The organism is Deltaproteobacteria bacterium, assembly GCA_020845895.1.
Classification (GTDB): Bacteria; Lernaellota; Lernaellaia; order JACKCT01; family JACKCT01; genus JADLEX01.
On record JADLEX010000053.1, the window covers coordinates 57,672 to 150,049 of the forward strand.

The window sequence follows — 92,378 nt, forward strand, 5'->3', positions numbered from 1 at the left end:
ACGAACTGGATCGCCGCGTTGACCTTGGGGCCAATGGACCCGGGCGGGAAGTGACCTTCGGCGAGGTAGTCGGTGATCTCGGAGAGAGTCACGCGATCGAGCGCCCGCTCCTTCGGCGAACCGAAGTGAACGCACACCTTGGGCTCCGGCATGAGGATGATGAGCGTGTCGGCGCGGATTTCCGATGCGAGCATCGCGCTCGTCAGGTCCTTGTCGATCACCGCCTCAACGCCTTCGTACCTCCCGTTCGGGCCGACCTTGATCGGAATGCCGCCGCCTCCGCCGGCGATCACGATGTTTCCCTCCATGGCGCTGTGACGCACCATGTGGCGCTGCACGATCTTGAGCGGTCGGGGACTGGGCACGACGCGCCGCCAACCGTGTTCGCCGTCTTCGATCATCTGCCAACCGAATTCGCCGTGGAGATGATCGGCTTCGTCCTTCGAATAGTACATGCCGATCGGCTTCGACGGCCTCGCGAACGCCGGATCGTTGGGATCCACAATCACCTGCGTGATCATGGTGACGACGTACCGCTGCGCCTCCTCCTCGCGAAGCCGGTTCAGAAACGCCTGCTGAAGAATGTATCCGATCGACCCGCCGGTCTCGGCCACCAACACGTCGAGCGGCGTACGCGGCAGCAGGTCTTTGGACGCCTCGTTCCGCAACAGCAGATTGCCGACCTGCGGGCCGTTGCCGTGCGTGATGACGATGTTGTCGTCGCGACGCACCAGCTCCATCAACTGATCGACGGTCTTTTCCGCGTTGGCTTCCTGCGTCTCGATGGTCGGGACATCGCCGTGACGAATCAGGGCGTTTCCGCCCAACGCCACCAAGGTCATTCGCCGATCGCTACGATAGATATCCATTTCAACTCCGCGGCCGCGTGGGCGGCGGCGTCATCATACGAAAAGCCCGTGCCTCGCGCACCACTTGCCACACGTGGCGAATGCCGGCGAGTTTCGACGTGCCGGCGGGACGTGCCCGGTGCGTCACGTCGATTTGCGTGAAAGTGCATCCCGCGCGTCGCAGGCCGACGAGCATCTCCGCGTCGATGAAAACGCCGTCGGAACGCAGATCGAGCGTACGTACCGCGTCTCCCGGGAAGATCTTGAAAGAACAGTTGATGTCGTCCACGGGCAAATCGAACGCGAGACGCATGAGCGCGTTGAATATGCGTGATTGAAACCGGCGTCCCGAGTGATCGCGTCGGATCGCGCGGCGTCCCACCACGACCCGGTCTTCGTTCGCGATCGCGTGAGCTCGAGGCAGGTCGGCCCAGTCGAACTGTCCGTCGCCATCTGTGTAAAAGACGAGTCGACCGATCGATGCGGCGATTCCCGAACGCAGGGCCATGCCGTAGCCTCGGTTCGACGCATGTCGAACGACGCGCAACCGGGAGGCTTCGGTCGCCAGTCGTTCGAGAATCCCGCGCGTGCCGTCGGTGCTTCCGTCGTCCACGACGATGAGTTCCGATGAGACCGCGAGCGAGTCGAGGGCGGCGAGCGCTTCGCGAACGGTGAATTCGATCGTCGGCGCTTCGTTGAACACGGGCATGAAGGCCGACAGTTCGGTCATCGCGTCAGTTTCCCGCTGAACCCAACGGGCCCGCCGCCGCCAGCATGCGATTCACGAGCACCTCGAAAAGTCCGCATCCCGACGCGGCGAAAACACGGCCGGAGCCCGTCTCGAAATGGATCGATCGCGCGAGCCGGCCGAGTTTCACGCTCGCACGCGTCTCGTGATCGTCGAGCCCGATCAGGTCGAGGCGACCGTCGGTGTAGCCCGCCGTGATGATGAGGCGGCGATTCAGATCCAGGTAAAGTTCCCGCACGGTCGTGCCCGTCGGGATGGTCTTTTCGAGTTCCAGCGTCTCTCCATTGAGCACGGCGATCTCGCGCGTCAGCGTTCCCGCCGCGTAAACGCGGTCCGTCACCGGGTCGTAATCGAGCCCGATCGTCGGAATCTTGATATTGCGTTCTATGAGCGGAGCGAGAAACTCCTCGGAGAGCATCAGAAATTCGCCGGAGATGGACGACGCATAGTAGACTTTCCTTTCTGGTTGGTGAACGAAAGTGTCGATCAGGCTCATGAAGAGGGCGCGGGAGACCTTGCGGTAGAGCGTCTGTTTGAAGGTGTCGCGATCGTAGACGCCCACCGCGCCCTCGTAGTTCAGGATCAGCAGGCGATTTCGCGCCTCATCGAGATAGACGCGAATCGGCTCATATCCTGGGCGGATCTCGGCGAGTTGCGTGAACCCGTTGCGGTATTCGATCACGCGCACCGTATGGTCACCGTCTACGTCGAGAACGACGACGTAGATGCGCCCGCGCCCGGGATCGACCGTAATTCGCTGCGGATAGGTTCCGGTACTTTCCGAGGAGATGGGAATCAGAGCCGCCGACGAGAAATCGGGGGACGAGAACGACGTGGCTCCGATGGCGTCGTTCGGCACCGCAGGTTTCCATGGCATCTTCAGAAAGCCGGATCGCCGCTGCTTGAGCGTGAAGAACAGTCGATCCGCCGCGGGGTCGGATTTCACGTCGTAGGGAAAAGCGTCTTCGACCTCGGAGCGGTCGACGATCTGCGCTCTCGTGATGATAGGTCGCAGAAATGGACTCGCCTCGACCTGCTCGCAGGTCGTGTCGGTGGACCCGTAGGCGTTGACGCCCATGGCTCCGATGCCCGCGAGCGCCGGGATAAGTATGAGAAGCGGAAGATCGGGTTTGATTTCGGCGGGCATTCGTTTTCTCAAGACCAGCGACGCGAGAACCCAAACGCCGAGAACCATCGCGAGCCACTGCGAAAATTCGGGGTACAGGCCGTAGCCCACGGGCGCGTAGCCCAAGCCGGGAAGCGCAAGGATGGTGATCGTGCCCAGAACGCAACGACGATGCAGACGCGCGATCGTGGCTTCCCGCGCCACACGCCAGGTGCGGTACTTTTTGACCCGTTGGGTGGCGATGCGATCGCCGACCCCGATTCCGGCGAATCCCAGCGCCAAGGAAGACAGCACGGAATAAAACGCCAACCGGCGTTCAAGAAATGTCAGATTGAGATAAAATGCGATGGGAATCAGCAATACGCAGTAAAACAGGGTCCGCCGGAGCGTGAGCATGGGCGAGAATCTACGCGAATGGCTCCCCACGATCAACGGCGGTTCCGACCGGGAGCCTCGCGACGCCCGGCAGCCTCACAGGAACAAAACTATTTGTTGACACCCGACGCGGCGTTCGGGTACTGTTTTCGATGTCACCAAGGGTCCTGACCTTGAACGAGAAGGAGGCTCCAATGAACTGGCGTCCATCTCCGAAGCCCAAGCCGAAGCCGCCGACGCCCTGAAGCGACGACGTTTTCTTCCTTGGTCCGAGGGTGAACAGAGGCGGCGATGAGCCGTCTCTGTTGGTTTTTCAGCCCGAATTTCGTCCTCGTCTCATGCCGATGGTGACCCGCTCGCCCGTCAGCACCGCCATTCGCCTCCTGTATGGCGGAGCACCCGACCGACAAAGAGCGCTCACCGGCGATCCTTTTCTCGACAACGTTTGGGCATTCGAGCAGGCCGCCGCCAACCCGGTCGCGGCGGATTTTCTCGACGAAGCTTCGCCGTACTTCCCGATCAAGCGCCTGTCCACTTCGATCTATCGCGGACAACTTGAGAAAGCGGTCGTCCACGCGCCATTGCGCACACGCGCCCTCGACGCCGGATGCGGGATCGGCCGCTCGACGCTGCTGCTGTCCGAGGTCTTTCCGCGCGTTGTCGCGTTCGACCCCTGCCGGGCAAATATCGATTTTTGCGAGGCCCGACTCGCGAAAATCGGACACGAGGGCAAGGAACTTCACTGGGATGGGGTCGAGTTTCTTGATACCATCCAAAGCCAAGAGTTCGATTTTGTTCTGGCGCTGGAGTTCGTCTGCTACACGGGCGATCCGGCGCGTACCGTTGCCGAGTTGGCGCGAGTTCTGAAAGATGGCGGAGTGATGATGCTGTCCGTGGAAGCCACACCGGGCGCCCTGATCGCCGGAGACACCGATCCCGGATCGTTCGATTTCGTTCGAATGTCCCGAGACGACGACTCCGTCGATCTTCGGCAAGCCGGGCGATACGTTCGGCTGTTCCATCGGGAATCGCTCGCCTCCCTGTGCCGAAACGCCGGACTCGATCCCGTCCGCATCATCGCCTCGCACTTCTTCGGCGAGGGTCCGTTCTGGCAGACCGTGGACGACGATCGGCTTCGCGATGACGAATATCTTCGCACCGTGACGAAAGCGGACTGTGAGTTTCGCCTTAGCCCCGGTGCATCCCGGTTCGCACGAGTTCTCACGGCGGTCGCGATCAAGCCGCGGAAAGCTTAGGAACATGGCGCGCGTTCTGCTCATGAATCCCGGTTACGACGTCGACAGCGGATTCGGCGATTACAAGGCCCTCGCCGAGGCCATGCCCGTCATCGGGCTCGCTTACATCGCCGCGACCTGCCGCGAAGCGGGGCACGAAGTCCGCTGCCTCGACAATTTCGTCGACGGCCTGAATGAGACGCAGATCGTTGATCTCGTGAGCGAATGGCGCGCGGACGCGGTCGGCATCGGCGTCCTGACGCCATCGGTGCACACGGTCGAATCGCTCGGCCGAAGACTGCGGAAGGAACGTCCGCAAACGAAGGTCGTGCTCGGCAATCTGCACGCATCGCTGTTCGCCGAGGACCTCGTACGCGACGGCTACGCGGATTTCGTACTGCACAGCGAGGCCGAAACGACGATGCCGAAGCTGTGCGACGTGCTCGACCGGGGCGGCTCGTTCGACGATGTTCCCGGCCTGACGTACATGAACGGCGGCATCCACACGACACCGATCGCGCCGCTCCTGCAGGGTTCGGAACTCGACGAGTTGCCGCTTCCGGCCTGGGACCTCTTTCCCGAGCACGTTTACGGATTTCTCGCCTTCGTCAATGTCGCGAAGCCGGGACTGTCGATCATCGGTTCGCGCGGATGCCCGTTTCACTGCACGTACTGCGCGCTCGGATATCAGGGTCACAAGGTCCGAAGGCGCAGCCCCGAAAACATCGCGGCCGAGATCGAGTGGCTCGTCAAAGAAAACGGCATCCGTCACGTTGGTTTTGTCGATCCGATTTTTCCTGTTCACAAGCAGCACGGCATCGACACGTGCCGCGCGATCCGCGAGCGCAACATTCCCGGGGAGTGGTGGTGGACGACCGAAACGCGGGTCGACGTCATCGACGAGGAGATGTGCCGCGAAATGGTCGCGGCGAGATGCAAGCGCATTCTGTTCGGCATCGAGTCGGGCGTCGATACGCTACTCAAAAACGTCAACAAGAAATGCACGGCACAGGACATCCGCGACGGCGTGCGCGTGGCGCGCTCGGCGGGACTCGAAATCTCTGCGTTTTTCATGCTCGGTTTGCCGGGGGAAACGGCGGAGCAGACCGTCGAGAACATCGAGTTCGCCCGTTCGCTCGACATCGACTTCGCGAAGTTCGGGATCACCATCCCTTACCCCGGCACCAAGATCTGGGATGATCTGGTCGCCGAAGGGAAGATGAAGCCCGGCGACTGGGACAAATTCTCGACGTTCAATCACGACCCCAACACGCTGCCGTTCATCCCACGGGGACTGACCGGCGACAAGCTCGTCCGCCTGCATCGCCGCGCGACGTTCCGCTTCTACGTGCGGCCCCGCATGATCTGGCGGCACCTGTTCGTAATCCGCTCCATCGGATTGCGGCAGATGTGGAACGGCGCGAAAATCATGATCAAACACCTGCTGGGGCGAAAGCTCTGATGCGCGTCCTCTACGTCCGCCCGCCCAAGTACCTGTGGCCCTACATGAACGAGATGGACAACTTTCTGTTGTCCCAGGCCATGGTCTATCTGGGCGCCGAACTGCGTCGCCGCGGTCACGAGGTCACGCTGCTCGACTGCGGCCCGGCGAAGGTCGGCTGGAAGAGCCTCGCCGAGATCATTCGAAAAACGAAACCCCAGGTCGTGCTCGCGGGAGACAGTGAAACGCTCTACGAACATGAGTGCGGACGCGTGTTCCGGCTCGCGAAGGAAATCGATCCCTCCATCGCCACGATCGCCGGCGGCGTCCACTTCGCGCAAAATTCCGCGGACTGCCTGGCGCGCTACCCTATCGACGCCATCGTGCGCGGCGAGGGCGAGATCACGCTCGGCGAAACGGTCGATGCGATCGAGCACGGTCGGGATTTGAAAAACATCCCTGGACTCGCGATCCCGGGTGAGCACGGAGAGTGCGTTTACACGGGGCATCGAGATCTGATCGCCGATCTCGATACACTGCCGTTTCCGGCGTACGACCTCCTGCCGATGCACCTGTTCGGGGCGTCGAAGTACCTGTTCAGCCCGGGCGGCGTGACGATCCACCACAGCCGGGGCTGCACCGACTCGTGCAATTACTGCGCATGCTGGCTCCAGATGTCGAAGCGCAAGGGCGATCCGGCCGACGAAAAGCTCATCCCTCGGTGGCGGACGCGCGGCGTGGACCACGTGATCGCCGAAATGGAAGTGCTCTATTACAAGTACCAGAAGAACTGCTTCGTCTTCGTGGACGACACGTGGAACGTAAAGCCGCAGTGGAGCGACGAGTTCGCCACGCGCCTCATCGCCTCGAAGATGAAAACCTACTGGTTCGGCTTCATGCGCTCCGACTATCTCGTGCGCGACGACGAGAGCGGGCTGTTCGAAAAGCTGATCGCGTCGGGGCTCTCGCACATCTGTATCGGGGTCGAACGCGCCGAGGACGACGACTTCGTGCGCCTGTCGAAACACAACCAGGACGTGCGGCGCACGGCGCATCTCGTGCCGTATCTGCGGCGCAAGTATCCCAAGCTGTTCCTGCAAACCACGTTCATCGTTGGAATTCGCGAGGACACGACGGAATCGATGGACAAGCTCGTTCGCTACGTGCGCAAACTCGCGCCCGATTACCCGGCGTTCCATCCGATGACGCCGGTGCCGGGTACGGAGCAGTTCAAGCGCGCGAAAGAGAACGGATGGCTCGATGTGACCGATTTCTCCCGCTACGACTGGATGACTCCGGTCATGGGCACGGAAACGATGACCCGGGAAGAAGTGGACTACAAGCTCTGGGAGATGAACCGCAGGGTGCTCAGCCTGCCGCGCATTTTTTTGGGGCTGATGTCGATCCACAAATACCGGCGGCGCATGTACATGTGGTGGCTGCTCGTCAGCGTACGCATCGGATGGGACGCGGTGGTTGGCTTCCTAAACCCGAAAGCCTCGGTGCGCGAGCGCCTCGCCATTTCGGAGTACGTCGGCATGCTGCGCCCGGATTGGTACGAGGCGTGACCCACGATTCGGGCGTTTCTACGATTCGGCTCGTGACGCACCGCACCGAAATCCCGCCCGCAAGCCGCTAGATTGAGTCCAACGATGGAATTGAACCGAGCGAGACGGCCATGACGATCTGGACGTCGCCCATTCCCGCCCCGGGCGGATCGCGCATCGACGCGACACGCGACGACGACGCCGTGGCTCGCGAACGCGAACACTACGACGAGCACAAACGATACATCCTGCACTTTCTGGAACGCGACCGGGCGCCTTTCGAACGCTTCATTCTTCGTCGCACCCTGCGAACGTGGGACCGACACGTCGCGTTTCTCGATCGCTCCTGGTTCGCCGGACGGCGTGTCGTCGAGGTCGGCTGCGGAAATCCACGTCACCTGTCGATGTTTCTCGCCTGGGGCGCGTCGAGCGTCGTGGGCGTCGACCTGTCGGAGGCATTCGTGCGCCGCGGCCTCGCCCATCCCACGGCTTACGTGTACGATCAGTCAATGCCGACGCGCGGCGAAGACATGGAGCTGCGCTTCGGCGATTTCTGCGGCGAGGCCGGCAAGGGACTCGCGGCCGACACCATCTGCTGCTTCCAGTCGCTACATCACATCGACCTGCCGCGATTCGCCGCGACGTGCGGACGCGTCGTCGGGCCGGGTGGCGTCGTCGCCATCTCCGATCCGGTGGGCGACCACCCGCTGCGCCGCCTCGGCAACGCGGTCGGCCGCTGGTCCGGGCTTCTGAGCGACGACGAGCGGGCGCTCCCCGCCGCCCGTGTCGCCGAGGAATTCGGACGGCACGGATTCGAGCGAATTCTGTTTCGCTCCCTCAATCCGACCACCGAGATCTATTTTCATCTGACGGAACTCGTCACACCGCTCTCGCCGACGCTCGCGATCGCGCTCAAGACGCCGCTTGCGCCTTGGCGCATCGTCGAGGACTGGATCGAAACCCGCATTCTCCCGCGCCATCCCCGGTGGGGCTGGCGTTACCTGTCCGTCTTTCGAAAGGGAGGCACGCCATGAGTCTCGCCGGCGCGCGCGTCGCGATCATCCAGGACAATGCCATCAACGAATCGATGGGCATCTGCGATCTCGCCGGGTATCTGGGCAGCAAGGGCGTCGATACGCGCCTGTTCCTGCGTCGCGAGGAGCCGGAACTCGGAAGTGAACTACGACGATTCGGTCCGGATATGGTGGTCGTGCCGTGCGACCTGATGGGGCACAACTCGGCTTTGCAGTCGGCCCGCGAGGCCAAGCAGGCCGTGGATGCGCCGGTCGTGCTCGGCGGCACGCACCCGACGTTTTTCCACAACATCGTCCTGCAACCCAATGTCGATTACGCCTTCGCGGGCGAGTCAGAGGGCGTGATCTCGGACCTGCTCGAACGACGCCGCGACGGCGCAGACGCCACCGATGTTCAGAACCTGATCTGGAACGACGGCGGCACGCCGCGCCTCAATCCCATTCGTCCGTTCACGCTCGACCTGAATGCCATGCCCATGCCAGACCGGGAGGTCTACTTTCGCTACGACTTCATGGCGTCGTTTCCCGCGAAGAAATTCTCGACGGGACGCGGATGCCAGTATTCATGCGGCTACTGTTTCAATCAGGCGTACAAGTCGATGCTGGAGTCGAAAAAGACCTTCTTTCGCCGAAAGAGCGGCGACCGCATCGCCGAGGAGATCAACGCCGTTCGCGCGAAGCACCCCCTCAAGATCGTACATTTTTCGGACGACCTCTTCGCGAGCGGCGAAGGCTGGCTGCACGAGTTCATCGAAACCTACAAACGGCGCGTCGGCCTGCCGTTTTCGTGCAATGTCTTCGCCACGTCGATCACGGACGAAACGATTCGTTTTCTCAAGGACGGCGGTTGCGTGAGCGTGGCGATGGGCCTCGAACTCGCGGACGACACCCTGCGTCGCGACATCATGAACAAGCCCGTCACGACCGACGAAATCCGCCACGCGGCGGCTCTGGTGAAAAAGCTCGGCATTCGGCTCGTCACGTTCAACATCCTCGGCGTGCCGTGGTCCTCCGTGGACGGAGACCTCGACACCCTCGAACTCAATCAGCAGCTCGGCACCGATCACACCCGCGTGACGGTGCTCGTGCCCTACCCCGTCAGCGCCGTTTCGCGAAAACTCATGCAGGACGGTTACCTCGTTGAGGACTATGAGGACCGCATCTACGAAATTCCCGACATCCCCACGTGGCCGGCGATGTCGGTCTTCAAGCGGACCGATCCGGATCGCACGCTGCGCCTTTACTGGCTCTGGCCGCTGATGCTCAAGCTGAAGTTTTCGCGCAAGTGGATGAAACGCCTTGTGAACAGCAATCTGTCGTGGGCGCTCGCGCCGTTCAGTTTCGTGATCTCGCTCGTGAACGAGAAGAAGATCTTCGGTTTCACCTGGCTCGACGGCATCCGCTATTTCCTGCACGTCAAGAACCCGGCTTTCAAGACGGCGAACTACGTCACATTCATCTGAATCCGGCGACCTTTTTCTGATTCTGGACACGCGTCGGGGCGCGCCGCTAAGATGCGCCCCGATGTCGCCCGATCCGGTCGCCGCAGTTCCCACCGACAACGTCTTCGACGACGTCCTGTTCATCGTTCCCGCGTTCAACGAAGCCGCGAACATCGCGTCGGTCATCGAGGATCTCATGACCATCGCGCCGCCGGGGAACATCGTGGTGGTGAACGACGGATCGAAAGACAACACAGCCGAGATCGCGGGCCGTTATCCCATCCGCGTCGTCGACATGCCCTTCAACATGGGTGTTTCAATGGCGCTGCGCACGGGATTCCAGAACGCCATGGTGCGCGGCGCGAAAATGGCCGTGCAATTCGACGGCGACGGACAGCACGTCGCACGAGAGATCGAACGAATCGTCTCCCCCGTCGCGCGAGGCGAATGCGATGTGGCGGTGGGGGTGCGTCTCGCGGATCAAAAATCGACGTCGACGTTGCCGCGCATGATCGGCTCGGCGGCCCTGCGCATCCTGCTCCGGATACTCACTGGGTCGTCCTACGCCGACCCGACTTCGGGATTTCGCGCCTACTCCGAGGACGCCATCGTCCGGTTCGTCCACCACTTCCCCGACGACTACCCCGAGGTCGAGGGGCTCGTGCTGGCGCACAAGCTGCACCTGCGCGTGCGTGAGTATCCCGTGCAAATGCGCCGCCGGCTCGGCGGGCGCTCGTCGATCACCTTCCTGTCTTCCATCTACTACATGGTCAAGGTCGCGTTGGCGTCGATCGTCATCGTCCTGCGGCGTTACTGACGATCGCGGAATACGGCCAGCGCGAATCGAAGCGAGGCGCTTCCCTTTCGACGCGCGCGACGCACGCATTTGCGGCCGGGCGTGATGTGGCCGTAGTCGAAGCTCAACCACGCCTCCTCGATCGCCCACTCGTCGAATCCGTCCGGGTCGGTGAACACGTAAACGGTATACCCGTCCGCGCTCCAGCGAAAACGCGCGACGAGATCCGCCCGCGAGGGCGCGAGCGGTTCCCAGGCGAACTCCGGGGCGATCTCCACGTCCTCGATGCGCACGCCGTGCCCGACCATCAGGTTTTGGCCGAACGTGTGTTCGCCCGCCGCCTCGAACGAGTCGGTCACGACGACCGCGCCGCTCGATCGGTCGAACTCGATTGTTCTTCGCACTCCGACGGGGTCGGTGAACCGTCGATAGCCGTGGTGTTCGCCTTCAAAACTGACCCAGGTCCCGTCACCCGTCTTGAGCCTTCCCGTCGCGCGCGCAACGTCGCGCAGCGTGAAGAGCAGATGCGAATCGAAAGGGTTGGGCTCTTCGTCATCCACGAAAGGCGTGTTGTGCTGGCGCACCGATCGAAAGACGTTTCGCCACTTCGGATCGAGGGTGTAGCAATAGGTGCCCGGATCCACGCACCACTCACGCGTCCCCGCCCACCAGGTGAACGCGAGGGCGTCGTTGTGGTCGTGACCGCCGTTTCCGTTCTGGCCGAGCGGCCCCGCCGAAATGGCGATCGTCGCGTTCGCTCCGTGGATGAACCATCGGCCGCGCCGCTCGTATTCGCCGTCGTCACGACGCGCCGGCGCGGGCTCGCGTGAAGTTGCCGCGGCTCCCCAGAGGATCCGAGTCTCCACTTCCGGCGACCCGTCCGCGGACGCGCCGCCGAACAGTCTTTCGTCGAGATGCGCAAGGTATCTCCAGTCGTTGCCGGACCGCGAAACGAGCCGCCATACGCGCCCGCTGTCGTTGTCGCCGATCACCGGCGCGCGGCCGTCGGGATACATCGCGGACCGCGCAAACTCGATGGCCTTTCGCAGCCGCGCCTCGAATCCCGCGCCGAACGGCCGACCGGCAAGCGCGGCGGTGCGATACGCGGCGACGAGGATTTCGAGCGAAAAGCGATGATACGGCAGGCTCCCCTCGAAATTCGGGCCTTCGCGATCGAACTGCTTGAGAATCTCCTTTTCAAACTCCCCGTGCGCAAAGGCGAACCACTTGTCGGCGTCGCGCAGATGCGGCCACGCCGCGCCGATCGCGAGCAGACCGAGCAGGTCGGACAGGTAATGATTGCTGGTCAGATTCGGGTCGTATTCGAGAAAATCGTTGATGTAGCGACCGGAGGCGATTGCGAGACGATCGATGACGCGCCATCGCTCGCAGGGCCACTCGGGCTTGCCATCCAAAACCGAGAGGGCGAGGCCGATGGAGAAGATCCGCAGACCCACCTCCATCGCGCAGGTCCACTGCACGCCGTAGCGCGGGGGATTTTTCGCGCAAAATTCGTCGATCAGCTCGAAGACCTTTTCCGCGAATGCGTTGTCGGTCGTCAGACGGTAAGCGATGGCGAGAACCGGCAGCTCCTGCATGCGCCCGAACTCCCACGGCACCTTCACGTCGCTGTCGTCGCCGCGCACATACCGCAATCGCCGGTGGTGTTGGCGGCCGAAGGAGATTCCGGAACGCACGTCGCGATCCCAGGGGATCGGATGGCCGAGGTCGAATCGGCCGAATCCCAGAATCGTGAATCGATGGTGTAGGACGTGCTCGGCCTCGGCGAGAAACGCTTCATGGCCGGCGGGGGCATCCGAGGAGAGATTCGTCAGGCGCGCCTCGATCTCGTCGGGATCCACGAGCACGCGCATTCGGGAGCGTCGCTCCGGAGCGACGGACGGGACGTCCCGGTCGAGCGGCCATGTGCCGAGCACGCGGTCGCGCACCACCTCGATCGGTCCCGCGAAGCGGTCCAGGCCCCAGGCGGCGGCTTTGGTCGCGAAGGCGACCGGGCCATCGCGACGCAGCACCAACAGCGCCTGGGACACGAGGCTCATGGCGACGCGGCCTCCGGGGTCGGATGGTCGAGTTCATTCAGGTCGACGGGGATCGCCCGACCTTGCATCAGACTCTCGATCGCCGCAAGGGCAATCCACGTCCCCACCATCGAATCGCGCGTGGAAATCGGCGTTGCGGGCCGTCCGCACAGGTGCGCGATCCAGTCGTCCACCTGCGTCTTTTGTCCCTTGTCGATGACGGCGGTTTTCGACTTCGCGGGCTTCGCGCCGAAGACCTGCGCCGACTGGTAATCGTCGAGCACGCCGACCGATCCCCCGGCGTAGAGTTCCACGCGCTCCTTGGCGTACGAGCCATGGCCGAGCGCCGTGTAGGTCAAGTTGCCGACCGAGCCGTCCGCGAAACGCACGACGACGCTGACGTTCTGCCACAGCTTCGGCTCGGTACTTTCCGGCACGCCCATCGCCGCCACGCGTACCGGCGCGGCGCCGGCCAGGAAGTACATGAGGTCGAAGAAGTGGCATCCCTCGCCGACGATGCGTCCTCCGCCCTTGACCGGATCGTTTGCCCAGTGATTCGCCGGCAACGCCCCGGCGTTGACCGTGTAGACCATTTGCACCGGCCCGGGCACTCCAGCGCGAAGTTCGGCGAGCAGCTTTGCGTGCTGGCTGAAACGTCGATTGTGCCCGACGGTGATCGCCGCGCCGCCCGTGGTCGCCGCCCGATAAACCGCACTCACGTCTTCGCGCGTCAGCGCGACGGGTTTCTCCACGAACACGTGCTTGCCCGCCGACAGCGCCGCGATCGCGATTTCGGCGTGCGTGTCGTGACGCGTGGAGATCACGAATCCGTCGACCCCCGCATCCGCCGCTGCCTCGCGATAGTCCGTCGCGGCGAGGGCCGCGCCGAGTTTTTGCGCCACTTGCTGCGCCACAACACCCTTGTTCGATACCACCGCTCCGATGCGCACGTCGGGATGGCCGCCGAAATTCGGAACGTGGAACGCGCTCGCGTATCCGCCGACGCCGATCATCGCCACGGAAATCTTCGCCGACTTCGCCTTGGCCGTCAGGCGCACCGCGCCCGAGGGCCGACCCGGTGCCTCGGCGCTCGCCGCCGCCGGATAGCGAAAAACCGCCGCCATCTCGTTCTGCCCACCGGAGGACAGTCGCCGATAGACCTCGACCGCCTGCGCGACCGGCTCCTCGATGGTGATGAGGTCGTCCACCTTCACGCGACCGTCGGCCACGAGATCGAGAAACGCTCCGATATTGCGGTTCTCCGTCCAGCGCACGTATGGCAGTGGATAATCGATGCCGTCGAACTCGTATTTGGGATCGTAACGGCCGGGGCCGTAGGACGTGGAGATGAGGATGTCGATCTCTTTCGCGTAGATCGACTCGCGCGCGATGTCGAGACCGACGTCACCCACGATCACGACGCGGCCCTTGCGACGACACGCGTTCGCGGCCTGGTTGATGATTTCGCTCGATTTCGTCGCGGCGGTCAGCACCGCGGCGTCCGCGCCGGCTCCGCCGGTCAGTTCCATGACACGCGCCACGAATCCCGCATCTCCCGGCGAAAACGCTTCCCGCGCGCCGTGGTCCAGAGCCCGCTGAACGCGATCCGGACGCAGATCGACACCGATCACGCGCGCACCATTGGCAACCAGCAGACGCACCGCGAGTTGCCCCAGCAGCCCGAGCCCAACCACAAGCACCGTTTCGCCGAGCGTCGGAGCGCAGCGACGCACGCCCTGCAACGCGATGGCCCCGAGGGTGCCGAAGCACGCCTCGCGCGACGACAACGCCGGCGGTGCCTTGACGACGAGGTTGACCGGTACGCTGACGAATTCGGCATGGCATGCGAGACCCGCGCCCGCCGCCGCGACCCGGTCGCCGACCTGAAGCCCGCTCACCTCGCGGCCGACTTCGACCACGCGCCCGGCCACCGAATAGCCCAGCGGAAAATATGACGACTCGCCCTGCCCGGTCGCGAGTTGATACGTCGTTTTGATGCCGTGTTTGCGGGCGTAATCGAGCGCACGCACGACGATCATCGGATCGGAGAGGACCTTCTGAACAATCCCGCCACCGCCGCCCGAACTGGCCAGCTCCGTTCCCGTGCTCACGAGGGAGTGTTCGACCGCGATGAAGACCTGCTTGGGGCCGACCACCGGCGGTGGAACATCGAGAACCGCCACCTCACCGCCCGATGTGAAAAACACCTGTTTCATGAGATCCCCGATCCTGAGTCTGACGTCGCACCGCCGCGCGCGGCGAGCGCGTTCAAAATCTTCTGGACGTGCGCGTCCCACGTGTGTTCGCGAAGCGCCGTGTCGCGCGCGCTCTTTCCGAGACGCTCCCGCAGATCACGGTCGTCCGCCAAGCGCAGGACCGCGTCCACGAGCGCGTCAACATCGCCAGGTCTAACCAGCAACGCCGTTTCATCCGGCGCCAGAATCTCGCCGATCTGCTCCAGATCGCTCGCCACGATCGCGCGACCCATCGCCATGTACTCGAAGAGCTTTGTCGGCGAACCGAAGAAACGGCTTCCATCCGGGTTCGGCACGTGCGGCGACAGATAGGCGTCGCATGCCGCGAGGTGGCGAACGGCCTCCATCTGCGGCACGAGCCCCGTCAGCACGCATCGGTCGCCGACGCCCGCGGCCTTGATCTTTTCGCGGACGGGATAGTGCAGCGGACCGTCGCCAATCAGAAGGAAACGCAGGTCGTCGCGCCGCGCGACGAGTCGAGGGATGGCCTCGGCGAGCACCTCGACGCCGTGCCACATCGAAAACGTCCCGACGAATCCGAACACGAGATGGTCGGCCGTGAAGCCGAAACTTCCGCGTAGCTCCGCGATCTCCCGGCCATCGAAGCGGGCCGGGTCGTAGATTTCGGGATCGACCGCGTTGGGGTTCACGAGGATTTTATCGGCCGGGACACCGCGCGCGACGAGTTCGTCGCGCAGCACGGCCGACACCACGACGATGAGATCTGCGTGGCGAAAACACACGTCCTCGGCCTGGAGCGACCACTTGGCGAGGCGCAGCTCCGTCTGCCCCCAGTGCTTCGAGACCCAAACCTCCGAGCCGTTGTATTCGAGCACGAAGGGCACATTCCACGCGCGGGCGCACGCCGCCCCGGCGAAGTTGTTGAGCGACAGGCGCTGATAGACGAGCGCCGGGCGCGAACGCCGGGCGCGGTCGCGCATCGCGCCTTCGAACGTCGCTTCATACGCGACGGTCCGCAGCTCCGGAAAGTTGCGAAACGCCTTGCGCATCGGCACGACCTCGACAGGGATTCCGTGCGGACGCAGGAATTCGAGGGCGTCCGCCGCGAACGCCGTCACCTCGAACCCGAGTCGCGTGAAACCCTTGCAGACGCCGGTGATGTGCCCGACGCTGCCCCCGGCCTTGACGCCGAAAAACAGATCCGTGCGGTAGAACCACACGGTCCGGTCCGCCGTCGGCGCGATGGCGCGAACGGCGGGCGTGTCGGCGAGCAGTTCCGAAAGCCCTCGCTTAAAGCCCTGCATGGCGAACGGCGCGCGCGCCAGATCGACGACCATCTCGGGCAGATCGCTCGTGAGGAACTCGCCCCAACGCACCGGCATCGTCCGCCCGTCGAGATCGACGATCTCGCGCGGCGATCCCCGCGTGAGAAGACATAGCAGCTTGATGAAAAAGAATCGCTGGTGCGTGCGAAGGTCACTGACGACTGCCGCACAGCGTTCGCTACGCGGGGCGAAGAGAATGCGTCGGAGCAGCGCGAACGGGCTTTTACGAAGACGCATGAGGTCTTCGAGCGTGAGCGCGGTTTCGCCCGGCCGCGCCGTGCCCTGCGTGTTTGTGGGAGTGAGAATGTAAATCACGCCCCGCCCCAATCCATCCACAAATTCGCGCGCGCCTTATTTGATCAGCGACCGGGTTTCAAGGCCGCAAAAGTCCGGCGCGTTTCATCCCACAAAAAAGCGAAACTTGACCAACGCGGCACCAGCATATCGGAGAGGCTCACCTGGGGCCACCGGTGCCGGTGCCAGCCGATCATGAGCACGAAGATGAGCGTGTACGCGATGGTCGAAGCCCACGCCGCCCCGGCGATCCCCCACTTCGGAACGAGCAGAAGCGTCAGGCCGAGGTTGACGACCGTCGTCACAGCCCAAAGCCAGGGCAGCGCGCGAACGTCGCCCCGCGCGGCGAGGCTGTTCACGACCAGAATCTGGATCGACAGAAAGAACGTACCCGGCAGCAGGATGTAGAACGCGCCGATCGCCGGGACGAAGGGCTCGCCGTACAGCAGGCGCACGAACGGCGCAAAGACGACGCCGCAAACGATCGCCACGGCAAGGAGCAGCGGCCAGAAGGTCTGCACAACGCGCACGAACGCCACGTTGCGGGCCTCGGGATCGAGGGCGGAGAGCCGCGGGAAGAGCACGGTCCCCACTGCCGCGGGGATGAGTTGCAGCACGTCGATGGCCAGCACCGACACCGAATAGATGCCGGTCTCCTCCGCGCCGCACACCGAGTTGACAACAAGCGTGTCTATCCGCAGGACGAGGAAGCTCATGAGCATCGTGAGCCACAGGTGGAAGCCGTAAGTCAACGAAGACCTGAGCAACCCGAAGTCCGGGTAAATGGAAAGGCCGTGACGTTTTCCGAGATAGTAGACGAGAACCGCGAGCGTCACCCAAGCGCCGATCGTCGCGAGCCAGACGAGTTCGTACGCGCCCGCCGAGGCCAGCACGAGAAGCCCGACGTTGAGAAAAACCCCGACGACCGCGACGGCCACGTCGAGGATGTTGTAGAAAAAAAACAGTTCCAGGCCGATCGCCGTATTGGAGAGCAGCAGCGCGGCCAGCGACGCGGGCACGGCGAGCAGCGCGACGGCGAGGATCGGCCCGTTGACGCCGTCGAGCAGATCGGGCGCGGCGAGCCACGCGGCGAACACGCCGAGCGCGATGAGGCCGCCGACCGAAAGCCCCCACCACAGCGAGTTGGCCAGCAGCGCCGGCGCGTCGGCGCGGTTTTTCGCCGCCATGTGCACGTTGGCCGACGGCAGCCCGAGATGGCTGAGTTGGATCGCCGTGCCCGTCAGCACGCCCAGCGTGGCGAGAATGCCCTTGCCCTCGGGATGCAGATAACGCGCGACGAAGATTCCCGAGATGAGGCCGACGCCCATCGTCGTGACGCGGCAGATCAGCGTGACGGCGGAGTTGGCGAGGAACATCGGCCCGTGAATTCTCCCGACTCCGCGAAGGCGCGTGCGTCAGCGGGTGCGCGTCACCCAGTGGTCGTACCAGAGCGAAAAGTTGACGAGCGTCCAGATGTAGATGGCGCTGACGTGCGCCTGGGAGCGCGAATGGCGGAAGAGCGCGTCGACGAAATCGTAGTCGAAGAGTTTTCGCTCGCGCAGCGACGAATTGAAGATCGCGTCGCGCGAGAACTCGTCCATGTAGCCTTCCATCCACTTCTGGCCGGGAACGCCGAAACCCTGCTTCTTGCGGTCGATGATCTCGTCGGGAATCAGTCCGCGAACCGCCTTTTTCAGCACCGACTTGAGCACGCCGTCACGCAGCTTCATGGCCTGGGGAATGCGGAACGCGTACTCCACGAGCAGGTGGTCGAGAAACGGCACGCGCGCCTCGACCGACACGCCCATGGTCATCTTGTCCACGCGCATCAGCAGCAGTTCCGGCAAGCGCAGCTTGAACTCCTGATACGCCATGCGGTTCAAGGGATCACCCGTCGGGCACATCGCGTCGAAGCGGTCATAATAGGACTTGATCGCGTCGAAGCTGTCGAGCCGCGACATCGACCACGGCGCGGTGAGACGACGCTTGGTCTGCCCGCGAAAGAGTGCCGCACCGCTCCAGAACAGCTCGTGCGAGCGGCCCGCCTCACCCAGCACATTCAGCGGAAAAGGCGGAAACTCCCACGCCGACCCCAACGCCTCGGCGCTCGCGCCGACGCCCCGGCGCATCCAGCGCGGCAACTTGAGGTACTTGCGGTAGAAATCGGCTTTGTTGCTCAGATACGGCAGGTAGCCCGGGTAGCCGCAGAACAGTTCGTCGGCCCCCTCGCCCACCTGCACCACGATCGTCCCGCTATCGCGCAGCAGCTTCGACACGTAGTAGAGCGGCACGCAGACCCAGTCGGCGATCGGCTCGTCCTGATGGAAGATCAGTTGCGGAACGAAGTCGCGAAAATCCTTCTCGTCGATCAGGATTTCGTGGTGCTCGGTCGAAAAGTCCTGCGCGACGCGACGCGCGTACTGGAGTTCGTTGAACTCGCCGTCGTCCTTGTAGCCCACCGTGAAGGTGCGCACCGGCAATGACGACGCCTGGCTCATGAGCGCGACATTGGTGCTCGAATCGATGCCGCCCGACAAAAACACGCCGAACGGCACGTCGGACATCATGCGCTTCTCGACCGCCGAACGCAGGAGGGACTGGACGGTTTCGACCGCCTCGTGCTCATCGGTCACGGGTGTCCAGGTCGCGGGGTCCGGGATGACATCCCAATACTGGACGACCTTCGTGTTCCCCGCGCCGTCGATCTCCATGTAATGGCCGGCCGGGAGCTTGCGAATGCCCGCGAACATGGTCATCGGCGCGGGCGTGACCATGAACGAGAGGTAGTGGTAGGCGGCTTCCTCGTCCAGGTCGGGCGTGACGGCCGGATGCGCGAGGATCGCCTTGATCTCGGAGCCGAAGAGCAGCCGCCCGCCGTCCTGCCGGAAATACAGCGGCTTGATGCCGATGCGGTCTCGCACAAGCAGCATCTTGCCTCGCCGCTCATCCCACACCGCGAATGCGAACATCCCGTGCAATCGATGAATCGCCTCGACGCCCCACTCCTCGTAAGCGTGGACGATCGTCTCGGTATCGGTGCGACTGTGATAGACATGGCCGCGCGCGACAAGCTCGCGACGCACCTCGTCGTGGTTGTAGATCTCGCCGTTGAAGGTGATCCAGACCGTCCGGTCCTCATTGCACATCGGCTGGCGACCGGCCTCGGACAGGTCGATGATCGACAGCCGACGATGCCCGAACCCGACCCGGCGATCGGGGGACAGGTACGTCCCATCGGCGTCCGGCCCGCGATGCGCCATGGTCGACGTCATGCGAAGCACGATGTCCGGGTTCACGTCCCCGGCGGCGTAAGAAAATTCGCCACAAATGCCGCACATTTCGGCCTCCGTCGCGGCGACACTCTAATCAGAAGCCGGCCATGACGCAAACGCGCCCGGGCCGGCATCCATGCCGGTTTTTTCGTCAGAAGATGAACCAGAACGGATCGATGACGTTCATGAGGAAGGGGCTGAATTCGCGGTCGATCGCCTGCTTTTCGGCCCGACGATACCAGTACGCCGTCGATGCCTGCCACAGGTAGCGGAAGTCATACGAGGTCAGGCTGCGTTCCCAGGAACTCGAAAGCGAGATTGGGTAACGATAGTGCGCTTCGCGCCGCCGCATCAGATCGAGAAACTCGTCCGTCGTGGCAAGGGCGGTGTCGAAGTGCCGCAGCGCCACCGTCTCGCCGCCCGAATCGAGTCCGATCTCCGCCCTCCGCCGCGCGATTGCCCCGGCGTACAGCGCATACGAATGCCCCGCGCGAAGCGCGTTGACGCGGAATGCGTCGCGCATCTCGTCGAACCATGCGCGTGAATCGTCCGGCACACCCGTGCCGAGGGACTCCACGTCATCCGCGACCGCGTCGAAACGCACCGCCATCGCTCCGAGGTCGGCCAGGGTTTCGGTTTCGAATTCCGCGAGCGCGCCCGCGTCCATCGCGTCGATCTCCGAAAACATTACCGGTTGGGGCTGCGTGGCGGATCCCAGCAGGTAACCGATTTCGTCAAAGGTGTCCTGCCCGGTCAGGTAGGACACCATCTCCTGATTGATGAGCGCATGTTCTTCGAGGGAGATGAGATCGAGCAGGGCGGTCGTCATCGCCCCGGCGTCGTTTCCGAAGATCCCCGTGAACTCGCTCAGCACGTCGGACAGATCCGCACTCGCGTCAAACGTCATCCGCGCGACGGCCCAGTCGCTCAGCCAGTAGCCCCACTCATGCCCCGACGTGAACGTCACGTGTCCGTCGATGTTTTCGTCCGCGAGCAGCCGGATGTCGCGCCAGCGGTTGAGGATGTACACGGGCAGGAAGAGCGGTACGTCGATGTCGAACGACACCCAGTAGGCCGTCTCGGGGTAGTAGTAGACCTTGCGCTCGCCCACACGGTCCAGCATCCATTCGTACATGAAGCGAAAGCTGTCGTTCTCGTAGGTCGGCGCGGGACCGAGCAGGTCGTAGAACTGCACCGTGTGCGGATACACGCCCATGCGCGGGTCGGCGAACTGCGGCAGGAAATTAAAGTTCACCCCGTACGTGTCCGAGTGCTGCCCCGACGAGACGTGCACTTTCACCGAGGCATCCGTGCCGGGGTAGCGCTCCGCGAGGTACGCGACGGTGTTGTCCATCCACGCGACCTGCAACTCGTCGTTCGTCGGTGTGAACTCCGAGGTGCCCATCTCCAGGTTGATGTGGTCCCACGGTACGCGCATGAGGCGGTCGATATTCGCCTCCATCTCCTCGCGGCATTCGCAACCGAACCACGGCACGATCTTCCAGGCCTTCTGCTGCTGAAACACCCACGTCACGACGATACCGATCTTCATGCCGCGCGCATGCGCGTAATCGACGATCGCGCGGAAGTGATCCTCGGTCGCTTCGAAATCGACCGTGCGCAGCAGCTCCCACTGCATGTAGTTCTGGCGATTGCGCACGTGCCAGTCGATCAGACGCTTCGCGTATTCGAGATAGTCCGGCCGGTCGCGCTGCAGGAACTCCGTTGCCTCGATGGGGTGCATCGTGTGGATGTGAAAACCCCGTCGTGCATACGAGGGCGATTCGACGAGGTCGAGCGCCTCCGGGATCTTCCCCTCGAATTCGGGCACGTGGTCCTGTTCCGGGTGAAAGAATCGCATCCCGAGAATCTCGAGCAGCCGATACAGACCAAACTGGACGCCGCCCGCATCGCCGCCCGCAATGACCACGGTCGGCCCAAGCTCGGTGTCCGACCGACGAATTCGGTAGGCTTCCGAGCCCAGTTCGCGGAGTTCGACGCTCGTGAAGGCGGAGTCGGGCGCGTTCGGGTCTTCCAGAATGACGATGAGCGACGCCGCCGTCGCCGGAAGTTCGTTCGCGATGACAACGGCCTCATCGCCCAAGCGCCAGGCCGAGCGGGCTAGCAGCGCCCGGGCGTCGCGCGCCGCCATGTCGATGACCGATCCCGCATTTTCCGGCACGACCAGCACGATCGCCCCGGCCGTGTCGCCGAAATCGTCGTCCGAGGACTCTCCGGAATCGTCGTCATCACCGGCATCGCAAGCCCACGCACCAAATACGACGGCGACGAACAAAGCGAAAAGGAGCGACAGGCATCGACGGGAGCGCACGATCGGCCATCCGGAAGGGTTCGAGGTTGCGAATCGACACGAAGAACGCGTTGCGTTTTTATTGTGCGTCCCGGCGACGGCTTGTCAACGCGGATTTGTGACGACGCGACGGGCGGGACAGCGAACGGGGAGCCGGCTCAGACTGTGGGAATCGCCAAGTCCGGAACTTCGGGGACTTCACCCGTCGGCGGTAGCGGTTCCTCGCCGAGCAGTTTCGACACGAGGATCGTCGCTCCGGCGACCGAGGCCGGCATCATGATGAAATTGAAAACCGGGATCAGCATGTAGACGAAGCAGACCGCGCCGAAACCGAGCGCGGTCGCCTTGTAGCGGAGGATCAGATCCTTCTTTCGGGCGAAGTCCATCCGGCGCACGTCCATGGGGAAGTCCCAGAACTCCCACGCGAGAAAAAAGAACGCGACCACGGTCTGCATCACGGTGGCGAAAATGTTGCCGATGACCGGGAGGAAGTGGAACAGCAGGCAGCCGCCCTGAATGAGCAGGAAGAGAACGATCTTCTTCACCTGTGTCCCGAGCGAACGCACCACATCCGCGACGAGTGACGTGCCCTGAGGCGCGGTTTTTCGACCGAGTCGGATCTCGTCGACCTTCTCGGAGACGACTTCCATGAAGGGACCCGCGAGGATCATCCCCACTGCGGTGAACGTGAAGATGAGAACGAGCGAGAAGACCGCCGCGATGACGAAACCGAGCGCGTAGAACGCGAGCTTCATGTACCAGGTTTCGGGATCCTGGAAGATCCAGTGCAGAAGCGCCGAGAGGTTCGAATAGAAGAACCATGCGCCGAGGCTGTACACGAGCGTGTTGATCGCGACGGGAACCGCGAAGTACTTCATGAGCTTCGGATTGGCACGCATGAAGCGGACACCGTCGAGCGGCGCGGCGAGTCCCATGCGAAACGGCGTCAGCGCCTCCACCTCACGCCTCCAGGCCGAACAATCCGGACAGATCGTTCCACAGCGCGATGAGGTCTTCGAGCACCTGACGGATTCCCTGCGGATCGGGGTCGGCGAAGAAGGAACCGATGTCGATCGCCAGAAAGTCCGGAATCTCCTCGATGGCGAGCGTGAAGGGCTCGTCGATCAGCACGATCGGCAGCACGCCGAGGTACTGGAGCAAGTCGTTCGCCGACGAAAGATGAAACGGATTGGGCTCGAAGTGATCGACGTCGGCCGCGGAACCGTCCTTGAACGCGGCGCCGAGATCGCGCGCGAGGACGCGGATCGCCCACACGAGTTCGGGATCGAGCGTGATCGCGTCGCCGATCATCACGGGATCGATGCCGTCGTTGTAGACGCCGTCGAAGTCGGTGTCGAAATAACGGAGCTGGTCGTCGATCTGCTGGTCGCGCTCGTACGCGAGCTGCACAAACGCCCGGTCGATCCGCTCGAATGCGTTGCCGAAGTCGATGCCGACCTGCTGCATGAATGCCGCGCCGTCGGGGCCTTCGAGCGTCAGCAGATCCGGCGTCTCGGGATTCGCGAGCAGGTCCTCGAGAAAGGCGAGATACATGTCGATGGTCGTGATCGTGTCCGCGCCGTCGGGGACCGTCGGCAGCGCGAGCGACGCGATGTCGATGTCGATGTTGTGCGCCAGCAGGAAATTCAGCAGGCCGTTCATGATCGCGCTGACCGCGCCGATCATGTGCAGGTCGGCCTTGTCGAACTCGCCGCCGAGATTCACCAGCTCGATCTCCATGACCGAGATGCGATATCGCTCGAGATCGAATCGAAAATCGGGTTCCTCGGCGAGCTCGGCGTACAGTCTCTCGGACTGGCTGATCTTGCCGACCAGCACGTCGTCGAGAAATTCGTGGAGCAGATCGCTGAATCCGGGTTTGGTTTCGGCGGCGGCCTTGGCATAGGTCTGCGCGGACGTCGAGCCGAACCCGAACGAGGAGAGCGTGGTGACGAGCTCGTCGATCAGGTTGGTGAACGACATGACGTCGGCGAGAATCGCGCCGAATCGCGCGTCGGTGCTCGTCTCGTCGATTTTCAGGGCCGCATTGAACGCGTCCGACGCGGCGGCACCGTTGCCCTCGACGAGATAACCTTTGCCGATCGAGACGATCTCCTCGAGGCTCGGGTCTTCCTCGGTGTCGAATTTGTATCCGCAGGCCGACAGGCAGACCAGCAACGCGGCCAGTCCGGCGATCATCCACGCACGACGCACGGGCGACCTCTTTTCATGGAAGGAGCGATGCGCCCGACCGGCGCGGCTCATGACGCGAAATGTTTTCCCGTTTTTGCGTCAGTGCGTCAAGCACGCCAGCGTGTCGAAGATCGTGCCCGGGTAATCGAGGCAGACGACGATATCGGTCAGGGCGTCCTTGAAGGCGTTTGCGTCGGGATTCCGGAAAAACGCCCCCAGGTCGATGCTCGTCGTGGGCAGGATCGGAGGCAGGACAAAATCGTCCGGCCATACGTCGTTGAGTGCGGACAGGTCGAAGGCGTTGGACGCCTCCGGATCGATATCGAGTTCCGTTTCGTCCCAAAAACTCGCGCCGGCCAGATTCAGCATCTCGACGACGAGCGGCATCCACATCATCAGACCGTCGGACATCGGGTCCAGATTCCCAAGGATGTATGCTTCGCCCGTGTCTCGCGCGCCGTTGCCGTTGGCGTCGTCGTAACCGAGCGGCCCGTCCGGATCGGAGACCGTCGCCAGCGCCTCGGCCAAATGGAGCGCACCCTGCCCGAATGCGAGCCCGGCACGGGGCATCCGCCACTCGGCCTGCGGATTGGCGAGCAGGAAGTTCGGGAACTCGGGATCGGTCAGGAATCCCTCGATCATGTGCAGCAGGCGTTCGTTGTATTCGTCGGCGTCCATCGAGTCCGCGTCCAGGTTCATGAAGTCCATGAGCGCCGCGAAGTCGAAGTTCAGGTCCACCGCGAGGGCCATGTCGATTCCGCCGCGCAGGAACCGCGTGACGGCATCGATGAACAGAATGTCCGCCCGATCCCACGTCCCCGAAAAGACCAGAAACTCCTCTCCCTGAAGTCGAAGCGGAATCGACCCGACTTCAAAGGTCAAGGAATCGTCGGCAATCGCCGTATCGATGTGCCCGATCATGAGATCGAGGTGGTCGTCGAAGATCTGGTCGATGAACATCTGAATCACGCGACCGGGACCCGGCGCCACTTCGTCGGCGACGCTTCCGTGATCCCCGGAATCCGACCCCGATTTGACGGCGGACTTGGCCGCCGCGCCCGACTCATCCGGCGACAGTGCACCGGCGAAGTTCACACCCTGGTCCGCGAAATTCACGATCTGCAGGACATCGGCAAGCACGAGCCCGAAGTTCGCCTGCGCGTCGCCGGGGCGAACGCGGTCCGCTTCTTCGAAATAGACGTACGCGTCGTCGCCCTGCCCGTCTTCCAGCGCCTGCTTGCCGGCCGACATGAGCACATCGTAATCGGGGTCCGGAGGCGTGCCCTCGATGGACTCCCCGCATCCCGCGGCCAGCAGCAGAATCAGGCAGAATCCGTGAATCCACGCACGCGCCATGCGAAGAACCCCCCACACCGATCCGAATGAATTGATGGGTTATTTCACATTGCCGCAAGTCGTGTCAAACAGGCGCGCGTCGCGCTATTTCGTTTGAATCCACGCTTGATAGGCCGAACGCCACGACTGGTAATCCGCGAGCGCCTGCCCGCCGCCGTGGTGCCGGTTCAGGTGCGTTTCCCAACTCTTCCCGTGAAACACCACGTTGTCCATCAGCGTCGGCAACGCGGTCGACGTCGCCTTGTTCACGACAAACAGAATTTCTCCGAGATCGCCGCCGGGGTGGCTGTCCACGTAGTAGACCACGTCCGTACGCATCCGGTCCGCCTCGGTCTTGCGAAACTCGGGCGGCAGCGGCGCGATGCGCCACGCGCCCTGGTTTTTCTTCAGCTCGACGGCCTTGTGCTTGTATTCGATCATGTTCACGTTCTGGCCGGTCTTGCAGCACTCGCCCATGCCGGCGAGCTTCCACGCCGCCTCCCACGGAAACGCCGATTGGTCCTCGTCATGGCGAACGCACATGCGACGCGGCGCGACGAACGGCATCACCAGAAGCTGGTACATGATCGGTTCGCCGTTTTCGACGCACGTCGCCGCGTCGAAGACATACGGCAACAACGTCTTGCGCTTGTCGGCGAGACTCCCCGACGCCGGATACGCGTCGTCCACGAGGTCGAGGTGCTCCATGTCGGTGATGACCATCCAGGTCGTGACGGGATCGAAGGGCGCGAAAAAGCGCATCCACCCGGCTTTCAGTCCGCCGTCGGAGTCCAGCAGTTTCGCCACCGGCTTGCCGGCGTAAAGCTTCGTCGTTTCCTCGACGGAAAGCCCCACATCCGGAATTTCGACGCGAAACCCGGCGTTGCGTTCCGCGAATGTCGGCACCGTCCACACCGTCGACTTCGCCGCGAATGCGAGCCCCGCCACGAGAGCGACGAGACCGACCGCGAAAACAAACCGTTTCGACATGGCTAACTCCAAAGCCGCGCGGGCGCGGCGGGATCGAGAAAGCGAAGAGCGTTCTCGCGGTAGATGAGCGGCAGATGCTCCCCGGCGAAGGGGTAGCGCCCGACACTGTCGATGGCTTCCTGATAAGCATACGGCACGTTCGGCCAGTCCGATCCGAAGCACACGCGATCCGCGTTGCGGGCCAGGCGCTCCTCGTCGCCGCGCCAGGTGTTTTCGAACAGCGTCGTGCGCGTGTTCACCATGGTCGTGTCGAGAAACATGTTCGGGCAGTCGTCCAGCATTGCGAGAAAGTCGCCGAACTCCGGTGCGCCCATGTGCGGAACGCAGATCCGCAGGTCGGGAAATCGGCGCATCAGCTTCGCGAAATGCGGCACGCCGACAAATTCGTTCGCGACCGGCCCCGAGCCGATGTGCATGGTGATCGGGATTCGGCCCTCGCGGCAGGGCTCATAGAGTGCGTCGAGACGTGGATCGTTGACATCGAAGCGCTGCACGAGCGGCTGGAACTTGAAGCCGTGGATGTGCGGCGACGCGAGCGCTTCTTCGATCGTTTCGCGCAGGTCTTCGTCGTCCGGGTGAACGCTCGCGAAGGGTCGGAAGAGCGGCGCGCGCGCGCCCACCTCCATCATGAAGCGATTGAGCGACCGCGCTACGCCGGGCTTGTGCGGATACGACAGCCCTACCGCCGCGACGACGCCGTGAGCCGCGAGGGTCGCGGCGATGTCCTCGACGTACTCGCGATGCACGGGCCAGTCGCGTGTCTCGAAGTACTCCCACACGGCCTCGAACATGCGTCGTGGAAATACGTGCGTGTGCAGATCGACGATTCCGCCCGGGAATGCGGTCGTCATCGAGATTCCCCGGCGCCGCGTGCCGCCGGTTTGATCATTTCGCGCGCCGCGGCCAGCGCCGCGTCCGTCACATCGAGTCCCGCGAGCATTCGCGCGATCTCCTGTTCCCGTTCTCGACCTTCCACCTCGCGCGTCGTCGTCACCGTCCGTCCCCTGCTCGTCTCTTTTTTCACCACGACGTGCCGATCGGCGAAACCGGCGATCTGCGGCAGATGCGTGATGCAAAGGACCTGATGATCGCGCGCGATGGCGGCGAGCTTGAGCCCCACGATTTCGGCCTGCGCGCCGCCGAGCCCCGAATCGACCTCGTCGAAGACCTGGCAGGGTACGCCGTCCGCGGCCGCGAGGCTGTTCTTGATCGCGAGCAGAATGCGCGAGAGCTCGCCGCCGGAGGCCACGCGGGCCAGCGCGCGCGGCGTTTCGCCCGCGTTGGCCGACAGAAACATTTCGGCGCGTTCCGCACCGTTCTCGTCGATGCGCTGTCCGTCGATTTCGATTCCCGCCCCGGCGGGCAGCGGCTCGAAACGCACCTCGAACTTCGCACCCTTCATTCCGAGATCCGCGAGCTCGGCCTGAACGCGGCGAGCGAGTTTTGTCGCGGCGGCGCGCCGGACCTCGCTCAGCCGATTCGCGGCGGCCGTCAGCTTTTCTTCGGCCGCGCGCGACTCCTTCTCCGCGCCGACGATGGCCGCGTCGAGCGACGAAATTTCGGCCAATTCGCGACTCGCCCCTTCGAACGTGTCCAGCACCGCGCCCAGCGAACCGCCGTATTTTTTCGACAGCATCCGCATGGCGTCGAGACGTTCGTCGATGCGCTCAAGTTCGCCCGGTTCGAGTTCCAACGATTCGAGATATCCCTGCGCGGCGCGTCCGGCATCTTCAGCGGCGGCCGCAAGCGTGGCCAGCGCCTGCGCCATCGGTTCGAAACTCGGATCGATCGCGAGTGCGTCCTCGACCTGCCGCTGCAACCGCCCCGAGCGTTCGGAAATCGACCGCTCCTGCTCCCAGCACTCGGCCAGCACCGATTTCGCCGCCGCTCCCAGCTTCTCGGCGGAGACCAGGACGCGACGTCGATCGCGCAGTCGCTCGTCCTCGCCCCGCTCGAAACCCGACCCCTCGATTTCGCGAATGACAAAGCGAAGGTAATCCGCCCGCGCGGTCGCCTGGCGTTCGCGATCACGCAGGGACGCCAGTCGGTCCCGCGCCGCCACCACGGTCCTATAGCCCTCCACGACCGGCTCGCGAACGTGGGGAGCGGACCCGAATTCATCGAGGATGTTCAGATGCGTTTCGGACGAGAGCAGTCCCTTCGAGTCGTGCTGACCCGAAATGGCGACGAGCGCGTCGCCGATCGCCGCGAGCTGCGCCAGCGTGGCGGTTCGTCCGCCCATGAAAACGCGATTCGGCCCGTTCGCAGTGATGACGCGGCGGATGATGAGCCGCCCGCCCTCCACGAGACCCTGCGCTTCCAGATCGGCGAGCAGCACGGGCACGGTCGTGAGATCGAAAATCGCCTCGACCTCGGCGCTCTTCTCGCCGTGGCGAATCGCGTCGGCGCTCGCGCGACCGCCGACGGCGAGGTTCAGCGCGCCGACCAGGATCGACTTGCCCGCGCCGGTCTCGCCGGTCAGTACATTGAGCCCGGGGCCGAGCGGGAGTGTGAGATCGTCGATGATCGCGAGATGCCGGACGGTGAATTCGACGAGCAACGCCGCCTCCGGCTACGCCTCACCCCAACGCAGTTTGTCTCGAAGCACTTCGAAATAGCTCCGGTTGGGGCTGACGAGCTTGGTGAGGCGGGATTCGGAACGGCGCACGGTGAGGCGACCGCCCACGTCGAAGTGCGTAAATCGATGACCGTCCGCGGTGACGAGGACTTCGCGGTTTCGCGACGTGACCTCGATGTGCACCTCGCGATCGGCCGGGATGAGCATCGGACGAAACGTGAGACTATGCGGGCAGATCGGCGTGAGCAGGATTGTCTGCATGGCCGGGTGAAGTATCGGCCCGCCCGCCGATAGGCTGTACGCCGTCGAACCGGTCGGTGTCGAAATGATGAGGCCGTCTCCCCGCACGAGCGTCACGAGGACGTCGTCAACCATCACCCGCAGCTCGATAACGCGCGCCTCATCGGATTTGTTGACGACGAACTCGTTGAGCACGGATCGGTGAAGAGGCGGGCCGCCGTCGACCCGATACTCTCCGTCGAGCATCATGTGCTCGCGCGTCCGCAATTCCCCGGCGAGGGCGAGGCGAAGCGTGTCGTAGAGTTCGCCGATACCGACCTCGGTGAGAAACCCGAGTCGCCCGAAGTTGACGCCGAGCACGGGGACGTCGCGTTCCTTGGCCAATTGCGACGCGGCCAGGAAGGTGCCGTCGCCGCCGAGCACGACGAAGACATCCGCGCGATTCGCGAGTTCTTCGGAATCGACGCCGTGGTCGATCCCGTACCGGGACAGTTCCGTCAGATAGAGCGGTTCGACGCCGTTTTCACGGCACCATGAGATGAGCGTCCGCGCCGCTTCGCCGGCATGAGGGTTGGCACGAATCACCAGGATTCCGACGCACTTCACAGGGCCGCTCCGGTCGAATTCGCGACACCCTAGCAAAGTCGGTCCACGCGGGAAAGGGCCGCCCGCCTCGTTTCGCCGGCTCGCAACCCGGGTTACATGGGCGGCACGGAACGAACGATCGACGCGTGATATCCGCCGGTGTCGGGATCGCGCTCGGTCAGATCGAGTTGGCGGTCTTCCAGCACGTCGTTGCCGTCGCGGTCGCGCAGCACCTTGACCGTCGGCCGAAAGACGTCGCCGCGCGACGCATCGACCACGAGCGCGGTTTCTTCCGTCGTGAGCTGAACGTACGTGCCGGGGGGATACATCCCGAGTGCGACCAGAAAGTGCGCCAGCATGCGCGGCTCGAATTCCGCGCCCGCCATCTTGATCATGCGCAGCGGAATCTGCTCCGGATGCGTGTAGACGGAACCATGCATGAGATTGTCGTAGATGCTGGCCATCGAGATGATCGCCGCCGCGGTGCTCATCGCGCGCTTGTCGGCCAGGTGCGGGAATCCCTCGCCGTTGAACTGGCGATGGTGCTCGAACACCGCGATCTCGGCGAGCAGCGGCACGCCGGGAATCGAACGCAGGATGCCGAGCCCGCGGATCGGGTGCTCCACGTAGATCCGATTGTCGTCGGAGATGAGCACCACGCCGTCCCTCGTCTTCGGCGGGATATCCATGAGACCGATGTCGTGCAGCAACCCGGCGGTCACGACATCCGGCAGCAACGTCGGGGACACGCCCATGGCCCGCGACGCAAGGTACGCGATGATCGCGGTGTTGATGCTGTGCGCGAACAGGTCGTCGGTGGCGTGCCGCGTGTGCAGTCGCGACGCCACGGCGAAGGAGTCGACCTGCATCGCCGCGACGAGCCGGTCGCGCAGCTGATTGAGCAGGTCGAGCGTCGGCGTTCGCCGGGGGTCCACCAACGAAAGGCCGAATGCCTTGAGCGCCTGCTTGAGCGACGCGTAGATGTCGCGGGCTTCATCGGTATCGGTCGAGACGATCGCTCCGCCCTTGGCGATGTCCACGCGTTGGATGATGAGGTTCTTGATGCCGACGCCGGCCAGCGCGGTCATCGGGTCGCCGCCCTTGTCCCAGATCTCGTGCGGCGCGAGCACGAGACCGAAGAATGCCACGATCTCCGCCGGCGTCACGCCTTTGCGCACGGTGAGCGAGTCGATCTGCCGACCCGCGAGCGTCTTGTAGAGCGGCTGCACGTGCGGCATCAGGCGCGAGAGCGGCACGCGGTCGTACACGAACTCGCCGCCGAGCAGGACGATCGTCCACGATTCGTCGTGTTCAAGGTGGTCGCGCATCTGCGCAATCACCTTCTGGCTGCTCGTCGTGAGAAGCGGGTGCCCCTCGGGGTAGAGGGTCCTGCTGCGCATCGTGAGCGTCAGAGACTTCAGGATCTCCTCGGTGTGACGAAGTCGCGTCCGCTGGTCCTGCCCGGTCCCCGTGAGTACCCCGCTCATGGCGTATCCTCTACCGCGTCGTGCCGACGACCGAGACAATCGAGGCAGATCTGCCGGATCGACTTGTTCCAGCTCTTCGAACCGCGCACGAGCGCCTGCACGGCCTCCGCGCCATCGAACCTCGTCAGGGCGTCGGCGGCGGCGCGCACGACCGTCTCGCTGTGTCGCGACAGAAGTCCGCCATTGACATAAGACCCGAGCGTGGGAATCGCCACTTTGACGCGGATTCCGCCGAGGGCTTTGATCGCGAGCAACTCGGCCTGCTCGTCGCCGAAAAACGGCGGCTTCTCCGAGAGCTGTTTCACCAGGAATTCAGCACCCCGGTGCGAGTCTGTGAAGTGCGCCATGGAGAGAATCGCCTGATGGCGGACCGATGAATCACCATCCCGGACCAGGCGGATGAGGGTTTCAATCGCGGTGCCGTCTTTGGATACCCCGAGCGCGCGGGCGACTTCCTTGCGCACGCGGACTTCCTGGTGACGAGAGGGTTTGTCGAGGAGTTCCACCATGTCTTCGGGTTTGAGACGCGCGATCACCGCGACCATATTGCGTACGACGTACCAGAGCGGATGACCGAGGTATCCCGTCGCCTTTTCCACGCACTTGTCGCCGGCCTCGCCGAGGACGTCGATCAGGATCGCACGCGTCGCCCGGTGGTCCTCGCGGGTGAGCGCGTCGAAGACGGCGTCCCACGCGGCCGGCCCCATCGCCGTCAGGATCCGCGAAATCGCCGGACTCTCCTCCTTGCCCCACTCGTTGAGAGCACGAACCAGATCGCCAGTCAGTTCGGGCTTCCGGATGCGCACCAAAACGCCACGCGCCACCCGTTGCGAGAGTTCGTGGTCGTTTTTCTTCGACGCGTGTTTTCTCAGAAGCCGAATCGCGCGGTCGGCGAGCGCATAGCGACCCGTTTCGATGAGAGTCAGGATCCGCTCGTCCATGCCCAGCGCGTAGAACTCGTAGGCGTCGTTGCCCCGGGCGAGTTCGAGCAAATCGACAAGGTTGTCGGTCGCCCTCTCCTCCATCACCGGTTCGGCCATCTGGCGCAGGATCTCGGGCATCTCGACGTACATGTTTTCGATGTACTCGTAGATCGGCATCTCGCGGGACACCTGATCGCCCTGCGTGCCGGAGATCGTCTCGGCGAGCCGTTTCATCCCCGCGCGATCCTGGGGGAGCTGCTGGGCGCGGTTCATCTTCTCGGCGAAGCGCGTGTCGTGGCGCAGGTCGAAGTCGGCCACGATGCGCCCGATCTCACCCAGAATCTCGGTCTCGTTTCGGGCGTTGACGTAATATTGATAGGTCTTCAGGAACTCGGCGTCCGACGAATAGTCGGGGTGCAGCCCCTCGAAGAGCGACTGCGCGATCTGGCGCGACCGGTAGGCGGCGAGATGCTCGGCGACCGACTGCCCGAAGATCGTGCGGTCCAAGTTCGCGTGATCTTTGTCGAGACGCACCGCGTGTTGCATGACGATATAGCGGGTGACCGGGTTGAGGTGGTCGAGCGCGCGCTTCAAATCGTTTTGAAACACCGCCGCAGCCTCCGCGCCCTCGGCCTGCGAACCGGCGGCGAGCGAACCCATCATCTGAATGAACAGGTCGGCGGTTTTCGACGCCTCCTCGCGGTCCGCGTCGCGGGCGATCGCGCCGTCGAGGATCGAGGCGAGGCGAGGCGCGTTCTGAATCAGACCGCGCATGAAGTCGAGATCGGCCGCCGAGATCTTCTCGTGCGTCGCGGCGAATCCCTTCGAAAGCCGCCTCCAGACCTCGGCATCCGAGAGCGCATCGAGCTTCACCTCGAGGTCGCCATCCGAGATCTTGTAGTCGATTTCGGTGATTTCGACGGAGGTGATCCCCTTGAGCGCGAGGAGCTTGCGGTATCCACCCGTCTGCCGGGCTTCGAAGGGATCGACATCAAGCGTGTTCAGAAACGACGCGAGCTCCTGCCGCCCCACGCCCTGGTGGAAAATGATCTGGCTGACGCTATGCTGGTGCAGCGCGCGCGAAAGCGTCGTCACCGCTTCCTCGCCGACGCGTTCCTCGCCGTCCACATAAAGGCGGTCGTGGCCGACGTTGATGACCATGGCCGGTCGCTGGTGGAAGTACTGTTCAAAATAAAGAAGAAGCAGGTCGAGCGCGCGGTCTACCGTGGGATGGCCGCTGGGGTACATGTTGTGCTTCTTGATGAGGCGGGCGAAGCCGGAAAGGACCAGACTCGTCGGCGAATTGCTGTGGAAACTCTGGACCATCACGTCCCCCGACTTCGCATCACGTCCCCGGAATTCTCCGGTTCACCGGCACGACACGCATCACCAGTCCCAAGCCTTGATCGCGATCTCCATTGCTATCGGCGGAAATCGGACAAAGCTGAACACGCCATCGGGCGACACTGACCGGCGGTCACCGGTTGCTGGAATGCTCCGATGGTCTTCGATGCGGATTCGCGTCGCCGTGCGTTCGACCGGCATGACCACGATTCTCGATCGGGTAACGACCCGTTCTGATGGAGGTTTCCCGAGAAAAATACACCGAAGGCGGGACGGCTGGCAATTCCAGCCGAGTGGAAATTACGATTTTTCCAATTCGCGCGAAAATTCGTCGAACTGAACCGAGGAACCCGCGCAAACGAGGATGTCGCCCACGGAAAGAGGCTCGTCCGCATCGGGGACCCCGCCTTCAGACAACCCCGTTTGGTGTGCGCTGCGGCGGGCAAGGCAGTGAATGCCCCACCGGGCCCGCAGGCCGATCTGCGCCAGGGTCCGGCCCGCGAGCCTCGCAGTCACAACGATCTCGCGGGTTTCGTATCCCTCCCCAAATTCCAAGGCGCTGAACAGATCCCCGTTTGCGGTGTGCTGAATGACGCGAAGCCCCCCGCTCGACTGGCGCAATAGCTCCCGATTGTAGGTATCCAGGATGACGGTCCGCGGCAAAACACCGACCAGTCTCGGATCGTCGGCGCCAGCCACGACGGGCAATTGTTCCTGACTGCGCAGGGACGACATTCTCACGCATTCGGCCAGCGTCATTTCCGGCGTCGCGTTGGCCGAAGCCGGGAGCATGACGTCCTGGGCCAGGACGAGCTGATCGAGACCCGTTTCCGCCATCACGGACTTGATGAGGTGGATATTGATCCGCCCGGCCAGACAACCGTCGGCATCGGTGACGTAGATCTCGGCGTGCCGCGAGGCGAGAACCGCGTCGATGACGCCCTGGAAGGAGAGGTTGCGGGGAATCGTCACGAAATCCGTCTGCATCACGTCGTTGACGCGGACTCGGGCCAGCACCGCTTCTTCCCGGCTCGACGCGATGACGATCCCCGATCGAGCGAGCTTGAGCGTGTAAATCGACTCCCGCGAAATGACCCTCGCGAAGACCGTCGCCAGCGCGCACGCGATCATGAGCGGGAGGATGATGGCGTACCCGTTCGTCATTTCGAAGACGATGAGCATGGCGGTCAGGGGCGCATGCGTTGCCGCCGCCACCACGGCGGCCATGCCGACGACCGCGTAAGTTCCGGACGGCGCGAATTGGACGAACGGCAACCATCGCGCGGCGAACAGACCGATCGCGCCGCCGAGTGCCGAGCCCATGACCAGACTCGGGGCGAAAACGCCCCCCGAACTGCCCGACCCCAGCGACAGGCACGTTGCCGCCATCTTGGCGACGACGATCACGAGGAGAATTCCGGGGGCGAACTCGGCGCGAAAGATCCGGTCGATCACGTCGTACCCGACGCCGAAGACCTGGGGCACGCCGATGCCGATCGCTCCGACGACCGCCGCCCCGATGGCGGGCCGAGCCCAGTCGGGGACCTTCTTCATCGCCCCGAAAACGTCTTCGGTGGCGTAAAGAAGTTTCTTGTAAGTCACCGCGACGAAGCCCGCGACAACCCCGAGAACGGCATATACGCCCATTTCCCACGGCGAATTGAGAACGAAGTCGGGCGGCGCGACGAACGCCGAGGTCGCGCCCAGCACCGACCGCGCAACCACGGTGGCGACGACGCTGGCGATTGCGAGTCCCGACAGGGCCGTCAGCGCGAAATCCGCGAGGATGATCTCCATCGCGAAAAACATCCCCGCGATGGGGGCATTGAAACTGGCCGCGATACCCGCCGCCACGCCGCAGGCGACCAGGTACCGCATCCGCTCCTCGTCAATTCCCAACACCTGCCCGCTGACCGAACCGAAGGTCGCGCCGATCTGCGCAATCGGCCCTTCGGGACCGAGGCTCGATCCGGTTCCGATGGAGAGCGCACTCGTCAGGATCTTGACGAAGGCCACGCGACCGCGAATAACGCCGCCGCGCCGCGCCACCGCGTCCATGACCTCCGGAACGCCGTGACCGCGCGCGTCGGGCGCCCAGTAACGCAGGATCGGCCCGACCAACGCGGCTCCCGCGACCGGGACCGCGATCTTGAGCCAGGGCGGGAACGCGGCGAAGCCCTCGGCGGCGGCGCTTGGATCGAGATGACCCCACCAAACCGCAATGCGCATCGCGCCGTTCCCGATCAATTCGATGACGTAATGGAAGGCGATTGCGCCGAGCCCGCCGATGAGCCCGATGAACGCGGCCATCACGAGCAGCGTCCACTCAGCGCCCGCCTGCCAGTGCTCCAGCCGCGGTCTCAGGAAGATAAGGGCGCCACCGGCGATCGCCCGAAGTCGCGACATGAGGGTTCGTCTCATGTCGGCACGATTCGGAACGGTGGTTTGGATGGGCAAAACATGCGCCTTGTCTAGACGAATGAGCCCTCATGTCAAGCGAAAATGACGCGACGCGTAGCCTCGACGCGAATCGATGCGACCCCTTCGCCATGAGGGGTTCAGACCTTGACTTCACTACCCCCCTCTCCTAAGACACAAGGGTTCGACCGAACCAACGTCATCGTGAAATTTTCGCGCGCGGAACTCGCGCCGGTCGGTCGTTCGAGCGGCGTAGCAACATCGAACGCGAAGAGACATCGAGCGGCGGAGCGCCATGCGAATTTCGAAACTCGTCGTTGGGATTTGTGTTCTCGTCCTGTGCGGCGTCACTGCGGTTGTCGCGTCCGCCGCGCCGCTGGGCGGACTTTCGTACAACATCGGCAGCAATGGCTTCGCGTTCTCAGCGGGACCGGGGGTCGGGTTCGTCCAGCGCGACGTGCATGTGCTGGAAAACGAGCGCGCGGTGGACGAAGCGTCGAGTTCACGCCTGCTGCTCAAAGCCGACGTCGCGCCGGTTTATTTCCTCGACGTGTACGGCATCATCGGCATGGCCGACTATCAGCTCGACGACGCCGACTTTCGCGGATCGCTCGCTCCGGCGTACGGCGGCGGCGGCCGGTTGATGCTGTTGCCCTACGGCTTGAAGACCGATTTGAATCTGTCGCTCGACGCGCAGTACCTCGGCTACCGCACCGAGGACCACCACGTGAAGGCACGGATCGACGAGACGCAGATCGCTCTCGTGCTCGCCTACAAGCTCCACGGCCTCGTTCCCTACGGCGGCGTCAAATACAATCCCGTCAAAACCCAGTTCGCCGGCGACGACAACGACCTGCTCAACGATCAGGAGTACGGAATCTTTCTCGGCATCGACTACTTCGTCACGCCGAACGTGTTCTTCTCGGGCGAGCTGTCGATCTTTTCCGAGACCAGTTTCTTCGCCATGGTGGGATACAACTTCCCGTCGATCCACAGTCGCTGATCGCGCGCCCCCGCCGGGGGTTCACATTTCAAGGAGCCGCTCATGGATTTCTATCTCGATACCGCCGACCTCAAGGAAATCGCTCAGGGCGTGGCGTGGGGCCTCGTCGACGGCGTGACCACCAATCCGTCCCTGATCGCCAAGACCGGAGAGACGTTCGAGTCTCTCGCTCCGAAGATCACGAAGATGGTCAAGGGCCCCATCAGCCTCGAAGTCATCAGCGACGACCACGAGGGCATGCTGCGCGAGGCGCACCAGCTCGTGAAGATCGCCAAAAACGTCGTCGTGAAGATTCCGATGACCGAAGAGGGCATGATCGCCACGCGAAAGCTCGCCTCCGAGGGCATCCCCGTCAACGTCACGCTCATCTTCTCGCCCACGCAGGCCCTCATCGCGGCCAAGGCGGGCGCGAGCTACGTGAGCCCATTCCTCGGGCGCGTGGACGACATCTCCTACGACGGTCTGGAACTCGTCGAGAAGATCGTGGACATTTTCCAGAACTACGACGTGGCGACGCGCGTTCTCGCGGCGTCGATCCGCCATCCCGTGCACGTGGTGGAATGCGCGCTCATGGGCGCGGACATCTGCACCATGCCGTTCAAGGTCCTGCAGCAGCTCTTCCGACATCCGCTCACGGACAAGGGGATCGAGCTGTTCAAGGCCGACTACGCAAAGATCCCCAAGGCACCCGCTCCGTCCGCCAAGAGCGGCAGCAAGAGCGGCAGCAAGGGCGGCATCAAGAGCGGCAAGAAATCGAAGAAGGCCTAGCGCCTCACACGACGCTTTGCGGATCCATGTCGACACGCCACGCCAGCGTGGACGGCGCGACGCGGTCGTGTGCCTTTTTCGCCGCCGCGATCAGGCGGTGAAGATCTGCGGGGGTTTGAGCGCGCAAAAAGACCTGAAAACGAAAACGGTTCTTGACGCGGGCGATCATCGACCGCGCGGGCCCCAGCACGGCGTCGGCTTCGAGGGAAAGTTCCTTGGCCGCCTTACGCGCGCCCTTCGCCGCGGCCAGCGCCGCGCTGCGCGCGGCGTCGCGGTCGGGCCCGCTCACCCGAACGAGCGCTGTCCGGGCAAACGGCGGAAACCACGACACCTTGCGTCGGTTGATTTCAAGTTCATAAAAGCGTTCGAAGTCGTGCCCGGAGGCGCACGTCACCGCGTAATGATCGGGATTGTAGGTCTGCATCACGATGCGTCCCGGTGCTTCGGCGCGGCCTGCGCGGCCCGAGACCTGCGTGACGAGCTGAAACGTCCGCTCCGCGGCGCGAAAATCCGGCATCGAGAGAGAACTGTCGGCTTGTAATACTCCGACGAGCGTGACGTTCGGAAAGTCGTGTCCTTTGGCGACCATCTGCGTGCCGAGCAGGATGTCGGCCTCGCCCCGTCGAAACGGCGTGAGCACCCGTTGGTGTCCCTCGCGTCCGGCCACCGTGTCGCGGTCCATGCGCACCACGCGCGCCGAGGGAAAGAGCCGCGCGATTTCGTGCTCGACCTGCTCGGTCCCGAGCCCCGCGTAAAACAAACGCTCGCCACCGCAAACGCGGCACGTGCGCGGCGGGGCGTACTCTCGATCGCAGTAGTGGCAGACCGCCTTTTGGCGCGACGCGTGAAACGTCAGGGACACGTCGCAATCGAGGCACTGCGCCGACGCACCGCACGCGAGACAGAAGACGTGGGTGGAGTATCCGCGACGGTTGAGCAGCAGAATCGTCTGCTCGCCGGCTTCGAGATTCTCCCGTAACGCTGTGGCGAGGGACGGAGAGAAGATCATGCGGGCATGAGGAAGGTCGTCACCCGGTCGATCCGAGCGTGGTTTTCGGGCGAGTTCCTTTTCCAACGGACGCAGATCCACCACCGACACCGGCGGCATGCCACGCCCGTGGACGCGTTCGCGCAATTCGAGAAGCTCGTATCGGCCCGACTTCGCGCCATGAAAGGTCTCCATGCTCGGCGTCGCCGAACCGAGCACGACGGGGCATTTTGTTTCACGTCCCAGCCAGATCGCCAGATCGCGCGCGTTGTAGGGCAGCGCGTCGTCCTGTTTGTACGAACCGTCGTGCTCCTCATCGACAACGACCACGCCGAGATCATCGAACGGCGCGAAGATCGCACTTCGCGCGCCGATCACGACGCGTTTTTCGCGCCGACGCACGCGCCGCCACAGGTCGTAGCGCTCGCCGGGCGCGAGCCCCGAATGACTCGCGCCGACCGCATCGCCAAAGCGGCCGACGAACCGCCCCACGAGTTGCGGCGTCAGCGCGATCTCCGGCACGAGAACGAGCGCGGGCCGTCCCGCCGCGAGCGCGCGCTCCACGAGACGCAGGTACACCTCGGTCTTGCCCGACCCCGTCACGCCGTGAAGCACGAACGTGCGGTGCTCGCGCGCGTCCATGGTCGCGCAGACCCGGCGCACGGCCGCGCCCTGCGCCGCGTTCAGCACCGGCGGAGCTTGATGGTCGGCGTCGATCGACGCCTGACGATAGACCTCGCGCGAATCGATGCGGAACCATCCCGCCGCGGCCAGCGCACGCAGGTGCGCCCGAGGATCTGCGTCGATCAGATCGGCGATTTCGCCGCCGGTCACGGCGCGCCCCGCCGTGACGACGGCCTCCAGCACGGCGAGCCGCTTCGGCGAACGCACCAGCGCCGCGCGGGCCTCTTCAAGATTCGCCCCCGTCGCGGGCGCGTACATGGCGATCGTCTTCGCGCAGATCGCCGGCATGCGCATCTGCACGTGCGTGAGGACGAGCCCGTCGCGCACGAGCGTTCGAAGCTGCGTCTCGCGGAACGTCGGAACCCGTTTCGGCAGCGACGCGACGGCGATACCCGGCGGCTCCTCGGCCAGCGCTTCGAGCAACACCATCAGCGCCTCGCGCACGGAGCCCTCTTCGCGCAGCGCCGCGCGCCCGGCGTCGGTGATCTCGGCGATGCGCTGCGTCGATTGCAGGATGCCGGCGGGCAGCGCTGTTCGCACAACCTCGCCGATCGGGGCGAGGTAGTAGCGCGCCATGAACTCGAACATGCGGACCTGCAAGGGACCGAAGAACGGTTCCGTGGCGAGCGGCTCGATCGCCGGGAGCACCTCGACGTCCACGGGCGCTTCGACCTCCGTGTGCAGAACGAAGGCGGACACGTGGCGTCGCCCGAAGGGTACGACGAGGCCCGTCCCCACGGAGACCTTGCCGGGCCAGTCCTCGGGAATTCGATAGTGGTAAGTGCCGGGGGCGGTCAGGGCGACCGCGGTTTCGACGCACATCTCCCGACGATCGACAGCGCTCATCGGCGTCTCACGACGCGGCAAATCGGGCCAGCAGCTCCCGCAGTCGGTCGGCCAATTCCGGCCGTTTCAGGGCGTACGCGATGTTGGCTTCGATGAAGCCGAAGATGTCGCCGGCGTCGTGGCGCGCGCCGCGAAGCACTTGGGCAAACACCCCACCGCCTTCGCGGGCGTTCAGAATGTTGAGTGCGTCCGTAATCTGGATCTCGCCGCTCGCGCCCCTGGGCGTCGCGTCGATGCAGTCGAAAATCTCCGGCGGCAGAATGTATCGCCCGATAATGGCGAGATTCGAAGGCGGATTCGACCTCGGTTTTTCCACCATGGCGCGCAGGGGATAGGGCTCGGCATCGCTCGACGCGCAATCCACGATGCCGTAGCGGTGCGTCGTCTCCACCGGGACCTCATAGACGCCGACCACGGCGCGGCCGCATCGCTCGTAGGCGTCGATGAGCTGGCGCGTCGCGGGGGGATCGCCGTCGAACATGTCGTCGCCCAGCAGCACCGCGAAGGGCTCGTTGCCGACGACGCCCCGAGCGCATCCGATAGCGTGTCCGAGACCCAGCGCCGTCTTTTGGCGCACCGACTGAACCTCGACCATTTGCGAAATCTCGCGCACGAGTTCGAGGCGCGCGGTATCGCCCTTTTCCTCCAGCCACTTTTCGAGTCCGAAGGAGCGGTCGAAATAGTCCTCGATCGCGCTCTTGCCCGCCGCACTCACGAAGATGATCTGCTCGATGCCGGACTGGTACGCCTCCTCGACGATGTAGTGGATCGTCGGTCGATCCACGATCGGCAGCAGTTCCTTGGCCACGACCTTGGTGGCGGGCAGAAAGCGCGTCCCGAGGCCCGCCACGGGGATCACGGCCTTGCGGACGGTTTGGTGCGGGGAGCTTCCGGATTTCGATTCGCTCGACATGTCCCTCTCGTCATCGGCACGAAGACGCGGTTGGCTTCGAATGGCCTAACCTACCGCGCGGGGGCGACGCGATCAACACGGGGAGACATGGGCGCGCGAAAGGCGATCTTCGGGAATCGGTGGGAGAATATGATCTGGATACACGTAGACGAGAATATATGAATTCCTTAGTGTGTCGCCCTTGTGTCGCCCAGGTGAATTTTGGGTGGCATTTTGGAGGCGCCATGAGACGGTTCGCGGCCTGGAATTTCTCGATTTCCATTCAACTCTTTCTCGCACTCTCCCTGCTGGTGGCGACATTCGGCTGCGCCGGCGGCGATGACGATGACGATTCCGGGGCGACGGATGACGACGTTGCCGGCGATGACGACGCGACCTCGGATGACGACCTTGCCGACGACGACGCGGACGACGACTGGATTCCGCCCACGACGCTCGACCTGACCCTCGTGCCGGAGCCCGACGACGCCGCGCCGCTAGGATATTCGCTCGTCGAGGGGCCGGGCGAGCCGCGCGAAATCCGAAACGACCTCGGCGTGGAACCCACCCGCGACGAGAATGGGGCCGAGCCGCTGTCGATGGCCTACTACCTGAGTATGGCCGACTTTCAGCTCACCGACGAGGAGTCGCCGACGCGTCTGACCTTCTTCGATTCCAACCAGATCGTCGGCGGAGGTTTCAGCGCCGCCTACCGCCCGCACGAGGACGTCTCGCCCCACCTTGTGAACTCACTCATCCGTACCGCGAACGCGATTCAGTCCGGGTACGGACGCGATTTCGACTTCGCGGTCGTCCTCGGCGACCTGACCGACAACGCGCAGCACAACGAAATGGCGCTGGTCATCGACGTGTTCGACGCGAACGGCATCACCACCGGCGTGCCCGGCTGGGCGCGGCCCGACAGCGGCGATCTCGATATCGATCCGGACACCGGGCGAAACCGCGGCGAGCGCAATTTCGGCATTCAGGAGGAAGACGGCGACGGCAACTCGATCAACGCCTTCGACCGCCCCGGCCTGCCGAATTCCAACGCGGATTTCCCCACGGTCGGGCTGCGTCGCGCGGACGGATCGCAAGTCCCGTGGCTCGCCGTGCTCGGCAATCACGACGTGCTCAACACGGGGAACTTCGATCCCGATTCCGGACTGACCTTCTATTCGCGCGAAGACTACGTGTCCGCTCTGTCCCACTACGGCTATATCTCGGGCGTGGCGGCGGTGATCCAGTACATGCAGGACAACCCCGGCCAGCCGGTTTATATCGATGGCGGGATTTTCGGTCTCGACCTCGACTGGCAGACGGTGCTCGATCTGCTGAACCTGCTCGGCCTCGTGCCGGACGACCTCTCCGCCGACCTCGACGGGCGCTTCGACATGGACGTGCTGCTGAACGGCACCTACGACGACCCGAGCGACGACGGCGTGCCCATCACTCCCGATCCCGGCCGCGAGTTCCTCGGTCGCGACGGCTCCATCGCCATACTCCATGAAGAGGGCCATGGCTTCATCGACCGCAACGATGACGGCGTCACCGACGGCGCGGACGGCGGCTGGTACGCGCTCGACTGGGTGGACATCACCGGACAGGAAATGCCGCTGCGTTTTCTGGTGCTCGACACGACGGATGCGGGCTTGCTCGCCGCGGGCGGCATCAGCAATCGTCAGTTCGAGTGGATCGAGGACGAACTCGACCGCGCCGAGCAGGACGACGTGCTCGTCATCGTCAACTCCCATCATGCCGAGGCCAGCACGCCCAACGGCGGCGACCGGCTGACGCAGCTTCTCGGCACGTGCCCCAACGTGATCCTGCATCAGATCGGCCACGGTCACGAAAACGCGATCATCGCGCACCACTCCCCCACCGAGGATCCCGCGCTCGGTTACTGGGAGGTGCAGACGCCCTCGACGATCGACTTCCCGCAACAGGGTCGCGTGGTCGAACTCGTCGATTATCGCGATGGAACGGGATCGATTCTCCTCACGCTCTTCGACCACTGGGGCATCGTCGGCGACGATTCCGACACGCTCGGCGAAACCGGCCGTGAACTCGCGTTCGAGGACGCGATCCGCAAGGGCTACGAAGGCGGCGCGTCGCTGGGCGGCATGGGCGGACCGGCGGACCGCAATCGTGAGCTGGTCTTCGCGATCCCACCGTCCGTCGCGGATCGTCTGGCGTCGTTCGACAACGGAATGGAGATCACGTCCGCGGAACGCCTCGGAAATTAGCGCTTCTCGATCCGAAGTCCACGGGTGCACATACGCGTCCCGGCGAGTCGGAACGAAAAGAGACGGAGGCCGTCTCCACCACGTTGCGGCGCGGCGCGCGGTCTTGTTAGATAGCGGCCCTGGAGAGACGAGTGATTCGCATCGCCGTTTGGGCCGCACTGCTCGCGCTGATCGCGCTGTTTCCCGCTTCCGCGTTTGCGGCGAGCGTTTACGACTCGTCGTATCGTTGGCGTGCGTTCGAAACCGACCATTTCGAGATCGTTTACCACGACGGCGCCGAGTTCATCGCGCGCAAGGCGGCGGTCGTCGCCGAATCCCAGTACGGCGCGCTCACCAAGCTCTTCCATTGGGAGCCTCGCCGGAAAATCCGCCTCGTCATCTCGGACGACGTGGATGACACCAACGGCTCGTCGTCGATGACCCCGTGGAACACGATGCGGATCTACGCCGCCCTGCCCCATGCGGAGGACCGTCTGGATCACTACGACGACTGGATTCGCGCCATCATCACGCACGAACTGACACACGCGATTCACCTCGACTCGGCGCGCGGCGTCCCGCTCGGATTGCGTTACACGTTCGGGCGCTGGCTGTTCCTGCATCACATGCAGCCCATTTTTCAGGTCGAGGGCCTCGCCGTCTGGACCGAAACCGAACTGACAACCATGGGCCGCAACCGGTCGAGCGTGTCCGACATGATGCTGCGCGCGGCGGCGATGGAAGACCGTTTTCCGAGCGTTGACCTCGCGTCGAGCTGGACGCGCCGCTGGCCCTCGGGCGGCACGCCGTACATCTTCGGCGGGATGTTTCACGACTACATCGCGCGCCACAACGATCCGAACACCATCGGCGACTACTCGTATAAACATGCCGGTCAGATCTGGCCCTTCATGTTCAACATCAACGCCAAGGGCATCTGGGGAAAAAAGGTCAAACACCTATGGCGCGACTTCGAGAGCGAAGCGCGTGAGAAAGCCCAGCGGCAATACGGCGAGATCGCGGCCCGGGGCATCACGCCTCTGCGCGAGCTTTCGTCGGGCGGCCGCCAGCAGCGCCGGCCGCTGTGGATCGACGATCGGCGGATCGTCGTCGAGGAACACTCCCCGACACGCCACGCGCGGTTGGCGGAGTACGACCTCGATACCGGCGAGGACGAGACGCTCGTCGAGACCGAACTGACGGGCGGCGCGGCGCACCCGCCGGGCGGCGGCATCGTCTTCGCCCAGCATTCGAAGCGTGAACCCTTCACGCAGTATTATGACCTGTTCGAACTGGCAAACGGCGACCTTCGCCGAATCACGCGCGAGTCGCGGCTGCGCGATCCCGCGGCGACGCCCGACGGAAAGTCGGTGTACGCCGTCGATCAGGAGATGGGCCGCACCCGAGTCGTGCGCGTCGATGTGGCGACCGGCGCGATCACCGTCCTGTTCGGCTACGACCGATTCCCCTTCTTCACGCAGTTCGGCCCTCCCGCCGTGTCGCCCGATGGAGAAACGCTAGTCCTGTCCCTCTGGCACGACGACGGCAATCGAGACCTCTTCGCGTATGACATCGCATCGGATCGCTTCAAACGGCTCACGGCGCACCCCGGGCGCGACATCGATCCCGCGTTCTCCGCCGATGGCCGTTATCTGTTCTTCGTCTCCGACCGCACCGGCGTGCACAACGTCCACGCCCTCGACTTCGCCCGCGAAAAACTCTTCCAGGTCACGAACGTCGTCACGGGCGTCTTCGAACCCGCACCCTCACCCGACGGTCGCCATCTGGCGATGATCTCGTACTCATCGTACGGTTTTGACCTCGCGGTCACGGATCTCGACCCCGCCGCGTGGCGCGAGGTTGCTCCCGACCCAATTCCCGAAGACGCCGTGCTGTGCGGGACGATCAGCGCCTCCGTGGACCGCGCCGCCAACGACCTCGCGCCGCCCGAACGCGAGTATAGCCCGTGGTCGACGCTGATTCCGTCTTACTGGAAGCCCCTTTACTCGTCCGAGTGGGTGGACGGCGAGATGATCTCGAATCTCGGATTCACGACCTCCGGCATCGATTCGATCTTTCGGCATTCGTGGCTCACGAGCTTCGTGTACGACCTTGACCACAACTTTCCCAACATCTACGCCACTTACGCCTACGACGGATTTCGTCCGACCCTTCAAGCCACATTCTCGCGCTCGGGTCTCGATTGGGGACATGTCGCGGAGGACCCGACCGGCGACACCTTCACCGTGTTTCAGGACCGCATCGCCGGGGCGATCGGCGCGTCGTATCGGTTCACGGACGAGCTCGCCACGTTCGCGCATTTCACCGCCGCCCACTCGGAGAATCACGTCGGCACCGTCAACGTGCGCAACGAGATTCCGAACGGTGGTTGGCTGGCGGGACCTCGCTTCGGATTCTCCGCCTCGACCGGGAAGTCCTACGCGATGTCGATCTCGCCCGAGGACGGCGGCTTTTACGTGATTTCCGGCGCCGTCGACCACGAGGCGTTCGGCTCCGATTACAACGTGCTGTCCGGCGTCGTCGCCGCGACGCAGTACGTCTCGCTTCCGTTTCGCAACAACGTCCTGCGTTTCGACCTCAAGGCCGGTGCGGTGCAGGGCGACGACCGCTACCGGGGCGGATTTCGCGTCGGCGGCACGGTCGAATCCGACCTCACCGCGCAGACCGCCGACAATCAATTCGCCCTGCGCGGATTCCGACGCGCGGCACTGGTGGGCGAGCGCGCGGTGGTGGGATCGATCGACTGGCGCATGCCGCTCTGGTACCAGCAACGCGGCCTCGGCGTGTGGCCGATCTTCTTCGACACGCTCTCGGCGTCGGTCTTCGCCACCGCCGGAAAAACCTGGTACGACGAGCTCGACCTCAAGGACCCGTGGCCGATCTACGATTCCTACGGCGTGGAACTGTACCAGTCGCTGGGAATCGCCTACTACTCGAATTGGATCCTGAGCGCAGCTTACGCCTACTCGCCCGAAAAGCGGCATCCGAATACGTACTACATCAACACGGGCACGGGGTTCTTTTGAAACGCGGTCGCATCATCCGGCGCGCGCTCGAAATCGCGCTGGTCGCCCTCATCGTCGTGCTCGGCGCGAGTCTCGTGCTGCGTTCGCACACGCCCGCGAGCCGATTCGCCGCGTTTGCGCCGGACGACGAGAAACGCATCACCGAAGCGGCCTGGACCGGCGTCGCCGGCGGCGGCGGATCGTTATCCGAAGCGGCGACGGGCGAAGAAGTCGTCGCGATCGTCGTCGCGTTCCACTCGCTGGTCGTCAATCCGAAGTCGCCGCCGATGGCCGCCGCCGTTCCCGGCGACGACGCGGCCAAAACCGCGGCCGAACTCGCGAAGAGTCTGCGCGCTTCGGTGCCGCCGCAGCAGGTCGTGAGCACGGTGTCGATCCACGCGATCACGGACCCAAGGCGAATCCGCATCGCCGAATTCGCGAAGCGCGGCTGGACCTTTGAGCGCGGCCTCGACGCTCTGATGCTCTGCGAGGATGGCGAATGCCGCGCGATCCCCGCCGTCGTGCAGCACGCCCGGAGCATGTCGTTCGAATCGGCGCGCCAGTCGCTGCACAAAGGGCGCGGCGTCGAGGTCCTCGGTTTGAAGCTGGACGACGGACTCTATCGCACTCGCGAGTCCGCGTGGCTCTCCAACGGGCCGGGACAGGACGTCGTTCCGCTTTTTCGCGCATCGTCCACCGTCCCGCGTGTGACATCGGACGACATCCTGCGCGCCTGCCGGATCGGCGGCGACTTCCTCATCAAGATCCAGCAGCCGAACGGCAAATGGTACTACGGCTACGACGCGGGCAAGGACGATCTGGACAAGGTCGATTACAACCTGCTGCGTCACGCGGGAACGACCTATTCGATGTACCAGCTTTACGATGTCACCCGTGAGCCGCGCTATCTGGACGCGGCGAACGCGGGCCTGCGCTGGCAGCGCACCGTGATCGAGGCCGACCCGGCGGACCCCGAGCGCTTGTTCGTACGCGAACCGCACAACATCAAACTCGGCGGCGCGGGACTCGCGCTGATGGCGTATGTCGAGAAACGCAAGGTCGCCGGATGGGATGGAGAGGACGAGCGCGTCGCGGCCGGCCTCGCGCGTCACTGCCTGCTCTCGCAAAAGGACGACGGCAGCTTCCGCGACTACCACGGCATCCCGGGTGTGAACGCCAAGACACGTCGGTCGATCTACTACCCCGGCGAGGCGATGCTCGGCCTGATCCGCTACCACCAGATTGTTCCCGAGCGCTCCGACATCCTCGACGCCGTGCGCCGCGCGGCAGATCACCTCATCGACAACCGCTGGACGATCATGGGAATGCGTTTCAACGTGCCGCCCGATGCCTGGCTGATGCTCGCGCTCGAGGAACTGCACGAGGCCGATCCGAATCCGAAATATGCGGACCACTGTTTCCGCATGGCGCGGGGCATGGAGTTCGAGCAGCTCGGCCCGAGGTGGGGACTCGATCACGCGGGTGGATACTACCCCGCTCCGCCGCAGGTCACTCCGGCGGGATCGCGCAGCGAGGGACTCACCGCCGCGTGGCTGCTGGCGAAGCGTCTGGGCGACGAGCACACCGCGGACGAAATCCGCGAAACGGTGTTGCGTTCCGCCCGCTTTCAGGTGGAGCGCGTCATCCGCCCCGATTTCGTGACGCTCTACCCGTCGCCGCCCCGCGCGCTCGGCGTCTTTCGTCACTCGCCGGTCTCGAACGCGATGCGAATCGACTACAACCAGCACAACATCTCGGGCTTGCTGATCGCCGCGCGAATGACGGCGGAGGACAACGTTCCGCAGCCCTGATTTTCGGGCGTTTTCGAAGCGGTGGACCGGGCCGAGCCTCTTGACAGCCGAGCGCCGATCGCTATGTTTGGGCGTCCTGTTCAGGGCTCGTCCAACGGTAGGACACTGGACTCTGACTCCAGGTATCGGGGTTCGAATCCCTGGCCCTGATCTGAATGATCCGGCGTCACAAGTCGACGCCGGTTCCGCTGCGCTCCCATCGTCTAGCGGCCTAGGACGTCGGCCTCTCACGCCGAAAACACGGGTTCGATTCCCGTTGGGAGTGCTTCTCTCACCCGCGGCGCGCCGCGGGTTTTTCTTTAGCCGATGAGATCCTCTTCCACCTGCTGCGTGCCGTGCCAAACCTTCAGGCGCACCACGGGGTTCTCCTCGTCGGTCGCGTCGATGTGCACGTACGTGCGCGTAACGCGCCGCCCGAGGTTTGAGGCATCGAGCGAGATCAAGTCGGTCCACGTTCCCGCGTTCAGGTACTCGCCATACGCGCCGAAGCGCCGATGCCCGTATTTGTGCGTATGGCCGAAGATGACGTATCGGTACTTCGTCTTCTTCAGGATCTCATCCGCGCCCTCCTCCATCGAGGCATGTCCGTACGCGTTGGCCATGCGTCGCCACGACAGGCGGAACTCGCGCCGCGTAACGGGGTCGCGCGAGAGGCGGTTGCGCACCCAGAACCGGACGATGCCCGTGAGCTGATGCCAGAAAAAGACGTGGTCGTTGATGAACGCGTACTTCAGGTAGATGCGAAAGGGGCGGATCTTGTTGATGTAGGGCCGTGTTTTCTTGAGCGGACTGATGTACTGCATGACGAAGCGGCTGACCGGCGGCATTCGCAGGATGCGCTCGCCGTGCGCGTCGCGATAAAAAAAGTTCCGCGTACTGAAGGCGTTGAGAAACTCGTGCTGATGTCCGTGCGCGACGTGGACGACGCCGAAGCTGTAATCGTTGTCGAAAAATCGGATGTCGCCGCCGATGCGCCGGGCGACTTCGTCGCGCACCGCGGGCCACAGCAGAGCGGCGTCGTGGTTGCCCACGAGAAACACCACGCGCTTTCCGGGACGCGAGGCGAAATCGGCAACCGCATCGAAAACCTTGGCGTGACCGGCGATGATCCGTTGAAGCTTCCACAACGCGGTCTGCTCGGTCTCGCGGTCGGTGACCAGATCTCCGTCATAGACGTCGAGGAACTCGAAGAAGTCGCCGTTGAAGATCAGCTCGACGTCGTCGTGGTAGTGGCGGCGCCCCCCGTAGTACTCGAGAAATTCGACGAACTTGTCGCCCTGATGGAAGTCCTCGCGCTCATTGAGACCGCCTTCGGCGTCGACGCGCCCGCGTCCGAGATGAAAATCGCTGACGACGAGCTTGATCCGCCTCATTTCAGACGCGCTCCCGCTTCGCATCGCCGGTCGATTTTTCTTGCAATTCGACCGAAAAGATCCAAGATGGGAACCGGAACGACGCGCGGAAGCTCATGCCTCTCCCCGATGGATTTTTTCTATATCTGGGCCGCCAACGCATCGCGGGACGCGTTCGGGAACTGGCCCGCCTGATCGCGCGGGATTCCGATCCCGAACGGCTGATCGTCGTCGGCATCCTGCAGGGTGCCGCGCCGTTTTGCGCCGATCTCGCGCGCGAGTTGGACGGGCGGGTTCGATACGATTTCCTCCGTCTCGCCAGTTACGGCGACGAAACCACGTCCAGCGGGCGGGTGCGACTGGTGCATGATCGACAGACGGATGTCGAAAATCAAGACGTGATCCTGGTCGACGACATCTTCGACACGGGATTGACGCTGCGATTCGCGACCGACCATCTGGGTTCTCACGGCGCGCGGAGCGTACGCGCGGTGACGCTGCTCGCCAAGGGGCATGGGAGTCCGGACCACTTCCGCGCCCACTGGATCGGGTTCGATGTGCCGCAGGGGTACTACATGGGATACGGCCTCGATTTCGCAGGACGATACCGGGGATTGCCGGACATCTACCGAAGGGAGCCGTGATGACACGCCCGCTCTCCGTCACCGTGGCGGCAGTCGACCTGGGCGGTACCGCCATCAAGGCCGGGCTCTTCGACGGTCACGGCCATGCGCTCGCCGAAAAGCGCGTGCCCACCGGCGACGACCTGCGCGCGGAAGCGATCGCCGACGCCATCGTGAGCGTCGTCCGCGACGTTTGCGGCACGCACGCGACCGCCGGCCTCGGGATCGGAGTGCCGGGAGGCGTCTACGCCGACGGCCGCACGGTCAGCCAGGCGCCGCAGTTTCCGTTGTGGAAAGACGTCGATCTCGCGTCGATGTTGGAGGAACGCCTCGCCTGCCCCGTCGCCCTCGACAACGACGCCAATCTCGCCGCGCTCGGCGAATCGTGGCTCGGCGCGGGGCGCGGCGTGCAGAATCTGGCCATGTACACGCTCGGAACGGGAATCGGCGGCGGGTTGATCCTTGCCGGGCGCGTATGGCGCGGTGCGTGGGGAATGGCGGGTGAGCTCGGCCACGTGACGATCGATCGCGACGGACCGCTTTGCGGATGCGGAAACCGCGGGTGCCTGGAATCGCAGGCCAACCTCAAGGCGGTCGTCGCACGCGGCGAAGACGCGTTGAATCACGGTCGATCCCCGATTTTGCGAGAAATCTCACGCGATCGACTTGACCCTGTCACACCCGAGGCGATATACGACGCCGCGACGAGGGGATGTGCGACCTGCCGGGAGATTTTCGAGGATGTCGGAAGCTTTCTGGGCATCGCCGCGGCCGGGCTCCTCAACGTGCTCAACGTGGAGACGATCCTCGTGGGCGGCGGCATGAGCGGGGCCTGGGAGTTCATCGAGGATTCCCTGCGTCGCGAGATCCGCTCGCGGGCCTTTCGCGTCCCGGCCGAGATGGTCGTCGTCCGGCGGGCGGAGCTCGGCAATCGGGCCGGGCTGGTCGGCGCGGCGCGCATGGCGCTTCTCGACACCGCCTGATTTTCAAAAACAAGGAGGCTTTCCGTGAACTCGCCCGTTCTGAACACCGCGGATATCCTGACGATGATCCTCGCCGGCGGAGAAGGCAGGCGGCTCTATCCCCTGACGGCGGAGCGCGCCAAGCCCGCCGTGCCTTTTGGCGGTCGCTACCGCATCATCGATTTTGTGCTGTCGAATTTCGTCAACTCGGGCTTCTACCGCATCAAGGTGCTCACGCAGTACAAGTCCGACTCGCTCAACAAGCACCTCTCGCGCGGATGGAACCTCTCGACCATGGTCGGTCACTACGTCGAGGCGGTGCCCCCGCAGCAGCGCATGGGTCCCGACTGGTTCAAGGGCTCGGCCGACGCGATCTACCAGAACATGAACCTCATCACGGATGAACGCCCGAAAATCGTGTGCGTGTTCGGCGCGGACCACATCTTCAAAATGGACGTTCGCCAGATGGTGCTGGTCCACCTCGCGATGCAGTCGGCGTGCACGATCGCGGCGATCCCCGTGCCGGTCGAGGAAGCGCGGTCCTTCGGCGTCATCGAGGTCGACGAAGACTGGAAGGTCGTGGGGTTTCAGGAAAAGCCGACGAAGCCCCGCGAGATCCCCGATCGCCCCGGCTGGGCGCTGGCCAGCATGGGCAACTACATTTTCGACATCGACCCGCTCGTGGACGTGCTCAAGCGCGACGCGAAGCGCGCCGACTCCAAGCACGACTTCGGCCAGGACATCCTGCCGACGCTTATGACCGAAGGGCGAATGTACGCCTACGACTTTTCGAAGAATCGCGTCCCCGGCATGCACGACCGCGAGGTCGGCTACTGGCGCGACGTGGGGGACCTCGACGCCTACTTCGCCGCGAACATGGACCTGGTTTCGGTCACGCCCGTGATCGACATCCACAATCAGGCGTGGCCGATCCACACCTTCGCGCATCCCGCCGCGCCCGCCAAATTCGTTTTCGCCGACGACGAGCACAAGCGCATGGGCGTGGCGACCGACTCGCTCGTGAGCGAGGGGTGTATCGTCTCCGGCGGACGGCTCAATCGATGCGTGCTGTCGCGCTTTGTGCGCGTGAATTCCTATTCCAAGGTCGAGCACTCCATCTTGCTCGACGAGGTGGTGATCGGCCGCCATGCGCAAGTGCGAAACGCGATCATCGACAAACACGCGCACATCAAACCGGGGGCGAAAATCGGATTCGACGACGCGGCCGACCGGGCCCGCTTCCACGTGACAAAAAAGGGCATCATCGTGGTTCCCAAAGGCGCCGTGGTCGACTAAAGATCGTCGAACTGACCGAATACGTGGCCGCGTCATTGACAACTGGCGCGGCCATGCCCTAAATCCGCGCCGATTTCCCGAGCCAGGAGCCGTCAGGCGTGAAAAACCCCGTCACCTTCTGCATCGCGCTGCACAATCACCAACCCGTGGGGAACTTTGGTCACGTCTTCGACGACGCGTTCCGAAAGAGCTATGCGCCGTTTCTCGACGTCTTGCACAACCATCCGACCGTCCGCGTCTCGCTGCACACCTCCGGACCCCTGCTCGATTGGATGGAAGAGCATCAGCCCGGCTACCTCAAGCGACTCAAGTCTTTCGTCGATGCCGGGCGCGTCGAAATTCTCGGCGGCGGATACTACGAGCCGATCCTCACGATCATTCCCCGGCGCGACGCGGCGATGCAGATCGAGACCATGGCCGCGTTCGTGAAACGCCGCTTCGGTCGCCGCCCTCGCGGAATCTGGCTCACCGAGCGCATCTGGGAACCGGGGCTGCCCGAACTGCTCGCGGAAAACGGCGTGGAATACACCCTGCTCGACGAGAGTCACTTCCGCGCATCCGGTGTCGAGCCCGACGCGATGATCGGCCACTACGTCGCCGAAAAACTCGGCCGCGCGGTGCACATCTTTCCGATCCGCAAGGACCTGCGTTACGCGATTCCCTTCGCCGAACCGGAAAAGACGGTCGAGATCCTGAAAAAGCTGGGCGAGGCGTCACCCGGAACGTGCGTAACCTACGGCGACGACGGCGAGAAATTCGGACTGTGGCCGAACACCTACGACTGGGTTTACGAACGCAGGTGGCTCGAAAAATTCTTCGACGAACTCGCGAAAAACTCCGATTGGCTGACGACGGCCACGCTGTCCGAGGCGTTCGACCGCGTGCCCGCCACGGGACGCTCTTACCTGCCCGCGACCAGCTATCACGAAATGACCCAGTGGGCGCTGCCGACCGAGGCCGGCGTCGCGCTGGAGAAGCTCGGTGAGGATCTGAAAAAACGCGGTGAGTGGGAGCAGTCGGAGCGCTTTATCCGCGGCGGATTCTGGGACAACTTCCTGGTGAAATACGACGAGGCGAACAGGCTTCACAAGCGCATGTTGCGCGTGTCCGAAAAAATCGCTCGTTGCCCGGAGGTCAGCGCTCACACGACGCTTGCGATGACGGCCCTGATGAAGGGCCAGTGCAACTGCGCCTACTGGCACGGCCTCTTCGGCGGACTGTATCTCAATTATCTGCGCGACGCCGTCACGCGCCATCTGGCGCAGGCCGAAAGCTACGCCGACCTCATGCTCCACGGCGGCGCTTCGAGCGCGCGGGTCGAGGTCGCCGACTTCGATCTCGACGGTCGCCACGACGTGATTCTCGAATCGCCGTGGTATCGCGCCGTCGTCAATCCGGCGGACGGCGGCACGCTCGCCGATCTCGTGCTCGTCCGACAGAATTTCGACATCACGAACGTCATGACGCGTCGCCGCGAGATTTATCACGAGCGCGTGCGGCAGGCTTCGACCGCGACGAGCGACGGCGTCGTCAGTGCGCACGACATGATTGTCGCGAAGGAAACCGGCCTCGAAGAATATCTGCGTTACGACCGGCACACCCGCGTGGCGTTTCGCGACCGTGCGTTCGCCGAGATTCCGACTCTGGACCAGACGCTTTCGGACATCCCGGAATCCGTCGGTCGCCTCGCCGATCTGCGCTATGACTTTTCCGTCGGCCCGGACTCGGATTCGCCCCGCGCGCGCCTCGTCGCCTCGACCGAAATCTCGGCGGACGGCGTCGCCGCGCCGATCCGCATCGAAAAGGAATTTCGCGTCGCGGCCGACACGCCCGAGTTCGTTGTGAGCTATCGCTGGACGAATACCGGCGCGACGGCGGTGCGTTTCGTGTGGGCCGCGGAGATGAATTTTACGCTGCTCGCCGCGGACGCTTCCGACCGATGGGTCACCGTCAACGGGCTGCGTCACTCGCCGCGCGAATCGTTTGACGCAACGACGTCGCTGGTCGCGCTTCACGACGGCTGGCAGGACTTCACCATGTCCGTGGATCTCGACTCGAAGGCCACGCTTCGACAGTACCCGATCGAGACCGTCTCCCAGTCGGAGGCCGGATTCGAGCGGACGTATCAGGGCACCTGCCTCGTCGTTTATCTAACCGTGGCGATCGAACCGGGTCGCGCCGCGACCGCGTCCTTCACGTTCACGGTTCTCACCGGCGCGAAGGACTGAGAACGTGAGCGAGGCGCACCCGGCACGCGCCCAGATCCGCGTCGATCCTTTCGGCGGACATCGCGTCATCCTCGCTCCCGACCGGGCCAATCGACCATACGCCTACGCAAAGCCCGAGCCGCCGGTCGAGCGCGGCGAATGTCCGTTCTGCCCCGGCAAGGAACACGAAACGCCGCCGGAAATCTTCGCACTTCGCGACAACGCGCCGAATACACCCGGGTGGCGTTCGCGGGTCGTTCCGAACAAGTTCCCCGCCCTCAATCACGCGGCCGACATCACGGAAGTGGGCGCGCCGTGGGAACACATCGAGCCGGGCCTCGGCGCGCACGAGGTGCTGATCGAGCACTCCGACCATCATTGGACTTGGGCGGATGCGAGCGTTGAGGAAGCCCTGCGGGTGCTGACGATCCTGAGAGACCGCGCCGCCGCCCACGCGCACGAGGTGCGATGGGCGTACACGCAGATCTTTCGCAACGAGGGCCGTGAAGCGGGCGCGTCGCTCGCCCACCCGCACACGCAGATTCTGTCGCTGCCCTTTGTCCCGCTTCCGCTCGTGCGGGAAACCGAAAGTTTCGGTGCACACCACGCGACAACGGGGCGCTGCCTGATGTGCGACGTGATCGAACGTGAGCGCGAATCGGGCGTGCGTTGGATCACCGGCGTTGGGTGCGCAGCGGCGTTTGCGCCCTTCGCGCCGCGTTTCGCCTACGAAACGTGGATTGCGCCGACGGTTCACGAAGCGCGGTTCGAAGAGTCGGCGGATGAGGTGCTCGCGGATGCCGCCCAAATCCTGATCGACCTGGCGCGGCGGATGCGCCGCGTGCTCTGGCGATTTGATCACAACTGGGTCTTGCACACGCAACCCCAAAATCCTTTACTGCCGGGCGTGTTTCACTGGCACATCGAATGGACGACGCGCCTCGGGCGCGCCGCGGGATTCGAGCGGGCGACCGACACGTACATCAACTCCGTGCCGCCCGAGGTCGCCGCCGCATCGCTACGCGCGGCGGGAGCGTGAGGTGAAGATATGAGTGTTTGCTCGAAGGTCACCGGCGTCGGGTTTTTTGTGCCCGACCGAGTAGTCACGAACGACGACTTGTCGGCGTTGATCGACACCAGCGACGAGTGGATCCATCAGCGCACGGGCATCAGAGCGCGCCGCCATGCGCCGGACGGCATGACGAACGTCGACATGGCCGAGATCGCCGCGAAGCACGCGATGGACGAGGCGGGTATCGGCCCGGGCGACATCGACCTGCTGATCGCGGCGACGCTTTCGCCCGACTACTCGTTTCCCAGCAACGCACCGTTCATCCAGCGGCGGCTCGGCCTCGGGCCGGTGGCGGCCATCGACGTGCGCAACCAGTGCACCGGATTCCTCTACAGCATCGCGGTCGCCGATGCGTACATCCGAACCGGACGGGCACGCCGAGTGCTCGTGATCGGCTCGGAGGTCCAGAGCGGCGGCCTCGACTTCGACTCGCGATCGCGCGACATCGCGGTCATCTTCGGCGACGGCGCGGGCGCGTTCGTGATGGAGGCGGGCGATTCGTCCGATGGCAAGGGCGTACTGGCGGTGGCGCTGCACGGCGACGGCACGCACGCCGAAGACCTTTGGACGGATGCCGAACGCAGCTACGAGCATCCGCGCCTCACGATGGAGATGTACGAGTCGGGCGCGGTGTGGCCGAAGATGCGCGGACGCGCCGTGTTCATCCAGGCGGTCAAGGAACTGCCCGAGATCATCAACGAGGTGCTCGCGAAGACCGGCCACGCGCTCGACGACGTGGACTGCTTTGCGTTTCATCAGGCGAATCTGCGCATCAACCAGTGGGTCGGCTCGTCGATGAACATTCCCGACGAGAAGATCTTCAACAACATCGAGCGTTACGGAAACACCACGGCCGCGACGATTCCCGGCGTGATTTTCGAGGCCCGCGCTTCCGGCCTGATCCACGACGGGTCGCTGGTCGTCGCGGCGGCGTTCGGCGCGGGGTTCACCTCCGCGGCCATTACGATTCGATTCTGATCGGGGCACAAAATGGGCGTGAAGATTCTTTCCGTGGCGAGCGCGTTGCCGCGGCGTCGCGTGGACAATTCCGAACTCGCGACAACCCTTGGGATCGGCGAGGCGGCCCTCGCATCGCGCGTCGGCACCACGGAGCGGCGCTACGTCGGCGGAGAAGAGACCGGCGCGAAGCTCCTGGCGTCCGCGTCCGATGACGCGCTCGCTCAGGCGGGACGCACGCGTGAGCAGGTCCGCGCGATCGTGGCCTCGACCGTCACGCCAGACCACCAGTTTCCGGGCAACGCCGCGTTCCTGCAGAAGGAGTGGGCGCTGCCCGGCGCGGCGATCCTCGATGCGCGCGCGTGCGATGGCGGCTTCCTGCACTCGCTCGATGTCGCGCGGACCTTCATCGACGCGGGCACCTTCGATCTCGTCCTGCTCGCGGCGTGCGACCTGTTCTCGACCTACCTGCGGCACGAGCCCGAGGGTGCGTCCGTCACGCCGTGGTTCGGCGACGGCGCGGCCGCGTGCGTGCTGGCGCCTTGCGACGACGACTCCGGAATCCTCGCGCTGGAGGTCGGGAACGATCCCGCGCACGTCGAGGCGTTTTGGGCGAAGGATCCCGGGACATACGTGCGCCCGCGCATGACGCGCGAAACCATCGAAAAGGGTCTGTGGCATTTCACCATCGACATGGATGCGATGGCGCGCGAGACCGCCCGCCTGATGCCCGCTATTTGCCGCCGCGCCTTGGAAAAAGCCGGGGTGGGAGCGAGCGACGTGTCGATCTTTATCGGGTCCGCGATCCTGCCCGAGTGGGGCGCGGCGGTCGCCGACGAACTCGGCATCCCGCGCGAGCGCGTCCCCGCCACGCACGACAGCATCGGCTATTGCGGAACGGCGCTCCTGCCGATCAACATCGAGCGCGCGCTCCGGTCCGGACGGGTGAAGAGCGGCGACGTGATCCTCGCCGCGTCGGTCGGCGCGGGGATCGCGTTCGGGGCGATGGTCTATCGCGTGTGAGGTCGGCGCGAACGGACGCGGACTATTCGAGCCCCTCGCGCAGCAGGTCGTGCATGTGCAGCGCGCCCACCACGCGGCGCGACTCGGCGGATTCGGTGATGAACAGCACCCAGATCCGCGCGTTTTCCATCAACCGTAGGGCATCCACGGCCATCGTCCCCACCGGTAGGGAGCGCGGATTGCCCGTCATGACCTCGTCCACTGACCGCTCGAACAGGTTCGCGTGCGCCTGCATGCCGCGTCGCAGATCACCGTCGGTCAGACACCCGACAAGCCGGTCGTCCTCGCTAAAGACGCCGGTGATGCCCATGCGTTTTGATGACATCTCGACGACGGCGTCGGACACGCGGGAACCGAAGCGGACGCGCGGCACGCGATCGCCCGTCACCATCACATCGTCGACCCGAAGCAGCAACCTCTTGCCGAGCGCGCCGCCCGGATGGCGTAGGGCGAAATCCTCCGCCGAAAACCCGCTCTTCTTGAGCAGCGCCACCGCGAGCGCGTCGCCCAGTGCCAGACTCGCGGTCGTGCTCGTCGTCGGGGCGAGGCCGAGCGGACACGCCTCTTCGTCCACGCGGCAGTCGAGCACCACATCGGCCGCGACCGCCATCGGCGAGTCGGCCTTGCCCGTCATGACCACGAGCGGCGCGCCGATGCGGCGAATGGAGGGAAGGATCGCCAGGATTTCCGGCGAATTGCCCGAGTAGCTGAGCGCGAGCACCACGTCATCTTTCGCGATCACGCCCAAATCGCCGTGCATGCCCTCGCCGGGATGCACGAACACCGCGCTGGTGCCGGTGCTCGCGAGCGTGGACGCGATCTTCGACCCGATGTGCCCGCTCTTGCCCATGCCGGTCACGATCACCTTGCCGACGCACGCGTGCAAAAGACTCACCGCCGCGTCGAACTCCGGCCCGAGACGATCCGCGACCTGCGCGATGCCGCGCCGCTCGGACTCGAGCACTTCGCGCGCCGTGGCGATGTGGGACTGGTCCGTCATTCAACGCCGCTCTTCATCTCGTGGATCGAGATCGCCCCTTCGTCGCAGTCCTCCTGACGGTGCGCCACCGATGCCGCGACGAAATCGCGGAACAGGGGGTGGCAATCGACCGGCCGGCTCTTGAACTCGGGATGGAACTGACAGCCGAGAAACCACGGATGGTCCGGAATCTCGACGATCTCGACGAGGTTTTGCGCGAGATTGCGCCCCGAGACAATGAGGCCCTTTTCTTCCAGCTTCGCCAGCAGCGAGTTGTTGACCTCGAAACGATGCCGGTGGCGCTCGGAAATGTCCGTTTCCTTGTACGCCTTCATCGCGTGCGTTCCCTTGGTGACATGACAGTCGTAGGCGCCGAGGCGCATCGTCGCGCCCATCTTCGTCACGTTTTCCTGCTCGGCCATCAGGCAGATCACGGGGTACGGCGACTTCTTGTTGAACTCGGTGGAATTGGCACCTTCCATGCCGCACACGTGGCGGGCGAATTCGATCGTGGCGATCTGGAGCCCGAGGCAGATTCCGAAGTACGGCACACGGTTTTCACGTGCATACCGCGCCGCGAGGATCTTGCCCTCGATGCCGCGCAGACCGAATCCGCCCGGCACCAGAATGCCGCCGACATCGGCGAACCGCTTCGCGCACTCCTCCGACGACGAGAGTTCCTCGGAATCGACGAAGATGAGTTCGACCTTCGTCTTGTTGGCGATGCCGCCATGCACGAGCGCTTCGTTGAGGCTCTTGTAACTGTCCTTCAGGTGAACGTACTTGCCGACGATGGCGATACGCGTCTTTTTCTTGGGCGACACGAGCGCGCGGTTGATCGACTTCCAGGCCTTCAGGTCGGGTTCCGCCGCCCACACGCCCAGCGTCTCGAGGATGATGTCGTCCATGCCTTCCTCGTGGAAGTGCAGCGGAATGGCGTAGACGTGCGACACGGTGATCGCCGAGATCACCGCCTCTTCCTTGACGTTGCAAAACAGAGCGATTTTGGCCTTGATCGATTTCGACAGAGGCTGATCCGACCGACAGATGATGACGTCGGGCTGGATGCCGATTTCGCGCAGCTCCTTGACCGAGTGCTGCGTCGGCTTGGTTTTCAGTTCGCCCGCCCCTTCCAGATACGGCACGAGCGTCAAGTGGATGTACGCCGTGTTTTCAGGTCCCTCGTCGTAACGGAACTGGCGGATGGCTTCGAGGAAGGGCAGGCTCTCGATGTCGCCCACGGTGCCGCCGACCTCGACCATCACGATATCCACGCCTTCGGCCGCCGCGCGGATGCGCGCCTTGATTTCGTCGGTGATGTGCGGAATGACCTGCACGGTGCCGCCCAGAAACTCTCCCTTGCGTTCCTTGCTGATGACCGAGTCGTAAACTTGGCCGGCCGTGAAGTTGTTGCGCTTGCTCGTGCGTGTCGAGATGAAGCGCTCGTAGTGACCGAGGTCGAGATCGGTCTCGGACCCGTCGTCGGTGACGAAGACCTCTCCGTGCTGGAAAGGATTCATCGTCCCGGGATCGACGTTGATGTAGGGGTCCAGCTTCAGGATCGCCACGCGCAGACCGCGCGCTTCGAGGATCGCCCCCAGACTCGCCGCCGCGACCCCCTTGCCCAGCGACGAGACAACCCCTCCGGTCACGAAAATGAATTTCACGTGTTTCTTCTTCATCGCCCGATCACTCCTCATTTCGGCGCCCGCCCGCACCTCGAGCAAATAACCATTGTGTTCCTATTCCTTTCGGCCGCCGACCCGGTCGCGCATGCGCTCCAGATCGGCGGGCGTATCGACACCCCAACTGTCCGACTCGACCGTCGGCACCTTGATTCGAATGCCCGCCTCGATCGCGCGAAGCTGCTCGAGCTTTTCGATCTGCTCCAGACGCGACGGCGGCATGGCCGTAAAGCGCCGAAGAAACTCCTTGCGATACACATAGAGTCCGATGTGCTTGAAGAACATACCGTCGAACTCCGGCCGCCATTCGCGGACGGGCTCGCCGTCCATCGCGTCGCGCACAAAAGGGATCGGCGATCGCGAAAAATAGATCGCGAAGTCGTTCGCGTCGGCGACCACCTTCGCGCAGTTCGGATTCCACAGATCCGCGGCGTCCCGAAGCGGAGTCTTGAGCGATCCCATCTGCAAGGCCGCGTCCGATGCAAACGGCGCCACCGCCGCGTCGATGTGTTCCGGATCGAGCAGCGGTTCGTCGCCCTGCACGTTGACCACCAAATCGACGTCGAGCGGCAATGCGGCCTCGGCAACGCGGTCGGTTCCGCTGGGATGATCGGCGCGCGTCATGACGGCGTCGAACCCGGCCCGCGTGGCGACGTCCCGAACGGCGTCGTGGTCCGTCGCCACAATGATCCGATCGACCGAGCGGGCGAGCGCGGCTCGCCGCGCAACGTGCACCACCATTTCGACCCCGTCGATCAGGACAAGGGGTTTTCCGGGGAATCGCGTGGACGCGAACCGGGCCGGAATGACGGCGACGACCTTCATCGCGGCCTCCGGAAGCTCGGCGTCTTGGCCGGGAACGACGGGTTCGGATCGCGGAGGCGGCGGCGCGCAGACCATGCAAAAACGTGCGCACGTCGCCCAAACACCACTCCACCTCCGAGACGGACGATCGTCACCTATGGGGCCGGGAGCGGCTCTCGATCCGATTTTTGGAGAGCCGGTTCATCATCCTCGAAGGGCCGATCCGTGTCAAGGCCGATCGCGAAGGGGGCAGCCAGATCTTGTGGTATTTCCGTGGGATTTCGCCTCTTTACCACTACGGATAGTGGTGATATTCTGGTGATTACCCTCTGAGGCCGTCCCGGGCCGCCCGCGTGCCCCGGGGTCGTTGACCCCGTTTGCGGCCCGTCTACAATTTCACCCGATCTCATCTCGATCGGCGGGGAAACCGACATGACCGGCGCGCACGTCGACACGCGTTCGCTTCAGGAAAACGTCCTGTTCGGTCCCGTTACCGAATACGAGGTCGTGCGGTTCCTGGAGTCCCTGCTCGATCTGTGCGGCAAGATCGAGCGGTACCCCATTTCGAGCAAGATTGTTCAGGAAGGCGGCGCGCAGGCCGCCGCGTCGCTCGCGCGTCTTTGGGAAAAACCCGGCGACGACGCGACAATTTCCGAACTCTACAATCAGTTGCAGGTCAACGACATTCCACTGTCGAACGCCGCGCAAACGCATCCCACGGTCAGCGCGTTTCTGTATTTCATGCTCGAAAACAACGTTCGCGCCGTCACCTTTCACGCAAACGCGAAGGACGAAGACCTCGTTCGGTTCTTCTCGGCTCTGGTCAATGCCACGGCGGGCAGGGACCTCGACGACGAACTGCGGGGCCTGGGACTCGCATCGATCGACTACTTGCCGCAGGTCACCATCCCAGCTCCGCCGGAGAACGCGCCGCGTGTATCGTTCGCCCGCACGGACGGGTTCTTCACGGATACGGGCGAGGATTCCGAGGACGACGTGGCCTGGGAGGACGTTCCCGTGGAGCGCAACGCCCCCGAGGAGCCGGCCGAACCGGCAACCGAGGCGGCGAGTGACGCACCGGGAAAGCGAATCCACGTCCGCGTCGTCGTCGGCACACATCCGCTCTTCGGGGCGACGGTCACCGTCGTCGATCATCTCCACCCCACGGTCGTTTTCGACGCCGAGCCGGGCGCCACACTCCAACTCATTCCGGGCGACTACGCGCTCGAAGTGCGCTACGAGGCGTACCGCGTCATGCATCCGCTGAAGGTCGGTTACGACGACGACGTCCGCAACATCGACGTCGATCTCCAGCGCGTTTTCGATTACTGATGCCCTCGCCCGTCCGAAGCCGTTCGATCGCCCGCGTCGCTTGCGTTTGTGTTGTTCTCTTCGCGGCGACCGCCGCATACGCCGACGCGACGCTCGTCGTGATCGGCGGCGAATCCACAACGCTGCGCCGCGTTTACGAGCAGGACGGCGAGATCTGGATCGGTGCGCGCGAGCTGCTGGAGGCGCTGGGGTTTCAGGTCACGTGGAACGCGTCGAGCGAGAAGTTGATCGGCCACGGGAACGATCGAAGCGTGCTCCTGACGCCCGGAATCGAACACGTCGTCGCCGGGGCGAAGACGCGCCGCCTCGCGCACGCGCCGCGCTTCGTGGGCGGGGAACTGTGTGTCCCGGTCGAATTCGTCGAGCGCGCCCTGCCCCAGATCCTGGGCACGCAGGCTCACCTCGAAGCCGTACACCCGTCGCCGATCGCCGTGGCCCCGACCTTCGCCGCGACGGTGTCCGTTCTGAAAAAGATCGTCGTGGACGCCGGGCACGGCGGGCACGACGCCGGCGCGACATCGCCCGAGGGCATCAAGGAAAAGGACATCAACCTCGGTGTCGCGCTCAAGCGGCGCGAGCTGCTCGAACGCAACACGCAGATCGACGTGGTCCTGACGCGCGACGGCGACTACTTCATTCCGCTGGCCGGGCGCACGCAGATCGGCAATCGGTCCGAGGCCGACCTGTTCCTGTCGATTCATTCGAACGGATCGGTCAATCGCGCGGCGACCGGCCTGGAAACGTATTTTCTCGCCTATGAGGCGACCGACCGGCAGGCGGCGCGGCTGGCCGCCGAGGAAAACCGCGTCGTTTCGCTGGAGGAGAATTCGCCGTTTGCCGCGTTCACCGAGGGCGACGATCTGGCAGCCATGCTGCGCGACATGGTGAACGCCGACAACATGCGCGCATCGGAGCACTTGGCGGCCGCGGTGCAGCGGCGCATCGTGGAGTACATGCACCTACCCAACCGGGGAGTGAAACAGGCGCCGTTTTTCGTGCTGGTGGGATCGAAGAATCCGGCGATTCTCGTCGAGGTCGGTTTCGCCAGCAATCCGGTCGAGGCGCGGCGACTGGCCGAGGAACAGACGCAGTGGGTGCTCGCCGAGGCGCTGTTTCAAGCGATCATGTATTATGACGAAACGCTCGCCGAATCACGCGCGGGCGAGCGGCCCTGAATCCGCCAACAACGACTCCACATCCGCCGCGCCGATTGCCTCGTATCCCGCATTTTCGAACTGATCCACGATGGCCGCGGCCAGTCGATCCGTCGATTCGCTGGCGGGCAGTGCGAACTTCGCATCCCGCGTCCGAAACACGCTGAATACCAGCTCGCGAATCGGCAGCGCCGCCGGTGAACGCGCCGGGATGAAGCCGGGCGACGGCTCCTCGACCACGGCTAGCAACTTCGATTCGACGAAGCCGTCGAGGACCTCCTCGGCGAGTTCGATCGGCACGGCGAAACGATCGGCGATATCGTCGACCTCGGAAGGAGGCTCCCCGTCGCGAAATCGATTCGCGATAAAGAGATAGATCTGCACGGACAGCAGCAGGCGCTTCTGCGCGTCGAGTTCGCCGAAAACGCGGTTCTTGAGCAGCGCGTGGAAATTCTGATGGACGAAAGTCACCTCCGTCGCGAACAGCACGATCAGCCACGTGACGTAAAGCCAAATGAGAAACAGCGGCACCAGGGCGAGTGAGCCGTAGATGACGGAATAGCTCACCGCGCCGGCCGCCCAGCGCGCGAAAAGGCGCTTGCCGACTTCGAACAGGATGGCCCCGGTCACGCCACCGATGAGGGCGCTGCGAAAACGGACCTTCGTCGCGGGAACGACGGTCATGACGAACGCAAAGGCGAGCGACGAGAAGACCACCGGAAACAGCGACCAGAGGAGGCGCGACAGAAATCCGATCTGCATGATCTCCTGATAGATCATCATTTTCTGGACCTTGCCGGTGATGTAGAAGCTCGCGCCGAGAAACGCCGTCCCCCACACCAGCACCGCCGTAAAGATCATGACCTTCTGAACGAAGCGCCGTTTGCCCTTGTTCTTCCAGATCGCGTTGATGTTTTTTTCGATGTTTTGAAACAGCATGACCGACGTGACGAGCATGGCGACCGCGCCGATCGCGCCGAGCTGTTTCGTGTTGGCGGCGAAGGTGTTCATGTAGGTCATGATCTCGCCGCTTTTGGCCGGAATCAGGTTCGTGAAGAGGAACTCCTGCAACCGTTCCTTCATGTCGCCGAACGCCGCGAAAACCGAGAACATCGAGAGCAGCACCGCCGTCAGCGGCACCAGCGCGAGCAGCGACGCGTAGGCCAGCGCGTTCGCCCTCACCACGCACGCGTCCTTGCCGAATTCGCCCAAAAGTTGCGCCACGAACTGCGCGAAACGCACCGCGCGCCGCTGAATCGGTGGATCGCCCGAGGGGTCGTAACGGAAGAGCCTTTCGAGAATGCTCAAGACTTCAGCCTTTTGCGTCCACGAGGGGGCGCGTTCTCGGCACCGCTTCGAGCGTGCGATCGAGAACGCGACGGCGCATCGTCGCGGCCTCGTTCCACAATCCCTCAATCTCGCCGTCACGCAATCGACGTCTCAAGTCGCGCCACGTCGCCTCGAATTCATCGAGCGCCCGCTCGATATCCGCCCGATTGCCGGAAAGCACGCCGCTCCACGGTCGGAAATCCGAAGCCGCCAGCCGAGTCATGTCGCGAAATCCGTTGCCGGCGATCTTGAACGCGAGGTCGCGGTCCTCGACCGCGCCCCCGACCGTACGCATGAGCGCGGTGGCAAGGAGTTGCGGCAGGTGGCTGATCATCGCGACGAGCCGGTCGTGTTCGGCGGGATCGAGCGTGATCGGTCGCGCGCCGAGCGACTCGACGAATCTGATGAGATCGAGCATTCGATCGGGATTTACGCCCGGCAGCGGACACAGAATCCAAGGCCGCTGGTGAAACAGCAGTGCGTCCGCGGCATAAGCGCCGGAGCGCTCCGATCCGCTCATCGGATGGCCGCCGATGAAGGCGCCGCCGCCCAGCGTTTTTGCCGCGTGCGCGCAGATCGCGGATTTGGCGCCCGCCACGTCGGTCACAAGCGTCCCTGGTCCGATCGCGCCCGCGACGTCGTCGATGAGCATGGGGATGTGCTGCGCCGGCGCGGCGAGCACGACGAGATCGGCGTTGACGGCGAGTCGCGGCAAGGCATCGACCGATTCGACGCGATCCGCGGCACTGAGCCCGCGCAATCGCGCGAGCTGTTCCGGTACATCGACGGCCTCGATGACCGTGGCCGGCGCGACGCGGCGCACCGCAAGCGCGAACGACGCCCCGATCAGACCGAAGCCGGCGATGACGACGCGCCTAAATGCCATCGTCCCGCTCGGGGGCGATATTGCGTCCGAGTGTGGTCGCGATGATCCGGCAACGCCGCATGAGCGTGGCGAACTGGTCGAGATAGAGCGATTGCGGGCCGTCGGACAGCGCCTTCTCGGGATTCGGGTGAATCTCGACCATGAGTCCGTCAGCCCCCGCCGCCACCGCCGCCCGCGCGACGGGCGCGACGTAGTCGCGGATGCCGGTCGCGTGGCTGGGATCGGCCACGATCGGCAGGTGCGACAGATGCTTCACCACGGGAATCGACGAAATGTCCATGATGTTGCGCGTCTGTTGATCGTAGGAACGGATGCCGCGCTCGCACAGCACAACCTGCATGTTGCCGCCCGCCATCAGGTATTCCGCGGACAGCAACCATTCTTCGATGGTGGCCGACAGGCCGCGCTTGAGCAGCACCGGCTTTCGCTGCTTGCCGAGTTCCGTCAGCATCGTGAAGTTCTGCATGTTGCGCGCGCCGACCTGAAACAGGTCGACGTAGGGCAGCATCGTCTCGATCTGCTCGGTGGACATCACCTCGGATACGACCTTCAGGCCGTATCGGTCCGCCGCGTCGCGCAGAAGCTTGAGTCCATCGAGGCCGAGGCCCTGAAAACTGGAGGGGGAAGATCGCGGCTTGTACGCGCCGCCGCGCAGAATCCGACCGCCGGACGCGGCCACCGCCGCCGCCGACACGTTGATCTGCTCCTCGCTCTCGACGGAACACGGCCCGGCCATCACGACGACCTCCGGCCCGCCGATCAGCACGCCTTCCACGTCCACGATCGTGTCGTCCTTCTGAAACGTGCGGCTGGGCAGCTTGTACGACGACGAGATCTTCACGACGTCCGTGACGCCGGGCATGACCAGAAATTCCTCGCGCGCGAGCTTGCCGCCGTGGCCCACCACGCCCAGCACCGTCTGCTCGACGCCGTCGCTGCGATGCACGTCGAGCCCGAAACCGTGGACCTTCTCGATTACGGCGTCGATCTGCTCGGGCGTGCTGTAGCGATCCATCACGATCACCATGTTCCAACTCCCAACCGGCGGCGAAAGGCCGCGTGAAAAAGCGAAGTAGTATTTCACCCGCCCGAGGGGATGACAAGTCGGGGACGCCCTCCCTATGATGTCCCCGATCCCGATCCTCGCTCGATTTTGCGGGAGACCCGTTGTCCGACCGACTCGTCGACATCTACCGCCACCGCTATCTGCTTCGCGGCTTTGTCCGAACCGATCTGCGCAACCGGTACGGCGCGAGCTTTCTGGGCTTTTTCTGGTCGGTCATTCATCCGCTTCTGCTCGTGCTGCTCTACACCTTCGTCTTCGGCTACATCCTCGACATCAACGTGGGCGGCAACGCGGGGCCGAAAAACTACGGCCTTTTCCTCTTCGCGGGCATGCTGCCCTGGCTGGCGATCTCCGATGCGATCCATCGATCGTCGCAGGTCTTTCTCGAAAACCGCGACCTCGTGAAGCAGGTGAATTTTCCGAAATTCCTGATGCCGATGCGGTGCGTGATCGGAGCTTTTTTGCACGAGCTCATCGCCATGGCCGTGTACGTGCCGGTGCTCGTCATCGTCGGCCACATCGTGCCGAGCGGGATCGGCGTCGGCTTGCTCATCGCGATCCTGCCCCTGCAACTGATGTTCACGCTTGGGATCACGCTGTTCGTGAGCGCCGTTTCGGTCTTTTACAAGGACGCCCGGGAGATGATCGGCGCGGTGCTGACGCTCTGGTTCTTCGGGACGCCGATCGTGTTCCCCATGTCGCTGGTGCCGGAGAAGGTCGTGTACCTGTTTTATCTGAATCCGGCTTCGTGGCTGATCAACGCATATCGCGCGGCGCTGCTCGGCGACGAGATGCCCGAGCCCCTGGGTTTCCTCTACTTTTCGTTGGCACCGCTGCTCATGCTCGTCGTCGGGTGGGCGTGGTTTCGGCGGCTTTCGCGCGACTTCGCCGACCTGATATGAAAAAACCCCGAGCGCGACCCCGGGGTTTTCGAAACTTCAGGAAGTGCCTGAGCTAGAACAGCGTGTCGATCTTCGTGCCGCTGCCGGCCCGACGCTGCCGCTTCTCGCGTTCCAGTTCGGACTTGTGTTCGACCGAATAACGCGTCCACGGGCGAATCGCGAGCCGTCGCTTGTCGATCGGCTTGCCCGTGCCCTCGCAGTATCCGAATTCGCCTTCCTCGAACTTGGCAAGGGCGTGCTCGATCTCCCGCAGGAGCTTTCGGTCCTTGTCCAGCAACCGCCAGGCCAAGGCGGCCTCCGTTGCGTGGCTCGCCTGATCGGCTTCGTCGCCTTCGGTGCCGCCGGAAAGGCTGCCCTCACCGAGGGTGTACTTGGCCTTCGAGATGATTTCCTCGCGCTTCTGTAACAGCGTGGCGCGATACTGTTCGAGTTCTTCTACGGTCAGTTCCATCATCAACCGTTTCCTCCGACATCGGGGGTGCCGAGGACGCAATGGGCCGCGTTTTATAATCGGTGTGGCGGGATTTTTCAAGGCTTTCTCGCACGAAACGCCTTCCCGTCGTCCAAATGAGATGCTTTCTCAAGAATTCTCGGCACTTACGGGCGAAACGGGGGCGGAATTGACCGTCCCGCGATCGCCCGATAGCATTCGGTCGCACGTTTGCGGCGGCAGGCCGCCTTGGAGGGTGCGTTGATTCGGAGTTTGTTCGTGTTCGGCACACGGCCCGAGGCCATCAAACTCGCCCCGGTGATCCGGGAAATGCGAGCGAGATCGGATACTTACGAGGTTCTCGTCGTCGTGACCGCCCAGCACCGTCAGATGCTCGATCAGGTGCTGCGTCTGTTCGATATCGTGCCCGACATCGACCTTGCGATCATGCGTCCCAACCAATCCCTCGACATGATCGTGGCCCGTGCCATCGAGGGCCTCGGCGAGGCGATGGACCGGCTGAAGCCCGACGTCGTCCTCGTCCAGGGCGACACCACCACCACCTTCGTCGGTGCGCTCGCGGCCTTTCATCGCCGAATCCCGGTCGCCCACGTCGAGGCGGGGTTGCGGACTTGGGACCCCTGGTCGCCCTTTCCCGAAGAGATCAACCGCCAGCTCACCTCGCGCCTCGCCGCCGTCCACTTTCCGCCGACAAGCTGGTCGCGCGACAACCTGCTGCGCGAGGGCATCGACCCCGCCCGCGTGCATATCACGGGCAACACGGTGATCGACGCGCTGCTCGAAATCACAGGGCGCGAGTACCTCTTCACCGATCCGATCCTCGCGACGCTGCCGAAAAAGACGATCCTCATCACGGCCCACCGCCGCGAGAGTTTCGGCGAACCGTTTCGCCAAATGTGCCTCGCCATGCGCGCGATCGCCGAGATGTTCCCCGCGTGCGCGCTCGTCTACCCGGTGCACCTCAATCCGAATGTACGCGAGCCGGTGTTCGAGATTCTGTCCGGCGCGGCGAATATCCACCTCGTCGAACCGCTCGACTACGAGCCCTTCGTCCACCTGATGAAAAAAGCCCACATCATCCTCACCGACTCGGGCGGCGTGCAGGAAGAGGCCCCGTCGCTCGGCAAGCCCGTGCTGGTGATGCGCGAAAAAACCGAACGGCCCGAGGGAATCGAGGCGGGCACGGTGCGTCTCGTCGGAAACGACGGCACCAAGATCGTCAGCGAGGTCTCGCGCCTGCTCGACGACGCCGACGCGTATCGCGCGATGGCCGAAGCGAAAAACCCTTACGGCGACGGTCGCGCGTCGAAGCGCATCGCGGACATCGTCCCGGCCTATTGCAAATAGCCCAGCGAACGCAGTCGCTCCCGTTCGATATCTGAAATGTCCCGTGTCTCGCCCTCCGACTCCGCGAGTCGGTTCAGGCGTTCCAGATTTTCGCGTTCCAGTCGCGCGCGGAGGCTCTCGTCATCGGCCTCGGGATAGAGGTTCATTCTCTCGCTAGGATCGGCGGCCAAGTCGTAGAGTTCCACCGGATGATCGACGGAGAATGCGTCGAGATCGAAACAGATCGGCTCGATCCGTTTCTTCGTCTCGGTACGCACAGCAAATCGATGCGGCCCGAAGACCTCGCTCTCGGCGATGGCGATCGGCCCCGCCAGATTTCGCAACAGCTCCGGCGACCGACCATCCACGCACGGGAGAGCCTCGTCTCTCGTGCCGATCGCCGCGATCAGGTCGAACAGCTTTCGCTGTTCGATCAGACCCGCGTCGCGAAGCCCCGCGCAGGCCGCGTCCGGCGCGCGGAGGATGAGCGGCACGCGGATCATTTCTTCGTAAAGCGTGACCGAATGCCCCCACATGCCGTGATCGGCGAATTCCTCACCGTGGTCGGAGGTCACGATGATCCACGGCTTCCTCGCGCCGTCGGCGTCCAAAGTTTCCAGCAATTTCGCGATCGCGGCATCTACCGCGAGGATCTCCTCGTCGTAGCGGTCAATCACCGCCGTTCGCTCGGCGAGGGAAAACCCCGCCGCCGCCCGCGCGAAGTCGAGAAACGCGAGCCCCTGCAGATCGTCCACCCGGTCCGCGACAGGGCCAAACCGGCCGAGCGTATCGTCGGGCGGCGCGTAGGGATAATGCGGGTCGTAGAGGTGCAAAAAGAGGAAGCGCGGCCCGGCGGTGCGTTTCCACCAATCCGCGGCGAGGTCCACGACCACCGAGGCGCGAAAATCCGGCCGAAGTTGATAGCGGTCGAATCCACGCGCGAAACCGAATGCGGGGCTGAGCAGGTAGTTCGTCGCCACCGCGCCCGTGGCGTAGCCCGCGTCTTTGAGAATTTCGCCCAGCGTCGTCGCACCCGCGTCGAGCACCTTCTCGATCGAGGTGACGCCGTGCTCCCACGGACGCCGCCCCGTGAAGATCGACATATGCGTGGGCAGCGTCCACGGGGCGTGGGAGATGAAGCGGTCGGCGACGATGCCCTCACGGGCGAGCTTCGCCAGCCTTGGCGCGGTCTCGCGCTCATAACCGGACATCGAGAGGTGATCGGCGCGCAGCGTGTCGATGCTGATGAGCACAATGTCGGGACGATCCGGAACGGGATCGCGAGCGAGCGACGCCATCGCGATGATCCCGGACGCCACGCTCACGCCGCCGAGACGGGCGCTCCATCGCAGGGCGCGACCGACCCGAACCGGTTCCGCCGCAACGTGCCCGCGCCGAAACAGCTGCCGGGATACCACGAACGCGACCACGAGAAAATTCGCCACGACGACGGCGAGGAGAAACCTCGGAATCCGCGTCTCGTCGGCGAGGGCCGGCAACACAACGTTGCCGACGACGAGCCAGATGTTGATGTCCTCGGCGAGCGCGCCGCCCAGTTCCGGCCGAAACCACCACGCGCCGCCGACAAGCGCTCCCGCGAGGAGAGCTGTCGCGACAAGCGGCGTTATCATCAGCGCGCGACGGCGGCGGCGGCGATCGGGCTCGATCCGCGAGGCGAGGCGCGCAAATAGCGCCACGACCAGCGCGCCCCAAAACGCCGTGCGAAGCCCATCGGCGAGCGCCTCACGCCAAACCCACGCCACGAGTCCCGGCAGCCCGCGCTCGTGGTAGCCGTGCGTAAGAATCGTCCGCAGGGCCGCAAGGGATCCGAGGATCGGTCCAAAGCCCCACAGCGCGATGAAAACGCGCCGCCATTGCCCGGATCGAGTCGGCTTCGCGACTTTCGGGAGAGCTTCGCGAACGGTCGTTTCGGGAATCATCGAAATCATCGTAGGGGGAACCGCGTCCGCGTCAAAGAGGGCCGAAATCGCGCGAACATCGAGCGCCCCGTTCTCGTGCCCTTTCGCGTTGACAGTGTCGGAAGCGCCCGCCTATATTGTCGCGCCCTTGCGGTCCGCTGGTGAAGGAGTGTCATGAAAAGGCCCGTTTTTGTCATCGTTCTGGCGCTGTTTGTCGCGACGATTTCGTCGTGCACGAAGGGAAGCTGGGACGAGGATGAACCGCCCTGCCCGAACGAGATCATCGTCGAGGACTACGAGGGTCCGCAGCACATGGTCCTCGGGATCGGCATGGGCGGGCTCGCCGCGCTCGACATGGCGTTCGACCACCCCGAAATCTTCGGAGCGGCCGCGGCGCTCGCCGCGCCCACCGATCTGCACGCGTGGCTCGGCGCGATCGAGGCGCAGCTTCGCGACTTCGACAACATCCCCGACGCCCCCGGCCGCGCGGCGTTTCTGGGCACGCTTCGTGACGCCTTCATCGCCCTCGGAAATCCATTTTACCGGAATGGGCTCAGCCGGTTCTTCCCTCCGGGCGTCTCCGGTTCGGACCAGACGACCGTGAACGGCGTCGTCGACGCTCAGAACCCCACGGGCGCGACGCCGGCCATCACCTTCGTCGATGAATCCGGTGTCACCGTGGACTTTCTGCTCGCGCTCGACACCAACGGCAACGGCGTGCGCGATGCGGGCGAGCCGATCATCCTGCAAGGCCACGAGCCTTTCGACGATGCGAACGGCGACGGGGTGCGGAACGACGGCGAGGCGTTCGACGACGTGGGCCTCGACGGCGTCGCGGGCACCGGAGATTTCGGCGAGGGCAACGGGGAGTTCGACGTGTCGCCGAACATGGCTCGCTGGCTGACGCACGACCCGGCCCTGCACGCCGCAACGTCGCTCAACACGGCGAACCGCTTCACCGGCGCGATCTATCTCGACGCGGGCGTCAACGACCCGTGGCCCTTTGCCGATCAGGCCGACCGGATGGCCGAGGCGATGCAAAACGTCATGGATGCCGCCGCGCCGCCGGATGACGAATACTGTCTCGAATTCGAAGTTGGGCGCTACGACGACTTTCTCGGCAAATTTCCATATCCCACGCGACGAATCTGGTTCCCCGAAAAGAACGTGCTGATGAACTGGGGACCGACGACGGGGACGGCCGATCCCCACTTGGGAAGCGACGAGGTGCAGATCGCCCGGTGGACACACGCCTTGTCGTTCCTGTCGGCGCGCGTGCCCAACGGGCTTTTTGGCGACGGCGAGCGCGACGTCAATACCTATTACGAGACGCACACCTTCGCGTCGGAGTCGCTGGGCGACGCCAAGGTCGAGTACTCGATCTACCTGCCCGCCGGGTATTACGCCGACCGCAATCGCTGGAAAACGTATCCGATGCTGCTCGTGCTGCTTGACCGCGGCCAGAGCGCCAACGACGTGATCGAACTCGCCGTGGCGCAGGGGTATCTCGCCCGTGAGAACTTCGGCCAGCAGACGATTCTCGTGATGCTCGAAGGCACGCGGGAGCCGGTCGGCGGTTCGGGTTACCACTTCTTTTTCGATCAAGCCGCGTTCGAGTTTCCCGGACGATTCCGAAGCGCCGTGGTGACGGATCTGTTCAATCACCTCGCGGAGCGATATCGAATCCGCCTGCGTGTGCCGGACGGCGTCGACCCCTTCCCATGATCGAGGTTCGTCCGGCTCGCATCGACGATCTCGACGACGTGCGCCGGGCCGAGCTGCTCGGGTTCCCGAATCCGTGGCACCGGTCGACCTACATGGACCAGATCGGCTACCCCAAGGCCGTCTTTCTGGTCGCGACGCGCGCGGGCCTGTTCGCCGGTCACGCGCTCTCGTGGATCGTGGCCGACGAGATGCATCTGCTCAAGATCGCGGTGCTGCCCGAAGAGCGACGCGCCGGCGTGGGCCGACGATTGCTGTTGGCCTCGGAGTCGCGTTGCGCCGCCATGGGCGCGCGCTCGTGTTTTCTCGAAGTGCGTCGATCCAACGACCCGGCGCGAATGTTCTATGAAAAAATGGGCTACGTGGGGATCGGTGTGCGTCATGGCTATTACGACGACACGGGCGAGGACGCGATCGTGTTGCGCAAATCGTTGGGGGATTTCGTCGCCTGAGCGCTCGTTTTCACGCGGCGCATCGCCTATACTTCCTGCTTGATCGCATTGGAGGATGAGATGCACGTTCTTCCCTACCGGGAGATCGACGGCAAGGTCATCGACAACGACGAAGCCAAGGGCGTGCTCATGCGCGTCGCCGCCGGACCGGATCAGGGCGCGCCGAACTTCACGATGCGCGTCTTCCACGTGAAACCCGGTGGACACACTCCGCATCACACGCACCCCTATGAGCACGAGATTTTCTTCCACGCGGGACATGGAGAGGTCTTTTACGAAGGGGAAACGCGCGCGGTGGCCCCCGGTCACGTCGCCTATGTCGCGCCGGGAGCGGTTCACCAGATCCGCAACACCGGGGACGAGGATCTCGTCTTTATCTGCGTTGTTCCCAAGGGAATTTGACGTCTCCGAGGAGAATCAACATGCGCGAGCGTACGTGCGTTTGGTGGCGAGTGGCGTTACTGGTATCGTTTTCGCTGCTCGTCGCGTCGTGCGCGGGTGATGACGACGATGACGATTCGAACGAACCGCCCGCCGATGACGACGCAATCTCCGACGACGACTCCGACGACGATGCGACGAGCGACGACGATCTCGGCCCCGACGGCATTCTGAAGGTCGGCGCTGCGCGTGTGGACATCTCCCCCGCGCCCGATCACGCGCTCAAAATGGGCGGTTACGGCCTGTACTTCCTGAGCGAAACGATGTGCCGCTGGTCCACCGGCGTTCACGATCCCATCTACGCCACGGCCATCGCGGTCGAGGATGCCGACGGCCGCCGCGTGATTCTGATCCACCTCGACGTCGTCGGGCTCATCACGCCCGACGTCGTGCGCATCCAGCAGGGCGTGGCCTCGGCGCTAGCCGTGGTTCCGGATCGGGTCATCGTCTCCGCGTCGCACTCCCACCAGAGTCCCGACACGGTCGGCATTTGGGGCGTGTTGCTCCCGCCAATCTCGGGCCGCGACGAGGCGTTTATCGACGACATGATCGCCGGATCCGTGCAGGCGGGCGTGGACGCCTACAACGCTCGTCGCGAGGCCCGGATCTCGTTCGGAACGTCCCAGTTCGCGGACCTGCACTACAACTCGAATCAGCCGCTCGACCCGCAGGCGTACACCGACGATGCGATGACGATGATGACGGCGACGACGCCGGAGGGCGATCCGATCGCCACCCTCATGAACTGGGCTTGCCACCCCATGGTGATGGGGCCGCAGAACACGCTCATCTCGTCGGACTTCCTCGGCCCGTACTATCGGCTGATGGACGCGGAGATCGGCGGCATCAACATGTTCATGAACGGCTCCCTCGGCGCGTCCGTGCATCCGCAGAATCCCTACGCGCCCTTCCCCATCGACGGACGCGAATGGGGCACGTGGGAGGACGTCGAGAACTACGGACGGGTGCTCGCCGACGCCGCGCAGGATCTGCTCGCGGATGTGGAGCCCGCGTCGAATCCGTCCGTGGACGTGCGTGCGTATTGGGTGGAGTCGAAGCTCCAGAACTATTTCTTCGTGCTGACGGGGAAGTGGGGCATCATCCCGCGCGACATTCCGAACTTCGGCGAGAACGGCATCACCACGATGACCGCGCTTTGGATCGGCGATGTGCCCTTCGCCACGGTGCCCGGCGAGCTCGTCCCCACCATCAGCACGCAGCTTCGCGGGATCATGGGCGGCGAGCACCAGTTCCTCATCAACCTCGGGCAGGACTGGATCGGCTACATCATCACGCCGCAGCAGTTCTACCACATCGCCTACATCTACAACGATCTGCTCTCGGCGGGGCCCATGACGGGTGTCACGCTCATCGAGAAGTTCGAGGAGATCTACGGCGAGGCCCGCTGAGCAAACGTCCGCTCGACGGCGAGCCTAAAGATCCAGAAATGCGTTCATGAACGAACGCGCCTGCCGCTCCAGCGTGCGTGAGTTGGCCTCCATCGTCGTGAGCAGCAGGTCGGCCGAGGGCAGCCCGGATGCGGCCACGTCCGCGGGGTACGCCTCCATCCACGAGCGCGCCATGGCGGGCGTCGCCTCCAGATGGAACTGAAGCGCTAACGAGCGCTTGCCGAACAAAAACGCCTGATTGGGCACGCCGCGACCGCGCACGATCCGCTCCGCGCCCTTCGGAATCTCGAAGGTCTCGCCGTGCCACTGAAACACAACGAACTCCGACTCGAAATCGTTGAAGAGCGGATGTACGCGCCCCGCGGGCGTGAGGGAGACAGCGGAGCAACCGATTTCCTTGACCTGCGCGTTGTACACGTTGGCGCGCTGCGCAGCGGCCATCATCTGCGAGCCGAGGCAGATGCCCAGCACATGGCGATCTGCGGCCATGGCCGACTTGATGAGCGCGAGCTCGGGCTCGATCCAGGAATAGATCGCACGATCGCGAACGGACATTGGTCCGCCGAGGACGATCAGACCGTCGCCCTCGCCGATCGCCTCCGGAGGCTTCTCCCCGGCATACAGCCGCACCCGCTCATACGTGACGCCACGTTCGTCGAGCACGGCGCTAAAGTGACCAAGGTCCTCGATTTCCACATGCATCAATACGTGAAACATGGCGTCTCTCCCGATCTCATTCTATCGACTTTCGATCCCAAGACCAATCGCGGACTTCATTTCAGCTTCGTGAGGCCGAACTTTTTGGCGAGGATGCGATCGAGCAACCGTGTCGGCGCGAATCGACCCATCATGGCGTAGGTCCCCGCGTTGCGACCGATGCGGATGACCGGGGCGGGCGAGTCCTTCGCAAGCCGGTCGCACAGCCGCGCGGCGAATTCGGTCGCAGGCATCGCCCGGTCCTGCGACGCGTTCGCGCGGGCATCGATGTGCTCGCGGATCGGCTCGTATACGGATGCACCCGCGTCGGCTTCCGCGATGCGTTTGCGCGCATGCCGGCCGAAATCCGACTCCACGCCACCCGGTTGAACGCACACAACGCGAACGCCGAACGGCGCAAGTTCCATACGCAGGGCGTCGGTGACGGCATGCAGCGCCGCCTTCGACGCGCAATACGCACCCGAAAACGGCGACACCAGAATGCCCGACACCGAACCGATGTTGACGATCATCCCCGAGCGCCGCGCGATCATCCCGCGCGCCGCGAGTTGGGCGAGCCGCACCGGCCCGGTGACATTCGTCTCCCACTGCGCGCGCAGTTCGTCCGCCCCCAAGTCAAGCATCGGCCCCATCAGCCCGAATCCCGCGTTGTTGACGAGGACGTCGAGTCGGCCGCTTTCGCGCTCGACCCGCGTCAAGGCGTCCGCCATGCTCCGTTCGTCGCTCACGTCAAGGCGAAGGACCCCCGCCGCGCGACCTTCAAATTCCCGAATCGTTTCGATTCGCCGGGCGCTGACCCACACCCGCGCGCCGCGCCGGATCAGCTCTTCCCCCAGCACTCGCCCGATTCCCGATGAGCATCCCGTCATCAGAGCGACTCGATCCCTCACGACCGACCTCCTTCTCGCATCTCATCGATATTATTCATCTATTTCCATTTCCTGTATTCTTGATCGAGATAATTGACATCGCTCTCTCGGCCCGGGATACTGGACGATTCAACAGGGATCGACAAGGCGCATCGAAGCGACAGGAGCCAACATGAGCGAAACCCTTCGTCCGGAATCGCTGGCGCTGCACGCCGGTCAGATGAGCGACCCGACCACGAACGCCCGCGCCGTTCCCATCTATCAGACCTCATCCTATGTGTTCAACGACTCCGACCACGCCGCGAATCTTTTCGGCCTGAAGGAGTTCGGCAACATCTACACCCGCATCATGAATCCCACGACCGATGTGCTGGAGAAGCGCATCGCGGCCCTCGAAGGCGGCTCGGGCGCGCTCGCCACCGCATCGGGGCAGGCCGCCTCGACACTCGCCCTGCTCAACATCGCGCACGCGGGCGACGAGATCGCCTCTTCCGCCAGTCTCTACGGCGGCACCTACAACCTCTTTCGCCATACGCTTCCCAAGATGGGCATCACGGTGCGTTTCGTCGATCCGTCGAAGCCCGAGAATTTCACCGCCGCCGTCAACGCGAAGACCAAAGCCGTTTTCGCGGAGACGGTCGGCAATCCGAAGCTCGACACGCTCGACATCGAGGCGGTGGCGAAGGTGACCGCCGCGGCGGGCGTTCCGCTCGTCATCGACAACACCCTGCCCTCGCCCTATCTCGTCAACCCGCTCAAACACGGCGCGAACATCGTGGTGCATTCGCTCACGAAGTTCCTCGGCGGCCACGGAACGTCGATCGGCGGCGTCATTGTCGACGGCGGCAACTTCGATTGGGGCAACGGCCGATTCCCCAACTTCTCCGAGCCCGACGAAAGCTACCACGGCCTGAATCACTGGGAGACCTTCGGGAATTTCCCCGGGCTCGGCAACGTCGCGTTCATTCTCAAGGCCCGGCTGCAACTGCTGCGCGACATCGGCGCGTCGCTCTCGCCCTTCAACGCGTTCCTGATTCTGCAGGGCATCGAAACGCTCCATCTTCGCATGCAACGCCACAGCGAGAACGCGCTCGAACTCGCCAAGTGGCTCGAACAGCACCGCGGCGTGAACTGGGCGAGCTACCCCGGCCTGCCAAGTCACCCCTCATACGAAACCGCCCGCCGGTATCACCGACATGGCTACGGCGCGATCCTTGGCTTCGGGATCAAGGGCGGCTTCGACGCGGGGCGCAAACTCATCAACTCGGTCAAGCTCTTTTCGCATCTGGCCAACGTGGGCGACGCCAAGTCGCTCATCATCCATCCTGCCAGCACGACGCACCAGCAACTGCGTCCCGAGGAGCAGATCGCGACCGGCGTGACGCCCGACTACGTACGCCTGTCCGTCGGCCTCGAACACATCGATGACCTCATGGACGATCTGGAGCAGGCGTTCCGCCAACTCTGATCCGCCATCGAAGCGAAAAGAGCGTTCCGACTTCGGGGCGCTCTTTTTCCATCTTGAGCGACGGCGCATGCGCGGATATCGTCGCAACGTGAGCACGAGTTACCCGACCCGCACTGTGTGGATGGGCCCGCCGGCAACAACGCCGGCGCGACGCATCGTCTCGCTCGTCCCCAGTCTCACCGAAGCGGTCTTTCAGATTGGCGTGGCGGACCGCCTCGTCGCGCGAACGGAGTACTGCGTTCGTCCGCGCGGATTGGTCGATGCGATCGAATCGGTCGGCGGAACGAAGAATCCCAAAACCGCGCGCATCGGCGAACTCGCGCCCGACATCATCCTCGCGAACAAGGAAGAAAATCGACAGAAGCACATCGAGGATCTCGCGCGCGACTTTCCCGTCTGGCTCACCGACCCCGTCGGTCCCGGCGACGTGCCCGCGCTGTGGGAGGAACTCGGCGACCTGGTGGGGCGACCCGAAGTCGGCGAGCGTTTTGCGCGCGATACGACCACCGCCATCGACGCCGCGAGGAACGCCTCCACGAAGCTTACGCGTTGTCCGCGCTTCGTCTATTTCGTGTGGAAAGACCCGTGGATGGTCGCCGGGCACGAGACGTACATTTCGAATCTGCTGTGCGCGTGCGGATTCGAAAACGCCCTCGATGCGCGGCACTCGCGCTTTCCGGTTCTGACTCCGGAAGAGATTTCGTCCGTTCAGCGGGACGTGACGATCTACTCGTCCGAACCATACAACTTCGAGCTGCCGCGCGACCTGATCGACGGCGCAATTGCGGAGTCCGTGGACGATGGGTGGTATCGAACGGACGCTGGACTCGCCCTCTTCGTCGATGCCGAGCCGCTGTCCTGGTATCCGTCGCTCACCGTCGAAGGTCTTGCGTACGCGTCGAAGCTCGCGACGCGCGCGGCTTCGCTCATCTCATGAACGCCTCGCCACGAATCTCGGTCGTCATTCCCTGCTACAACATGGGCGCATTCGTCGGCGAGGCCGTGGAAAGCGCCCTCGCGCAGGGCAGCGGCGAGGTCGAGGTCGTCGTCGTGGACGACGGATCTAATGACGGCGAAACCCCCGAAGCGATCGACGCCCTGGCTCGCCGCGTGCCGATTCGCGTGATCCGCACGGCGAATCGCGGACTCGCCGCGGCCCGCAACGAAGGCGTCCGAAACTCGACCAGCGATCGGATCGCGTTTCTCGACGCCGATGACCGATTCGCCCCGGGCGCGCTCGAAGCGATGGACCGCGCGTTGTCGGCGCACGCCGATGCCGCGTACGTCTACGGCCATACGCGCACGTTCGGCGATCGCGACGAGATCTGGCATCGCGGCGAGTTCAACTTTTTTCATCTGCTGTACGCCAACGAATTCGAGCCCGCCGTGATGATTCGCCGTGAAGCGCTGAATCGCGTCGGCGGATTTCGCGCGGTCGGTCCGGTACCCGGCGTTGAAGACTGGGACCTATGGCTGCGCCTCGGCGCATTGGGTCTGTTCGGTCGACGCGTCGACGCCGTTACGCTCGAATACCGCATCCGCCCCGGCTCGATGGTCGCGGCGATCAAGGCGCGGTGGGACGAAACCGTCGCCGCGATTCGGGCGGCGAACGCTGATCTGTTTTCACCGGAGCAGATACTGGACTTGAAGCGGCTTTGGTCGCCGGGGGTCTGTGTGGTCGTGCCCGATGCGATTGGCGCCTCCGCGATGATGACGGTACTGGAGAGAACGTACCCGGACATCGAGATCCGGGACCGGGACGGGCGCCGTATCCGACCGAACAGCGGCGAGCTTCCGGACGGCGCTTCGTCGCGCGCTTCGCACGTCATACACCTCGAATCGCTCCACACACGGGGCGTACGTTCGGCATTCCAGCGCGTGAGACAGAGCGAGTGGGATTGGCCCATTTCGCGGACGCCGACGCCGGACCGCATGGAGTCGGCGAAGCGTCACGCGGCACCCATCTGGTGGCGGACCAGACTTCCCCGGGATGTGGACGACCTCGACGGACCGATCGCGCGGGTTCAGCTATTCATGCGTCGTTTGCGTGCGAGCGGCGAACGTGAATGGTCGGCGTTCGGCGCGGGACTGTTTGCGGAGCGCGTCTTGAGCCGAGTGACACACGCAGCACGTCCCGTCGCCATCTATGACGACTTCGCGCGGGAAAGATCCATTCAGGGCGTGCCGGTCCTTCGTCCCAACGCCTCGGCCCCGCCCTCGTCGCGCGTGCTCATCTTTAGCGATCTCTACGCGCGAGAAATCTTCCGGCGTGCGACCGACCTTTGGCCGGACCGCGCGGATCGGATTCACGCGCTCGATTTCTGATCGCTACTTCGAGAACACCACCCACGACGACATCTGAATCGTCGCGCCGCCGGGATACGGTTCGTCGTTGTAGAGGCCCTCGTAGTCGAAGGTCGCCGTTTCGCCGGCCGTCACCGCCGCGGTGACATCGGTCGTCACGACCTGCACCTCTTTGCCGGGGCACCAGCCGCTGCGTCCGTACCACCAGGTGCCGAACTGGTTGGGCACGGTTCCTTCGTCCGTCTTGTCCATGCAGTCGGTCGCCGTGCCCGCTTTCGGGAACTCGATCACGTACTCCTCGCCGTTGACGAAGAACGTGTGCGCGGTGTCGCAAAACTCTGCGCAGTTGCCGGGGCTCGCGCCGCCGTGGCCGGTGATCATCGTCGCGAGTTCCACCTTCGCCGCGTCGTTCGGCACATCGATGTCCGTCGGCGTATACGCATCGTTGTAATCGGGATCAAAATCGCCGCCCGCGAACAGGAACACGCTCTCGTCGGGCCGTTCGGGTTTGCCCTGATTCGACAGGCGAAGCGTCAGCGTCACGTCGTAAGGCTGCTGCGTATAGAAGGCGAACATGCGCTCGCCGCCATCCGCGATGAGCGGCAAGAGCGCGCTGACGTCATGCACCCATCGGCCTTCGCGGTGATAGGTCGTGATCCAACGGCCGAACTCCGTGGTGCACGTCGCTTCGTCGTCGGTGTCGCACAGGTAGAGCCAGTTGATGTAGTCCCACGCGGGGCAGTCACCAAATTCACCATCGCCCACGCACCCCAGGTACAGATCCAGCTCCGCCGTGTCGAAATCCGCCATCTCGCCGGCGGTCGGCAGCGTGACGGTCGCGTATCCGCGCACCCCCGCCCAGCCGGGATCGGAGAGTTCCTCGTTGTCGAAAAGCGTGACTTCCGTCGCACCGTCGGCGTCCATGCGATCCGCGCGGTCGGACTCGAAGTTGTAATAGACCGCCTCGTTCGCGGCCATCGACAGATTGGGCGCGAACCATCCCACGCCGCCATCGAATCGGTTCTGATCGGCGAAGCTGCCGATGAAGCGAACGCGCTGGAATCGGTCGATCCCGAAGCCGAACCGGGGGCTCTTCATGTGCTCGCCGGGCCACCCGGCGAGTTCGCGCGCGGTGACGGTCGTGATGAAGTGTATCCGCCGCCGCCAATTCGCCAGGTCCTGCTCCGAGAACTCCGCAACGTATTCGTCCCACTGCGCGAGCAACGGCTCGAAGGCCGTGTCGCGATCGGCCTGCTCGGTCTGCGTGGCGACGAAAAACGCCTGCGTGTTGGCGGGCAAGCGGTCCAGAAAGTCCGCGAGGTCGCGCGTCCAGAGCGTGTCCTTGAAACTGTTCTCCTGCGACGGATTGTCCGGGATGACGAGATAGGTCTCGCAACCGGTCCAGTTCTCCGCGAAATTCCAGTCCCCTTCCGTAGTCGGCACGGTGAAATCCGCGGCGATGGCATAGAGGGCGTCGCTCGCCTCGGCGGTCTGGAAATCGCGGACGGTCAGTCCGAGATCGTCACACGAGAACTGCGGCTCCGGACCGGTGTCGTCATCGGTCGCGTCGTCGTCCGCGTCGTCATCCGTTTCGAGGCCGAGACAATCCTTGAACTCTTCGCAGCCGCCAGCATTCACCGCGCAGTCGATCGCGGCCTGTTCCAAATCGTTTGCGTAGAGCAGGCAGTCATTCATCGTTTCGATGCCGAGCGCGCCCGCGATTTCGCACTGGGCGATGCGTTCGCAGATTACGACCGGCCAGTCCGCGCCCGAGTCGTCGTCGTCATCGCCACCGCCGCCGCCCGAGGAACAACCGATCGCGAAAAAACCGGAAAAGAGACCGAGCATCGCCAATAACAGGAAGCGCGACCACGTCATGATTCACCCCAATCGCAAACACGTCGCGGATTATCCTCACCCAGCCGCCGCGACGCAAACAAAAAAAGTCGGGAAAGCCGAAGCCTTCCCGAATTTCATGCCCTCTTGTGAGCAGGCACCGGGGACCGCCGAAGCGGCCCCCGGGGTTCGATTTCCTTAGTTGTGCAACTCGTACACGTCGTATTCCTTGCCGACGCCGTGGCAGAGGGTGCAGGTCTCGGGACCGTCGATGCCGCCCATCTGCGTGATGTGCGCGAGGCTCGTGTCGCTGTCGTGGCACGCGAAGCACGCGGATGCCGCCGCCTGCATGAACTCATCGTCGCCCGGACCCGCCGCGGTGCCCTGATCCATCGTCTGAGAGATGACGGTGGACGCCAGCGGCAGGCCGTAGGTGTTGGGCAGATGGCACATGGTGCAGGTCGCCAGGTCGCCCGGGAACACGACTTCGCCGAAGGCGATCGGGTTGCGACCGTAGCCGTACACCAAGTACTCCTCCTGACGCATGTCACCGGCGTGGATGGCGTGGATCATGTACTTGAAGTTGATCGACTCGGCGCGCTTGCCGTCGATGCCCAGAGCGTCCGGGTTGTCCCACGTGCCGTCCGCCGGGGTCGTATCGATCGACGCCGGGCGCTGGCTGATGTCCGTGGAACGCGGGTTGTGGCACGCGAGGCAAACATCGGTGTTGTCGTTGCGGTTGCCGCCGTGGAGCGACAGCAGATCGTGGCAGGCGTCGCAGTATTCGATCGCAACGACGTTGCGACGCTCTTTGACCGTCGTGTCGGTGATGGCGAAGAATTTCTCGACGCTCGGAACCACGATACGGTCGGAGTAGGTCAGGTCGCCGTCGATGTCGCCGCAGGGACGCCCGTCGATGAAGACCACGCCGCTGCCGGTGGCGTCGGCCGGAATGGCCTTGCCGGTGAAGGTGATCGTGTAGGTCCCGTCGCCGTTCGCCACCGACGTGGTGAGCGCGTTGACCGACACCGGCTGCGCCGGAATCGACGTCGGGTTGATCGTGTTGGTGTAGTCGGTCGTCGGATTCGCGATCTTCATGTTGACCGAACTGCAGCTCGCGGTTGTCCAGATCGGACCGGTCTTGATGTCGTAAGGCGCATCGCCGTTCGTCGGATCGGTGACCGAGAACTTTACCACGGGCGTTTCGCCGGGGCCGGTGTCGGTCACTTCGAGGATGTTCCACTCAAACCGGGGCGTCCACGAATCCATCGGAATCGCGTGGTCCTCAACGATGTCGCGGAATCCGGAATTGTGGCAGCTCAGGCAGTTTTCGTCGGTGCCGGTCTGGTCGCCGAAGTGATCAGAGAAATCCACGGCGTCGTGGCAACCGGCGCAAGCCTGCTTGCGCGGATACTGATAGTAGTTGTCGGCGTCGGCGCCCGTGTGGCACTTCGTGCAATTGCGGACGTCCTGCGGCCAGACCACTTCGGAGTAGTCGTGTTCGCTGTTGCTGTTGCCCCAGATCGTATAGCCGTTCGCGAGGTTCGCACCGCGGTGGATTTTGTGCGTCATCTCGGCCATGTCGAGGTTGTTGCCCGAGTTGGCATCGACGGTGCCGGGGTTGTGGCACACGACGCAGTATTCGCCCGCGATGCGTCCGCCGCCGTGCATGGCCAGCTTGGTATGGCAGGTGTTGCACGAGGACATCAAGTAAATTTCGCGAGTCTGGTCGACATCGGTGCCGTCGGGCACGAAGTCGAGGATCGCGTTGTCGGTGTTGCCCGTGTACTGCATCGCCACGCGGTGAACGAGCGTCGGGCCATAGGTCACCGGCGGGGTCGTCACGTTGGAGATGTCCACGGCGAGCTTGTAGGAATACGTGCCGTCGCCGTAGTTCGTGAACAGACCGTTCGCGTTGTTGCACGTCTCGGTCGTGGCCTGGTAGGTCGTCGTGCCGTCGGGCATCGTGCCGGGTTCGCCCGCCACCTTGTCCTCGACGCGGTAGATGTAGCTCACCCATTGGCCGGACGACGTTTCCGTCGATTCCGTGAGTTGGGCGATACCGAAACGAACCGAGCTCGACGCCTGATTCGTCACCGGGTTGCCGTCGGCATCGGCGATGGCGAAATAGATGGTCGTCGTCGTCGCGGCCGCGACATCCGCGACGTCAACGCCGAAGATTTCCGTGTCGCCCGCGAAGTCATAGGGAGAACCCGTGTCGTCGTCGCCGGTGTCGTCGTCGGTCGTATCGTCGTCGGTCGTATCGTCGTCGGTCGTGTCGTCGTCGGTCGTGTCGTCGTCGGTCGTGTCGTCGTCGGTCGTATCGTCGTCGGTCGTGTCGTCGTCGGTCGTGTCGTCGTCGGTCGTGTCGTCGTCGACATCGTCGTCCACGTCGTCATCGACATCGTCGTCGTCGGTGCTGTCATCGTCGATGACCTGACCGTCCTGGCCGGGTTCGCCGTCCGCACCAGCCTTGCCGTCCTTGCCGTCGGCACCCGCGCACGCGAGCAGCCCGGTGGAAAGGGCCAGCGTCAACATGAGAAGAACCAAGAGCATCGCTTTTCGATATTGCATTCGCAGCCTCCGAATCGTGTAACGAAAGGGCTTTTTCGCCCCAATGAAGCTCACGCACCACACGCGTAATAGGCAATTCGCGTGCCACCGCGCCCGTCCATCGACAGATTTTTCCCTAAGAGAATCAATGGGTTGCGAGTGTTGAAAATTGCGACAGCACGAAAAACGATGTCGTGGTCCGAATCTAAAACCGACCGGTCTGAAAATGAGTCCGGTTTCGAACCGAATTTCGAAGGAAGAAATCACGAGCGGACGCGGCAGCTCAGGGAGCCGTCAGGGCGTGATGTCGTCGCGGGTCAGTCCGAATCTCTTCATCAGGCGAATGACGTTGGATTTCGCGGTGCCGAGGCGCTCGGCGGCCCGGGAGATGTTCCAGCCTTCCAGCTCCAGCGCCTCGGTGATGATCTGGCGGTTGAAATCCTCGAGCACTTTTGAACGGATCTCGCTGTACGACCGTCCTTGAGCGAGATAGGCCATGTCCCGCGAACCGACATCGCCGGATGACGTGCCCAAGGCGAGAAACGCGGGGAGATCGTCGCGGGTCACCTCGGTCCCTTCGCACATGATGAGCAGATGCTTCACGAGGTTCTCCACCTCGCGGGCGTTGCCCGGCCAGTCGTAGTTGACCAGAAGCTCCATGATGTCGTCGGGAACCGTGAGGTCATCACGGCCCGATCGCTCGCCGTGCTTCTTGATGAAATAGCGCATGAGCACGGGGATATCCTCTCGCCGGTCGCGAAGGGGCGGAACGTGCAATTCGAGCACGCGCAGCCGGAAATACAGATCCTCGCGGAACCGCCCGGCATCGACCTCGGCCTGCAGATCCTTGTTCGTGGCAGCCAGCACGCGCACGTCCGCGTGCATTTCCTTGAGCGCGCCGACGGGGCGAACGAAGTGGTCCTGCAGGAAACGCAGGAACTTGACCTGCATCGGCGTGGGAAGCTCGGAAACTTCGTCGAAGAATACCGTGCCGCCGTCGGCCTCCATGATGAGGCCCTCTTTGTTTGCCACGGCGCTCGTGAACGCGCCTTTGCGGTGGCCAAACAGCTCGCTCTCCATGAGTTGCTCGGGCAGCGCGCCGCAGTTCACGGCGATGAACCGCTTCTGCCGGCGTGGGCTGGCCAGGTGGATCGCCCGGGCGAACAACTCCTTGCCCGTACCGCTGCCGCCGGTGATGAGGATCGCCTCGTCGGACGGCGCCACCCGGTGCGCCATGCGGATCGACCGCTTGAGCGCTTCGCTCGTGCCGACGATGTTTTCGAAGCCCCATTGGTCTCGAATCTGACTGCGCAGATAACGCACTTCGTCGCGCAGGAGCAGTTTCTCGAAAACGCGGTCGACCGCCTTGACGATGAGATCGGGCTTGATCGGCTTGACGATGTAGTCGTCGGCGCCGCGGCGCAGCGCCTCGACCGCGGAGTTGAGATCGGCGTAGGCCGTGATCATCAGCACCGCGGAGTCAGGCTTGAGTTTACGCACCTCGTCGAGCAGTTCGAATCCGCTCATGCCCGGCATGTTGATGTCGGTGACGACGACGGGATATGGCTGGTCACGAAACAGTTCGAGCGCCCGTTCACCGGCTTCCGCCGTGACGATCTCGTATTGCCCGCGAACCAGGCTTCGCTCCAGCACCATACGGGCTCCGGGTTCGTCATCCACCACGAGCACGCGACGTTCGATCAAACGACTCTCCTTAGACGGCGGGGCGGATGGCGTCCGCGACGTCGCGTTCGGCGGTCACGGGTAATCGGACCGAGAACGTCGTGCCCTCGCCGACCTTGCTGGCGAGCGCAATTTCTCCGCGGTGTTCCTCGACGATCCGGTGGCTGATGGCCAGACCCAGTCCGGTGCCTTCCCGGCCCTTTTTCGTCGTGAAGAACGGCTCAAAAATGCGCTTTTGCAATTCGTCCGGGATGCCCGAACCGGTGTCTCGCACGTCGAGAACAATGTAGTTCACGTCGTTTCGCCGCTGGGTTCGCGTCGAAATTGTGATCGTTCCGCCACCGGTCATGGCCTGGCTGGCGTTGATGAGCAGATTCACGATCACCTGCTTGATCTTGTTCTTGTCCATCATTGATTCGGGCAATGCCGGGTCGGGCTGAAACTCGCAGGTGATCTTCGACTTGCGCATCTGCACCGCGAGCAGATCAAGCGACTGGCGGGCGAGTTCGTTGAGCGATTCGAGCGTCAATTCCGGCTCGGAATGTCGTGCGAAGTCCAGCAGGCCCGAGACGATTTTCTGGCAGCGTGTCGCCTCGGATTCGATCAGATGCAAGTCGTCCGCGATCGCCGCGCCCGGTTCGAGATCCTTGAGGGCGAGATCGACGACCCCGATGATGACGTGGATCGGATTGTTGATCTCGTGCGCGAGCCCCGACGCCAGCGTGCCGATCGCGGAGAGCGTCTCGCTGCGTACGAGTCCGTCCTGCGCCGCTTCGAGCTCCTTGCGGACCTGCGCGATGCGTTCCTCCAGAATGGCGTTGAACTCCCGCGTCCGCGCCAGCAGCTCCTCGCGTTCTTCCGTGACGCTGCGAATGCTCTCGACCATGCGGTTGAATGTCGTCGCAAGCGTCTCGAGTTCGTCCTTGGTCTTGATGATGATGGGGTCGGGGTAATGCCCCGCGGACATCTCCCGCGCGGCCCGATCCAAAACCTGGATGGGGCGCAGCAGCAGCACCAGCATCCGCGCCACGAAGAAACTGACCAGCAGCAGACCGAGGATCACGACGGCCGTCGTGTTTCGACCGGTGCGTTCCGCCCAAAAACGGTACTGCGCGACCAGATGGGCTGACATCTTGTCGAATTCGCTCTCGATTTCCCGAGCCTGGGCGACGATCGTGCGCGACAGATAGAGCGCCATCGCCTCCTTCTGCTCGCGGTGCGCGTCGTCCGGCGCCTCGGCCACTTCCTTCACCTGCTCACGGTACGACGCCATCAGGCTCGTCAGGCTTTCGATCTGCGGCGCCATCACCCTCCAGTTGTCGTTGCCCGTCTTCGCATGGCAGTCGACGCAGCTCGCGACAATTCCCGGATCCTTCATGTCTGTTCGGACCCGGGAAACCAGGGCGTCCATTTCGGCGAAATAATTCTCCAGTGCGGTCGAATCGGTTGAAACGCCGAACCGCTGCTCGGACTGATGCTGCTGGATCATCGTTGACAAAAAGAACAATTTGGAAAAATTCTCGGTATTCGACAGGGAGTAGCCCATCGCCCGCTCGTGCGTGCGCATGCTGGCGATGTGCCGGTAGACGGAAAGCCCGGCCAGCAACAGTACGGCCAGAATCATTCCGACGTTGAGGGCGATTTTTCGACGCATCCCGCGAATCCTCCCGGTCGCGAATCCTCCCGGTCTGAATTCGAGACCAAAACGCCCCGCGACGCAAGCCGATCCGCCGATCCGACGCTCAACTCAGCAAGAATTGTACCCTTCGTCACTCAGAGATCGGGGCACGGACTGGCCGGTACTCGTCGTGTTTCCCCTGTCGGGCGAGGATCTGATTTCGTCTCGAATCGCGCGTCCTCGGTCTCAATTCCAGACCGAACGGACCGCACTTCCGGCGCACGATGCCCGAAGAAGACCGAAAATTCCCTGAAAATCGGCGGAATTCACGGCTCGGTTTTCCGACCACGATGGTCGAATTTTTGCATAACCGGGTGGCGGGACGCGAGTCCCTTGGATTTGAGGAATGAAAATGCGGACTTCCAGGGTTTCGGTTTCGGTCCGGTGGAGCATCGCTTCCACCCCGCGATGGTCAGCACTTCTGATCGGTTTCGCCTTGGCGATCGGCGCGCCTTCCTACGCTCTCGCCCTGACGAATCAGGACTGCCTCGACTGCCACACGATGGACATGGCCGCCATGTCCGCCGACGACCGCGCGGGCATGGTCAATGCCGTTCCCGGCGCTGCCCCGTCCAAGGCAGATCCCAAGCTGCTTCAGGTCAAGCCCGAAACCTACGCCAAGAGCGTGCACGGAGCGTTCGACTGCGTGAATTGCCACGTGGACATCACGGAAGTGCCCCACGCCGCCCGTCTCGCGCCGGTGAACTGCAAAGAATGCCATGCCGAAGTCCAGGCCGCCTACGACATGGGCATTCATCGCAAGACGCTCGACGCCGGCAACGACAAGGCGGCGACCTGTGCCAAGTGTCACGGAGCACACGATATCCTGCCCTCCGCCGACCCGGCATCGAAAACAAACAAGAAAAACCTTCCCGACACGTGCGGCAAGTGCCACCTCGCCGATGCGTCCATCGCGGACCACTCGGTCTTCGGCGCGGGGGCGAGCCCCGTCGAGTCGTACAAGCTGGGAACCCACGCCAAGGCGCTCGCCCGAGGCGTCGACGCCGCCACCTGCAACGATTGCCACGAATCGCACGCGCTGCTGCCGATGAGCGATCCGGCTTCGTCGATTTTCAAGATGAACGTGGCGAAGACCTGCGGAAAATGCCACGTCGAGGAATCGAAGGCCTACAACGAATCGGTTCACGGCCAGGCCCTCGCGCGTGGTGTTTTCGATTCGCCCACGTGCAACGACTGCCATGGCGAGCACGGCATCATCGCCCCGGCGGACCCTGCGAGCCCGGTCTCCAAAGCGTCGGTGGGGCGCAGCGCGTGCGCCGACTGCCACCGACAGGAACGGCTCTCCCGCCGGTTTGGCCTGGCGTCGAAGCGCGTCGCGTCCTACGAAGACAGCTTCCACGGACTCGCCAACAAGATGGGCGACACCACGGTCGCCAACTGCGCGTCGTGCCACGGCGTCCACAACATCCTGCCCAGCAGTGATCCGGCCAGCACCATCCACCCCGAACGCCTGCCCGCCACCTGCGGAAGCTGCCATCCGCGCTTCACGCAGGCCGAGGCGATCGGTCCGGTTCACGGCGGCGATGAAGACTCCACCGCCGCGAAAGCCAATTGGTGGGTCCGGTGGTTTTACTACTCGATGATCGTGGGAACGCTGGGCTTCATGTTCGCGCACAACTTCATCGACTGGCTGCGCGGCGTGCTGGAAAAGTTGCGGGATCGCAAGAACAAGAAGCTGTACGTTCGGCTCAGCCGAAACGAGCGCTGGATGCACCTGCTCCTGCTCACGAGCTTCATCACCCTCGCGGTGACGGGCTTCATGCTGGTCTACAACGTCTCCGTCCCCTTCGTCTCGGGCGAACTCTCTCAGAAAATTCGCGCCACCGGCCACCGCGTCGCGGCGGTCGCGTTCACGGTTTGGGCGGTGTGGCACGTCGCGTATCTCGTCGGCTCGCGCCGCGGGCGTCGGTGGTTCATCGACATGCTGCCGAAGATGGCGGACGCGCGCGACTTCATGGCGCTCATGAAATTCAACCTCGGCATGTCGAAGGTCCGGCCGAAATTCGCGCGATTCAGCTACATCGAGAAGCTCGAGTACTGGGCCCTGCTGTGGGGCGCGATCGTCATGATGGCGACCGGCGCGGGGTTGTGGTTCAAGAATTTCTTCGCGCCCTACCTGCCCTTTTGGGGATTCGACATCGCGACACTGATCCATCTGATGGAGGCGATCCTCGCGTCCGCCGCCATCGTGATCTGGCACTTCTACGCGGTCATGTTCAAATCCGATGTGCGCCCGATGGCGGTCTGGTGGATCACCGGAACGATGACCGAGGAAGAGATGCACGAGGAACACGCCCTCGAACTGGAGCGACTCCAGCGCGAGGAAAAATCCAAATCCAAATCGAAACCCTAGTCCTTTGGGCCTGCTGCTTTGCGGAGGAGGAATCCCGTGTCCGAGAAACGCATAACGTCCCGATGGATCGCGGCCGGCATCGTCGCCGTCGCGCTCGTCGCGCTGCTCATGCCCGGCGTCGCCTCGGCGCAATCGAAACAGGTGACGCTCGAGGTCACGCTGCCCGCGCCGATCGTCAAGGAAAAGTGCCTGGAGTGCCACGACGCTCAGGTGAACCTGCTGAAATTCACCAACTCCGTTCACGGCAACAACTCGTGCACCTCGTGCCACGCCGACATCATTGACGTCGATAAGCACGCGATCGGCGAATTCAAGCCGGGTAAGGTGCAGTGCGGTGCGTGCCACGAGGTCCAGTTCACCGAGTACAAGGACAGCGTGCACCGCGTGAAGAACGACTTCGAGTGCACAGCCTGCCACACCCCGATCCACGAGGTGGCGAAGTGGAACGGCAAGAAGAAGTCGATCATCGAAAAGTGCACCGAGTGCCACGGGAAAGAGGACTACGTCGTCAGCGGTCATGCCGAGGCCGCCCTGCACGGCAACGAAGACGCGCCCGTTTGCTCCGACTGCCACGGCTTGCACAACACCCGGGCGCTGCACGCCAATATGGAGGCTTTTCCGGAGGAAGCGCGCCTCTTCTACACGCAGACCTGCAAGCGCTGCCACGGCGACAAGGAGATGATGACGCGCAACGGTCTGCGCACCGACGTGGTGGACACTTACGAACACACCTACCACGGAAAGATTCAGAAGCTCGGCTACGCCACGCACGTCGCGGGGTGCGCCGACTGCCACACCACGCACAGCATCAAGCCCAAGGACGACCCGGCCTCGCCCATCCACCCGGACAACCTCGTCAAGAACTGCGGCAAGTGCCATGACCACGCGAACGCGAATTTCGTGAAGTTCCGTCCGCACGCCGACTTCCTCGACCGCCACGCGTACCCCGAGCTGTTCTGGACCGTGGTGCTTATGTCGGCCCTGCTCCTCGGCACCTTCGTCTTCTTCTGGTTCCACACGCTGCTGTGGTGGCGCAAAACGTATTGGGAGAAGCAGCGACGGCTCGCAAAGGGCGAGATCCTCGAGGCGGCACAGTTCGACATCGCCAAACCGGGCGAATGGTACGTGCGCTTCAAGCCCATCGCCCGCGTCATGCACATCA

General features: G+C 63.8%; 68 protein-coding genes and 2 tRNA genes (1 of these 70 only partly in view). 33 read left to right on the forward strand and 37 right to left on the reverse strand.

All coding sequences use genetic code 11. The features are described 5' to 3' along the window. The 3 genes in view from arcC to IT350_06845 are tightly spaced (at most 4 nt apart) and all read right to left on the reverse strand, a layout consistent with a single transcriptional unit that may run on beyond the window. Positions 1-869 carry the 5' portion of a carbamate kinase gene (arcC, locus tag IT350_06835; GenBank protein MCC6157752.1) on the reverse strand. The gene continues 91 nt to the left of window position 1, outside the view, so 869 of the gene's 960 nt are visible here — the first part of the coding sequence; the start codon lies at positions 867-869; its stop codon lies beyond the left edge, outside the window. Between the two features lies 1 nt (position 870). Then, positions 871-1,578, reverse strand: a complete 708-nt coding sequence (locus IT350_06840) for a glycosyltransferase family 2 protein (protein MCC6157753.1) — start codon at positions 1,576-1,578, stop codon at positions 871-873. A gap of 4 nt (positions 1,579-1,582) precedes the next feature. Next, positions 1,583-3,118, reverse strand: coding sequence for a hypothetical protein (locus IT350_06845; GenBank protein MCC6157754.1), 1,536 nt, complete (start codon positions 3,116-3,118; stop codon positions 1,583-1,585). A gap of 317 nt (positions 3,119-3,435) precedes the next feature. Between IT350_06845 and IT350_06850 the strand changes: the two genes are divergently transcribed. The 6 genes from IT350_06850 to IT350_06875 all read left to right on the forward strand — a co-directional run bounded on the left by IT350_06850 (position 3,436) and on the right by IT350_06875 (position 10,613). After that, positions 3,436-4,353: a class I SAM-dependent methyltransferase gene (locus IT350_06850; protein ID MCC6157755.1), complete on the forward strand. Its 918-nt coding sequence runs from the start codon at positions 3,436-3,438 to the stop codon at positions 4,351-4,353. 4 nt (positions 4,354-4,357) lie between these two features. Next, entirely contained in the window at positions 4,358-5,794 is a 1,437-nt protein-coding gene (locus IT350_06855) for a B12-binding domain-containing radical SAM protein (GenBank protein ID MCC6157756.1), read from the forward strand. Then, complete coding sequence (locus tag IT350_06860; protein MCC6157757.1) at positions 5,794-7,341, forward strand: cobalamin-dependent protein; 1,548 nt, start codon at positions 5,794-5,796, stop codon at positions 7,339-7,341. The genes IT350_06855 and IT350_06860 overlap by 1 nt, the downstream gene beginning before the upstream one ends. A gap of 110 nt (positions 7,342-7,451) precedes the next feature. Then, positions 7,452-8,354, forward strand: coding sequence for a class I SAM-dependent methyltransferase (locus IT350_06865; GenBank protein ID MCC6157758.1), 903 nt, complete (start codon positions 7,452-7,454; stop codon positions 8,352-8,354). Further along, positions 8,351-9,817, forward strand: a complete 1,467-nt coding sequence (locus IT350_06870; GenBank protein ID MCC6157759.1) for a radical SAM protein — start codon at positions 8,351-8,353, stop codon at positions 9,815-9,817. The genes IT350_06865 and IT350_06870 overlap by 4 nt, the downstream gene beginning before the upstream one ends. Before the next feature lie 61 nt (positions 9,818-9,878). Then, a complete protein-coding gene (locus tag IT350_06875; GenBank protein MCC6157760.1) occupies positions 9,879-10,613 on the forward strand; it encodes a glycosyltransferase family 2 protein in 735 nt (244 codons plus the stop codon). On the opposite strand, the gene IT350_06880 is transcribed toward IT350_06875, so the two are convergent. From IT350_06880 to IT350_06960, 17 genes are all read right to left on the reverse strand, one after another. Beyond that, positions 10,607-12,652 (reverse strand): alginate lyase family protein, encoded by a 2,046-nt coding sequence (locus tag IT350_06880; protein MCC6157761.1) that lies wholly within the window; start codon positions 12,650-12,652, stop codon positions 10,607-10,609. The two genes, IT350_06875 and IT350_06880, sit on opposite strands and share 7 nt — an antisense overlap. After that, the gene (locus IT350_06885) at positions 12,649-14,847 is read right to left on the reverse strand and encodes a Gfo/Idh/MocA family oxidoreductase (protein ID MCC6157762.1); all 2,199 of its coding nucleotides are present in this window, start codon (positions 14,845-14,847) and stop codon (positions 12,649-12,651) included. Before IT350_06885 ends, IT350_06880 begins: the two co-directional genes overlap by 4 nt. Continuing rightward, a complete protein-coding gene (locus tag IT350_06890) occupies positions 14,844-16,487 on the reverse strand; it encodes a glycosyltransferase family 4 protein (protein ID MCC6157763.1) in 1,644 nt (547 codons plus the stop codon). Before IT350_06890 ends, IT350_06885 begins: the two co-directional genes overlap by 4 nt. Positions 16,488-16,531: 44 nt before the next feature. After that, the gene (locus IT350_06895) at positions 16,532-17,842 is read right to left on the reverse strand and encodes a flippase (GenBank protein ID MCC6157764.1); all 1,311 of its coding nucleotides are present in this window, start codon (positions 17,840-17,842) and stop codon (positions 16,532-16,534) included. A gap of 39 nt (positions 17,843-17,881) precedes the next feature. After that, positions 17,882-19,804, reverse strand: a complete 1,923-nt coding sequence (gene asnB / locus IT350_06900; protein MCC6157765.1) for an asparagine synthase (glutamine-hydrolyzing) — start codon at positions 19,802-19,804, stop codon at positions 17,882-17,884. 85 nt (positions 19,805-19,889) lie between these two features. Beyond that, a complete protein-coding gene (locus tag IT350_06905; protein MCC6157766.1) occupies positions 19,890-22,070 on the reverse strand; it encodes a hypothetical protein in 2,181 nt (726 codons plus the stop codon). Between the two features lie 137 nt (positions 22,071-22,207). Continuing rightward, positions 22,208-23,008, reverse strand: a complete 801-nt coding sequence (locus IT350_06910) for an EI24 domain-containing protein (protein ID MCC6157767.1) — start codon at positions 23,006-23,008, stop codon at positions 22,208-22,210. Position 23,009: 1 nt separating this feature from the next. Continuing rightward, entirely contained in the window at positions 23,010-24,263 is a 1,254-nt protein-coding gene (locus IT350_06915; GenBank protein MCC6157768.1) for a hypothetical protein, read from the reverse strand. 78 nt (positions 24,264-24,341) lie between these two features. Continuing rightward, entirely contained in the window at positions 24,342-25,598 is a 1,257-nt protein-coding gene (locus IT350_06920) for a hypothetical protein (GenBank protein ID MCC6157769.1), read from the reverse strand. 84 nt (positions 25,599-25,682) lie between these two features. After that, complete coding sequence (locus IT350_06925; GenBank protein MCC6157770.1) at positions 25,683-26,567, reverse strand: hypothetical protein; 885 nt, start codon at positions 26,565-26,567, stop codon at positions 25,683-25,685. A 2-nt stretch (positions 26,568-26,569) separates the two neighbouring features. Beyond that, the gene (locus IT350_06930; GenBank protein ID MCC6157771.1) at positions 26,570-27,418 is read right to left on the reverse strand and encodes an amidohydrolase; all 849 of its coding nucleotides are present in this window, start codon (positions 27,416-27,418) and stop codon (positions 26,570-26,572) included. Next, positions 27,415-29,127 carry a DNA repair protein RecN gene (gene recN, locus IT350_06935; protein MCC6157772.1) on the reverse strand — a complete coding sequence of 571 codons (1,713 nt, stop codon included), beginning with the start codon at positions 29,125-29,127 and terminating at the stop codon, positions 27,415-27,417. The genes IT350_06930 and recN overlap by 4 nt, the downstream gene beginning before the upstream one ends. Before the next feature lie 12 nt (positions 29,128-29,139). Beyond that, positions 29,140-29,991 carry an NAD(+)/NADH kinase gene (locus IT350_06940; GenBank protein MCC6157773.1) on the reverse strand — a complete coding sequence of 284 codons (852 nt, stop codon included), beginning with the start codon at positions 29,989-29,991 and terminating at the stop codon, positions 29,140-29,142. A 92-nt stretch (positions 29,992-30,083) separates the two neighbouring features. Next, complete coding sequence (locus IT350_06945) at positions 30,084-31,457, reverse strand: HD domain-containing protein (protein MCC6157774.1); 1,374 nt, start codon at positions 31,455-31,457, stop codon at positions 30,084-30,086. Beyond that, positions 31,454-33,706, reverse strand: a complete 2,253-nt coding sequence (locus IT350_06950; protein MCC6157775.1) for a HEAT repeat domain-containing protein — start codon at positions 33,704-33,706, stop codon at positions 31,454-31,456. The genes IT350_06945 and IT350_06950 overlap by 4 nt, the downstream gene beginning before the upstream one ends. 60 nt (positions 33,707-33,766) lie before the next feature. Beyond that, a complete protein-coding gene (locus IT350_06955) occupies positions 33,767-33,925 on the reverse strand; it encodes a hypothetical protein (GenBank protein MCC6157776.1) in 159 nt (52 codons plus the stop codon). A 99-nt stretch (positions 33,926-34,024) separates the two neighbouring features. Further along, positions 34,025-36,130, reverse strand: a complete 2,106-nt coding sequence (locus IT350_06960) for a chloride channel protein (protein ID MCC6157777.1) — start codon at positions 36,128-36,130, stop codon at positions 34,025-34,027. A gap of 307 nt (positions 36,131-36,437) precedes the next feature. Here IT350_06960 and IT350_06965 point away from each other — a divergent pair, with 307 nt between their 5' ends. Then, positions 36,438-37,145 carry a hypothetical protein gene (locus IT350_06965; protein MCC6157778.1) on the forward strand — a complete coding sequence of 236 codons (708 nt, stop codon included), beginning with the start codon at positions 36,438-36,440 and terminating at the stop codon, positions 37,143-37,145. Positions 37,146-37,187: 42 nt separating this feature from the next. Next, complete coding sequence (gene fsa / locus IT350_06970) at positions 37,188-37,913, forward strand: fructose-6-phosphate aldolase (protein ID MCC6157779.1); 726 nt, start codon at positions 37,188-37,190, stop codon at positions 37,911-37,913. Between the two features lie 4 nt (positions 37,914-37,917). Here fsa and priA read toward each other — a convergent pair whose 3' ends face one another. Next, positions 37,918-40,431 (reverse strand): primosomal protein N', encoded by a 2,514-nt coding sequence (gene priA / locus IT350_06975; protein ID MCC6157780.1) that lies wholly within the window; start codon positions 40,429-40,431, stop codon positions 37,918-37,920. Positions 40,432-40,438: 7 nt separating this feature from the next. Beyond that, on the reverse strand, positions 40,439-41,344 hold the full coding sequence (locus IT350_06980; protein MCC6157781.1) for a UTP--glucose-1-phosphate uridylyltransferase: 906 nt from the start codon (positions 41,342-41,344) through the stop codon (positions 40,439-40,441). A 224-nt stretch (positions 41,345-41,568) separates the two neighbouring features. On the opposite strand from IT350_06980, the gene IT350_06985 reads away from it, so the two are divergent. The 5 genes from IT350_06985 (at position 41,569) to IT350_07005 (ending at position 48,650) form a co-directional block, all read left to right on the forward strand. Continuing rightward, positions 41,569-43,569, forward strand: coding sequence for a hypothetical protein (locus IT350_06985; GenBank protein MCC6157782.1), 2,001 nt, complete (start codon positions 41,569-41,571; stop codon positions 43,567-43,569). A 131-nt stretch (positions 43,570-43,700) separates the two neighbouring features. Then, positions 43,701-46,595, forward strand: a complete 2,895-nt coding sequence (locus IT350_06990; protein MCC6157783.1) for a PD40 domain-containing protein — start codon at positions 43,701-43,703, stop codon at positions 46,593-46,595. After that, a complete protein-coding gene (locus tag IT350_06995; GenBank protein ID MCC6157784.1) occupies positions 46,592-48,385 on the forward strand; it encodes a hypothetical protein in 1,794 nt (597 codons plus the stop codon). Before IT350_06990 ends, IT350_06995 begins: the two co-directional genes overlap by 4 nt. A gap of 80 nt (positions 48,386-48,465) precedes the next feature. Beyond that, a tRNA-Gln gene (locus IT350_07000) sits at positions 48,466-48,536 on the forward strand. 41 nt (positions 48,537-48,577) lie between these two features. Beyond that, a tRNA-Glu gene (locus tag IT350_07005) sits at positions 48,578-48,650 on the forward strand. 34 nt (positions 48,651-48,684) lie between these two features. Here the strand turns inward: IT350_07005 and IT350_07010 are convergent. Then, positions 48,685-49,758 (reverse strand): metallophosphoesterase, encoded by a 1,074-nt coding sequence (locus IT350_07010; protein MCC6157785.1) that lies wholly within the window; start codon positions 49,756-49,758, stop codon positions 48,685-48,687. A 95-nt stretch (positions 49,759-49,853) separates the two neighbouring features. On the opposite strand from IT350_07010, the gene IT350_07015 reads away from it, so the two are divergent. From IT350_07015 to IT350_07045, 7 genes are all read left to right on the forward strand, one after another. Then, positions 49,854-50,381, forward strand: a complete 528-nt coding sequence (locus IT350_07015) for a hypoxanthine phosphoribosyltransferase (protein MCC6157786.1) — start codon at positions 49,854-49,856, stop codon at positions 50,379-50,381. Further along, complete coding sequence (locus IT350_07020) at positions 50,381-51,343, forward strand: ROK family protein (GenBank protein MCC6157787.1); 963 nt, start codon at positions 50,381-50,383, stop codon at positions 51,341-51,343. Before IT350_07015 ends, IT350_07020 begins: the two co-directional genes overlap by 1 nt. A gap of 63 nt (positions 51,344-51,406) precedes the next feature. After that, positions 51,407-52,618: a glucose-1-phosphate adenylyltransferase gene (gene glgC / locus IT350_07025; GenBank protein ID MCC6157788.1), complete on the forward strand. Its 1,212-nt coding sequence runs from the start codon at positions 51,407-51,409 to the stop codon at positions 52,616-52,618. 98 nt (positions 52,619-52,716) lie between these two features. Beyond that, complete coding sequence (locus IT350_07030) at positions 52,717-54,846, forward strand: DUF1926 domain-containing protein (protein MCC6157789.1); 2,130 nt, start codon at positions 52,717-52,719, stop codon at positions 54,844-54,846. A gap of 4 nt (positions 54,847-54,850) precedes the next feature. Then, positions 54,851-55,864: a galactose-1-phosphate uridylyltransferase gene (locus IT350_07035; GenBank protein MCC6157790.1), complete on the forward strand. Its 1,014-nt coding sequence runs from the start codon at positions 54,851-54,853 to the stop codon at positions 55,862-55,864. Between the two features lie 9 nt (positions 55,865-55,873). Next, on the forward strand, positions 55,874-56,875 hold the full coding sequence (locus IT350_07040; protein MCC6157791.1) for a ketoacyl-ACP synthase III: 1,002 nt from the start codon (positions 55,874-55,876) through the stop codon (positions 56,873-56,875). Between the two features lie 18 nt (positions 56,876-56,893). Next, entirely contained in the window at positions 56,894-57,877 is a 984-nt protein-coding gene (locus IT350_07045) for a ketoacyl-ACP synthase III (protein MCC6157792.1), read from the forward strand. A 22-nt stretch (positions 57,878-57,899) separates the two neighbouring features. Here the strand turns inward: IT350_07045 and IT350_07050 are convergent, their stop codons facing one another. Genes IT350_07050 through kdsB form a run of 3 tightly spaced genes read right to left on the reverse strand, consistent with a single transcriptional unit; the run spans position 57,900 to position 61,366 of the window. Beyond that, the gene (locus IT350_07050; protein MCC6157793.1) at positions 57,900-58,877 is read right to left on the reverse strand and encodes a KpsF/GutQ family sugar-phosphate isomerase; all 978 of its coding nucleotides are present in this window, start codon (positions 58,875-58,877) and stop codon (positions 57,900-57,902) included. Beyond that, the gene (locus IT350_07055; GenBank protein ID MCC6157794.1) at positions 58,874-60,538 is read right to left on the reverse strand and encodes a CTP synthase; all 1,665 of its coding nucleotides are present in this window, start codon (positions 60,536-60,538) and stop codon (positions 58,874-58,876) included. Before IT350_07055 ends, IT350_07050 begins: the two co-directional genes overlap by 4 nt. 60 nt (positions 60,539-60,598) lie before the next feature. Then, the gene (gene kdsB / locus IT350_07060; GenBank protein ID MCC6157795.1) at positions 60,599-61,366 is read right to left on the reverse strand and encodes a 3-deoxy-manno-octulosonate cytidylyltransferase; all 768 of its coding nucleotides are present in this window, start codon (positions 61,364-61,366) and stop codon (positions 60,599-60,601) included. 411 nt (positions 61,367-61,777) lie between these two features. Between kdsB and IT350_07065 the strand changes: the two genes are divergently transcribed. Next, complete coding sequence (locus tag IT350_07065; GenBank protein ID MCC6157796.1) at positions 61,778-62,677, forward strand: hypothetical protein; 900 nt, start codon at positions 61,778-61,780, stop codon at positions 62,675-62,677. Continuing rightward, complete coding sequence (locus IT350_07070; protein MCC6157797.1) at positions 62,677-63,852, forward strand: N-acetylmuramoyl-L-alanine amidase; 1,176 nt, start codon at positions 62,677-62,679, stop codon at positions 63,850-63,852. Before IT350_07065 ends, IT350_07070 begins: the two co-directional genes overlap by 1 nt. Here IT350_07070 and IT350_07075 read toward each other — a convergent pair. The 3 genes from IT350_07075 to aroF are packed head-to-tail and all read right to left on the reverse strand — an operon-like array spanning position 63,829 to position 67,073. Further along, positions 63,829-65,139 carry a YihY family inner membrane protein gene (locus IT350_07075; GenBank protein MCC6157798.1) on the reverse strand — a complete coding sequence of 437 codons (1,311 nt, stop codon included), beginning with the start codon at positions 65,137-65,139 and terminating at the stop codon, positions 63,829-63,831. The genes IT350_07070 and IT350_07075 overlap by 24 nt on opposite strands. Before the next feature lie 4 nt (positions 65,140-65,143). Continuing rightward, positions 65,144-66,046 (reverse strand): prephenate dehydrogenase/arogenate dehydrogenase family protein, encoded by a 903-nt coding sequence (locus tag IT350_07080; protein ID MCC6157799.1) that lies wholly within the window; start codon positions 66,044-66,046, stop codon positions 65,144-65,146. Beyond that, positions 66,036-67,073 carry a 3-deoxy-7-phosphoheptulonate synthase gene (aroF, locus tag IT350_07085; GenBank protein ID MCC6157800.1) on the reverse strand — a complete coding sequence of 346 codons (1,038 nt, stop codon included), beginning with the start codon at positions 67,071-67,073 and terminating at the stop codon, positions 66,036-66,038. Before aroF ends, IT350_07080 begins: the two co-directional genes overlap by 11 nt. Positions 67,074-67,213: 140 nt before the next feature. On the opposite strand from aroF, the gene IT350_07090 reads away from it, so the two are divergent. Continuing rightward, positions 67,214-68,014, forward strand: coding sequence for an ABC transporter permease (locus tag IT350_07090; protein MCC6157801.1), 801 nt, complete (start codon positions 67,214-67,216; stop codon positions 68,012-68,014). Between the two features lie 52 nt (positions 68,015-68,066). Here the strand turns inward: IT350_07090 and IT350_07095 are convergent, their stop codons facing one another. Further along, positions 68,067-68,465, reverse strand: a complete 399-nt coding sequence (locus IT350_07095) for a TraR/DksA family transcriptional regulator (protein MCC6157802.1) — start codon at positions 68,463-68,465, stop codon at positions 68,067-68,069. A 240-nt stretch (positions 68,466-68,705) separates the two neighbouring features. On the opposite strand from IT350_07095, the gene wecB reads away from it, so the two are divergent. Then, on the forward strand, positions 68,706-69,812 hold the full coding sequence (gene wecB, locus IT350_07100; protein ID MCC6157803.1) for a UDP-N-acetylglucosamine 2-epimerase (non-hydrolyzing): 1,107 nt from the start codon (positions 68,706-68,708) through the stop codon (positions 69,810-69,812). Here the strand turns inward: wecB and IT350_07105 are convergent. Then, positions 69,800-71,731 carry a sulfatase gene (locus tag IT350_07105; protein MCC6157804.1) on the reverse strand — a complete coding sequence of 644 codons (1,932 nt, stop codon included), beginning with the start codon at positions 71,729-71,731 and terminating at the stop codon, positions 69,800-69,802. The genes wecB and IT350_07105 overlap by 13 nt on opposite strands. A 153-nt stretch (positions 71,732-71,884) precedes the next feature. Here IT350_07105 and IT350_07110 point away from each other — a divergent pair, with 153 nt between their 5' ends. From IT350_07110 to IT350_07125, 4 genes are read left to right on the forward strand one after another with little or no spacing between them, the layout of a single operon-like run. Then, the gene (locus IT350_07110; protein ID MCC6157805.1) at positions 71,885-73,435 is read left to right on the forward strand and encodes a hypothetical protein; all 1,551 of its coding nucleotides are present in this window, start codon (positions 71,885-71,887) and stop codon (positions 73,433-73,435) included. Then, positions 73,432-73,884, forward strand: a complete 453-nt coding sequence (gene rimI / locus IT350_07115; GenBank protein ID MCC6157806.1) for a ribosomal protein S18-alanine N-acetyltransferase — start codon at positions 73,432-73,434, stop codon at positions 73,882-73,884. The genes IT350_07110 and rimI overlap by 4 nt, the downstream gene beginning before the upstream one ends. Positions 73,885-73,944: 60 nt before the next feature. Further along, the gene (locus tag IT350_07120; GenBank protein MCC6157807.1) at positions 73,945-74,286 is read left to right on the forward strand and encodes a cupin domain-containing protein; all 342 of its coding nucleotides are present in this window, start codon (positions 73,945-73,947) and stop codon (positions 74,284-74,286) included. 20 nt (positions 74,287-74,306) lie between these two features. After that, positions 74,307-75,734: a neutral/alkaline non-lysosomal ceramidase N-terminal domain-containing protein gene (locus tag IT350_07125; GenBank protein ID MCC6157808.1), complete on the forward strand. Its 1,428-nt coding sequence runs from the start codon at positions 74,307-74,309 to the stop codon at positions 75,732-75,734. 24 nt (positions 75,735-75,758) lie between these two features. Here the strand turns inward: IT350_07125 and IT350_07130 are convergent, their stop codons facing one another. Next, the gene (locus IT350_07130; GenBank protein ID MCC6157809.1) at positions 75,759-76,451 is read right to left on the reverse strand and encodes an amidotransferase; all 693 of its coding nucleotides are present in this window, start codon (positions 76,449-76,451) and stop codon (positions 75,759-75,761) included. A gap of 56 nt (positions 76,452-76,507) precedes the next feature. Continuing rightward, positions 76,508-77,341 (reverse strand): SDR family NAD(P)-dependent oxidoreductase, encoded by an 834-nt coding sequence (locus IT350_07135; protein MCC6157810.1) that lies wholly within the window; start codon positions 77,339-77,341, stop codon positions 76,508-76,510. A 151-nt stretch (positions 77,342-77,492) separates the two neighbouring features. Between IT350_07135 and IT350_07140 the strand changes: the two genes are divergently transcribed. The 3 genes from IT350_07140 (at position 77,493) to IT350_07150 (ending at position 81,113) form a co-directional block, all read left to right on the forward strand. Further along, positions 77,493-78,788, forward strand: coding sequence for a homocysteine synthase (locus tag IT350_07140; GenBank protein MCC6157811.1), 1,296 nt, complete (start codon positions 77,493-77,495; stop codon positions 78,786-78,788). Positions 78,789-78,855: 67 nt separating this feature from the next. After that, positions 78,856-79,725 (forward strand): ABC transporter substrate-binding protein, encoded by an 870-nt coding sequence (locus IT350_07145; protein ID MCC6157812.1) that lies wholly within the window; start codon positions 78,856-78,858, stop codon positions 79,723-79,725. Beyond that, positions 79,722-81,113 carry a glycosyltransferase gene (locus IT350_07150; protein MCC6157813.1) on the forward strand — a complete coding sequence of 464 codons (1,392 nt, stop codon included), beginning with the start codon at positions 79,722-79,724 and terminating at the stop codon, positions 81,111-81,113. The genes IT350_07145 and IT350_07150 overlap by 4 nt, the downstream gene beginning before the upstream one ends. A gap of 3 nt (positions 81,114-81,116) precedes the next feature. Here the strand turns inward: IT350_07150 and IT350_07155 are convergent, their stop codons facing one another. The 4 genes from IT350_07155 to IT350_07170 all read right to left on the reverse strand — a co-directional run bounded on the left by IT350_07155 (position 81,117) and on the right by IT350_07170 (position 88,818). Next, the gene (locus tag IT350_07155; GenBank protein ID MCC6157814.1) at positions 81,117-82,970 is read right to left on the reverse strand and encodes a hypothetical protein; all 1,854 of its coding nucleotides are present in this window, start codon (positions 82,968-82,970) and stop codon (positions 81,117-81,119) included. Between the two features lie 156 nt (positions 82,971-83,126). Beyond that, positions 83,127-85,502 carry an OmcA/MtrC family decaheme c-type cytochrome gene (locus IT350_07160; GenBank protein ID MCC6157815.1) on the reverse strand — a complete coding sequence of 792 codons (2,376 nt, stop codon included), beginning with the start codon at positions 85,500-85,502 and terminating at the stop codon, positions 83,127-83,129. A 273-nt stretch (positions 85,503-85,775) separates the two neighbouring features. Further along, a complete protein-coding gene (locus tag IT350_07165; GenBank protein MCC6157816.1) occupies positions 85,776-87,185 on the reverse strand; it encodes a sigma-54-dependent Fis family transcriptional regulator in 1,410 nt (469 codons plus the stop codon). A 10-nt stretch (positions 87,186-87,195) separates the two neighbouring features. Beyond that, entirely contained in the window at positions 87,196-88,818 is a 1,623-nt protein-coding gene (locus tag IT350_07170) for a HAMP domain-containing protein (protein MCC6157817.1), read from the reverse strand. 460 nt (positions 88,819-89,278) lie between these two features. On the opposite strand from IT350_07170, the gene IT350_07175 reads away from it, so the two are divergent. Next, on the forward strand, positions 89,279-91,216 hold the full coding sequence (locus IT350_07175) for a hypothetical protein (protein MCC6157818.1): 1,938 nt from the start codon (positions 89,279-89,281) through the stop codon (positions 91,214-91,216). A 36-nt stretch (positions 91,217-91,252) separates the two neighbouring features. Then, positions 91,253-92,378 (forward strand): cytochrome C (locus IT350_07180; GenBank protein MCC6157819.1); only part of this gene is annotated, 1,126 nt, incomplete at its 3' end.

Coding starts and splice junctions, on each gene's coding strand:
- IT350_06840 (MCC6157753.1), bottom strand. CDS start 1,578: ATGACCGAACTGTCGGCCTTCATGCCCGTGTTCAACGAAGCGCCGACG.
- IT350_07110 (MCC6157805.1), top strand. CDS start 71,885: ATGAAAAGGCCCGTTTTTGTCATCGTTCTGGCGCTGTTTGTCGCGACG.
- IT350_07105 (MCC6157804.1), bottom strand. CDS start 71,731: ATGATTCCCGAAACGACCGTTCGCGAAGCTCTCCCGAAAGTCGCGAAG.
- IT350_07160 (MCC6157815.1), bottom strand. CDS start 85,502: ATGCAATATCGAAAAGCGATGCTCTTGGTTCTTCTCATGTTGACGCTG.
- IT350_06985 (MCC6157782.1), top strand. CDS start 41,569: ATGAGACGGTTCGCGGCCTGGAATTTCTCGATTTCCATTCAACTCTTT.
- glgC (MCC6157788.1), top strand. CDS start 51,407: ATGATCCTCGCCGGCGGAGAAGGCAGGCGGCTCTATCCCCTGACGGCG.
- IT350_07080 (MCC6157799.1), bottom strand. CDS start 66,046: ATGGCATTTAGGCGCGTCGTCATCGCCGGCTTCGGTCTGATCGGGGCG.
- IT350_07150 (MCC6157813.1), top strand. CDS start 79,722: ATGAACGCCTCGCCACGAATCTCGGTCGTCATTCCCTGCTACAACATG.
- IT350_07015 (MCC6157786.1), top strand. CDS start 49,854: ATGCCTCTCCCCGATGGATTTTTTCTATATCTGGGCCGCCAACGCATC.
- IT350_07140 (MCC6157811.1), top strand. CDS start 77,493: ATGAGCGAAACCCTTCGTCCGGAATCGCTGGCGCTGCACGCCGGTCAG.
- IT350_06870 (MCC6157759.1), top strand. CDS start 8,351: ATGAGTCTCGCCGGCGCGCGCGTCGCGATCATCCAGGACAATGCCATC.
- IT350_06895 (MCC6157764.1), bottom strand. CDS start 17,842: ATGTTCCTCGCCAACTCCGCCGTCACGCTGATCTGCCGCGTCACGACG.
- asnB (MCC6157765.1), bottom strand. CDS start 19,804: ATGTGCGGCATTTGTGGCGAATTTTCTTACGCCGCCGGGGACGTGAAC.
- IT350_07020 (MCC6157787.1), top strand. CDS start 50,381: ATGACACGCCCGCTCTCCGTCACCGTGGCGGCAGTCGACCTGGGCGGT.
- IT350_06875 (MCC6157760.1), top strand. CDS start 9,879: ATGTCGCCCGATCCGGTCGCCGCAGTTCCCACCGACAACGTCTTCGAC.
- IT350_07130 (MCC6157809.1), bottom strand. CDS start 76,451: ATGTTTCACGTATTGATGCATGTGGAAATCGAGGACCTTGGTCACTTT.
- IT350_07070 (MCC6157797.1), top strand. CDS start 62,677: ATGCCCTCGCCCGTCCGAAGCCGTTCGATCGCCCGCGTCGCTTGCGTT.
- IT350_06855 (MCC6157756.1), top strand. CDS start 4,358: ATGGCGCGCGTTCTGCTCATGAATCCCGGTTACGACGTCGACAGCGGA.
- IT350_07125 (MCC6157808.1), top strand. CDS start 74,307: ATGCGCGAGCGTACGTGCGTTTGGTGGCGAGTGGCGTTACTGGTATCG.
- priA (MCC6157780.1), bottom strand. CDS start 40,431: ATGAGCGCTGTCGATCGTCGGGAGATGTGCGTCGAAACCGCGGTCGCC.
- IT350_07155 (MCC6157814.1), bottom strand. CDS start 82,970: ATGACGTGGTCGCGCTTCCTGTTATTGGCGATGCTCGGTCTCTTTTCC.
- IT350_06980 (MCC6157781.1), bottom strand. CDS start 41,344: ATGTCGAGCGAATCGAAATCCGGAAGCTCCCCGCACCAAACCGTCCGC.
- kdsB (MCC6157795.1), bottom strand. CDS start 61,366: ATGAAGGTCGTCGCCGTCATTCCGGCCCGGTTCGCGTCCACGCGATTC.
- IT350_06950 (MCC6157775.1), bottom strand. CDS start 33,706: ATGGTCCAGAGTTTCCACAGCAATTCGCCGACGAGTCTGGTCCTTTCC.
- IT350_07120 (MCC6157807.1), top strand. CDS start 73,945: ATGCACGTTCTTCCCTACCGGGAGATCGACGGCAAGGTCATCGACAAC.
- IT350_06925 (MCC6157770.1), bottom strand. CDS start 26,567: ATGTCGAAACGGTTTGTTTTCGCGGTCGGTCTCGTCGCTCTCGTGGCG.
- IT350_06920 (MCC6157769.1), bottom strand. CDS start 25,598: ATGGCGCGTGCGTGGATTCACGGATTCTGCCTGATTCTGCTGCTGGCC.
- IT350_06885 (MCC6157762.1), bottom strand. CDS start 14,847: ATGAAACAGGTGTTTTTCACATCGGGCGGTGAGGTGGCGGTTCTCGAT.
- IT350_07040 (MCC6157791.1), top strand. CDS start 55,874: ATGAGTGTTTGCTCGAAGGTCACCGGCGTCGGGTTTTTTGTGCCCGAC.
- IT350_06845 (MCC6157754.1), bottom strand. CDS start 3,118: ATGCTCACGCTCCGGCGGACCCTGTTTTACTGCGTATTGCTGATTCCC.
- IT350_06945 (MCC6157774.1), bottom strand. CDS start 31,457: ATGAGCGGGGTACTCACGGGGACCGGGCAGGACCAGCGGACGCGACTT.
- IT350_06860 (MCC6157757.1), top strand. CDS start 5,794: ATGCGCGTCCTCTACGTCCGCCCGCCCAAGTACCTGTGGCCCTACATG.
- IT350_07170 (MCC6157817.1), bottom strand. CDS start 88,818: ATGCGTCGAAAAATCGCCCTCAACGTCGGAATGATTCTGGCCGTACTG.
- IT350_06865 (MCC6157758.1), top strand. CDS start 7,452: ATGACGATCTGGACGTCGCCCATTCCCGCCCCGGGCGGATCGCGCATC.
- IT350_06965 (MCC6157778.1), top strand. CDS start 36,438: ATGCGAATTTCGAAACTCGTCGTTGGGATTTGTGTTCTCGTCCTGTGC.
- IT350_07095 (MCC6157802.1), bottom strand. CDS start 68,465: ATGGAACTGACCGTAGAAGAACTCGAACAGTATCGCGCCACGCTGTTA.
- IT350_07145 (MCC6157812.1), top strand. CDS start 78,856: ATGCGCGGATATCGTCGCAACGTGAGCACGAGTTACCCGACCCGCACT.
- IT350_06930 (MCC6157771.1), bottom strand. CDS start 27,418: ATGACGACCGCATTCCCGGGCGGAATCGTCGATCTGCACACGCACGTA.
- rimI (MCC6157806.1), top strand. CDS start 73,432: ATGATCGAGGTTCGTCCGGCTCGCATCGACGATCTCGACGACGTGCGC.
- fsa (MCC6157779.1), top strand. CDS start 37,188: ATGGATTTCTATCTCGATACCGCCGACCTCAAGGAAATCGCTCAGGGC.
- IT350_07055 (MCC6157794.1), bottom strand. CDS start 60,538: ATGAAGAAGAAACACGTGAAATTCATTTTCGTGACCGGAGGGGTTGTC.
- IT350_06960 (MCC6157777.1), bottom strand. CDS start 36,130: ATGTCGCGACTTCGGGCGATCGCCGGTGGCGCCCTTATCTTCCTGAGA.
- IT350_07050 (MCC6157793.1), bottom strand. CDS start 58,877: ATGACGGACCAGTCCCACATCGCCACGGCGCGCGAAGTGCTCGAGTCC.
- IT350_07065 (MCC6157796.1), top strand. CDS start 61,778: ATGACCGGCGCGCACGTCGACACGCGTTCGCTTCAGGAAAACGTCCTG.
- aroF (MCC6157800.1), bottom strand. CDS start 67,073: ATGGTGATCGTGATGGATCGCTACAGCACGCCCGAGCAGATCGACGCC.
- IT350_06955 (MCC6157776.1), bottom strand. CDS start 33,925: ATGCCGGTCGAACGCACGGCGACGCGAATCCGCATCGAAGACCATCGG.
- IT350_06850 (MCC6157755.1), top strand. CDS start 3,436: ATGCCGATGGTGACCCGCTCGCCCGTCAGCACCGCCATTCGCCTCCTG.
- IT350_06880 (MCC6157761.1), bottom strand. CDS start 12,652: ATGAGCCTCGTGTCCCAGGCGCTGTTGGTGCTGCGTCGCGATGGCCCG.
- IT350_07010 (MCC6157785.1), bottom strand. CDS start 49,758: ATGAGGCGGATCAAGCTCGTCGTCAGCGATTTTCATCTCGGACGCGGG.